Below are 115,343 nucleotides of genomic sequence, written 5' to 3'. Positions count from 1 at the left end.
TACGATTCAGATTTACTGCGATTTCGCCAGCTATTCCATGATGGCCCTCGGCGTGGCGAAGGTGCTGGATTTTGGGATCATCGAGAACTTCCAGACGCCCTATTTCTCGCGGTCCATGCGGGAGTTCTGGCGCAGATGGCACATCTCCTTAAGCAGCTGGTTCCGGGATTATCTCTATATTCCCCTGGGCGGCAGCCGCTGTGGGAAATGGCGCAGATATTTCAATCTGATGGTGACCTTCCTGGCCAGTGGTCTGTGGCACGGTGCCAGCTGGGGCTTTGTGGTCTGGGGCGGACTGCATGGGCTTTATCAGGTCATTGGATATGAGCTGCGGGGTATGAAGGACCGTATCAATGAAAAGCTGCATACAAAGACGGATTGTCTCAGCTACAAGCTGGGGCAGGTGCTGGTAACCTTCTGCCTGACGGCTTTTGCCTGGATCTTTTTCCGGGCGGGCAGCCTCAGGGATGCTTTCGGCTATATCCGTCGGATGGTGACTAAGCCGGATCCCTGGTGTCTGTTTAATGGAGAACTTTATAATCTGGGCCTGGATCGGGTAGAAATGAATGTATTGTTCATTGGTCTTCTGATTTTACTGCTGGTGGATTTGGTTCGATACTTCAAAAAGCAGCAGTTGGATGTTTATTTGGCAAAGCAGAATCTCTGGTTCCGTTGGGGTGTGCTGCTGGTGCTGATTGCGGCGGTAGCCATCTTCGGTATCTACGGGCCGGGATATGACGCCCAGCAGTTTATCTATTTCCAGTTTTAGGAGAATTACATGAAAAAGAAACTAATCGGTATGGTTGTATTTCTGACGCTGGCAGTGAGCCTTCTTTGGAAGTTAAATGAGGTATTCAGCCTGAAGCAGGAGGATGGCATCGTGCCAATGGAGCTCTTTTATGAGCAGGAGCCCGGGAGCATCGACGTCATGTTCTACGGAAGCAGCCATACCTATTCCGATATCAACCCGGCGGTGCTCTGGGAGGAGGAGGGCATCTCTTCCTACGATCTGGCGGGCAGCCTGCAGCCTCTCTGGAACACCTACTATTACATGAAGGAGAGCCTGAAATATCAGCGCCCCAAGGTCATGGTGGTGGAGCTGGTGCGGGCCATTGAGAGCCGGGACTACATCGAGGAGGCCCGGACCGTGACGAACACCTTCGGCATGAAATTTTCGAAAGATAAGATGGAAGCTATCCGGGTGAGCACGCCGGACAATCTGATTCCCTATGTGCTGGGTTATCCGGTGTATCATTCCCGGTATACGGAGCTTTCCCGGGCGGATTTCGCGGCGTATCGGGGCGATCCCCATGGGAAAGCTTCCAAGGGGTATTATCCGCTGTATGTGACGAAAGCCTATGACTCCATGGCAGATATGAGTGGTGTGACCGAAAGCAGCGATTTGGCTCCAAAATCCGAGGAGTATCTGCGAAAAATTATTGCAATGGCAAAAGAAGAGGACATTCCGTTGGTGTTTATGATTTCCCCTTATCAGGGCATCATCGAGAGCGAGCAGATGATTTTTAACCGATGCGGGGAAATCGCGGTGGAGGAGGGCATTCCGTTTCTGGATTTCAATCGGATGTATGATGAACTGGGGCTGGATCCGCAGACGGATATGGCTGAGGCTTCCCATCTGAATTATCGGGGAACCGGGAAGCTGAGCCGTTATCTGGCTGGGTGGCTGGCGTCAAACTATGATCTGGCCGATCATCGGGGCGATGAAACCTATGCCAGTTGGGAGGAAAATGCGGCCGACTGGAAGCAGAAGGACGCAAACCAGATGCTGACAGAGGAGGAAGGCTGGTATGATTTCCTGCAGCTACTTTCGGAAAATGAGGGAACCTATACCTATGTGATTGGTCTGACCGGTGCTTATGACAATGGAGAACAGCCCATCGGCGAGGTGCTCTCGGAGCTTGGCGTGCCGGAGGAGGTGCTGGAACAGGGTGGCGTCTTTATCGGTGGTCTGGACGGCGGAACCGTGTTGCCTGGCGGAGCGGATGGTTCCTGTGTGCTGGAGTTTGCGGCTTCCGATCTGGAAGTGAAGGTCAGCGGGGGAAATCAGTCTGTCGTGTATAGTGGTGAGAGTGAGTTAAAAACGCTTAATGGTATCAATGTGCTGGTGTATGACCATTTCACCGAGAGTCTGGTGACGTCGGTGGGTTTTGACGCTGAGAACGGATATACCTGTGTGCATTAATGCCAAAACAGTCTCGCAAAATATATATTTTTAAGGATGCAGCAGGCGAGATAGATGATAAAAAAACAGGGTAATTTACAAAATATTAAGAAAGATTCTATGACATATTAAAAATATACCGCTAGAATAAAAACAGTTGCTGTTCTGAGTTACTTTTTTTGACAGAAAATTTGGAAGGAAGAGCGGGAACAGCAACAGCAGAGGTAAGAAATGAAATACGAACATATGGAGCCTGCCCGCTTCGTCTCCCGGTCCAATCGGTTTGTGGCTTACGTGGAGCAGAACGGCCAGCAGGAGATCTGCCATGTGAAAAACACGGGCCGCTGTAAGGAGCTGCTGATTCCCGGCGCGGAGCTGTATGTGCAGCGCTTCGATAACCCGGCCCGGAAGACGGCGCTCGACCTGGTTTCCGTGAAAAAAAGTAAGCAGTGGGTGAATATGGATTCCCAGGCTCCCAACAAGGTGGTGGCGGAATGGCTGAAGGCAGGCGGACTGGGCATGACAGACATCTTTGTGAAGCCCGAGTGTAAGTATGGGAATTCCCGATTTGACTTCTATCTGGAATATGAGGGCCGCAAAGCCTTTATGGAGGTCAAGGGCGTGACTCTGGAGGAGGATGGCGTGGCCCGTTTTCCGGACGCGCCCACCGAGCGAGGAGTGAAGCATATCGAGGAGTTAATGCACTGCATCGAAGCCGGGTATGACGCGTATATCTGCTTCGTGATTCAGATGAAGGGCGTCACGCGGCTGGAGCCCAATGATCGGACTCATCCGGCCTTTGGAGAGGCGCTGCGGAGAGCAGCGAAGGCGGGCGTGAGGGTGCTGGCTTATGACTGCCTGGTGAAGCCGGATGAGCTGAAGATAGACAAGAAAATAGAGGTTTGTCTTTAAGTAAAAAATTTAAAGTTATTTTTAGTAGAAAATAGAGGTTTATTTTTGAAGAAAGATTTGAATGTAGACTGCAATACAAAAAAAGAGGAACAGCAGAAAAAATCGGATGTTACAGCAGTGGGCGACAGCCAGTTGGCCGCTATCGTGCAGCCGCTCCTGTCCTGGTATGACACCCACGCCCGCGTCCTCCCCTGGCGGGAGCACCCGGCTCCCTATCGGGTCTGGGTATCGGAAATCATGCTGCAGCAGACGAGAGTGGAGGCGGTAAAGCCCTATTTTGAGCGCTTTATGACGGCGCTTCCCACCATCCGCGATCTGGCGGAGGCTCCCGAGGACGTCATCCTGAAGCTATGGGAAGGGTTAGGATATTATAACCGTGTCCGAAATATGCAGAAAGCCGCCCGGAAGCTGGTGGCAGAATACGACGGTCAGATGCCCGCGGATTTCGATGCGATTCTGGCACTGCCGGGCATCGGAAGCTACACGGCGGGGGCCATCGCGTCCATTGCCTTCGGCCTGCCCTATCCGGCTGTGGACGGCAATGTGCTGCGGGTGCTTTCCCGGATTGAGAAAAGCTATGACGATATCCTGAAGCAGTCGGTAAAACGGCACTTCGAGCAGGAGATAAAGGCAGTGATTCCGACAGACCGGGCCGGTGATTTCAGCCAGTCCCTGATTGAGCTGGGAGCCATCGTCTGCGTCCCAAACGGCGCGCCCAAATGCGGGGAATGTCCGCTGGCAGCGTTGTGTCAGGCCCACAGGGACGGCGTGGAGACAGAGCTTCCGAAGAAAACTCCGCCCAAAAGCCGCAGAATCGAAGATAAGACCGTTCTGGTACTGGTGTCGGACAATCAGGCTGCCCTCCGCAAACGGCCAGCGAAAGGGCTTCTGGCGGGCTTATATGAACTGCCGAACCTGGAAGGCCATCTGAACTCGGAGCAGGTGCTGGATTATGTGAAAGCGGAAGGGCTGTCCGCCATCCGAATCCAGGAGCTTCCGGCGGCAAAGCATATCTTCAGCCACATTGAATGGCATATGGCCGGATATGTGGTGAAGGTAGAGGAGCCGGAGCAGCAGGAAAATGACGCTTCGGACAGCCACGATTCCCCGGGAAAGCTGTTCTTCGTGGAAAAACAGCAGATGGAAGAGACTTATTCAATTCCGGCGGCTTTCGCGGCCTACACGGAATATTTTAAGCATAGATACTAAGGTTTTATGGAGGAAAGTTTTACTATGTACGACTGCATCATCATCGGTTCCGGAATCGCCGGCGCTGCCGCTGCCAGAATCCTGGCGGAGGAGCAGGGCAAAAAGGTTCTGGTGCTGGAAAAGAAACACCATATTGGCGGCAACTGCTACGACGGGAAGGACGAGTACGGCATCCTGGTACACTGGTACGGCCCGCACATCTTCCACACCGGCAATGAGGAGGTCTATGAGTGGCTGTCCCGTTTCACCGACTGGTACGCCTTCGGCCACGAGGTAGTAGCCCGGGTTGGCGACAAGCTTCTGCCGGTTCCCTTCAACCTGAATACCCTGAAAATGGTCTACGGCGAGGAAAAAGCCGCAGTATTGGAGAAAAAGCTGGTGGATACCTTCGGCTTCGGCGCGCGGGTGCCGATTCTGAAGCTGCGGGAGCAGCAGGACGAGGACCTGCGTGCCATCGCGGACTACGTTTATGAAAATGTTTTCCTGCGCTACACCATGAAGCAGTGGGGTCAGACCCCGGAGGAGATCGACCCGGCAGTCACTGGCCGCGTTCCGGTGGTCATTTCCTATGATAACCGGTATTTCGGGGACAAATATCAGGGTATGCCCAGGGATGGTTTTACGCCCATGTTTGAGAAAATGCTGGCTCACCCGAACATTGAGATCCGCACCAATACCAACGCGAAGGACGCACTGGTCATTTCCGAAAAGGAGGGCAAGGTACTGCTGGAAGGTCAGGAGTTCCATGGCACAGTTATTTATACTGGCCCGGTGGACGAGCTCTTCGACTGCCGCTTCGGACGGCTGCCGTACCGGACTCTGCGCTTTGATTTTGAACACTATGACAAGCCCGATTACCAGGGGCACAGCGTGGTGAACTACACGGTCAGCGAGGATTACACCCGTATCACCGAGTTCAAATATCTGACCGGTCAGAAGGCCGACAGCACCACGATTGTGAAGGAATATCCCTTCGCTTATACCGGCGCAGAGGGCGAGATTCCCTACTACGCCATCATGAATGAGGAAAATAACGCATTGTACCGAAAGTATGCGGATCTGGCGGCGCAGATACCGGATTTCCACCTTCTGGGCAGACTCGCAGAGTACAAATACTACAATATCGACGCCATGGCGGCAAAGGCCATCGCCCTTGCCCGCTCTCTGGCGTAAAAAGGAGGAAGCATGAAACTTTTATCCGTAGCAATTCCCTGTTACAATTCCGAGGCTTATATGCGTAACTGTATTCATTCCCTGCTGGCAGGCGGCGAGGAAGTGGAGATTATCATCGTGGACGACGGTTCCAGGGACGGCACCGCGGCCATTGCCGACGAATATGCTGAAAAATATCCGACCATCGTGAAGGCGGTTCATCAGGAAAACGGCGGTCACGGTGAGGCAGTCAACGCAGGCCTTCGCAACGCCACCGGTCTTTACTTCAAGGTGGTAGACAGCGATGACTGGGTATCTATTTCCGCTTACAAGGAAATCTTAAAGACTCTGGAGAAGCTGGCCGGAGCGAAGCCTATGGTGGATATGCTTATCAGTAATTTCGTCTATGAAAAAGAGGGCGCAAAGCATAAAAAAGTCATGAGCTACCGCTCTGCGTTTCCCCAGGATCAGGTCTTTACCTGGGATGATGTGAAATTCCTGCACAAGGGGCAGTATATTCTGATGCATTCGGTTATTTATCGCACCAAGCTGCTCCGGGAATGTGGACTGGATCTGCCAAAGCACACCTTCTATGTGGATAACATCTTTGTGTACCATCCGTTGCCCCATGTGAAGTATCTGTACTATCTGGATGTGAACTTTTACCGCTATTTCATTGGCCGCAGTGATCAGTCTGTCAACGAGAGCGTTATGATTGGCCGCATCGACCAGCAGCTGAAGGTCAACCGCATCATGATCGATGACTACAAGCTCTCCGACGTGCGTCAGATTCCCAACCGGAAGCTGCGCCACTATATGAAGAATTACCTGGAGATCATCATGGTGGTATCTTCGATTATTGCCATTCGTTCCGGTACCAAGGAGAACCTGGAGAAGAAGTACGAGCTCTGGAAATACCTGAAAAAGAAAGACCCGAAGACCTACTATGAGCTCAAATGGGGCGTTCTGGGCCGTACTATGAACCTGCCGGGCAGAACAGGCCGGAAGATATCGGAAGTGGCTTATAAGATTGCGAATAAGTTTGTTGGATTTAACTAGAAAGAAATGAAGAAACGCTGCGGATTCGTATATGTGGACGCAGATGACGAAGGAAACGGCACTTACAAGCGTTATCGGAAGGATTCTTTCTACTGGTATAAAAAATAATTGAGACAAATGGCGCTGAATCAGAATAAAAAACAAAATCAGGCTGGCAGATCAGACACATATCTGATCTGCCAGCCGTTCTCATTTCTCATAAAATTCTTTTTAAATAACGGTCTCTCTCTTCCTCTTCGGCACCCGTTCCCGTGCGAACGAGAACTCCATGCGATACACGATCTGATCCATCAAAGTACCCAGCACGATACCGGCCATCACGTCCAGGGCGGAGTGCTGCTTCAGGAACATGGTCGCCAGGATGATGGAAATCATCAATATAAAGGAACCGCCGTAAATCAGGCGATTGCGGCCAAGCTTCGGGTTATTCACCACAGCCCGGTGGGCTGCAATGGAATTGAATACATGGATACTCGGGAAAATGTTCGTCGGGGTATCCGCCTGGTACAGAATCTGCACCGCAAAGGTGAAGATATTGTGCCGTGGAAGCTCGGTGGGCCGCAGCAGGTGTCCGTTCGGATAGATGGTGGAGATTACCAGAAACAGTGTCATTCCGGTAAAAAGGAAGAAACAGTAGCGGTAAAACTCTTTTTTCGTTCCCTTGAAGAACAGATACAGGAATACGGCGGCAATGTATACAAACCATAGCAGATACGGCACAATGAAATATTCCACGAAAGGAATCTTATCGTCCAGCCATACATGAATCACATGGTAGGGCTGGTTGGCCCGGCTTTCCAGCCAGAAAAACCAGGGCAGATAGATAAAGCCGTAAAGCAGAACCCAGGCGTGCTTATATTTCTGGAAAAATGCTTTCATGCTGTCAACCTCCTTCTATGAACAATAAAATTTATCAGAAACCCTGTGAAAAACGGGGCTGTTCATTTCTGAATCGCAGTATAGCACAAAGCTATTTCCGGTTCAATCGGGTTCATAATTTTTTAAGAAAAAAATCACATTTTACAGGACATTTTCCATAATATACAAAAGCGTTCCGCAAAGTAATGTTATGTAAATAAAATCAGAATTATGCGTTCTTTCCGGCTGCAATCAAGGTCAGGCTCTGGGGGCAGCAGGCCATTTTTACAGTGTCTTCCATAAGGCAGGTTTCGCCGTCCGTATGGAGCGGCAGCGTGCCGGTGACAGCCACTTCCGCGCTCCTGGCCCGGAAGATATGGACGCCCGGGAAAATAGTGTGGAAACCCGCATAAGCAGTCGGAAGCATCAGGGCGATCAGAAGCTTTCCGAGACGGTTGACCACAAAGATATCAAGAAATCCGTCGTGGATATCCGCATGAGGAGCCAGCTTCAGTCCGCCGCCCTCGCAGTGGCAGTTCATGCCGGATACGAAATAGGCCTTCGAATAAGTTTTAGACTTTCCGTTGCTCAGAGTTATGGTGGCAGAACCTGGTTTACATAAAACCAACTGCTTCAGCGCGATGCCGACGTAGGTAAGCTTTCCCAGATGCAGTCTGTTCAGGAGATTTTTTATCCGGGAATGCAACGCCTCATGACAGACTGCAGCGTCAAAGCCACAGCCGCAGCTTACGGCAAAATAGCGCTTCTGTCCGCCAAGCTCCATCAGCCCCAGGTCGATCTTGTCGAAGTGTGTGGGATGCAGGATATTCTGAACCGCAGCTTCGGTGTCGGTTGGCAGCCCCATACACCGGGCAAAATCATTGCTGGAACCGGTGGGGATGTAGCCGAGGGTTACACGGGAAAAATCCCGGATGCCATTTATTACTTCGTTGACTGTTCCGTCTCCGCCCACGGCAATCAGTGTCAGGCGTTCCGTCCGCGCAGTGATTTCAGCAGCCAGTTCGGTAGCATGAGTCCGGTAGGCGGTGAAATATACCCGGTATTCCACATCCTCCTGATCCAGTATGCGTTCCGCCTTCTGCCATACGTATTTTCCATTGCCGGAACGGGAACCGGGATTCACAATAAAATAGTACATGGCCTGTTCTCCTGCCTTTCTCCTGCGTTTTGAAATCTCATTTTTATGGTACCAGTATAGCATCGGGAAAAATCGGGTTCAAGAGTAGAAATGCCTAAAATCAGCTAATATAATTTTCAGAAATTGATACGATTGACGGATACAGACAGATCGTGTACAATATAAGAAATATGGGCTGATCTGCCCATGGAGAATAAACAGGAAGAAAAAGGAGCTTTACATGAAGAAAGCAGTGATTATAGGAGCCGGACCGGCAGGTGTGACGGCTGCATATGAATTATTGAAGAAATCTGACGAGTACGAGGTGCTGATTCTTGAGGAGAGCCAGGAGATCGGCGGTATCTCGCGAACAGTGCGTTACAACGGTAACCGTATGGATATCGGCGGCCATCGTTTCTTTTCCAAGGATGACCGTGTAACCGCGTGGTGGGACGAGATTATGCCGCAGCAGGGCGCGCCGTCCTACGACGATAAGGTGCTGGGACGTACGATTCCGCTGAAGGCGGGCGGACCGGATCCGGAGAAGGAAGACCGGGTTATGCTGACACGTAACCGTGTATCCCGCATTTATTATCAGAAGAAGTTCTTCGATTATCCGGTTAAGATGAACGCGCGGACCATTAAGAACATGGGCTTTGCCACTACCATGGTAGCAGGCTTCAGTTACCTGAAGGCAGCCGTAGCCAAGAAGCCGGAGGACTCTCTGGAGAATTTCTATATCAACTGCTTCGGTAAGAAGCTGTATTCCATGTTTTTCGAGGGTTACACTGAGAAGCTGTGGGGACGTCATCCCAGCGAGATCGATGCTTCCTGGGGTGCGCAGCGTACCAAGGGCTTGTCTATCATGGGCATTCTGAAGGATAATTTCCAGAAGCTGCTGCCTCAGAAGCAGGACAAGCATCAGGTACAGACTTCTCTGATTGAGGAGTTCAATTATCCGAAGTACGGCCCGGGCCAGCTGTGGGAGACCGCGGCAGCCGAGGTAGAGAAGATGGGCGGCGAGATCCGCAAGGGCTGCAAGGTGACCAGACTGCACACCGCAGATGGCCGCGTGCAGAGCCTGTCTTATGTACAGAACGGAGAGGAGCACACTATCGAGGGCGACGTATTTATTTCCTCCATGCCGGTGAAGGATCTGGTAGGCGGCATGAACGACGTGCCGGAGGATATGAGCAAGATCGCGGCGGGACTGCCCTACCGTGATTTCGTGACTGTAGGACTTCTGGTGGACAAGCTGAACCTGAAGAACGAGACCAAGCTGAAGACCCTGAACAATATCGTTCCGGATTGCTGGATTTATGTTCAGGATGTGGGTGTAAAGCTGGGTCGTATCCAGGTATTCAATAACTGGTCCCCGTATCTGGTATCCGATCCGGATCATAAGGTATGGATTGGTCTGGAGTACTTCTGCAGCGAAGGCGACAAGTACTGGAACATGAGCGAAGAGGAGTGGGTACAGTTCGGTATCTCCGAGCTGGTAAAGATGGGCGTCATCACCAGCGAGAAGGACGTGCTGGATTCCCACAGAGAGCGTGTAAAGAAGGCATATCCGGCATACTTCGATACCTACGATCATATGGATGACCTGATCAAGTATCTGGACACCTTCGAGAACCTCTACTGCGTAGGTCGTAACGGTCAGCACCGCTACAATAACATGGATCACTCCATGGCCACCTCCTTCGAGACCGTGGACAACATCCTGAGCGGCAGAAAAGACAAGAAGAATATCTGGAGCGTAAATACGGAGAAAGAGTATCACGAAGAGAAGAAAGAAGCATAAAATAAAAGTCCAGACAGGTTTACACATGGCCTGTCTGGACTTTTATTTTATGTAATAGGAAATTTCGATGGAATCCCCTATTACATAAATAATATTTACGCTGCGAACTTCTGCCAGTATCCCATCACAAAGATGAACAATACAATCAGCGGAAGAATGTAGCTTACATAGAACCGCGCCCACTGCGGAAACTTGATGCCCTTGCCGGCGTCTGCCTCGGCGATGAACCTATCCCAGCCCCAGCCGTAGTGGCTGGTACAGAATAAAAGATACATAAGGCTGCCCAGGGGAAGCAGATTGTTGGAGACGATGAAGTCCTCCAGATCCTGGATGGTGCTTCCGGCGCCCAGGGGCGCGATGCCGCTCCATACATTGAAGCCCAGTACGCAGGGCATGGAGAGAACCAGAATCAGAATCAGGTTTACAAGGACAGATTTCTTACGGGTCCAGCCCCAGAGGTCAATGCCGAAGCTGATGATATTTTCAAATACGGCAATGATGGTGGACAGGGCTGCGAAGCTCATAAATACGAAGAACAGGGTTCCCCAGAGGCGGCCGCCTGCCATCTGGTTGAAGATATTTGGCAGGGTGACGAAAACCAGTCCCGGTCCCTCACCCGGGTCTACACCAAAAGCAAAGCAAGCCGGGAAGATAACCAGTCCGGCCATCAGCGCAACGACAGTGTCCAGAATGCAGATATTTACAGATTCCCCCATTAACGTACGGTCGCGGCTGATATAGCTTCCGAAGATAGCCATAGCGCCGATACCAAGACTTAAGGTGAAGAATGCCTGCCCCATGGCAGCAAAGATCACCTCGCCGATGCCATTTTCCACAATCCTGCTGAAATCCGGAATCAGGTAGAAACGAAGGCCTGCACCTGCGCCCGGCAATGTGACGCTTCGGATGCAGAGAACCACCAGGATTACCAGCAGGAAGGACATCATGACTTTTGTGATACGCTCCACACCGTTCTGCAGGCCCATGCTGCAGATACCGAAAGCCAGAAGCACAGCCACGATCATCCAGAAGGTCATGGAACCCGGGGAAGCCAGCATACCGTTGAAGACATCGCCCACCTCGTCCGGTTTGAGACCATGGAAGGAGCCGGAGGCTATCTTAAAAATATAGGAAATCATCCAGCCACCCACGGTGGTGTAGAACATCATCAGCAGGTAATTGCCCGCCATGGCGATATAGCCTTCGATGTGCCATTTAGTGCCCTTCGGCTCCAGTACATGGAAGCTCCGGGCTGCGGACTTGCGGCTTGCGCGGCCCACCGCGAACTCCATGGCCATAATCGGCATGCCTAAGATAACAAGGAATACCAGGTAAATCAGCACGAAAGCGGCTCCGCCGTATTTACCGGTGATATAAGGAAAGCGCCATACATTGCCCAGGCCGATGGCGCAGCCGGCTGAAATCAGGATAAAGCCCAGCCGGGATGAGAATTTTTCACGTTTCTCCATGGTAAATCTCCCTCTTGCTATTAAAAATAAATTCGTGACTTATCATAGCAGAGAATGCAGCGGTGCGTCAATGCGACGCTTCAACGCTTCGAAACGGCAAAACTGCAATACAAAAAAGAAAGCTCCACTGCCGGAAGCTTTCTTTAAGGTGTTTTCAATATGGAGTTGTTTTATACAGATAAGTAATTCTGCGTTATAAAGCAGTCTTGAAAATAGAACTCCGGTAACGATCCAGCACCAGCAGCAGAATCGTGCCGATGATGGTGGCAGTCAGAATCTCGCCGAGAGCCACCGTTCCCATCATAAAGGGAATCGGGAGAGGCTCGCCGTAGCCGTATTTCAGAACCCAGGGAATGATAAGCGCGTTGGCTGCCACCGGCGGAACAGAAGCCAGATACTTACTCTTGTTCCGAAGGGCGTAAGTGGCAAATGCGGCGATAAGGGTCGCCACGCTTCCGGCGATAACGTCCAGAATAATACCGCCGCCCAGCACATTTGCGATGAGACAGCCCACGAAGAGACCGGGAATCGCAGCCGGCGTAAAGAACGGCAGAACCGTCAGCGCCTCGGCGATACGCGTCTGGATGGGGCCGTAGCTGATGGGCTGGAACACCACGCAGAGTACTACATAGATAGCAGCGATCATAGCTGCCTGGGTCATAAACTGCACTTTGTTTGTTTTCATATTCAGTTCTCCTTTAGTTTTGTTTTACGAGTGGAAGGTCACGAACACTCGGCACATTTATAGGCGGTGACCGCCTGGCAAGCCCTGTACGACCTTGGTTTTAGCGGGCATTGCAACGTGTGACAGTATAACACGACAGGAGCGTAAAATCAAGTCCCAGAAAAATGTGAAAAATACGTTGACTTAAATGTTATAAAATGTTATTATGTGTTATGCAGAACGGGAGTAATATAACAAATCTTAACAAGAGGATGTATCAATATGAATCTGCTTAGAAAAGAGACCATAGGAAAATATATCCAGGAGAAGGGCGCTGTTACCGTAAAGGAGTTGGGGGCTCTTTTTCCGGAGGTTAGTCTGATGACCATTCACCGTGATCTGGAGAAGCTGGAGCGGGAGGGTGTGATAACCCGAACCCGGGGAGGAGCCATAGCCGTGACGCAGGGTTCCAGTCCTACGGAGGCTAAGCTGGAGGCGCGGATGCAGACCAATATGAAAGCGAAGCGCGAGATGGCGAAGAAAGCATTGAAGCTGATTGAACCGGGAAGCGCCATTTTTATGGACGCCGGGACATCCAGTATTGCACTGGCACAGACCCTGCCGGACATGGATTTAAATATATTTACTACCGCGCCTAATGTGGCGATTGAACTTTCGAGACTGTCCGCACCTACGATTCATATGTGCTGCGGAACTTTAAACCGGCTGAATCAGGCCGTATCCGGACAGAGCACCCTGCAGATGCTTCGGGAAATCAATATCGCGCTGGCGTTCATAGGCGTATCCGGTTACACAGACCAGGGCGGTTTTACCTGCGGCAAAGAGGATGAGATGCTGGTAAAACGGCTTATGGTGGAACGGGCCGGGAAAAAGGTGATTCTGATGGACAGTTCCAAATGTGGAAAGATTTTACCTTATACCTTTGGAAATGTGGAAGATGTGGATTATATTATTACCGATGGCGAAGTCCCGGCGTCTTTAAGAGAACGGGCTGAGAAAGCCGGAACCGAGATTCTGTAAAGAATCATGAACATGTGAGCAATAAAAATGGAACTATATAGGAAAGGATAATGGAGGGTAAAAAAATGGCAGTAGGCGTATTGATGCCAAAGGCGGGAATCACCGTAGAAGAATGTGTGATTACGGAATGGCTAAAGAAGAAAGGCGACCACGTAAATGTGGGCGATGTTCTTTTCACCTATGAGACGGACAAGGCTTCTTTTGAGTGCGAGTCCACAGCAGAAGGAACACTTCTGGACATTTTCTATGAGGATGGAGACGAAGTACCGGTTCTGGTCAATGTCTGTGCTATCGGACAGCCGGGAGACGATATTTCCGGAATTAAAGAAGGCGGATCCGCACCGGCAGCAGAAGCCGCACCGGCAGCAGCACCCGCACCCGCGGCAGCACCTGCACCGGCGGCAGCACCCGCAGGCGGTGCGCACATGGCACAGGGCGTCCTGATGCCGAAAGCAGGAATCACTGTAGAAGAGTGCGTGATTACCGAGTGGCTGAAGAAAGAAGGAGACCAGGTCAATGTAGGCGATGTTCTCTTTACATATGAGACAGATAAGGCATCCTTTGAGTGCGAATCCACGGCAGCAGGAACACTTCTGAAGATCTTCTATGAGGATGGAGACGAAGTTCCCGTACTGGTGAATGTCTGCGCAATCGGACAGCCGGGCGACAGCATCGAGGGTCTGAAGGAAGGCACCGCACCGGCGGCAGCGCCCGCAGCGGCTCCGGTACCGACAGCAGCACCTGCACCGGCGGCAGCACCCGCAGGCGGCGCGCATATGGCAACGGGCGTCCTGATGCCGAAGGCAGGAATCACTGTAGAAGAGTGCGTGATTACCGAGTGGCTGAAGAAAGAAGGAGACCAGGTCAATGTAGGCGATGTTCTCTTTACATATGAGACAGATAAAGCATCCTTTGAGTGCGAGTCCACTGCGGCAGGAACTCTGCTTAAGATTTTCTACGGCGACGGAGACGAAGTACCTGTACTGGTAAATGTCTGCGCTATCGGACAGCCGGGCGACAGCATCGAAGGTCTGAAAGAAGGCACCGCACCGGCGGCAGCGCCCGCAGCGGCCCCGGCAGCGGCTCCGATCCCGGCAGCAGCACCCGCACCGGCAGCAGCGCCGGCAGCAAGCGGCCCGGCTAACCCGGACGCTAAGGTATCTCCGAGAGCAAGAAAGGCAGCTGCAGAGCTTGGTGTAGACGCTACAGCGGCAGCCGGTACCGGCGCTCACGGAAGAGTCATGGAAGTAGATGTGAAGACCTATGCGGCAAACGCGCCGGCACCTGCAGCGGCTCCGGCTGCAGCAGCACCTGCAGCTCCGGTTACAGCAGCAGAAGCTCCGAAGGCAGCACCTGCAGCAGACGACGCAGAGTACACAGATGTGAAGTTCTCCGGCGTCAGAAAGGCCACCGCGAAGGGCATGATGAAGTCCTTAAGCACCATGGCTCAGCTGACCCATTACCATTCCTTCGACGCGTCCGCACTGCTGGCTCTGAGAAAGCAGATCAAGGCCAACGGCGAAGCGATGGGCATGCCGAACATTACCTTGAATGATATGGTACTTTTTGCAGTATCCAGAATCCTTCTGCATCACCCGGATTTGAATGCGACTATGCCGCAGGAGAACATGCTCCGTCAATACCATCACGTACATCTGGGTATGGCGGTAGATACCCCGAAGGGACTGTTCGTACCGACCATCTTCAATGCGGATCAGATGAGCCTGGCAGAGATAAGCACAGAGGCAAAGCGTCTCGCAAAGCTTTGTCAGGAAGGCAAGGCTACACCGGATATGCTTTCCGGCGCCACCTTCACCGTATCTAATGTAGGTTCCCTGGGCGTGGAGATGTTCACCCCGATTGTAAATCCGCCGCAGGTAGGTATCCTGGGCGTGTGCGGAACCACCACCCGCATCAAGGAAGTAAATGGAGAAATCAAGCCGTATCAGGCTATGGGACTTTGCCTGACCTACGACCACAGAGCCATCGACGGCTCCCCGGCATCCCGCTTTGTAAAAGAGCTGTGCGGTGCGCTTGAGAACTTCTCACTTCTGATGATGAAATAATTTTATTTAGCCAACCAACTTTCAAGCCGGGGGCGACACCAACCCCGCCCTCGGCTACTGCCATTTTGATACTATTCAGCAGTGCGCGGATAGGTGAATTCTGTGAAAGCCGTGCAAGTTTACTTGCTAAGGCCTGAACAGAATTCACATAGACGCATAGGGCGCTTAGCCCAAGCGAGACGGAGTGCGAAGCACGGAATCGAGCTTGCACTGCGTCCGTGCTGAATAATATAGAACTTAACCAAATTAAAAAAGGAGAAAAAACATGCCAAAGTCATTATATGTAGATCCGGACAAAATGCGTGCGGAAGGAAAAATCACATTTAAAGACATCCCGATCAATGTATACAAAAAGAGTGTAAAGGAAGAAGTAGAGGAAGGCAACTATACCAAGGAAGACCTGCTCCGTATCTACCGCGATATGAGCATCTGCCGTGAGTTCGAGGATATGCTGAACCAGATCAAGACTCAGGCGAAATATGCGGACGTTGAGACAACTTATCCGGGTCCGGCCCATCTGTCCCTGGGACAGGAGGCAGCCGCAGTCGGCGAGGCGTATCTGTTGGGCAAAGAGGACTTCACCTTCGGAAGCCACAGAAGCCACAGTGAGATTCTGGCAAAAGGTCTGTCCTGTATCCAGAAGCTGAATGACAAAGAGCTGATGGACACCATGGAGAATTTCTTCGACGGCAAGACTCTGAAGGCCATTCAGACTGTCAGCAAAGCAGACGGCGATGTAAAAGAGCTGGCTATCGAATTCCTGGTATACGGCGCCCTGGCAGAGCTGTTTGCCCGTGAAAATGGTTTTCACAAGGGACTGGGCGGCTCCATGCATGCGTTCTTCCTGCCCTTTGGTATCTACCCGAACAATGCATTGGTAGGCGGTTCCGCAACCATCGCGACAGGAGCATCCCTGTTCAAGAAATGTAACGACAAGGACGGCGTCGTAGTAGCCAACCTGGGCGACGGCTCCATGGGACGCGGCCCCGTATGGGAGGCACTTTCCTTCGCTACCATGGATCAGTACCGTACGCTGTGGGAAGAGGGAAGAAAGGGCGGCCTGCCGCTGATCTTCAACATCAACAATAACTCCTATGGTATGGGCGGTCAGACCTGTGGTGAGACCATGGGTTACGGCGAGCTTGCACGTATGGGTGCAGGCGTAACCGAGAGCCAGCTGCATGCAGAGCGTGTAGACGGCTATAACCCGCTGGCTGTTATCGACGCATACAGAAGAAAGCTTCCGCTTGTTAAGAGCGGCGAAGGTCCGGTATTCCTGGATGTGGTTACCTACCGTCTGCTTGGACATTCTACCTCCGACCAGAATGCATACCGTACCAAAGAGGAGATCGAGGCTTGGAAGGCACAGGATCCGATCATCACCTTCCGCAAGGCCATCGTAGACGCAGGCATTGCTGAGGATAGTGAGTTCGATGCTATCTGGGCGAAGACCAAGGAAAGAATGGCTCGCATCTGCCGCCTTGCAGCAGACAAAGAGGCTTCTCCGTATCTGGACTTCGATAAGGATCCGGCTATCGTAGAGCGTCTGATGCTGAACAACGGACACCAGCGCAGCATGGATACCACCAGAGAGCCGTCTGTAATGGGACCGAAGGAGAACTGCAAGCGTTACAATGATATCCAGAAGAAGGTTCGTACACATTACATTGATGGTACAGAAGTAAGCTCCATGAAGCGTTACAATATCCGTGACGCTATCTTCGAGCCCATGTTCAATAAATATTATGAAGATCCGACACTCATCGCTTACGGCGAGGATGTGCGTGACTGGGGCGGCGCATTTGCTGTATACAGAGGATTTACCGATGTGATTCCTTACTCCAGACTGTTTAACTCACCGATTTCCGAGTCCGCTATCGTAGGTACCGGCGTAGGCTATACCATGTGCGGTGGCCGTGCGGTTATCGAGCTGATGTACGGCGACTTTATCGGATGCTGTGGTGACGAGATCTTCAACCAGATGGCAAAATGGCAGGCTATGAGTGCCGGAATCCTGAAGATGCCGCTTATCTTACGTGTATCCGTAGGTTCCAAGTACGGCGCTCAGCATTCTCAGGACTGGACCGCAATGTGCGCTCATGTACCGGGCCTGAAGGTTTGCTTCCCGGCTACCCCGTATGAGGCAAAGGGTCTGATGCAGGCAGCTCTGAACGGAACTGACCCGGTTGTATTCTTTGAGAGCCAGAGAATCTACGATGTAGGAGAGAAGTTCCATGAGGGCGGTGTTCCGAAGGAAGAGTACGAGATCACCATGGGTGACGTGGACGTTATCACTACAGGTTCCGATATCACAATTCTGACTGTAGGCGCTACCCTGTACCGTGCATATGACGCAGTGAAGGAACTGAAAGAGAAATACGGTATCTCTGCAGAGCTTATCAATCTGCATAGCCTGGTACCGCTTGATTACACCAAGATTCTCGAATCTGTAAAGAAGACCGGCAAGGTTGTTCTGGCTTCAGACGCATGCGCAAGAGGAAGCTTCCTGGACGATGTGGCAAAGAACATCACCACACTTGCTTTCGATTATCTGGACGCACCGCCCGCTATCGTTGGAGCTCAGAACTGGATTACACCTCCGTTCGAGTACGACAAGTACTTCTTCCCGCAGAAGGAGTGGATCCTGGATGCCATCAACGAGAAGATTATGCCGCTTAAGGATTATAAGCCGGTAACCAATATGACAGCAGAAGAGGAAATGCGGAAGCTGAAACTGGGTGTCTAATTCAGAGGTAAGGCGAGTAAAAGATTAAGAGAGAGAATAAAATAGGGCGTCCCATAGAAAGGGACGCCCTATTTTTAAAAACAACGATTTACAGAAGATAATTTCTTTCTCCGGGCTTTCTGAAATAGGTTTGGTGCATGCCGAGGGTAAGCACCAGAGTCAGAAATTCTGCTACCGGGATAGCAAGCCATGCTCCGGTTACCCCGAGAAACCGGGGCAGAATCAGCAGGGACAGTACGATAAACACCAGCGTCCGTAAGAATGAGATAATTGCGGATACCCTTCCATTGGACAACGCGGTAAAGAAGCCGGAGGACGTGATATTGATTCCGCTGAACAGAAAATTAATGGCGAAAATCCGAAAGCCTGCGTCAGCCAGGGCAAAGGTTTCCGGGTCATGGGTGAAGATGGATACCAGCAGTGTGGAGGTGGCGACGGCAGCCAGGGTCATGAGGACAGATGACGCAGCCACGAAGAGAAACGAGGTTTTATAGATGCTCCTAAGCTGCTTCCGGTTCTGCGCGCCGTACTGGAACCCCACGATGGGACTGATGCCGATGGAAAAGCCCAGATAAAAGCCGTTAAATAAGAACTGCCCATAGAGCAGAATCGTGATGGCGGCTACGCCGTTTTCCCCGGCCAGATCCAGCAAGATAATGTTGAAGAGAAAGGTAATTACTGCATTGGAAAGCTGGGTGACCATCTCGGAAGAACCGTTATAGCAGGCCATAAGAAGTTCTTTCCCATGCAGACGGAAACGTGTGAAATAAAGGCCCTTCCGGGAAAGCAGGAAAAAGAATAACCCGGCGATGGCCGGAACGGACTGGCCGATACCGGTGGCCAGGGCAGCGCCTGTGATTCCCATAGGGAAGACCAGAATGAGAACGTAGTCCAGAACCGCGTTCAGAATACCGGCGCCGATGGTCAGAAAAAGTCCCAGAGCCGGCATACCTGCAGTTACCAGATAGGACTGGAACAGAGTCTGCAGCATACAGGCCGGAGCGAACATCAGAGAGGTGGACAGATATGCCTGACAGTCTGCCAGCAGAATATCTGTGGAACCTAAAATCCGGCAGATGGGTATCAGAAATACCTGAGTCAGAATCAGCAGCAGAATGCTGACCGCAAGACCGATGACCGTGAAACTGGTCAGACATTCCCTGGCTTTCTGATTCTTACCTTCGCCCAGATATTTGCTGATAATGGCGTTGCCGCCGGTGCCCAGCATGGTGGCGATGGCAATGACCACATTGATTACGGGAAAAACGATATTGAGGGAAGAAAGTGCATTGCTTCCCAGAAAACGTGAAATATAAATGCCGTCTACAATGGTGTAGAGGGACATGAAAATCATCATGATGATGGACGGAAACGCGAATTTCAAAAGCGCCCAGGGCGTAAAATGCTGATTTAACGACGTACTCATAACAAACTCCTTTATCATCTGTAAGGGATAGCATATAGGATAAGAAGGAATACGTCAAGAAATCTATGGAAAATTAGAGAAAAATTAAGGAACAGAGAAATGACCTGCAAGGAGGAGACGCGACATGAATAATTATTTTGTACAGACCTACACCTGGAACCCCTGGAGAAATCTGGCCGTGGAGAAATATCTGGCAGACAAAATCGAGCCCGGCGACGTGGTGCTTTATCTCTGGCAGAATGATCATACGGTAGTTATTGGCCGCAACCAGAACGCCATCCGTGAGTGTAAAGCCCAGCTTCTGGAGGAGGAGGGAGGCTTTCTGGCCAGACGTACTACCGGAGGCGGAGCCGTGTACCATGATCTGGGCAATCTGAATTTTACGTTTCTGGCATCCCCGGAGCGCTATGATCTGGAAAAGCAGCTGAAGGTGATTCAGGCAGCCTGCCGGAAATTCGGCATTGAAACGCAGTTTTCCGGACGGAACGACATCATTACCGAGGATGGGTTCAAGTTCTCCGGAAATGCGTTTTCCAAGAATTCCCATTGCAATATTCAGCATGGAACCCTGATGGTGGATGTGGATGTGACGCAGCTTGGCAGATACCTGACTCCGTCCAAGGAGAAGATGAAGGCCAAGGGCGTGAAGTCTGTACAGTCCCGGGTATGTAACCTGAAGACGTTGAATCCGGACATCACCACAGACGCTCTGCGGTCAGCCCTGAAGGAGAGCTTCGTGGAAGCCTACGGCGATTTTTCCGAGCTTAACCCGGCTATCTTTGAAAACGCTGAGGTACAGGAAATCTATAATCTTTATTCATCCTGGGACTGGAAGTTCGGCAAGTCTCCTGAGTGCGAGACCTCTTACAGCAGGCGCTTCGACTGGGGTGAGGTGGAGATCTGGCTGCGCCTGAAAAATATGCACATGGAAGAAATTAAGATTTATTCCGATATGCTGGACGTGGAATTCCCGGCGAAGCTGGAGAAGCTGTTACAGGGGAAACGGTATGATATGGCGGACCTGAACCTGGATGATGAGACAGCGGAATTTACATCGGAGCAGCGGGAAAAAGCAAAGCAGGTGTGCGAATGGCTGACTCACTGTTTCTAAACGGGATCTTACAAGGATCTTAAGAAACCATTAAATTTTCCTGCGACGAAAAAAAACACTTTTCTTTTTGGAATTCCTTGTATATAATATAAGTTACGCAAATAGGTGTTTGCACAAAGCCTGAATAACAGCTTGAAAATGTGTAAGACTGATATTATAGAAGATTAAGGGAATGTGAGAAAGGGGAATCTGTAAAATGGCAGGAACAGATATTGGAATTGACCTGGGTACAGCCAGTATCCTTGTATATATAAATGGAAAGGGCGTCGTATTAAAAGAGCCGTCCGTAGTGGCATTTGACCGTGATACCAATAAGATCCGCGCCATCGGCGAGGAAGCCCGTCTGATGCTGGGAAGAACCCCCGGCAATATTGTAGCGGTACGTCCGTTGCGTCAGGGCGTTATCTCTGACTATACCGTAACGGAGAAGATGCTGAAGTACTTCATCCAGAAGGCTACAGGAAAGAGATCCTTTCGAAGACCGCGTATCGCAGTCTGTGTACCCAGCGGTGTAACTGAGGTAGAGAAGAAGGCTGTAGAGGACGCTACCTATCAGGCAGGCGCCCGTGAGGTTATGATCATCGAGGAGCCCATCGCGGCAGCCATTGGAGCCGGTATCGATATTTCCCGTCCCTGCGGTAATATGATCGTAGATATCGGAGGCGGTACCAGCGATATCGCTGTTATCTCCCTGGGCGGCGCGGTAGTCAGCACTTCCGTGAAGATTGCGGGAGATGACTTTGACGAGGCTATCGTCCGTTATATGCGTAAGAAGCACAATCTTCTGATCGGTGAGCGTACCGCAGAGGATATCAAGATCAAAGTAGGTACCTGCTATCCCCGAGCGGAGGTGGATCGTATGAGCGTCCGCGGACGTAACCTGGTGACAGGTCTTCCGAAGTCCGTAGAGGTAACCTCTGAGGATTGTGAGGAAGCGCTTCGTGAGTCTACCATGCAGATCGTGGAGGCTGTTCACAGCGTGCTGGAGAAGACTCCGCCCGAGCTGGCAGCAGATATTGCGGACAGAGGAATTGTCCTGACCGGCGGCGGCGCTCTGCTTCGTGGTTTGGAGGAACTGTTGGAGGAGAAAACCGGCATTAACACCATGACGGCAGAGGACGCCATGAAGTGTGTAGCCATCGGAACCGGTAAGTTTGTAGAGTTCATGGCCGGTAACCGGGACGAGTAAATTATACTTTTACAAATGAGGGGCATGACGGAGGTTTATCTGTCATGCCCATTTGTATATAACAGAGAGGTGGCGGGGAATCCTGCAATGCAGGATTCCGAAAAATACATAAAGGTATAAACGTATGAAACTTGAGGGGTATGTGGAACATATTATCTACCGAAACGCGGAAAATGGATATTCGGTGCTGAATCTGATGGCCGATGAGAATGAAATCACGGTTGTCGGCGTCTTTTCCTATATCGGCGAAGGAGAATTGGTGGAGCTGGAGGGCGACTATACGGAGCATCCCATGTACGGTCAGCAGTTCAAGGCGGAACGCTTTGAGGTGAAGACGCCAAAGGACGCCCTGGCCATGGAACGCTATCTGGCCAGCGGAGCCGTAAAGGGCGTGGGTGCGGCGCTGGCGGCCCGGATTGTGCGGCGCTTCGGCGCAAAGACCTTCGAAATCATGGAACGGGAGCCGGAGCGCCTGTCTGAGGTGAAAGGTATCAGCGATCGGAAGGCCCGGGAGATCACGGAGCAGATGGAAGAAAAACGGGATCTTCGGGACGCTATGGTTTTTTTACAGGAGTATGGCATCTCCATGAATTTGGCTGTGAAGATTTACCAACAGTACGGACAGGAGATTTATCGTATAATAAAGGAGAATCCGTACCGATTGGCGGACGATATCGCGGGCGTAGGCTTCCGGACAGCGGATGAGATCGCAAAGCGCGTCGGGATCCGGGAGGATTCAGACTTCCGGATCCGCAGCGGTATTCTGTATACACTGCTGAACGCGTCGGCGGAGGGGCATACCTGCATTCCGGAGCAGATGCTGCTGAACCGGACCGTGGAGCTTCTGGGCGTGCCGCCAGAATCCGTGGAGCGCCATGTGTCGGATCTCAGCATCGACCGGAAGCTTATACGAAAAGCTCTGCCGGACAGCCGGGGACAGGAGACGGTCTTTGTCTACGCGGCGTCCTATTATTACGCAGAGCTCAGTATCGCAGCCATGCTGTATCATCTGAATCTGTCCATGGATGAGACAGACGCGGTGATTGACACGCGGATTTCAAAGATAGAAAAGGCCACGAAGACTACGCTGGACGAGCACCAGCGGGAGGCGGTGGCGGAAGCAGTGCGAAACGGTCTGCTGATTCTGACCGGAGGTCCCGGCACCGGAAAAACCACGACCATCAACGCTATGATACATTATTTCGAGGCGGAGAACTTAAGCATCTTTCTGGCAGCGCCCACCGGGCGCGCGGCCAAGCGGATGACCGAGGCTACCGGCTGTCAGGCCCAGACCATTCACCGAATGCTGGAGCTGTCCGGCGGGCCGGAGAGCGCCGTTGGAGGCCGGGCCATGTTCGCCCGCAATGAGGAGAATCCGCTGGAGGCGGATGTGATCATCATTGACGAGATGTCTATGGTGGATCTGCATCTGATGCAGGCGCTTCTAAAAGCGGTGGTACCGGGAACCAGACTGATTCTGGTGGGCGACGTGAACCAGCTGCCCAGCGTGGGGCCCGGCAGTATTCTGCAGGATATGATCCGTTCCGAGACCTTTCCGGTGGTGCGCCTGACTAAGATCTTCCGACAGGCGGCGGAGAGCGATATCATTGTAAATGCCCATAAGATCAACCGTGGCGAGCCGGTAACTCTGGATAATAAGAGCCGGGATTTCTTCTTTTTGCAAAGGCAGGATCCGAACATCATTCTGCGGGTGGTGCTGGCTCTGGTGCAGGAGAAGATGCCCCGTTATGTAAATGCGGAGATTTCGGATATCCAGGTGCTGACCCCCATGCGCAAGGGCGCGCTTGGTGTGGACAATCTGAACCGGGTATTGCAGCGTTACCTGAATCCCGAGGATAAGGACAAAGCGGAGATTCCCTTTGGACACGGCGTCGCCGCGGAGGACGGCGGAACCGGAAAGGGCATCCTGCGGGTGGGCGACAAGGTCATGCAGATCCGCAACAACTACCAGCTGGAGTGGGAGGTCCGCAATCGCTACGGCATTGCCATTGATAAGGGCGTGGGCGTATTCAACGGCGATATGGGAATCGTCCGTGCCATCAATACCTTTGCGGAGGAAGTAACCGTAGAATTCGATGAAGGGCGTATGGCTTCTTATCCGTTTAAACAGCTGGATGAACTGGAGCTGGCTTACGCCATTACCGTACATAAGTCTCAGGGAAGCGAGTATCCGGCAGTGGTGATTCCATTGCTTTCCGGCCCCCGCCCCCTGATGAACCGGAACCTTTTATATACGGCAGTGACCCGTGCCAGATCCTGTGTGACCCTGGTGGGCAGCGCCGCCACCTTCCAGGCAATGATTGAAAATGGTACGGAACAGAAGCGTTACACAGGTCTTTGCGAAACTATCAAATCTTATATATCCTCGCAGATGTCCGATATGTGATGAGATTACCGGCGGGGCAGAAAAGCTTATCTGTGACAGCTGCCGGACGGTATTGCAGCCGGTGCGCGAACCGGTCTGTATGAAATGTGGGAAGCCGCTTTCAAAAGAGGAGGCAGAATATTGCCCCGACTGTCTGCGGCGGAAGCATCGATATGAAAAGGGCAGGGCAGTTTTCCTATATGACAGAGTCATGCGGGCGTCCATCAGCCGGTTTAAATATCACAACCGCAGGGAATATGCGGATTTTTACGCAGAAGAGCTGCTGCGGGCCCATGGGCGTATGCTTCGTTCCTGGCAGCCGGACGCCCTGATTCCGGTGCCGCTCCATAAGAGCCGCATGCGGAAACGCGGGTTTAATCAGGCAGCGCTGGTGGCAGAACGTATGGGAGAGAGGCTGGGAATTCCGGTGGAAGAAAAGCTTCTCATACGGGTAAAGAAGACCAATCCCCAGAAGGAATTAAACGATTCCGCAAGACGGGAGAATCTGAAAAATGCTTTTCAACTCTGTGGGAATGATGTAAAATTAAAGAGAGTGGTACTGATAGACGATATCTACACCACCGGCAGCACCCTGGATGCGGCGGCAGCCGCCCTTCTGGCAGCGGGGGTGGAAAAAGTGTATTTTTTAAGCATTTGTATTGGAAGAGGCTTTTAAATATGCTATACTGAATTCGATTAGGAGTATGCAAAAGTTAAGGGGTATTTATGTTAAATGAAGAAAAAATCAGACTCATGACAAAGGCGGCCTCCTTTGAGGCGGGCGAGGGAAAGAAAGCGCTGGAAATGAACCGTTTTTACAAGGGTGATTACTTAAGTATTCATCTCATCGGCGCGTGGATTTCCTACACGGTGGCATTCTGCCTGTGCGTGGGTCTCTGGGCTTTTTATAAAATGGAATATCTGATGACAAACCTTCATAAGATGGATCTGGCCGCGTTTGGAAAAGGGCTTGCGCTTCTCTATCTTGCGCTTCTGGGCATCTATCTGGTGATCCAGTATGTGGTTTATTATAACCGGTATCAGGAAAACCGGAAGAAGCTGGCTACATATAATCACATTCTGAAGCGTATTTCCGACATTTATGAGTCGGAGACGTCGGGCAGCACAAGTATGGCAGAAGGAGCGAAGGAAGAATGAAGACCTTACTGGAAATGAGAGAAAAACTGAAGATTTTTTTAAGCAAATATGATATTTATATATATCCGGTGCTGAAGTTTATCATGGCACTGGTGACATTTCTGCTGATCAACGGTCATGTGGGCTTTATGAAGAAGCTGGATAACCCGGGGATAGCCCTGGTGCTGGCGCTTCTTTGCTCCTTCCTGCCGGTCAATGTGACGGCGGTGTTCGCGGCGATTCTGATTTTGCTGCATGCCTACGCGCTTTCTCTGGAGGTATTCGCAATTACCCTTGTGGTATTCGCGGTGATGTTTCTGCTTTTTTTCAGCACTGCGCCCAAGTTCGGATATGTGCTGATCCTGACACCATTGGCCTTCGTGTTCAAGATTCCGTATTTTGTTCCGCTTGCCATGGGACTGGTTTCCACGCCGGTGACAGCGATTCCGGTTGCCTGTGGTACGGTGGTGTATTTCCTGCTTCACTATCTGGGCATGAATACGGCCATGCTGAGCAGCGCCCAGAACAGTACGGTGACCGAGAAGATTACTTATCTTCTGGATAATGTACTGAACAATAAAGAAATGATTCTGACAGTTGTGGCCTTTACCCTGACGATAGTGATTGTATACATGATTCGAAGAATGTCCGTGGATCATGCATGGACCATTGCCGTAGTGGCGGGCGCTGTGGCGGACGCCATCGTGCTTTTGACCGGAAGTCTGATCCTGGGGGTGTCTCCGAAGCTGCTCAGCGTGATTGTGGGTGGGATCCTGTCGGCGGTGCTGGCGCTGCTTTTGCAGATCAGTATATTCAGTCTGGATTATTCCAGAACCGAATATGTACAGTTTGAGGATGACGAGTATTACTACTATGTAAAAGCGGTTCCCAAGATCAGTATCGCGGTTCCGCAGAAAAAAGTAAAGAAGATCAACGCGCAGAAAGCGCCGCAGAGAAAGGTTTCATCGGGAAGAAAGAAGAGCAGCGCGTCGAGACACCAGTAAACTGGCCGGCGGCAGAGAGGATGTGAAAAAGTGCAGGGTTCTGTGTGGAACTATATCAATCAATATGTGGCGTTCAACACCATCCACTGGAATGATCTACTGGATATTATTATCCTGTCTTTCCTGCTCTATGAAATCATGGTGTGGATCAAGAAGACCCGCGCATGGGTACTTCTGAAGGGCTTTGCGGTTCTGCTGGTATTCATTTTTGTGGCCTGGGCCTTCCGCCTGAACACGATTCTATGGCTGGGCAAGAATATCTTCAGCCTGGGAATTACCGCGCTGGTTATTGTATTTCAGCCGGAGCTTCGTAAAGCGCTGGAGCAGCTGGGACGGCAGAACATCATCAGTTCGGTATTCAGCTTTGACAGCGCGAAGGAGTCGGAAGCCAGGTTCAGCGACAAGACCGTTAATGAGCTTATAAAGGCGGTCTTTGAGATGGCCAAGGTCAAGACCGGAGCGCTGATAGTCATTGAGAAGAAGACGCCGCTGAACGAGTATGAGCGTACCGGCATTACGCTGGATTCCGTGATTACCAGTCAGCTTCTGATCAATATTTTCGAGAAAAATACGCCGCTGCATGACGGCGCGGTCATCATCAGGGGTGACCGGATTGTGTCAGCCACTTGTTATCTGCCGCTGTCGGATAACCTGTTTCTGAGTAAGGAGCTGGGAACCCGTCACAGAGCAGCTGTGGGAATCAGTGAGGTGACGGATTCCCTGACCATCGTGGTATCGGAAGAGACCGGAGCTGTGTCTGTGGCCATGGAGGGTGACATTAAGCGCAATTTGAATCAGGATGACCTCCGGGCGCAGCTTGTGGCAGCCCAGGATAAGGCGCAGGACAATGGCAGATTCAGATTATGGAAAGGACGGGTGAAGAAGCATGAAAAAAATGCTGACAAATAACCTGGGACTGAAGCTCCTTTCCGTGATCGGAGCCATTATGCTCTGGCTGATTGTCATGAATATTGACGATCCCTATACATACAGGGATTTCTCTCCGATTCAGGTCACGATGCTCAATGAGAACGTGGTAACGGATCAGGGTAAGGTTTACAAGATAGAGGACGGCAGCGACGTCATCAGTATCCGTGTGTGGGGCAAGAAATCCGTTCTGCGTGAGTTGGATATCACGGACTTTACCGCGACGGCGGATATGCAGAAAAATATCAAGTACAACGATCTGGTAGGTATCGAGGTGACCTGCAGCAATAAAAACATCCGCAGCGCCGACATCAACCTGAGCCGGGAAAACGTAGTTATCAGCGTAGAGGACGCATCCTCGGAGCAGTTTAACGTAGTGGTGAAGCAGAACGGAAAGGTGGCCGACGGTTACATGATCGGAACCGCGCTTCCGGAGCAGAGCCTGATTCAGATCAGCGGCCCGGCTTCCGTGATCGCCAAGATCAAGCGCGTGGAGGTAGAGATCAAGACCACCGGCGTCAACTCAGACCGGACCATTCACGGCAAGCTGAATGTGCTGAACAGCGACGGCGAAGCCGTAGATACCACTTATCTGGAATATACCGGAAAGAACGACGGTATGGATGTGGCCATCACCATGCTGCGGAGCAAGACAGTTCCGCTGTCTGTAGGCCATACAGGCACACCGGAAGAGGGCTACAGCTTCAGCTCCATCTCCTATAAACCGGAGACAGTGATGATTGCCGGAGCTTCTGACGCAATCAGTAAGATTACAGCGATTTTGATTCCGGATGAGGCGATCAATATCGACGGTGTTTCCGAGAATCAGCAGCAGACCATCGACATTACCCAGTATCTGCCCGATGGCATTCGACTGGCGGACGAGACAGACGCTTTGATCGCGGTCAGCGTGGAAATTGAGAAGAAGCAGGGCAAGACTGTGACCATCCCGGTATCCCGCATCGGTGTACAGAATGTGCCGGCAGGAATGGAAGTGGACTTCGGCGACACCAGCAGTATTGAACTGGTGGTAATGGGAACCAGCAGCGAACTGGCAGCTCTGGATACAGAGGCGATTGCAGTGACGCTGGATGTGGGACACACCAGAGCGGGGAATTATACAGAAACCCTGAACGTAACTCTTCCGGACAGTGGCTGCAGCCTGATGCAGGATGTGGAAATCCAGTATAAACTGGTAAAGAGAACAGCAGCTGACGACAATAAGACTACAGGAGACAGCAGCAGTACAAACGGCAGCATAGACAGCAAAAAGGAGAATGTCTCGGACGCCGGAAATGACAATACAACGGGAAACAGTACCCCGGATAACACCGCTGGTGACAATAGCAGCGGAGACAGTGCGGGGGAGAGTAAAAATGACTCGGCAACAGAGTAAAAGAACGGGAGGTTGACATCTATGGTAAGTCAAAAAGTAACTATCACAAATCCGACAGGTCTTCATCTTCGTCCGGCAGGAATCCTCTGCAAGACGGCCATGCAGTTCCGCTCCGCGGTAACCTTCACCTTTGGCAATACAACAGCCAATGCGAAGAGTGTTTTAAGCGTACTGGGTGCATGTGTAAAATCAGGAGATGAGATTGAATTTCATTGTGAGGGCGCAGATGAAACAGAAGCGCTGGCTGCAATGGTAGAAGCAGTGGAGAGTGGTCTTGGAGAATAAGAAGAAATGGGCGATAGGGTATGCAGTATTCTGCATACTCTATTTCGCCGTGTCTGTTGCTATGCCCCATGACAGACTGGAATCCCGGGGGCTGGAGGGTATCGGAAAGCCCTCGTTAAAACTGAAGACAGAAGCGATAACGGATGATACAGAGCTGAGATTTGAATACCTGCCAGATGCACAGGCGTTAAGCCAGCTTTCTTTTTATTTTACGGCGGATGACGAGGGCGTCTATACGGATGGCCGGATTGATATCGGGGCCTATGACGCGCAGACCCGGGAGCTTCTGGCCAGCGCTTCCTATGATTTGCAGGATCTGGGTGCCGAGGGTTTCTGGGGTGTGGACTTTACACAGGAGCCGGTGGGACAGGCTGTCGAGGTGGTCATCACCGGAAAGGGTATAAAGAACGGACCCTATATCTGGCTGAATACGGAGACGGAGACAGCCGGAACATCCTACGAGGATGGACAGATCCTGGAGAATAATCTGATTTTTAATGCGGTGTACCGGACACAGGTGCACTATGTGAAGAAACCGCTGATCACGACGCTGATGTTGACGATTCTGGGAGCCATGTTTTTCCTGGTGTCCGGGAAGAAGCAGGAAAAAGCGACAAAAAAGCGGGATTCCGGACTTGGGAAAAAAGCGGCTGCTTTCGGGAGAAAGCTGAAGACCTTCTATGAGAAACATAAAAAGCTCCTGGGGTTGGGACTGCTGCTTTTTATTACGGCGCTTATGTTCCTGTATGTGTATGACGTACAGATTCGAAAGGCCATGAACAGCACCCATCGGGAAGTAGTCATGAAGGACAATCAGGAGCTGCTGCCCGTGACAGCGGATACACAGGAGCTGATTCAGTATTATACCACCGAAGAAAAACAGTTGGTGGGGTTGGGTGTGCGGATGGATCTGGGCGAGAATTTTGCGGGAGAGGGGCTGATTCACGCAGAGGTCTATGATGTGACCGGGGCGGCAGCTTCCGGCGAGACGACCGATCTGGCGGATCAGGGAAGCCTGCTCTGCGCAGCGGATATCGACGCGGCCACATTGCTGGACGGTCAGTATATGGGCCTGATTTTTGACAACTCCCAGACGGATACCAAGGGACATACCTACGAGGTGAAGCTGCATTTTGCGGATACGCTTCTGGATTCAGGTCTGTCAGTGATTGTGACGCCAAAGGGTTATTACAAAGAGAATACCCTGCTGGTAAACGGCGCGGAGAGCGCGGTCCGGCTCAGCATGAACGCCCATACGTATTTCAATCTGTTCCTGAAAAAGTATTTCTTTGCCATGTTTCTGTTTGCGGAGGCCGTGTGCGCAGGCTTTTATTACCTGGCTTTTATGCGGAAGTGCAAGATAGAGAAAGTATTTCTGTTTACGATTCTCTGCCTTGGCATTCTGTATAATTTCCTGATTACGCCTTATATGACGCCGGATGAGTCCTATCATATCGACATGACCTACCGGCATTCCAATACGCTGCTTGGTATCGAGTCGGCGGGCGAGAATAAGTGCTATAAGCGGATGGAGGATACGAAGATCGAATTTACATCGGAGCCCAGCCTGGAGAATTATAAGAACATTTACGACGGATTCTTCAGGGGCGTAAGGGACAACCGGTTGGTGGAGGCGGACGCTACATCCACCACGGAAGCGCCGATGATTCTGTATCTTCCGGCGGTGCTTGGCATGACGCTGGCGCGACTTCTGCATCTGGGAACAGTGCCCATGTATCTGCTGGCGCGCTGGTGCAGTCTTCTGTTCTTCGCGCTGATGACATATATCGGCATGAAAAAGCTGCCCTTTGGAAAGATAACGCTGTTTTTACTGGCAATTTTGCCCATGAATCTGCAGCAGTGTACATCCTTTTCCTATGACGCGGTGATTAACGGTGTGATTTTCCTGTATATCTGCTGCTGCATTTCTCTGACCTGGCGGGAAGAACCGGTGAAGCCGGTGGATATTCTGGTCATGGGAATCTTGAGTATTGTGATGATCTACGGAAAAAGCGGTATCTATCTGCCTATCGCATTGCTGGCGCTGCTGATTCCGGCGGAGCGCTTCGGCGGAAAACGGGTGCGGAATTTCTGCATTCTGGCTCTGTGTCTGCTGCCGGTGCTGGCTTTTGTAAATAAGAACACCGTGGCAGTCAATTATATAGCAACGACTACAGAGGCCACGGCTACAGTCGGTTCTTCCACCACAGCCGGTTATACCCTCGGGTATTTCCTGTCACAGCCTCTGGAGCTGGTGCGTATCATGGCGAATACCATTGCGGACAAGAGTGCTTTCTATCTGATGTCTCTGGTAGGACAGAAGATGGGGTGGGTAGAAATCGAGATTTCGGAAGTGATTCCCATGCTGTTTCTGCTGCTTCTGGTACTGTCCTGCATGCGGACGAAGGACGAACCTCAGTATGTGAAGACCGGGCAGAAATGGTGGATTGTCTGCGTCTGTGCGGTCTGTGCAGGGCTGATTCTGGCGGGCATGCTGCTTACCTGGACGCCACGGGATCATATCTCCATTGAGGGTGTGCAGGGACGGTATTTCATTCCGTTTATGCCGGCGTTTCTGCTGGTGCTCCGGAATGGACGGCTTACCTGGAACCGGTCTGCGGAGCGGGGCCTGATGTATGCGGGTCTTGTAGGACAGCTGCTGACAGTGATGTATCTCATCAAGGCAGTATTGATATTGTAAAAAAGGAAACGGAACTTTATGAATAAAAAACGAGTAGCGATCAACATGACGGCCCAGCTTCTGGCCTTTGGCGTCAATATGCTTCTGGGCTTTATCCTGGTGCCGATTATTGAGTCGATGATTCCAAATGCCTATGGTTTCACGGATATCGCCAATAAATTCGTGTCGGCGGCCCAGATCATCGTGTCGGCCCTGAATACCATGGCCAGCCGGTTTATTACTATCCGGATTCACCGGAATGAGCAGCAGGAAGCAGAGGAATATTTTTCTTCCGTGTTCTTCGCCAATGTGCTGATGGCGGTGGTATTTATGTTCCCGGCGTTGTTCGTGGTCATGTATATAGGAAGAATTTTCCAGATCCCGGAAGCGGCCAGCCTGATGGATATCCAGATGCTGTTCTTCTTTATCTTTTTGAACTTCCTGATCAGCATCATTACTTCCGTGTTCAGCGTGGCTTCCTACAGTAAGGATCGTCTGGAGCTCAGCTCCATTTCCATGATTCTCGGAGAGCTGACCCGTCTGACTGTACTGTCGGTCTGCTATCTTTGCTTTAAGCCCTATCTGTTTTACGTGGGCTGTGCGTCAGTCTGCTCCACGGTGATTCAGGCGGTGGCGAACCTGACCTTTACCAGAAGGCTGCTGCCGGATATGAAGATTCGGATTCGGGATTTCCGCTGGAGCAAGATCTGGGAACTGGTGTCTCTGGGGGCCTGGAATTCGGTGACCCGTCTGGGACAGCTTCTGCTGGATGGATTGAATACCTCTATCGCGAATATTATGGTCAGCTCAGCGGCCATGACGACCATCTCTATCTCTACCCAGATTCCGGAGGTAATCTCGAATCTGATGGGAACCATTGCGGGCGTCTTTAACCCGCAGATGACGATTGCCTATGCAAAAGAAGATAAGGAACAGCTGCTGGAGATTATCGCCAGCGCGGATCGCATTATGATATTTATTATCAGTATCCCCATTGCGTTCCTGACGGTATTCGGTAAGACCTTTTTCGGACTCTGGGTGGGCAAGACACAGGACCCAAAAGAACTCTATATTCTGGCTCTTCTGAATGTGGGTACGCTCTTTGTCAGCGCCAGCATTCAGGTACTGTACCATGTATTTCTGATTACCAAGAAGGTAAAAGTGAATTCCATGGTCATTGTGGGAAGCGGCGTACTGACCGTGGCAACGGTTTTTGTGTTGCTGGAGACCACGGATCTCGGTATGTATGCCATCGTGGGCGTCAGCATGGTCTATGGAATCCTGCGTAATCTGATTTTCACGCCGCTTTACGCGGCTCACTGCCTGAAGGTGAAATGGTATACCTTCTACGGCGATATTCTGATGGGCCTGGTGTCCATCGGCCTGATTTGCCTGGTGGTACTGCCCTTTGAGTTATTTATCAACATCGACGGCTGGCTCAAGCTGTTTAGCGTAGGCATCGTGGCCGGAATCCTGGCGCTGCTTGTGAACTTTTTTGTGGTGCTGCGGAAAGGTGAGCGGCAGATGGTGCTGGAAAAGGTGCGCAGTAAACTGGTAAAGCATTAGGCTCCAGTATGAGGAGGGACTGAAATGGTAAGTATCATTGTACCTGTGTATAAAAGTAAGGATACGCTGAAACGCTGTGTGGAAAGCCTGCTGGCGCAGACGGTAGAGGACACAGAGATGATCCTGGTGGACGACGGTTCGCCGGACGGTTCCGGGGAGCTCTGTGACAAGCTGGCGGAAGAGGACAGCCAGATTCAGGTGATTCATAAGGAAAATGGCGGCGTGTCCTCGGCCCGGAATGTGGGTATTGAGGCTGCGAAGGGTGATTATCTACTGTTCGCGGACAGCGACGATTATGTGGAACAGGATATGGTGGAGAAGCTTCTGAGTGGCATCGGAAATGACGATATCGCCATCTGCGGCTTTCATCATCACTATCAGGGCCGGGACATCGTCCGGATTCCGGAGGTGCCGGGACAAAGCGGCGAGGAAAATTTTCTGGCGCTCTACGGCGAAGGATTTCTGAATATGCCCTGGAACAAGCTGTATAAACGGGAGCTGACGGGACGTTTTGACGAGTCCTTAAGTCTCGGGGAAGACCTGCTGTTTAATCTGGATTATCTGCGGCGGGCGGATGGAATCGCCATTGTGAAAGCGCCGCTTTGCCACTATATTCAGGATGAGACCGGGGCGAGTCTCTCGTCGCAGAAGCGGGAGGATCGCCTGATGCTGGCAAAGCATATCTGGCGGGAGACGAACGAGTTTTATCAGGAACTGGCAGGGCATCCGGATGAGAGCGGTGTCATCAATGCCCGTTTGATTCAGGATATGCTGGACGACGTAGAGGGGCTTCCTTTCGATGCGGAGAAAACGAAGAAGGAGAAGCTGGAAGTCATAGACGCCTATTGCCGGGACGCGGAACTGCGGGAAGCGGGGCAGATGGCGGCACTTAGGGCTCTCGATTATCAGGTGATTCATTTCTGCATGCGCCGGGGCTGGAAGCGGCTAACCTATGAGCTGTGCGAGCTGCGGGCCATGCTGGTTCGGGCCAGACGGGCGGCAGAGGAAGAAGAAAAGGAAGCAGAAGATGCATGATTTAATATCAGTAATTATTCCTGTTTATAAAGTGGAAAAATATCTGTGCCGGTGCGTGGATTCAGTGCTGGAGCAGACCTATACGAATATGGAAATCATTCTGGTGGACGACGGATCGCCGGATAATTGCCCGGTCATGTGTGACGAGTATGCCAGACAGGACAGCCGGGTGAAGGTCATTCACCAGGAAAATGCAGGTCTGTCCGGGGCACGTAATGCGGGCATTGACATGGCGCAGGGTCAGTGGCTGGCTTTTGTGGATTCGGACGATTATCTGACGGCAGATTTTCTGGAGCGACTGTATCAGGCCTGTGTGGATACGGGTAGCAGCTTAAGTGTCTGCCGCTGGGAATATGTGCGCGGTGAGACAATTCCGGAGCATGGAACCGGGGAGACGCGCGTGTATACAGGCCGGGAGATGCTGGCGAATCTCTATGTGCCGGACGGAGCTTATTTTGTGGTAGCGTGGAATAAGCTTTACAGAAAAGAATTATTCGAGGATATCCGATATCCGCTGGGCAGAATCCATGAGGATGAGGCGACCACTTACCGTATCTACGATAAGGTGAAGAAAGCGGCTTATGTGGATCGCTCCCTGTACGGCTATTTCGTGACGCCGGTGAGTATCACCCGGGGGTTCAATCCAAAACGGATGGACTGGGTGACGGCGGTAGCGGAGCGGCTGGATTTCTTTGAACAAAAAGGCTATACAGAGCTGATGGTGCCGGGACTTCAGGCGCTGGCGGATGGAAGTATCGATATCTGGTTTGGCTTACGGGATCAGCTTCCGGGCAGTGAAAAGCAGCAGGAGGAAATACGGACATTGATTCGCGAAGGTCTGCGGCGTGTGAAGAAGTATGGGAAGTTCCCGCTTCGGACGGAGATTGGCTATCGGCTGTTTCTGACCTGGCCGGGATTGTATCGGAAACTACTGAATCAGGTGAAGGATGAAAATGGAAAGCAGTAAGAGATTAAGCGTGATTGTACCGGTCTACAATGTGGAGCAGTATCTGGAGCGCTGTGTGGACAGTATTTTAAATCAGACAGTGAAGGAGCTGGAGATTATTTTAGTGGACGATGGTTCCACGGACAACTCCGGGTCCATGTGTGACGCTTATGCAGCGGAGCACGCCAATATCCGGGTGCATCATAAGTCAAACGGCGGCCTGACGACCGCCTGGAAAGCGGGACTGGAGCTTGCGACCGGTCGGTACGTGGGCTTCGTGGACAGCGACGACTGGATTGACGCGGATATGTATGAGCGGATGCTGACACTTGCCGAGCAGGAGGATGCGGATGTGACGGTCTGCGGGCTGGTCTTTGATTTTGAGGATCCGAAGATTCCGAAAAGAAATGAAATTTCGAATTTCAAAAAAGAAGTCTATGGACGGGCGGACTTGGAGGCTTTATTTCCAACGCTTATCAATGATGGCTACTTTTTCGGACGGACATTGCAGCCTGCCCGGGTGACGAAGCTGTTCCGGAGATCGCTTCTGCAGGCAAATGTGCAGTTCTGCGATGACAAGGTGGCGGTGGGGGAGGATCTGCAGATTACGTTCCCGGTGCTTCTGGATACGAAGAAGCTATGCGTGGTGCAGAATTTTTATCCCTATCATTACTGGATTAATAACAAATCAATTACGGGGCAGTATGACAGCTCTTATATTGAGAAGGTGAAGCTTTTAATCAGCCGGCTTCAGGCTATCAGCGACGCTAAGGGCGTCTATGATTTCACGGCGCAGATTCGGAATGATTTTCTCGGACTGGCTGTGCTGGCGGTGAAAAATGAGATTTATCGGAATTATAAGGCCGGGCGCCGGAATGTGGTCGCTAATGTGAAGCGGATCTGTGAGGACGTGATGGTACGTGATGCCATGGAAAAGCATACGATGGATAAGCTGTCGGCGTCGATCAAGCTTTACCTGTGGCTGATGCGGACGGGGCATTATAACCTGTGTTACTGGCTGGTGCTGGGGTTTTTTAAGGTGAATTATTATCTCGGGAGAGAGTATAAGAGACAGTAGAATATAGGACGGGCGAAGAGGGAATGTCAAGTGGAGAGACTTTAATAAGTTAAACTAATAAAACAAATTTTTAGAAAACTATTGACAAACCAGAAAAACGTGCATATAATACAAACAACATCAAACAGAGAAACCTGTGAAGAAGAGTAGTAACGGACAGATGTGGATCTACAGAGAGTTCCGGAGGGTGGAAACGGAGCGTGAAGCAGTCGGTGAATGGACTTCGGAGGGCGGCTTTGAACGAGTAAACGGTCAAGTAGAAGCTGACGGGACCCCACCCGTTATCCATCGGGGCACGTATGATGGTACGTGTAGCGAGTGGACATTTCGCAGGAAATGTCAATTTGGGTGGTATCGCAGAAGTATATAACGCTTTTGTCCCATGTATATGGGGCAGAGGCGTTTTTCGTATACCTAATGAGCCAGGCGTTTAGATGAAAAGCCGGGCCGGAGGAGGTGCTTGCACATCATCCAGTTTGGAGTTTCATCTAAACATGCGGCAAACAGCCGCGAGCCTGGGAACACGGAGTGTTCTCAGGATTTACCTGGCGGGGTAGAACGAATGATACTTTCCTCCAGACAGCCGCCTCCGGCAAAGCCGACTGTCACATCTGCCATCTAAATTAAAAAAGAATGGAGAAAAAATTATGAAGAAGATGAATCTGAAAAAACTGGTAGCTTTTGGTTGTGCGGCAGCACTGACAGTTTCCATGGCAGGATGCGGATCCAAGGCCGATACTTCCGCAGATGCCGCGGCAGACAGCACCGCAGCAGAGACGGAGGCGGATGCAGCATCCGGCGATACTGCAGAGTACAACGTAGCCATCGTAAAGCAGCTTGACCATGCTTCTTTGGATGAGATTGCAAATGCAGTGGCAGCAGAGCTGGATCAGATTGCAAAAGATAATAATGTGACCATCAATTACGAGATTTATTCCGGACAGAACGACCAGACGACCCTGAAGCAGATTGGCGACCAGGCCATTGCGGACGGCGTAGACGCTATTATCCCGATTGCGACTCTGGCAGCACAGGTTATGACCGTATGCGCCCAGGACACCCAGACACCGGTTGTCTTCGCAGCAATTTCCGATCCGGAGGCAGCAGAGCTGACCGGCATCGACTATGTGACCGGAACCAGCGACGCTCTGGATACCAACAAAATCATGGAAATGATGCTGGCCCAGAACCCGGATATTAAGAATGTAGGCCTTCTGTACTCCCTGTCCGAAGCAAACTCCACCAAGCCGATTGCAGACGCGAAGGCATACCTGGATAAGAAGGGCATTTCCTACACCGAGCAAACAGCCAATACCAACGACGAGGTTATCGCAGCAGCATCCGCGCTGGTAGCTGATAAAGTAGACGCCATCTTCACACCGACCGACAATGTTATCATGGCAGCAGAGCTGGCAATCTATGAGGACCTGGCAAAGGCAGGCATCCCGCATTACACCGGAGCTGACTCCTTCGTAAGAAACGGCGCTTTCGCTACCTGTGGCGTGAACTACACGGATCTTGGTTCCCAGACAGCTGACCTGGCATACACCGCTATGACAGAGGGTATGGACGGTCTGGAAGACTACTATGTAACAGAGGGCGGCATCATCACTGTTAATACAGAGACAGCTGATACTCTTGACATCGACCACTCCGTATTCAATGACCTGGGAACTGTCGTAGAGGTTCAGACTACCGAAGACTAATCACAGATTTTAAAATAAGAAGAGACAAAAAGCAGGACAGCGGCGAATTTTAGAAACGCGGCTGTCCTGCCCATCTCTATTTTGGAGGGATTCCTGTGTTACATATTTTACAAACAGCCCTGGAGTTGGGCTTTCTGTACGCGTTGGTGCCCATGGCCCTGTTCTTAAGCTTCCGTGTACTGGACATCGCCGATATGACCACCGATGGCTGCTTCGTGCTGGGCACTGCGGTGTCCGTCACCATGGCGGCAGCCGGACATCCGTTTCTGGCTATTCCGACGGCCATGGCAGCAGGCGTCTGCGCCGGCTTTGTGACCGCATTTTTGCAGACGAGACTTGGCGTGCCGTCCATCCTGGCCGGTATCGTCACCAATATGGGACTTTACACCATCAACCTGATGGTTATGAAATGGAGTGCCAATGTGAGCCTTCTGAAGACAGCCACCATTTTCACCCTGTTCCAGCAGACCGGTATCGGCGGACAGTGGTATGAGGCACTGCTGGCCGGAGCAGTGGTTATTCTGGCGGGCGTATTGCTGGTGCTGTTCCTGGGCACCCGGCTTGGCCTTTCCATCCGTGCCACCGGCGATAACATCGACATGGTGCGTGCTTCTTCCGTCAATCCGACCTTCACGATCACCGTAGGCCTCTGCGTGGCCAATGCACTGACGGCTCTTTCCGGAGCCATGGTAGGTCAGTATCAGAACACCGCCGATATCAACGGCGGAACCGGAATCGTGGTCATCGGTCTTGCCTGTCTCATCATCGGTGAGACCATACTGGGTCGCAAAAGCGTAGTCAAAGGCGCCCTGGCGGCTGTGATTGGTTCCATTATCTATCGATTCATCTACGCGATTGTACTGTATACAAAGATTATGCCGGTACAGGGACTGAAGCTTGTGACGGCTGTGATTGTGGCGCTGGCTATCGCGTTCCCGACGATTAAGAACTGGGTGGTATTTCAGCAGAAAAAGAGTGCCCGGAAAAAGACGTACGTAGCGAAAGGAGGCCGTTCGTAATGCTGGATATTCAGAACATATCGAAAACCTTTAACCCGGGAACGGTCAATGCGAAGACGGCTCTGTCCGGACTCTCTCTACATCTGAATCACGGCGATTTCGTGACTATCATCGGTTCTAACGGAGCCGGAAAATCCACTCTGTTCAACGCCATCGCAGGCGGGTTTTACGTGGATGACGGCGCAGTCATTCTGGACGGTGAGGACATCACCTTCCTGCCCGAGCACAAGCGCAGCCGCTTCATCGGGCGGCTGTTTCAGGACCCCTTAAAGGGCACGGCTCCGGGCATGACCATCGAGGAAAATCTGGCGCTGGCGTATCTGCGTAGCGCCAAGGGAACCTCGGCCTTTTCCCGTATCTCGAAGAAGGATAAGGAACTGTTCCGGGAGCGTCTGGCCCTGTTAAATATGGGCCTGGAAGACCGGATGAAGCAGCCTGTGGGTCTTCTCTCCGGCGGACAGCGCCAGGCACTGACACTACTTATGTCAACCTTGGTAACGCCGAAGCTGCTGCTCCTTGACGAGCATACCGCAGCCCTGGACCCGGCAACGGCAGAGAAGGTGCTACAGCTGACCAAAGACATCGTAGAGCAGGAACAGATCACCTGCATGATGATCACCCACAACATGCGCCAGGCCCTGGAGTTGGGCAACCGGACCCTGATGATGGCCGATGGCAATATCGTGCTGGATGTGGGCGGCGAAGAGCGAAAACATATGACTGTGGAAGACCTGCTGACCCGCTTCAAGGCAGGCGCGGGATATGAACTGGATAATGACCGGATCCTGCTTTCGGACGCAGCGCAGTAGCAGAAAAGAACAACACAAAATCCCCGAACCGTCTCTGTCATAACGGTTCGGGGATTTTTGTGATTAGGATCGGACATTCCCATTTTTATATGCAATCGGCGTTCACAGGGAGGAAAACCGAGGCATAGTAAAAAGATATTAGTGAAGCTGCGCAAGCAGAAAATCCAGGGTTACCTGATTGTATTTCTCCAGCTGCTCCCAGTGCTGCACATGTCCACCGTTTTGGGCCATATAAAGCTTTGCACCCGGGATGGCGTCGCACATAGCCTTGGTGACTTCAACCGGAACAAAGAGATCCCGGTCACCGCCGACAACCAGAGCCGGAGCTTTGACCTTGGGAAGCTCCTTTAAAATGTCAAAGCCCAGAATGGCGTTGCACTGTGCTTTATAGGCGTAGCCCGGCATCGGGTAGGGGGCAGCCATATCGGCCAGCTCAGAGTCCAACATATAAGTCTCGTCCGTTTCCTGGAATGGCTGCGCAAAGATCATCCATTGTCCCAGACGGCCAAAGGTGATGCCATCCAGCTGGCCGCAGGCCTCGCGCAGAATTTCGATGGCGCGCCGGAAGCTGACACAACAGCTGGGGAAGGTATTGGTCAGGATAATGGAGCGCACACGTTCCGGGTAATTCACCGCCAGATACTGGGTGATAGCTCCTCCCATGGAAATGCCATTGAAATGGGCGGATTCGATACCAACCGCATCCATAAATCCGATGGTGTCCCTGGCCATTTCTTCGATGGTATAGGAATAAGAAACGGGTTTATCAGACTGACCGGCACCCCGGTTATCCAGCGCATATACATGAAAATGTTTCTCATATGCAGCTATATGCGGAGCCCATTTGCTTCCCGGTGCGCCAAGGCCCATCAGGAGAATAAGAGGCTCGCCTGCGCCGCTTTCTTCATAGCTGATTGTAAGTCCATTTGCTTTGCATTGTTTAGTCACGTTCTTCTCTTGGCTCCTCTCCTGTATAAAGTGCTCTTAAATGAGTTCCGCATTCCGGCAGCTCTTTTTCCATACGTTCCAGAACCGGCTCGTAATCAAAATTAGTGAGCGGAAGATCTATGCGGGTGTTATTCAGGGCGCTTAAGCACATAGCCTCCAGAATTTCGTATCCATGGAAGGCGGTTTCGATGTTGCAGGAATGGGGCTTGGAGTCATCGTCCAGCCAGTCGGCGTACTCGGTGTAGTACGGAGTCTGGATCTGTTTTTCCTGATGATGGTACCAGCCTGGTTCCTTTCCGGTAATGAATTCGCCCTTGGTAGCCTTGCTGCATTCGCCCCAGAAACCATCGGTTTCGGCATAGCCATAACCGTTGGTCCCCCAGATAGTCAGACGGTTGTCGGAATCCGCGTACATTTCCGGATTGTGCCGTTCGGAAAAATAACCGCACTCCAGATATCCGCGGACGCCATTCTCAAAGAGAATTTCGCCCATCAGGAAATCCGGTGACGGATGATTATCCTTTAGAGTGGCCGGGCCGTGTACGTGACCAACAACAGATTTTGCGCGGCAGCCGCCGTTTGCCCAGATAATGTAGTCTACATAGTGGGTTCCCAGCTGAGCCATCCAGGGCTGTGTCTCCGCAAAGATCTTCTTAATTTGTCCGAAATCGCCGCGATCGGCCTTTTTCTTCAGTTCCTGCATCTGGGTCAGATATTTCTGCTGATGGCATACAATGGCCTTTACACCATTTTGTACGCACAGGTCTGTCATTTTTTTTGCTTCCTTCATGTCCTCAGCCATGGGCTTTTCGAAGGATACGGCTTTAATGCCATATTTCAGGGCCAGTTCTATCATAGAGAGACGGAGATTCGGGTAAGTAACGAATACAAAAACCTCCGGTTTTGTCTCGGCCAGCATTTTTTCCACATCTGTGTAAAGCGGTACGTTCAGCTTCCACTGTTCAGATACGGCCTTCATAACATTTTCGCGCAGATCACAGAGACCTACCACCTCATAACGGTCAGAATTCTCCATAATTCCTTTTAAATGTGTTTTGCCGCGGACACCCAGGCCCATAATTGCGACGGTATGTTTTTTGTTGCTCATGTAAAAACCCCCTGTTGATTGATAAAATTGTCATTTATTTTGATACTTTTATAATTTTCGGTATTAGCGGGCGATGCTCTTCATATATGCGCCGTCTGCCAGTACAACGCCGTCAGAATCCTGCTCTGCATCCGGAGATTCATCCTCAGTCATAATCCAACCCTGATATCCGGTATCTGCCAGAAAGTCTACGATGGACTTGAAATCACCGATTCCTTCGCCCATAGTAGCCCATACATGATCCGGCGTCATATCTTTAAAATGTACATGCTGCACGATATCGCGGTGTTCCCGGATAACCTTCAGCGGATCGATTCCTCCGTTGAGCATATGTCCTGCGTCCGGAGCGTAGCCGATCCCCTTGCTATAAAGAGTGTCAAACATAATATGGTAGTCGCTCTCATAGCGGAAGATAGAATTCTCGCCGGAGTTCGGATGGAAGACAGTCACGATGCCGGCCTCCGCAGCCCGCTGGGCGATGGCGGAAATACACTTCAGCTGATTTACCTGCTTTTCATAGAGATTGTGTTCCCGTACCGGATCGGCAGCCACATGTCCCAGCATGAGCTTAGCGGTTGGAAAATGAGTCAGAAATTCAATGGCTTCGTCGAGACGTTCGCGTTCGCCGTCGGTTTCCTCCGGAAGAAGCCAGTCCTCGTGTACAGCCAGGGCTGCAAAGGCGATCTGCTTTTCGTCCAGAAGATCCTTTAATTTCTGCCAATCTGTGTAGTAGTCCTCCAGCATGCAGATTTCGGCTTCCATTCCGGTGAAGCCTGCTTTGATAAGCGTATCTGCCATGTGAGGCACCTGTCCGTGAAATTTCTTGATGTTCATCTGCCAGGGATACGTCTGGCTTCCGTATTTGATTTTTGACATTGTAGCCTCCTGTAAAATGAAATGCTATTCAGTAGGATCTAAATCATATTCGATGCTTTCTGCAATGCTATGGATATAGAAAAGGTGAAGCGCCTCGGCCAGCATTGCTTCGTCGGTATTGACCGGAACCCAGATATCGGCCAAGTCTTTCAACTTTCCGCCGGCCTTTCCGGTAAAAATAATAGTTTTAATACCCATTTCCTTACATGTTTCTACTGCGTTGATGATATTCTTGGAATTACCGCTGGTACTGAAACCCCAGAGAATATCACCGGACTGTCCGAGAGCAGCTACCTGCTTGGAAAAGACAGAGTCATATCCATAATCGTTGGTAAGAGCGGTCAAAACAGAAATATCTGCTGTGAGCGCAATGGCAGGATAGCCCTTTCTGGTCCAGTTTTTCATGTGGCCGATAAAATCATTTGTAATATGGGAGGCGGTAGACGCACTTCCACCATTACCGCATAACATAATTTTATTCCCGGTTAAAAGTGCATTTTTGGTAGCTTCAGTGCAAGTCTGTACTGGAATTAACTGTTCGTCTGTTGTAGTAGATACGGCTTCAGCAAAGTGCTTTAGATTTGTTTTGAAAATTGAATTCATAAAAACCTCCGGATTTACCTTGAAAAAAGATGTGTGAACAAGTATAATTAGTTATACGTACAAGTTTCTTGTACTTATACTATATATGAGTAAAAGAAAAAAGTCAATAGAAATAAAAGAATATAAAGAAAGAGATATATATGATATAATGGGGCAAAAAGACTGCACAATAACAAGAAGCAGATGCGAGAAAATGTGTGGAAATAAAATGCGACGGAGGAAATATATGAAAACGAAGGAAATGTCGGCGAAGTATCAGGTTGTTTATAAAGAATTGAAAGAAGCAATAGTTTCTGGGCGTATTCCAGTGGGGGAAAAGGTACCCTCTGAGCTTCAATTGATGGAAAGGTATGGTTTCAGTAGACAGACGGTGCGTCGCGCGCTGGAGGAGTTGACTAGGGATGGGTATGTCACAAAGGTACGGGGCAGCGGAAGTTTTGTACGGGAACCTGCGCCAAAAGGGAATGGAAGAAAAATGGTGATGCTTATCGCACTGTTTGCTCAACAATACTTTTTCCCAGAATATATAGGGGGCTCTGAGCAGACACTCAGAGAAAATGGATATACGCTGAATGTGGGAATTTCTAATAACAGAACCGAGGAAGAAGCTGGATATTTAAGGGAAGCGATGAATAATGATTATGCTGGTTTAATTCTTATACCGGCTCAAAGTGCATTTTTACATTCGAATCTGTATCTTTATCGGAAGATTAAGGAGAAGGGCATGCCGTGTGTTACACTAGGAAGCTATCTTCCGTATTCTGGGTTTCCGTGCGTGGTAAATGATGATTTTGAAGGCGGGCGGCTGGCGACAAATTATCTGATTGAAAGGGGTCACAGAAGGATAGCGTGTCTGATGAACAGTGGGGAGTGTTGTGGAAGCCTGCGGTATGCGGGGTATCAGGCGGCTTTGAGTGAAGCGGGAATCGAGGAAGAAAAAGAATGGACGCGGTGGTACGTATATGAGAAATTCCGGGAATTTGTGGAGCAGGAAGAACTGGTAAAGACCTGCTTATCTGGAGTGACGGCGGTGTTTTGCTTTAATAATGAGCTGGCACTTGCGATTATAGAACTTTTACAGAAAAACGGAATTCGTGTACCAGAGGATGTATCTGTAGTTGGATATGATGGATCCTACATGTGCATGTTCGGACGGAAAAAACTGACTTCTGTGCGTCAGGATCCGTTAAAGAATGGGCAAATTGCAGCTGAAAAACTACTGCGAATGATAGAAAATGGAGATAGGGGAGAGAACATTTTTTTACAGCCGGAGATTTTAGAAGGCGAGACAGTAAAAACACTGGAGCGAGAAGAAAAAGAAGTCTGAAAAAAGATGTAAAATGAAGAAAAATACAAATTAGTAGGAAATGCTGGTACAAAAATCGGAAAAATATATTGACATATGCGAACAAGTATGGTTTAATAATGACAAAGATATACGTATAAGTTGATTGCGATAATTATTGGGCAAAGGAGGACAAAAGAGAGATGTCCTATTTTATGGGGATTGATTTGGGGACATCCAGCCTGAAAGCAGTCATCATAAATGAAACGGGAACGGTTGTAGAAATTTCCGGTAGCTCGTACTCTGTGATATGTCGAAAAAACGGATATGCGGAACAGGAACCAGAGAGTTGGTGGCAGGCGTTGAAAGCTGCTATAGGGGCTTTGAAAAAGAAAAACCCGCAAATCCTAGATGCCGTAGCAGCAATTGGATTTTCTGGACAAATGCATGGAACAGTATTACTGGACAAGGAATATCAGGTTTTGCGTCCAGCAATCATACATTGTGATGCACGCACAGAGGATGAGGTAAGAGAAATATACAGGTTGTTGGGAGCGGAAGCGGAAAAGATACTGATGAATCCCATAGCCACCGGAATCATGTTGCCAACTTTGTGCTGGGTGAAGAAACACGAACAGAAGATACTGGAAAAGACAAAATATACGCTTTTGCCGAAGGATTATCTAAGATTCCGAATGACAGGCACAATCGGAACTGATTATTCGGATGCTTCAGCCACCCTGGCTTTCGATATGAAAAAGGGAAAATGGGCAGAGCGGGTTTTGGAAAAAGTGGGACTGCCTGTGGATATTTTTCCACCATTTGGGGACAGCGCAATGATATGTGGAGCGATGACCGAGGAGGCAGCCAGAGAACTTGGATTAAAAAAAGGAATTCCGGTAGTTTTGGGAGGCGCTGATCAGGTCATGCAGAGTATCGGATGTGGGGCGGTCAGTCCCGGACAGGCCACAGCCAATATCGGAAGTGGAGGCCAGATTTGTATCCAGACCGGAGAAGCAGAAGCAAATCCGAAATTGGGAATTAACACGTTCCAGGGATATGCCAGAGATAGATGGTACGTGATGGGTGCGATGACGAGTGCAGGTTCGAGCTTAAGATGGTTGAATCAAATCCTGGATCAAAAGGATTACGATGAGATAAATAAACAGGTTTCTGAAATAAAACCGGGCAGTGACGGACTTATTTTCCTTCCATATCTGAGTGGAGAAAGATGTCCGAGACTAAACGGCGACATTAGCGGAGTGTTTTGGGGACTAAGTTATCTTACTGACAGAGCTCGTTTGACAAGAGCAGTGATGGAAGGCGTCACCTATGCTATGAGAAGTTGCCTGGATGCCTGCAAAAAGGCTGGGGCCGAAATTTATTCCATGACAGCAATCGGCGGAGGAAACAGAAGTGAGCCGTGGTTGCAGATGCAGGCAGATATGTATAATGTGGAACTAAAAACGACACTTCATCAGGAACAGGCCGGATATGGAGCGGCAATGATAGCAGCAGTTGGCATTCATTATTTTCCAGACATTCAGACTGCGAGTAAGGAAATGATTCGTTATAAAGACAGGATTATAAGACCACGAAAAGAAATACACGAATGCTACGAAGAGTATTATCGCTTGTACCAGGAGATTTATGAAAAAGGTCAGGCAACCTTGGAAGCAGTAACGCGACTGGGACGCAGATAAAATCCTATTTTTGAGATTCGCGGGAAGGAGCGGAAATATGGCGGAAAAAAGGGGGAGCAGCGACTATATTCTGGAGGTTCAGGGATTGTCGAAATCCTTTGGAGGTACGAAGGCGCTCCAGGACGTGGAACTGCATATCAGAAAGGGAGAGGTACACGCGCTGGTAGGTGAAAACGGCGCCGGAAAATCTACTTTAATGAAATCCATTATAGGGCTGCACAAATTTGATTCCGGAACCATCACATTTGAAGGAAATCCCTATAAGGTAAACGGACCGGCGGAAGCAATTAAACGGGGTATCACGATGATTCACCAAGAGCTGAATCCGGAGCCCCACCTGACTGTAGCAGAAAATATCTTCCTTCATAATGAAGACACAAAGGGCATCTTTCTGAAAAAGGATGCTACCAATAAGCGGGCGGAGAAGATTCTGAAGGAATTTGATTTTGATATCAGCCCCACACATCTGGTTGGAGACCTGACGCTGGCCCAGGCGCAGATGATAGAGATTATGAAAGCTGTGTCCTGTGACGCTAAGCTGGTTATTATGGACGAGCCAACATCATCCCTGGATAATGAGGAGACGGAGCGATTGTTTCAGACCATCCGGCAGCTGAAGGAAAAGGGCGTAAGTGTGGTTTATATTTCGCATCGTATGGAGGAAATATTCAATATCTGTGATACGGTTTCGGTGTTCCGTGATGGCCGTTTTATTGACTGCAAGCCCATCAGCCAGGTGACAGAGGAATCTCTGATTTCCATGATGGTAGGACGGGAAGTGAAGAATGTATTCCCGAAGACGGAATGTGAGATTGGGGATGTGGTATTTAAGGTAGAAGGTCTTACAGGAAAAGGCTTCCGTGATATCAGCTTTGAGGTAAGAAGAGGAGAAATCCTTGGTCTGACGGGTCTGGCCGGAGCAGGACGAAGTGAAACCATGAGGGCTATCTTTGGATTGGATCCACTGGAAGCCGGACATATTTATCTGGACGGTAAGGAGATTGTCAATAAGAATCCGCGCCAGGCTATTGAAAATGGGATTGCCATGGTGAACGAGGACAGACGGCAGTATGGGCTGTGTCTATATCGTTCCATCAGCGAAAACATCTCTCTTCCAAATCTGCCGGTACATCAGAAGGGATTACTTTTAAACAAGAAAAGAGAGAAAGAGGAAAATAAGGAATACGCGAATCTTCTGACGGTAAAGGCGGCGTCTCTCGATCAGGACGCAATTAACTTAAGCGGTGGGAACCAGCAGAAGGTGGTGCTGGCAAAATGGCTGATGACAAAACCAAAAGTGCTGATCCTGGACGAGCCTACACGAGGTGTTGATGTGGGAGCAAAATCAGAAATTCACTCTCTGATGTGTTCCTTCGCAGCACAGGGTATGGCCGTGATACTGATTTCTTCGGAGCTTCCGGAGGTAATGGCTATGAGCGATAGACTATTGGTATATCATGAGGGTAGAATCAATGGAGAATTGTTCCGGGAAGATATTGTGAGTGGCCAGATTACACAGGAGCATGTCTTGGCGAAAGAGTTTGGAAACTAGGGATTAGGAGGAGAAGGGTTTGAGTACAGGTAAAATCAGCAACGATAAGAGTTATCAGAGACAGCTCTTTATCAAGCGGTACGGAATTGTATTTGTCATGATTGGCATGATTCTTCTGCTTACAGTAATAACAGAGAATTTTTTGTCTTATAACAATATTTTAAATGTGCTTTCCACCATTTCCATTAATGGCTGTATTGCGCTTGGAATGTGTATTGTTATTACGGCAGGTGGTATCGACCTGACAGTAGGAGCGCTTCTGGCCTGGGGGTCTGTAGTAGCAGGCTTGGTTTTGAAGTCAACGCATAGCATACCATTGGCCTGTGTGACTGCATTGGTTACATGCGCAGTGATGGGAGTTGTTACGGGATTGATGATTGCGCAGTTTGATTTATTTCCGTTTGTAGCGACTCTGGCCATGCAGTTGGTGATCCGGGGACTGGCGACAGCCTTAAGCGGCGGAGCCTCTTTCCCGGTAGCGGTATCCGCATTTACTAAAATCGGACTCGGTAAGGTGTTTGGAGTTGTGCCAATTCCGGCGCTGATTCTTCTGGTACTGGCGGTTATTGCTTACATATTAATGCATTGGACCAAATTTGGCCGTTATGTCTATGCGATTGGAGGCAATCGCGACGCGGCAATTGCCTCTGGTGTGAATGTGTATTGGGTTACCGTATGGACTTATGTTATTTCCGGAATTTTTACCGGTGTGGCGGCTCTGATTATGACAGCGAAGATCAATGCATCCCAGCCGAATATTGGTACCGGATACGAAACAGACGCCATTGCGGCCTGTGTAATTGGTGGAACATCTTTTGCGGGAGGCGTATCGACTATTCCGGGAACAGTTGTGGGTATTGTCATCATTGGTCTTATTTACAACGGTATGAACCTACTGGGTGTCGAATCCTACTGGCAGACAGTATGTAAGGGTGTGTTGATTGTCCTGGCAGTGTTGCTGGATAAGGCGATGAACAAGAGAAGATAGGGAGAAGATTTGCTGCGGGGTGCAGTAAAGATAAAAAAAACAAGGAGGGTTTTACAATGAAAAAGAAAGTATTGGCAATGATTATGACAGTAGCTATGGCAGTTGGAATGCTGGCAGGATGTGGAGGCAAGACAGAAGAGCCGGCGGCAGATGCGGCTGCGACTGAAAGTACGACGACGGACACAGAAGCAACGACAGCTACATCTGGCGATATAAAGATTGCTTATATGGCAAAGAATGTAGTAGATGCATTTCATGTAGGTATGAATGGCTATGTGGGAGAGCAGCTTGATAAGCTGAAGGAAGAAGGATTGATTACAGGATGGCAGCTCTTTGATGCGACAACAGACCCGGCTATTCAGGTGAGCGAACTGGAAGACGCAATCAATAATGGTTTTAATTTCTTCCTTCTGCAGCCTTGTGAGGCGGCAGGATCTGACCCGGTTGTTTTGCGTTGCGCGGAAGAAGGCTTCCCCTGTGTAGTTATCAATTCTACCACAGAGTCTACGATGGAAAAGGCAACAGGTTACGCTGGTTCCGATGATGAGCTGGCAGGCGAGATGATGGGCGATTATATCAACGAAAAGGTTCCGGGAGCAGGGACTTATGTACATATGATGGGTGTGGTAGGAAGTTCCGCTCAGATTCAGAGAGGCGCCGGTATTGAAAAGACTATGACGGCAGATAAGGGCTGGACAAATGGCGGAGATTATGCAGCAGAGTGGCTGGCAGAGAAAGCGGTAGGATTTGCCACAGATGCGATTACTCAGTATGGTGATAAGCTGACTGCTATCGTATGTGATAATGATGACATGTCTTCTGCAGTTCAGGCGTATTGCAACTCGGTAAACAGAAGCGATATCGTATGTATCGGTGTAGATGGTAACGAAGGACCGCTTACCATGGTAAAAGAGGGAACACTTGGCGCAACCGTATATCAGGATGGTATCGGACAGTGTGATTACGCAATCAATACCATTACACGTGCGCTGCTTACAGGTAATACCGATGGTGTAGAGATGTTTAAGACAGATATTCCGTTTGTGCTTGTAACATCCGAAAATGTGGATCAGTATCTGAAATAATCAAAAGTGTCAATGATACAGACGCAAAATACGAGGGGAACTATCCCCTTGTATTTTGCGTTAAGAATCAGTTTTAAATAGCCGGGAAAGGGCAGAGAAAGAGATAAATGAAGGTAATAGGAATTGATATCGGAACGACGACCGTCAGTGCAGTGGTGCTGGAGACAGACGGACATGGCGGACAGAAGCTTTTGACATCCAGAACCATTGCCAACGGAAGCTTTTTAAAGGGCGCAGACTGGGAACGGATTCAGGATGCGGAAAAGCTGACAGATAAGGCTAAGGCAGTGCTGGATGAGCTTCTGGCGGCATATCCGGAGACGGAGGCCATTGGCCTGACCGGGCAGATGCATGGTATCGTGTATACAGACCGGGAAGGACGGGCTGTGAGTCCTTTGTATACATGGGAGGATGGAAGAGGCGATCAGCGGGAGTTTGACGGAGAGACGGCGGCTTCTTGGATTCGAAAAAATTGTGGGATTCCTGCGGCTACCGGATTTGGACTGGTGACTCATTTCTACCAGAGCAGGAAGAAACAGGTACCGGAGAGCGCGGTTTCCATGGGAACCATTTCAGATTATTTCGCTATGAAGCTGACGGGCCGAAAGAAGCCGTTGGTACATGCATCTAATGCAGCCAGTATAGGTTTTTATGATACAAAGCAACGTTGCTTTTGCGAGGATAAGATTCGTCTGGCAGAAATGGATCCGGCTATCCTTCCGGATACGGCGAATGAGATGGAAGCAGTGGGAAGCTATCAGGGAATTCCGGTGACTGTGGCCCTTGGAGATAATCAGGCCAGTTTTCTCGGTTCCGTAGGAATGCAGGAACAGGTATGGCAGCTGAATGTGGGAACGGGTGGACAGCTTTCCGTACTTTCCCATGAGCATTTTGAAACAGAGGGAATAGAAGCCAGACCGTTTTTGCATGGAGCCTGGATTCTGACAGGCGCTATCCTCTGCGCGGGAAGGGCTTATGCATGTCTGGAAAAATTCTTTCGAAGCTGCGCGGAGGCTCTGGGAGTAGAAGAATGCTCCTGCTATGCTATGATGGCAGAGCTTGCCGGGAAAGCAGCTGCGGATGCGGATGGTTTCCGGGTGACAACGCTGTTCCAGGGAACGCGGACCTATCCGGAATTGCGCGGTCATATAGAGGGGATCAGTGAGAATAATTTTCTGCCGGAAAATCTTACATTGGGTGTGATTCAGGGAATCGCGCGGGAATATTATGAGCTATATCAGGTGATTCATGAGGGAACAGGACTGGAAGCCAGAGTAATCAATGGTTCCGGAAATGGGCTGAGAAAGAATCTGTTTTTACAAAAAGCTATTTCTGATATGTTTAAAGCTCCGCTCATCCTGACAGATTTGCAGGAAGAGGGAGCTTCCGGAGCAGCGCTTAGTGCCGCTCTTTATTTGCATGAAAGTGCTGGAAGATAAGAAGGCTGAGCCACACAATTCCAGCCAGCATACTGATCCAAATCCCGGCCTTCATGCCGGGCGGATCGAAGCACAGCCGGATCTCATGCTCTCCGGCAGTCAGCCTTGCGCCCGCAAAGGCGGTATTGACGGTGACCAGATCAGTCTTTTCACCGTCCACGAAAAGCGTCATTCCCTTCTGCATGGGAATGGAAGTAACGAACCAGGTATCCTCGTCTGTCGAAGCGCGGCAGGCGAGGATTTCGTTTTTCTCTGTATCCAGTGATTCCACAGAATTCCAGCTTTTTTCCTGAAAGACCGAAGCGTCCAGAAGACCGAACCGGATATTTCTCAGGGTGTAATGTCCTTTGGGCAGCTTGATTTTTAATTTTGTAAGTTCCTTCTCGGCGGAAGCCAGGAACTGATACTGGAAGGCTTCATTTCCGTTGGGATAGGCAGCGCTGGGGGCAGACAGCTTATTTTTCACGCCGTTGATGGTGATGGTGACAGCCTTTCCGGTGTGGTTGACCACATCGAATTTCAGAAGCAGGAGCTGCTTCTGGATGGGCTGCTTGAAGGTCAGGGTGACGGTGCTGTCCCGGCTGACCTTCAGATCGTAGGAACGGTTCTTTATGTCTCCCGTGGTGGTGAGCTGTACTGTGGCCGGAATCTCTTTTGAAGACCACAGAGGTTGATAATAGCGGATTTCTGTGTGCCAGCCATCAGCATTTTTGGTAGAAACCTTTCCGGAAATGGTGGAAGCGTCAGCTTCGGACTCCGGAATTACAGTGGTACGGGTCAGGGCTTCGGCCTGTTCCCAGCCTTTAATCCGGTTGAACAGGGTATCGGTCATGGTGTCGGTGGTCAGATAGGCTGTCGGCAATACAGACGTATTTTCCGAAACTGCGGTTTTGCCGTCTTCCCAGAGCACCCGGTAGCCCGCAGGCACATGGGACGGGCTGGTCTCCAGATAGCGGACGCCCATGAAGTTCAGCAAAAACGGGTTGTTGGCGGTAAGGATGGCCAGTCGGTTGTTGATCTGCACCGGCGTTTTCAGGTAGTCGTAGTACACCTGAGAATATTCGTTGCTGTAGACCGACGAGTACATGGAGCTTTTGCTGCGGACCGATGAGGCCTCCCGGTTGCCATTGACTAACGGGTGAACCAGTGAATCGTAGCGGTACAGGGAGTCCGTATACAGGGCCAGCGCCGGTTTGTCGAGGGCGGCGTCCATATCGGCCTGGGTGACAAATTCTTCCTTCGAAGCCGAGCGCAGGAAAAAGAGGCAGGGTATAATCAGAAGACAGAGGAACGCAAAGCGTGACAGCAGGTAGCGAAGCCTGGAGCCCGGCATAGACGTGACGCCCTCGGAAGCCTCCGCCCGCTCCTCGCTGACCGCCATAGCCAGCAGCACTACAGCCAGCAGAAAGATGAAATCCGTCAGCACCAGCGTCCAGTAGCTCTTATGCAGGTAGCGGAAAATGACGGCAAAGAGCAATGGGAACGGCCAGAGCTGCCAGCGTTCCCGCCCATTTTTCAGATCCGACAGAATCAGCGCACAGTGGAGCAGCAAAAGCGGCAGAAAGGGCATCAGAATCTTCGCCCGGGCATAAAGGGTCGCGTTTAATAAATAGGAAATACCGCCCCAGAGGAACAGCAGAAGAAAAGTCAGGCTGATAGCCCGGTATTTTCGGATGGCGACGCCCAGTATTACCAGATACAGGACGATAAGGGTCACGCCCAGCCCGTAGGAGCTGTAAAGCAGGGATTGGAAATCTTCAAAAAAGGTGGCCAGTCCCGCGTCGCCTGAGGTCGAAGCGCGCCGGTGTTCCAGAATGGACAGGCCGGTGGGCAGAAGCAGGGCGAAGGCCATGAAGCCGCCCAGAGCGCAGGATACGAACCAGGGGCGGAAAAAATATTTACCGGACAGCCAGGCCCAGTACCAGCCGATGACCACGAAGCAGGCCGGTGCATAGTAGAAGCTGTGGAGGCAGATGAGCAGCATCCACAGCGGCAGCAGGGCCGGCATCCGCCGGGGGCTCTTTTTTACCGCCAGCAGGGCCAGCAGCAGGAACGGCATGTAATTCACGAACATCAGCTGCCGGTGTGTATGGAAAAAACAGGAAGCAGTCAGAAAGAGGACGCTTCCCATAAAAGAGTCAAAGCCGGACAGGTTATGCCGCCGGAGCAGCAGATAAAAGAGCAGGACGCTTAAAAGATAGCCGCCCAGTGCATAGGCAATGACGATTTTGTACATAGAAACTGCGGGCAGCAGGCACCCGAGCAGGATGTCCGGTCTGAGATACCCGTAATAAGAAAACTGAAAGCCATTGCTGCCGCCGCCCAGAGAAAGGTATGTGGGCAGAAGCGTCTTCTGTTCCAGCATGGCGGTACGGATGGTCTCCGCCAGGGCAGTGTGCTGGCTCAGCCAGTCGGTGGTGGAGCCGTAAACGCAGCCTGCAGGGAGCGACAGACGTATAAGCAGTGCAAAAAGACCGGTCAGAAGCACCGGATAAATCCATTTTCGAGTCATAAAATCTCCTTAGATGTCTGGTGATACAGGTCGCGGGCTACTCGCCTGCGATGATTTTTTCAATGCCATGCATATCCGCAGCTGTGTCCGTAAAGGAGCTCCAGTAGCTGCCGATAATCTTGTCGCTGGCGGCCAGGCAATAGAGATCCAGAAGAGCGTCGTGCATGCCGGCCACGGAATTGCGGTCGATGGTTCGGGATTGATTGCTGATGATTTTTCCCGGGAACCGGCTGCGAAGCAGCTCTTCCTCGCTCTGGTCGTCGGTGGCCAGGAAGAACCGGGTCTCCGGGTGCGCTGTCAGCTCCTTTTCCATCTCGGCAATAAACTGTTCCGTGGTGCTCTTTCCCATGGAAACCGCATTGTCGGTGCGGCGGATATGGACGCCTACACAGCGGGGCGCAAAGTCTCTGGTAAATGTGTCCACACGCTTCTGAAGCGTGTCGGTGGGCACAAAGAGGGAATAGTCCTTCGTCGGATCAAAGCGCTCGCAGGTGAAGATATAGACCCGCTTTTTCAATGCCCGATAAAAGTCGTCGTTCAGGCGGTCATCCGTCTTGTTATTGCGGATATCGTCGTCGCCGAAGCGCTGGCCTGCGGAAAGCTGGTAATAGAGCTTCCTGGGATCCTTCAGGGAATGGATGTTGATGAGTGTGATATCCGGCTCAAGGATTGGCTGAAACAGATCCTCAAAGGCGGCGTTCAGTTCCGGATTCAGATACCAGAGGATGACCAGCTTTTCCTTTCTGCGCTTCGCAAGCTTCATTGCGGAATTTATCACGCGCATCCTATTGCATAAACCGCCGGAAGGTTGTATTATTAACATAGTATACCCTGCCGTAGCTACGGACAGGTCATGCGACGGAAGCAGCTACGGTTGCCTTTCATTTTTATATCGATTGTAATAGGTAACGCGGATATTATAGCATTCTGCCCGAATGCACACAAGGGAGAACTTATGAAACCACAGAAAATTAAGAATCTGTTTTTACGACAGAGCTATCAGGACGCCTGGGAGGAATACGAAAAATCTCTGACCAGGAAATATTTTATTCACTGGGACTATGTGATTCTGACCGCCTCCAATAAGGAGCAGGCTGACGCTTACCAGACGCAGATTGACGCCAGACTGGAAGCGGGAAGACTGCCGAAGGAGACCATCTACCGGGTGCTGCCCGATCCGGACGGCAAGCGGGTAGGCAGCGGCGGAGCCACCTTCCATGTGATGAAATATTTAAGCGAGCAGGGCGAGGGCGCGGACTTTTTCAGGGGAAAACGAATCCTGGTGATTCATTCCGGCGGTGACTCCAAGCGGGTGCCCCAGTATTCGGCCTGTGGAAAATTATTTTCACCGGTACCCAGGGAACTGCCGGACGGACGGCGTTCCACCCTGTTTGACGAATTTATGATCGGAATGGCGGGTATGCCGTCCCGGTTCAGAGAGGGCATGCTGGTGCTCTCCGGTGATGTGCTGCTTTTATTTAACCCGCTGCAGATTGATTTTACATTCCACGGAGCAGCGGCCATTTCCATCAAGGAGGACGTGGATACGGGAAAGGATCACGGCGTATTCCTGGGTGACGAGAGCGGTTACGTGGCTAACTTCCTGCACAAGCAGAGCGTGGAGCATCTGCGGGAGCTTGGCGCGGTGAACAGTCAAAATGCGGTGGATCTGGATACCGGAGCCATTATGCTGGACTGCGATCTTCTGGAAAGCCTGTTCTCCCTGATTGGCGAAAACGGAAAAATCGTTCCGGAGAAATATGACCGCTTTGTCAACGAGCGGGCGCGCATCAGCTTTTATGGGGATTTCCTGTACCCGCTGGCGTCCCGATCCACTTTTGAGCAATTTTTAAAAGAGAAGCCGGAGGGTGAATTCTGCCCGGAGCTTTTAGCCTGCAGGAAAGAGATTTGGGAGGTCCTGCATCCCTATTCTCTGAAGCTTTTGTGCCTGTCTCCGGCTCAGTTTATCCATTTTGGAACGACCCATGAGCTGCTGAAGCTGGTGACGGAGGACATCGACAACTATGAGTTCCTGGACTGGAAGCGACAGGTTCTGGGTGTGGAGGAGTCGGAGGACGCCAACGCCTGCAGCAACAGCTATATCGAGAGAAATACGAAGATTGCGGAATCTTCCTATATAGAAGACAGTTATATCTACGACGGCAGCCAGGTGGGAGAAGTCTGCGTGATTTCTGCGGTGACCCTGCGGGGGGAGAAGATCCCGGAAAATACGGCACTGCATGGATTAAAGCAGAAGGACGGCTGCTTTGTGGTGCGCGTCTATGGCGTGCAGGATAACCCGAAGGTGACGCTGGAGGATGGCGGAGCCTTCCTGAACGGTACCTTGCCGGAGTTTCTGGTAAATGCAGGCATGCAGCCGGAAGACCTCTGGGAAAATGCGGAAGGTACTCATTACCTCTGGACCGCGAAGCTTTATCCGGTGTGTGAAACTATCGAGGAAGCTGTGGCAGCAGCCATGAGAATTCTGGCTATTGCGGATGGCACGGCGGACGCGGCGACGCTTATCTGGTATTGCAGCCAGAAACGTCTGAGCCTGCAGGAGAGCTTTGAGCAGGCTGACGTAAAGGAAATTACCGCATGGCAGGCGAAGCTTGGTACAAGAGTGAGAATTGCCAGATTTTTACTGATGCTGGAGGAGCGCAAAAGCATCGAAGAAACCAGGACGGTTTTTGGCGAGCAGGGTGTGACGGCTTCCCAGGTGGAGAAGCTGCGTGACATTGCGGAGCAGTCGGACTTCAGTATCCGCATGCGTATTTACTATTATTTATCGAAAATGACGACCGGTCAGGTCAGCGAGGATTTGGAAAATCAGTGTTTCCGCTACCTCTGCGACAGCTTATATGAGGCCAGCATCGGCAAGACCCCGGCGGAGGAGCCATACCACATCACAAAGGATGAAGTGAAGGTGGAGCTGCCCATCCGTGTGAATTTCGGCGGCGGCTGGTCCGATACGCCGCCTTACTGCAACGAGCATGGCGGCACAGTGCTCAATGCGGCGGCGAAGCTGAACGGTATTCTGCCGGTGATTGTGACCGTGAAAAAGATAGACAAGCCCTGTATTGCGCTGGCAAGTACCGATTCAGGTGCTTACGATGAATTTACGGATGTGAAGGCATTGCAGAGCTGCCGGGATCCCTTTGATACCTATGCCCTTCACAAAGCTGCGCTTCTGGCCTGCGGCATCGTGCCCCTGAACCGGGAGACAACGCTTAAGGAGCTTCTTGGTAAGCTTGGCGGCGGTCTGTACCTGTCCACAGCGGTTATGGGAATTCCCAGAGGTTCCGGTCTTGGCACCAGCAGTATCCTGGCGGGTGCCTGTGTGAAAGCTATTTTCGAATACATCGGGAAAAAAGTGACTGAAAATGAATTATATACTCATGTGCTCTGCATGGAGCAGCTCATGAGCACCGGCGGCGGCTGGCAGGATCAGGTGGGCGGCCTCACCGACGGTATCAAGCTGGTGACGACCAGGCCGGGGCTGATGCAGAATATCGAAGTCCAACATCTTCAGATTCCGGAGGAGGCGCTTCAGGAGCTGAAGGACCGGTTTGTACTGATTTATACGGGGCAGCGCAGACTTGCCCGGAATCTGCTCCGGGAGGTGGTCGGCGGCTATATCGGCTCCAATCCCAATTCCCTGCAGGTGCTTTATGAGATTCAGCAGGTGGCGGTTCTGATGAAGTTTGAACTGGAAAAGGGTAATGTCGACGGGTTCGCAGAGCTTCTGGAACGGCACTGGGAACTGTCCAGACGTCTGGACGGCGGCAGCACCAATACCTGTATCGATCAGATTTTCCTAAGCTGCGAGGAGCTATTAGAAGCCCGGATGATCTGCGGCGCCGGCGGAGGCGGCTTCCTGCAGGCCATTCTGAAAAAGGGCTGCACGAAGGAGCAGCTCCGGGAGCGGATCCGCAGCGTGTTCCAGGACAGCGGCGTGGACGTATGGGACTGTGAGTTAGTATAAGGAGTATCATTTTGAAAGTATTACAGATTAATACCATCTGCGGAAGCGGAAGCGTGGGCCGTATCACGGTGGATATCGTACATGCCCTGGAGGAACAGGGAGACGAGGGAATGGTGGCCTTTGGCCGCCGGACCGGGCCGGAGGGAATCCCCACGTATAAATTCGGAACGGACCTGGACATGGGCTTCCATGTGCTTCATACCTTTTTCCGGGGGGAGCACGGCTTTGCTTCCAAAAAGCAGACGGGCAGACTGATAGAAAAGATCAAGGAATATGATCCGGATATCATTCATCTCCACAATATCCACGGCTTTTACCTGGACGTGGAGCAGCTGTTTTGGTATCTGAAGCAGGCCGGGAAGCCGGTAGTCTGGACGCTCCATGACTGCTGGAGCTTTACGGGACATTGCGCCCATTTTGATTATATCGGCTGTATGAAATGGAAGACAGGCTGCGGAAGCTGCCCCCAGTACCGTAGCGTCTATCCCTATGCGTTATTTAAGGACAATACAGCCTCCAATTACCAGAGAAAAAAGGCAGCCTTTACCGGCGTGCCTTCCCTGACGGTGGTGACCCCCTCCCGGTGGCTGGCAGGCTACGCAAAAGAGTCCTATCTGGGAGAGTATCCGGTGCAGGTGATTCCCAACGGGATCGCCCTGGATAAATTTCATCCGGTGGATCAGGGACTCCGCAGGAAACTGGGCTTCGAGGGAAAATACATTCTTCTGGGCGTGGCAAGTATGTGGGAGGAACGGAAGGGTTATGCTTATTTTGAACAGCTGGCGGATCGGCTGCCCGATGACTATCAGATTATTTTAATCGGTTTATCGAAGCGGAAGATGAAAAAGCTGCACCCGAAGATTCACGGAGTTATGCGTACCAACAGCATGGAAGAACTGGCGGAGTACTATTCCATGGCAGACGCCTATGTGAATACCACCCTGGAGGATACCTTCCCCACGACGAATCTGGAGGCCCTGGCCTGCGGAACCCCGGTTATTACCTTTGCCACCGGAGGAAGCGTGGAGTCTGTGGACGAAAGCTGCGGTAAGGTGGTTCCTAAGGGGGATGTGGAAGCCTTGGAGGCGGCGGTGAAGGCCATGCGGTCAGAGCCGGATAAGCGGGAGGCCTGTCTTGCAAAAGCGTCTCATTATGATAAGAACGAGCGGTTTCAGGATTATCTGAAGCTGTACGCGAAGCTATTACACGAGGAGTAAAATTATGGAAAATCCAAAGGTTTCGATCATTACGACGACCTATAATGATAAAGAAAATCTGAAAAAAATCATTGCCCAGGTGAAGAAGCAGGATTATGACAATATCGAGTATGTCATCGTGGACGGCGGTTCCACCGATGGCACCCGGGAGGTCATTGCGGAGGCAGAGGCATATTTCGGCGATCGGCTGAAATGGATTTCCGAGAAGGACAAGGGAATCTATGACGCCATCAACAAGGGAATCCGACTGTCCACCGGCGATATCTTAGGCTGCTGCTTCGACCAATATGCAGGCCCGGACGTCATCAGTAAGATGGTGGCCATCATGGAAAAGGAGGGCACGGACGGCGTACACGGCGACCTCTATTATATGGAGGGCGACAAGGTGGTGCGCTACTGGCACCAGGGCCAGGGTAATATCCGCTGCGGCTGGATGCCCGGTCATCCGACCCTGTATCTGAAGAAAAGTGTGTATGACAAATACGGCCTTTATAAGACCGATTACCGGATTTCCGCGGATTATGAGTTTATGATCCGGATTCTGAAGAATAAGAAAGTGAAGTTATCTTACTTGCCGGAGGTGTTGATTTACATGTCCCACGGCGGCACCAGTACGAACAGTCTGGGAGCGTATCTGGCCGGAATGAAAGAGGGGCATCGGGCGCTTCGCGAGAATGGCGTGCGGTTCGCGTGGTTCATGGATTTGTGCAGAACGCTTCGTGTACTTGCACAGTTTATAAAAAAGATGTAAAATGTGACATACACTAAGGCATGCGAAGCGGCATCGAGCTGCATGCCTGGACGATCTATAAAACATAAGGAGACACACAGATGAAATGTCTGGTCATCATCCCCGCCTACAATGAAGAAGAAAACATTGTGCGCGTGGTGGAAAACCTGAAAAATAATTACCCGATGTATGACTATATCGTCATCAACGACGGATCCTCCGACAGCACGGCAAAAATCTGCCGGAAGAACGGCTATGAGCTGGTGGATCTGCCGGTGAACTTAGGGCTGGCCGGAGCCTTCCAGACGGGTCTCAAATACGCCTATCGGAATGGCTACGATTACGCCATCCAGTTTGACGCGGACGGACAGCACCGTCCGGAATTTATCGGCCCCATGCTGGACAAGATTCAGGAGGGCTACGATATCGTCATCGGTTCCCGGTTTGTGACCGAGAAGAAGCCCCATTCCTTACGGATGCTGGGCAGCAACCTGATTTCCATGGCCATGAAGCTGACCACCGGCCGCAGGGTCAAGGATCCCACTTCGGGCATGCGGATGTTCAATAAGAAAATGATAGCGGAATTCGCCCTGAATATGAACTACGGCCCGGAGCCGGATACGGTATCCTATCTTCTGAAGCAGGGCGCCACCATCGCCGAGGTTCAGGTGGAGATGGATGAGCGGATCGCAGGCGAGAGCTATCTGAACCTGACCAAATCTATGATGTATATGTTACGGATGCTTCTGTCGATTCTGCTGATTCAGAACTTCCGGAAGCGCAGGGAGGTGAAGGTTTCATGACACCGGTATTTCGCATTGTGCTGATTGTGGTATCACTCCTCAGCACCTATTATATTTTGAAGAAAATCCGTCAGTCCAAGCTGCAGATCGAATATGCGATCTTCTGGATTGTCTTTGCGGGCGTGCTGGTTATCATCAGCCTGTTCCCGTGGCTTGTGACCCTGTTTACGAGACTTCTGGGTATGCAGCTGCCGGTAAACTTCGTGTTTATGGTGTTCATCTTCATTCTGCTGCTGAAGCTGTTTATGATGACCATTGAGCTGTCTACCCTGGAAAATAAGGTAAAGGACCTGACCCAGGAGCTGGCTCTGGAGGAAAAGGAGCGGGCGGACGAACTGAAAGAAAAGGAGAATTAGAAACGTGGAAACAATATACGAGATTACCAGAAATCTCTGGGAAAAGTATGTAAACTGGATGAAAGACGAAAAGAATATGGCGAAGTTTCTGGTATGCTGCTTTGTACTGAGCCTGCTTCCGATTCTGGCATTGAGCTTCTTCAACCATCCGGTTATGGACGATTTTAACTATGGTATTCTGACCCGCCATGCCCTGGAGGAGAATTCCGGACTGGCTGTGATTCCGGCAGTGCTGCGGGCGGCGGTGCAGAGAGCGGAGAACCTGTGGCATGAGTGGCAGGGAACCTACAGCTTTGCGGTGATTGGAGCCCTGCGGCCCTCGATTATCTCTGAACGCCTGACCTTCATCCAGACCTTTATTCTGGTGGGCGTCATGGTGATTGGTTTTACTTATTTTATCGATGTCATGCTGCACCGAATCTTAGGTATGTCGAGAGCTGTGGCTGTCAGCGTGTCTGTGGTGGTACTGACGCTCTGCATCCAGTATGTCCCGGTGGGACTGGAAGCCTTTTACTGGTGGATTGGAAGCGTGGGATATACAGGATTTTTCTCCATGCTGCTGATTCTGATGGGGCTGATTGCCGACGGTATGCATAAAAAGCAGATTTCCGCAAAACGTATGGTGGGAATGATTCTGATCCTGATCCTGCTGGGCGGCGGCATGTATCCCAACGCGCTGCTGACAGCGGTATTGATGTTCCTGCTGTTCCTGGACGCGATCGTGGAAAAAAAGCGGTATCCGAAGAAGCTTCGGATTCAGCTGGGTTCCCTGTTTATCGTATACCTTCCGGCCTTTTTCCTGAATGTATTGGCTCCGGGCAACTATCGCCGCCAGTCCAATTTCCAGCCCCGTACCCCGATGGAGGCTATTTACAAGTCCTATACCAAGTCTCTGGACTATATGTTTAACGAGGCCACCAATGTGGTGATTGTGCTGGTGATTTTCGCTCTGTTCCTGGTGATGCTGTGGCAGCTGAAGAATACGAAGTTTTCCTTCCGGTGCCCGCTGATGTTTACCCTGGTAAGCTACAGCCTGGTGGTGGTTATGTGGGTTCCGGCCATCTTCGCCGTGCGTTTTATCTCCGGCGGCCGTTACTATAATATCTGCTTCTACGGTGTGATTCTGTTCTACGCGTCCAACGCCATTTACTATGCCGGATGGCTCAGACGGCAGTATGAGAAATGCGCGCAGGAGGTACAGGAGCTGCTGCGGAAAGCCACTCCGGTACTGCTGGGCGTGGCAGGCGTATGCTGTGTGGTCGTGGGAATGTGGAAGCTTAACATTGTAAACGATCTGGAAGAAATTACCTTTGCGACGGCGTTGAAATCCATGGTATATGGAGAGGCACAGGTATACGACAAGGAAATCCGCATGCGTGAGAAGCTTTATCACGATCCGGATGTCAAAGAGGTTGTAGTAGAAGAGGTTACCTACCGTCCGGAGCTGCTTTATTTCGGCACACTGACGCCGGATCCGGACGACAGCCGGAATCTGGCCATGTGCGATTATTATCATAAGGATTACATGATAAAGCATGTAGAAGAGGAAGAATCGTCTGGGGAGAATAGCGACGCTCAGACTGAGGATACAGAAAACGCAGACAATACAGAAGACGCTGAATCAGCAGAATAGGAGAAAAAAAATGAAAAAGATTATTGTGACAGGATGCAACGGACAGCTGGGACGGGCAGTGAATCAGCAGTATGCAGGCAGTACCGAGTATGAACTGGTAAATACCGATGTGGCAGAGCTGGATATCACCAAGGTGGATAAGGTACTGGAGCTTGCCAGAGAGGTAAAGCCCTACGCTATCATCAACTGCGCGGCTTACACCAATGTGGACAAGTGCGAGGTGGAGCAGGATCTGGCGTATAAGATCAACGCCATCGGAGCCCGCAACCTGGCTATCGCGGCAGCAGATACCGGAGCAAAGCTCATGCATATCTCTACCGACTATGTATTTCCGGGGGATGTATCCGCCCATCCACTGACGGAGTTTGACTCAGTAAGCCCCAAGAGCATGTACGGCGCAACCAAGCTGGCAGGCGAGAATTTCGTAAAAGATTTCGCAAATCAGTACTTTATCATCCGTACCGCATGGCTGTACGGCGACGGTCACAACTTCGCAAAGACCATGCTGAAGCTGGCGGAAAATAACGATAAGATCGGCGTAGTCATGGATCAGGTGGGAACCCCCACCAGCGCGGTAGAGCTGGCCAAGGCTATCAAATATCTGCTTCCGACCGACAATTACGGTCTGTTCCACGGTACCTGCGAGGGCGACACCAACTGGGCCGAGTTTGCGGCTACCGTACTTCGCCTGGCAGGCAGCAGGACTGAGATCGAGCCGATTACCTCAGAGGAGTACAAGCGCCGCTTCCCGAACTCCGCAGACCGGCCCGCATACTCCATTCTGGAGAACTATATGCTGAAGCTGACCACCGATTTCTCCTTCGCTTCCTGGCAGGACGCTATTGAAGTGTACATGAAGGAACTGCTGGCGAAATAACATTTGCACATAAGAGAAGGAGAGAAATCTGATGACAGGAAATGATATTTTATATCTGGTAATTCCCTGCTATAACGAGGAGGCTGTACTGCATGAGACCGCGAAGCAGCTTCTGGTGAAAATGAATTCCATGTTCGATCGGGGCATGATTTCCCGGGAGAGCAAAATCATGTTTGTAAATGATGGCTCCAGGGATAAGACCTGGGAAATTATCCGGGAGTTACATGAGTCTAACCCCATATATTCCGGTGTGAAGCTGTCCAGAAATAAGGGTCATCAGAACGCGCTTCTGGCCGGCCTGATGACGGCGAAGGAAAAGGCGGATATGGCCATTTCCCTGGACGCCGATCTGCAGGACGATGTGGACGTCATTGACAAGATGGTGGAGAAGTATTATGAGGGAAATGACGTGGTATACGGCGTCAGAAGCGCCCGGGATACGGACACCTTCTTTAAGAAATTTACTGCCGAGGGCTTTTATAAGATCATGCAGGCTATGGGCGTGGAAATCGTATTTAACCATGCAGATTACCGTCTTATGAGCAAGCGCGCCCTGGAAGGATTGTCTGAGTTTCGCGAGGTAAATCTGTTCCTGCGCGGTATCGTGCCACTCATTGGGTACAAGTCGGACATCGTCACCTACGAGCGTCATGAACGTTTCGCGGGCGAGTCCAAGTATCCGCTGAAGAAGATGCTTGCTTTTGCCACCGATGGGATCACTTCCTTCAGCATCAAGCCGATCCGTATGATTACCACCTGTGGTTTCCTGATTTTTGCCATCAGCCTGATTATGCTGATTTATTTCCTGGTGGTGCATTTCATGGGCAGAACCGTACACGGCTGGACCAGCACCATTGTGTCTATCTGGGCCATCGGCGGCCTGCAGCTTCTGGCTATCGGTATTGTGGGTGAATATATTGGAAAAATTTACCTGGAAACCAAGGCGCGCCCCAAGTATATTATTGAGACTGTACTGGATAAATAATTAGGAGAGTTTTATGAACAGCTTTTTGAAAAAGCGTGGGCTGAACCGGATGGATCTGTGCTATCTGGCGGCTCTGACGCTGATTGGCCTGGGTATCCGTGTCATCCTGCGTGTGGTGATTACAGACGACTGGCTGATGTACTGGGATCCGTGGATTTCTGATTTGAAGGAGATGGGATTTTCCTATCTGGCTACGGATCGCTATGATTATACACCGACCTTCGTTTATATTCTCTGGGCCATCAGCAGGCTGCCCATCAACCCGATGACGGCCTATAAGGGCCTGCACTGTGTGTTGGACTTTGTGGCGGCGGGCATTCTGGGAAAAATGATTTGGAAGGTTACCAGAAGCAAGCGCAAAGGCATCCTGTCCTACGGCCTGTTTCTCGTTGTGCCCACCATCTGGGCCAACAGCGCCCTGTGGGCCCAGTGCGACATTATTTTTATGACCTTTTTGCTGCTGTGCTTTTATTACCTGTTTGAGGACCGCCCCTGCAAAGCCATGTTTTTCTACGGGATGGCCTTTGTGTTTAAACTCCAGTCCCTGTTTATTTTCCCGTTCCTGGTGATTCTGTGGGTGAATAAAAAGGTGGATCTGAAACATTTTCTGTGGATCCCGGCGCTGTATTTCTTAAGTATCGTGCCGGCCTGGATTGCGGGACGGCCACTGATGGATCTGATCAATATCTACATGGCCCAGGGAGCCCAGGATGTCTGGTCCCTGTCCATCAAATGGCCGAATATCTATCAGATCATCGGAAATCAGTTCTTTTTGCTTGAATACACTTCGGCGGGCACGTGGCTGATTCTTGGTATCCTGATGGTCATCCTGTATGCCATGGCTCAGAAGCGCTACCGGATTACCAATGAATTCATCGTGCAGATGGCGCTGTTTTTCGCGATTCTGACGCCCTGGTTCCTGCCGCACATGCATGAGCGGTACGGCTGTGTGGCGGATATTCTGGCGATTATCTATGCCATGATGAATACGAAGAAATTCTATTTCCCATTGGTGCAGATTCTGGTGTCCTTCAATTCCTATATGGCTTACTTAAGCCATCTGGGTTCCGACGAGCCGACCATTTACTACGGCGTGTGGGCCATTGCAGAGCTTGGGCTGCTCGTCCTGGTGGGCCTGGATATCTGGCATTATATGCGGAATCCGGAGAACCAGATCCCTATGGAACAAGAGACTGTGAAGAAGGAGGCCGCGTGATGGATGAATTTTTGAGAAACTTCATTTCCAGAAAATGGAATGTGCGCGGCGTGACCTTTACCTTTCTGGATCTGCTGCTGGCAGTATGTATTACCGGTACAGGACTGGCGCTCCGCTCCACGGTCATCGAATATACGCCGACCGACACATGGAAGCTCTGTGCGGTTGTGCTGGAATTTGCGCTGGCGGTTCTGTGCGGCGCGATTGTACACAGTTATACGGGAAGCCGGCTGCGGGCTTTCCTGACCTACGCAATTTTGGCGATTTATCCCACGGCGGTGGCGAACGGCTCCCTGTGGAATATTAACTGTATTTATTATGTGATTCTGTTTTTCCTGGGTCTCTATCTCTACAGTCGGGGAAATGCGCTGCTTGGAACCGGAAGCATCCTGGCGGGGCTTCTGATCGCGGTGTTCCGCGTCCGTTCCTGGTGGATGACGCTTGACGTGGCCTATCCGGTGTCCTTGAATCGGGGGTGGCCGAATTTCTACGAGATTATCGGGAAAAATGCCTTTGTGGAGCTTTACGATAAGGTATCCCTGCTGATTCTCGCTGGTATGTTTTTAACTGGAATTTACTGGTTTGCTGATAAAAAGGTGAAGGTAACGAAGGACATGGTGCTTCGCATCTTCCTGTTTGCAGCGATTCTAGTGCCTTATTTTGCGCCCTATATGCCGGCCTGGGCCGGGTATACGGCGGATGTGGCGGCGCTCATCTACTTCATGCGCTGGCCGAAGCGGTTTTATCTGCCGATGCTGCATCTGATTGTGTCCTACAGTGCTTACGCGTACGCCATCAACGGCGAGACGAAGCTGCCGATGGTGGTATTTTCTGTACTGCTGCTGGCGATGCTTACGAATGTGGGCGTGGATCTTTATCGCGCGGCTGTGAAGGGCGAGTAACATTCCCCTATAGGAGAATAGAATGGTTTCAAATATTATGTTGACCCTGGCATTTTTAGTTGGCGTGGCGGCAGTCTACTACCTGGTTCCAAGGCGGTTCCGGCAGTGGCTGCTGCTTCTGGCAAGCATGCTTTTCTATGTGAGTGCCGGTCCGTGGATGCTGGTATTGTCCGGCGGAAGCGCACTCTGGAGCTTCTATGCCGGGGCAAAAATCGAACAGGCGGAGACGAAAGAAAAAAAGAAGGTCTGGCTGTGGGCGGGAATTCTGCCGATACTGGGCGTTCTTTTTGTGTATAAATATTTCAATTTTTTTGTGGGTTCGGTGGCGGCACTGCTGGCACTGGCGGGACTGGGCGGAAGCGCGCCGGTTCTAAGTCTGGCGGTGCCAATGGGGATCTCCTATTATACCTTTAAAATGATAAGCTTTTTGGCGGATATTTATCTGGGAAAACGGGGTGCGGAGCGCGGCCTGGAGGGCTGCGGCGCTTATCTGACGTACATCCTGTTTTTTCCGCAGATTCTGTCGGGACCGATTGAGCGGTCGGAGCATTTTATCGAACAGCTTCATGAGGGACCCACATACCATGCGGAGCTGTTTTCCGTGGGACTTCAGCGAATAGTGCTGGGACTGTTTAAGAAAATCGTAATTGCGAACCGGCTGGCGGGGTACGTGGACGCGGTCTTTGGCGCGCCGGAGAGTTATCCGGGACTGGCCTGTGTGATGGCGGCGTTCTTTTATTCATTCCAGCTGTACTGCGATTTTTCGGGGTACTCAGATATCGCCATCGGTATGGCAAATGTGCTGGGAATTGACAGCGGTCAAAACTTTGACTGTCCCTATTTTTCCCGGGGCATCAAGGAGTTCTGGAGCCGGTGGCATATTTCCCTGTCCGGCTGGCTTAAGGATTATATCTACATTCCGTTGGGCGGCAACCGGGTAAGCCCTGTGCGCCACCGGCTAAATGTGCTGGCGACCTTTCTGGTCAGCGGTCTCTGGCACGGAGCGAACTGGAGCTTTGTGATCTGGGGCGGGATGCATGGCCTGTGGAATATCATAAGCACAAAGAAAGAGGAGAGCGTGCCTCTGGCGCGCAGGGTGCTTGAGACACTGATTACCTTCTGCGGCGTAACCTTAGCCTGGGTCTTCTTCCGGGCTGAGAGCTTCGGAAAGGCACTGGGGTTCCTCACGCATGCAGTTACCTGCTTTTCCCTGTCCTATGTGGACATCCAGAATTCTATTCTGCCCTTCACCGGGGATAATACCTGCGCCGCCTATTTCCTGACTGCCTGTGGCTTTCTGTTCCTGTTATTCCTCTATGAGAGAGGGCAGGTGTATGGGAAGAAGGAGAAGCGCGAGGGCATGGTGCTGAGTAGTGCGTGGCTGGCCGTGATGCTGGTGAGCGTGGTGCTGTTCGGAGTGTTCGGGGCGTCGGGATTTTTGTACGCGAATTTCTAATAGAGAATTGAAAAATAGATAGGAAAGTATCTGTCCACCTTTTTATAATTGAAAAGTGGATAAATTTTATAGGATAAGTGAGAATATTTATTTATGAAACGAGTATTAAAGACCGTGGCAGTTGCCTTCATAATAGCGCTGATCCTGATTTTAATTAAAAATGAATACGCCCGCTGTCTTCCGGCATCTACCTACGGCATGCAGGCAGCCATCCGGAAAGAACGTGTGGATAACCTCTTCATCGGTTCGTCCATGTTCCGGCAGGGCCTGGATATCGATGTGCTGGAGGCGGAGCTTCCCGGCAGCAGCTACATCCTGTCTTATAATGGCAACCAGCCGGCGCTGATGGCCCTGGAGCTGCAGTATATGCTGGAGCAGGGGCTGCAGGTAAAAAATCTGTACATCGATCTGTATCCCTACACAGCGGCAGCCGATCCCTGGATCAGCGACACCAAGATTTTGCTGGACACAGATCTGAAGTTCAAGGCAAAGGCCTGGCGGCTGATGAGAAACAGCACCGACGTGAGCTTCGGGGACTTCTATGAGTTCTTTGTGACGGCCAACAACGAGCAGCTTCTGACCTATCCTCTGAACAATAAGATTGTGTCGTCCCAGTTCCGGGACGGCGGCAGTCTGATTCGCCAGCAGGGCAGGACAAGAGAAGAGCTCTATGCTCTGGGAACCCTGGGAAGCCGGGACGGCGTGAACCGCACCCAGGCCGAGGGCTATGGAAAAATCGTGGAGCTGGCAGAAGACTATGGCCTGAACCTCTGGTTTCTGGAGACGCCCAAGTATGAGCGGATGTATGCGGATGAGGATTATCAGAAGTTATACGCGGAGGCTCTTTCTATCGTGCAGGAGCTGCAAAGTGGGTGGACCGGAGAGGGCAGCTTTGCGATTCTCTGCGGGGAGGAGCTGGATTTTGATATTTCGGAAGCTGGAGGTTATCAGGATTTGATTCACCTGTCGGCGGAGGGACGCGAGAGCTATACAGCCTTACTCTGTGAGAAATTAAAAGCGACAGAATAAAAATTATCAAATGATAGAAGCGAAGTTATGTAAACTAAAATTACCGCAGGGCATTGGCGGAGACAGAATGGAGGAAGCAGCTTGAAAAAACTGGACTATATCGACGGACTGAAAGGAATCGGCGCGCTGATGGTATTTTTCTGCCATTTTGTCTTCGCCTTTTATTACGCGGCCTACAGCCTGACCGGAGATGCAGTGAACACCAATTCCGGCATCGAGATTACCATCGGCAAAACGCCTCTGAATCTGCTCTACAGCGGGAATTCGGCGGTCTGCTTATTTCTGGTGTTCAGCGGCTTCGTGCTCTGCCTGTCCTATTTTCACACAAGGGATAAAGGACGGCTGAAGTCCGCGGCCTGGAAGCGTTATTTCCGGCTGATGCCGATGATTTTGATGATCAATACCGTGATCTTTGTCCTGATGAGCCTGGGATGCTATCGCAACGACGAGGCGGCCATCCTGACCAAATCGACGGTGTGGTTCGCGGGCTTTAATCAGTTTCAGCCGAACTTCCTGCAGATGCTGGGCGAGAGCCTGGCCGGCTGCTTTCTGTTCGGCACCAACAATTATAACGGCGTCCTCTGGACCATCCCTTACCTGTTCTCCGGCGCGCTGGTGGTCTATCTGGCGGCTTATCTGGTGGGGGAGAATCCGTTTCGGTATGTGGTTTATCTGGTGATGCTGCTGGCAGCGGTGAAGACCGACATTTACTTTGCGGGTATCTTCCTGGGCTTCGCGGCGTCAGACTTTTTCTGCACCCGGCAGAAGGGCATGGAGCTGTGGCGGCGGTTCTGGCTTCTGCCGCTTGGCAGCTTTGTACTGGGCGTGTACCTGCTGTCCTATCCGTCCATCGGTTCGGACATGAGCGGCACGATTTACGGCATATTGCCATCGGCCTATACAACCCTTTATCACCTGGCGGGCGCGGCGCTGTTGCTGGCAGGCGTACTGGGACTGCCGGGACTGCAGAGGTTCTTCGGGGCAAAGCCCTTCCGGTTCTTAGGTAAGGTGTCATATTCCCTGTATCTGCTGCATTTCCCGGTGATTGCGACCTTTTCCTGCTGGCTGTTCTTAAGCCTTTACGGGAAAATGAGCTACGGGCTGCTGACAGCTTTAGATTTTGTCTGCACGCTGGCGCTGGTGCTGATACTCTCGGCGCTTAGCCGGAAATATCTGGAGCCGGTGAGCGGGCGGCTGACCGCCGGAATTTCGAAGACATTTGCAGACAGGAAGAAGGAGTGATGGAAATGGAGAAAAAACGAATCGCATGGCTGGATGCGGTCAAGGCCGTCGGAATCCTGGTGGTGCTGCTGGTACACACGGGGCGCTCCTTCGGGCCGGTAAGCTTCTACGGCGGCATGTTCTATATGCCCATCTTTTTCATCACGGCGGGCATGACCTTTTCCTATAAGCCGGAGGAGAGCTTTGGAGCTTTTGTAAAGAAAAAAGCGAAACGTCTGCTGCTTCCCTATTTCGGTTACAACCTGTTTCTGTTTGTGTTTTTCTTTTTGCGGGGAAATGCGGACGGGCAGACCCTGCTTGGCATCCTCTATTCCCGCAACTGTCTGATGCCCATGGATTCCGCCACAAATGTATATTTTATGCAGATTCTGAACGCGCCCACCTGGTTTCTGACCTGCATGTTTGTGAGCTATATCCTGTTCTGGATTCTGATGCGGGCAGCGAAGGGTGATTCCCGAAAGGCCTTTGTGGGAAACGGAATTTATCTGCTGATAGCCATTGGCCTTCATTACGCGTGTCCTGTACTGCTGCCTTGGAGCATCGACTGTGCCTTTTATGCTGTGACTTTCCTGATCATCGGCAAGCTGGCGGCGGTGCAGGACTGGGTCGGAAAGCTTTTGAAAAAGCCGTTTTATCTGTTCCTGGTGGCCGCAGCCTTTGTGCTTGCAGCCCGCTGGAATGGAAGCGTCAATATGTCCGTGGGGGATTATGGACGGAGCATGGCCCTGTATCTCTTCGTGGGAACGGCTGGCTCGCTGATTGTGATGTCTCTGTGCAGCGCCCTGTATGAGACGAAGCATACGAAGTGGCTGCAGAGACCGCTGGAATGCATCGGACGGCATACACTGCCAATTTTGTGTCTGCACCTGTTTGTATATTCCGTCATTGGAATGGTGTTTGGTATGCTTGGCATCACGATGTAAATGAATGGATTTCCGGAACTCAGATTGAGAATTATAACTAAGAATTTCGGCAGAATCCTGACTTGTGTATTTAATCCATATGCAGTAAGATGAAGATATAGAAATGAAAAAAGGAAAATATTTACAATACATTTTTGCTAAGCTCTGCTTACCAACCACAGCAGCAGAGAGACAGGAGGTATCTTATGAACTACCACGTAAATGAATATATAAAAAACACCGTCCGGGTCTTCCCCATGCAGAACCGCTACGGCATGCACCGCTATGATATGAATGAGAACCCGGAAGGACTGCCGAAGGAATTTGTGGATTCCGTGCTGAAGGAGATTACGCCGGAATTCCTTGCGATCTATCCGGAGCCGGACCGGTTCCTGCATAAATACGCGAAATTCATCGGCGCGGAGTATGAAAATGTCCTGACCACCAACGGCTCCGATATGGCCATCCGCTATCTTTTGGAGACCTTCGGCGAGGTGGGCAAGGAGGTCGTGACTGTGGATCCGTCCTTCGAGATGTATTGGGTCAACTGCTGTATCCTGGGCTATAAGCATGTGCCGGTGGCCTACGAGCCGGATCTGACCATCAAAATTGAAAACATTCTGAATGCGATCCATGACAATACCCGCATCGTGGTGCTGCTGAATCCCAACAACCCGGTGGGAAATGTGTATACCGAGGAAGAGCTTCAGCAGGTTATCGCGCGGGCGAAAGAGGTGGGCGCTATCGTTATTATCGACGAGGCGTATCATTATTTTTATCCGAACACCTTCATCGAACATGCCCTGAAGGATGAAAACGTGGTGGTGCTGCGTACCTTCTCCAAGCTGTTCTCCATCGCGGCCTGCCGTCTGGGCGTCATCATCAGCAATCCGGAGATCATTCATTATGTAAAGAATGCCCGACTGACCTTTGACGCCAATTCCATTGCCCTGCTGTTCGCAGAGCGGATTCTCGATCACCCAGAGATGGTGGACGAGCTGATTCGCATCGAGAAGGAGGGCAAGGCCTATACGCTGGAGGAGCTTCAGAAGAAGGGCTACGAGTGCCGCGACTGCCGCGGAAACTTCATTTTCATAAAGCCTCATCACAACGCGAAGGAGATAAGCGAGCGGTTGGAAGAGGAGAAGCAGGTGCTGGTTCATCCTTACGGAAATGAGCTTCTGAAGGATTATCTGCGCGTGTCGGTGGGCTCAAAAAAAGCCATGCAGATATTCCTGGACGCGTTTTTCCAGGTGGATGCGGACTAAGGTTGCAGGGGGATTTTTATGACGAAAGTTATCACATACGGAACCTATGATTTGCTGCATTACGGCCATATCCGCCTGCTGGAACGGGCAAAGGCGCTGGGCGATTACCTGATTGTGGGCGTGACCGCCGAGGATTTCGACAAGACCCGGGGTAAGATCAATGTGCAGCAGTCCCTGATGGAGCGCATCGAGGGCGTGCGGGCCACCGGCCTGGCGGACGAAATTATCATCGAGGAGTACGAGGGTCAGAAAATTGACGATATTCGCCGCTATCATGTGGATATCTTTGCCATCGGTTCCGATTGGCGTGGAAAATTTGATTATCTGAATGAATATTGTAAAGTGGTTTACCTTGACAGAACGGAGGGCGTGTCCAGTACGCAGCTTCGGTCGGAGAAGCACGCCATCCGTCTGGGACTGGTGGGGGATGCTTCGGACCTTCAGAAGTTCCGGAAGGAGAGCGGCTATGTAAACGGCGCAGTAATTTCCGGCGTCTGCGGGGATGACCGGAATGAATTTCGGAAGCTTCTGGAGAAGTCGGACGCCATGTATATCCTGTCACACCCGGACGTGCATTATCAGCAGATCCGGGCGGTCCTGGAGGCCGGGAAGCATGTGCTCTGCGAGTCGCCCATCGCGCTTTCTGTGCGGGAGTGCGAGGAGCTGTTCGCCCTGGCGAAGGAGAAAAAGTGCGTGCTGATGGAGGCCATCAAGACCGCTTATTCGACCGCTTATTACCGGTTACTTTTGCTGGCTAAGAGTGGTCGTATCGGAAAGGTGGTTTCGGTGGACGCCGCCTGCACCCGCCTGGAGGACGAGGCGAACGTCTACCCGGGCCAGTTCAACCGCAGCTGGGGAAGTCTCTGCGACTGGGGACCCACGGCGCTGCTGCCGGTGTTCCAGCTTCTGGGCACCGACTATGCAGAGAAGCAGATCATCACCCACTATGCGGACGAGGCGAAGGCCTATGACGCATTTTCCAGAGTGAATTTCGTATACTCGGACGCCATGGCCTCCATCCAGGTAGGCAAGGGCATCAAGTCCGAGGGCGATCTGGTGGTTTCCGGCACGGAAGGATACATCTACGTCCCGGCTCCCTGGTGGAAGACCGACTACTTCGAGATTCGCTACGAAAATCCCGCCAACAACAAGCGCTACTTCTACCAGCTGGACGGCGAGGGCATCCGCTACGAGATCGTGGCCTTCCTGAAATCCATCGAGGATGGCCGGGATAATTCCTATGTAGGCCGGGGAGTGTCGAAGGCGATAGCGGGGGTTGTGGAAGATTTTTATCGGAAAAAAGATGTGCGGGAAATCTGACAGATAAAAACAGGAAAGCGGCTGCATCCTTCTGGATATGGCCGCTTTCCCGCGTTAGACATTCATTTTTTCAAGAATCAGATCCACCACCGCTTTCGACGCATGTCCGTCATCATAAAATCCCAGCATATCGCAGAATTCCTTACACCTCTTCTGATAATCCTTCTCATCAAAATGCTCGATCTGCTCCATGAGCTGTTCATTTGTGAGCGCCAGTGTAAAGGGCAGCTCCTCCAGCTGGAAATAATAGTCCTTGGTGCGCTTCATTTCCTCGTAATCCTCGGCGTAGAGGAAGCCGGGCTTGCCGATCATGGGGAAGTCGAAGGCGCAGCCGGAGTAGTCGCTGATGATGATATCGGAGGCCACCAAGAGCTCCTGCATATTCTCGTAGGGGCTGGCGTTCAGAATGCGGTCTGTATAGGTCAGCGGGTAGTCTTTATAGCTGACATTGGGATGCATCCGTACCAGAACGGCCCAGCTGCCGCCAAAGCGTTTCTCAAGCGTGGACAGGAGCTGGCTGTAGTCCAGGTTGTACATATCGGTCTTGCGGCTGTCCCGGTAGGTGGGGGCGTAGAGGGCCAGCTTCGTGCCTTCAGGCAGGCCGAAATGCTGATGCACCTTTCGGATATAGGGCGCGGGATCTTCAAAATAAATGTCATTTTTCGGGATGCCCTTTTCCAGAATCGGACCATCATACCAGAAGGCTTCCCGGTAGGATTCGCTCTCCCAGCGGCAGCAGGCCAGCAGAAGATCCATGTTTTTCGAGTCTATTTTCGCGTAGGCTACATACTCCTTGGAGAGGGCTTCTTCGCAGTCCTTTTCCACTTTTTTAAGGCCCAATCCTCCGTGCCAGGTCTGGATATAGAACTGGCCGGGCCGCTTTTTGAAATAATAGAGCTTTCTCGTATCATCGATCCAGGTGCCCGCTGTGGCCATATGCCAGGCAAAAGCGGCTGTATTGGGCCGAACAGGTGTAAGGCCTTGGGGCAGATCGTAGTTCGAGGCAGATACCCAGTAAAGCTTCCAGCCAAGGTTTCGTTTTAAGAATTCCTGGGCGATAAACTTGGGGTTATCGCCGTAGCCGCCGCCGTTGAAATTGCTGAAGACCACCTTTTTACGATCCAGGGGAAAATGTATGAAAATATTCCAGCAGATTTTCATCATCAGCCGGTGTGCCCACAGATAAACGGGCAAAATCAGTTTTTTTATCACAATAGACACCATCCTGTTTTAATTTCTCTTATTTTATCATTAGTTTGGCGGATTGTGAAGTAAAAATAGAATTGCAAACAGGAAGAAAATAGGATATAATAAATTCAAAATTTCGATCCGTCCTGTATCCGGGCGGGATTCCCAATGAGAAAGAATGCAGAAGTTTGCGTATTTTAAATTACAGAGTTGACAGGCGTAGAATGAGGAGGACAGGGAATGACCAGAGAACAGTATGAATCATTGCCGCTGGCTGAGCTGAAAGGTATTGCGAAAACCAGAGGAATGAAAGGAACGTCCACATTGAAAAAAAGCGATCTGATTACGCGGATGCTGGAGAAGGACGAGGAAGTGAGCCGGCAGGAGCAGATTGCCCAGACGGAGAAGTTCCAGAAAGAACGGCAGGAGCGCTATGAGCAGCGTCAGGAGCAGAGAGAGCAGCGGGAACGTGCGGAACGCACAGAACGAACAGAACGCACAGAACGGCCAACACGTTATGAGCGTCCGGAACGGAATGAGCGCTACGAACAGCGCACCTACGAGCGCCCCTCCTATGACCGCAGTGCAGCGCCACAGACCCAGACCACGGTTCAGCCCCAGCAGGAGCAGTCCACCAATCTGGATAGCGGCCAGGTAGCCAACGGTATTCTGGAGGTGCTGGCAGACGGCTACGGCTTTATCCGAAGCGACAACTATCTGCCGGGTGAAAACGACATTTACATCAATCCGGCCCTGATCCGCAGATATAACCTGAAGACAGGCGATATCCTCTGCGGGAACATAAAAGTCCGCTCCCAGACCGAGAAGTTCGCGGCGCTTCTGTACTTAAAGACTGTCAACGGACTGCGCCCTGAGGAGGCGGCCAGAAGACGGAATTTCGAGGATCTGACTCCGATTTTTCCGAATCGGCGGATCCATCTGGAGCGCCCGGGCGGAAGCACCGCCATGCGGATCGTCGATCTGATTTCTCCCATCGGAAAGGGACAGAGAGGCATGATCGTGTCCCCGCCCAAGGCTGGTAAAACCACTCTTCTGAAGGATGTGGCCAAGTCCGTGACCCGGAACCATCCGGACATGCAGCTGTTGATTTTGCTGATTGACGAGCGCCCTGAGGAGGTTACGGATATCAAAGAAGCTATCGAGGGGCCGAATGTGGAGGTGATTCATTCCACCTTCGACGAGCTGCCGGAGCACCATAAGAGAGTAGCGGAGATGGTCATCGAGCGCGCGAAGCGTCTGGTGGAGAGCGGCAAGGACGTGGTCATCCTGCTGGACAGCATCACCCGTCTTGCCCGGGCCTACAATCTGACGGTTCCGCCCAGTGGCCGTACCCTGTCCGGCGGTCTTGATCCGGCGGCTCTGCATATGCCCAAGCGCTTTTTCGGCGCTGCCCGCAATATGCGCGAGGGCGGCAGCCTGACGATTCTGGCCACAGCACTGGTAGAAACCGGAAGCAAGATGGACGACGTCATTTATGAGGAATTCAAGGGAACCGGTAACATGGAGCTGGTGCTGAACCGGAAGCTGCAGGAGAAGCGCGTATTCCCGGCCATCGATATTCCAAAGTCCGGCACCCGTCGGGAGGATCTGCTTCTGACAGCTGAGGAGCTGGAGGCCATGGATATTATCCGGAAAGGCCTGAACGGCCTGAAGCCGGAGGAGGCTGTGGAGAATATCCTGAACATGTTCGCCCGTACCAAGAACAACGCGGAATTCGTGCAGACCGTGAAAAAGAACAAATTTATCTAAAATGTGTATTGAAAAAAGTACAACCTTTTTTCAAATCCCCCTCTTGACTTTTGAAAAAAGAGGACTATAATGCAAGCATACTGTTTCATAAGTCAAATGCAATGAACAGGACAAGGATTTTTTTCAGAATGCTTTTCAGAGAGTTCCCGGTCGGTGTGAGGGAACAGGCAGGAAAAAGATTCATCCCCTGCAAGCAGTTCAGATGAAAATGTCACAAGAAGTAGTCGGAACCGGAAGCCCGCCGTTATCGGGGCACATGTTCAATCGGGAAGCAGCCGGGATACAAAAGAGACCGGACAGAGCCGAGGATATGACTGAGAGGCTGACAGCGATCGAGTCAGCAAGAGAAGTGGTAACGCGGAGGATTTGAAAGCCTTCGTCTTCTTCAGAGTAATCTGAGAAGGCGGAGGCTTTTTTGTATAACAGGAAATTCCGATGGAATTCCCTGCTATACAAAAAACAGGATCGCACTGCGGCGGAGAGGTAGTATGTCGCTAAGGCGACCCGCCGCAGGCGGAGAATCCTGCTTTGCAGGATTCTATTTGAATTTGATAATGAGACAGGCAAAACCAAAGACGTAAACATAAAAGACATCGAGGAGGAGTAACATTATGAACACGCTTGTTATCGTAGTAATCGCAGCAGTATGCCTGCTGGCCGGCTACACCTTATATGGCCGCTGGCTGGCGAATAAATGGGGCATCGATCCGAAGGCTAAGACCCCGGCTGTACTCAAAGAGGATGGTCAGGATTATGTACCCACCAACGGCTGGGTGGTATTTGCCCATCAGTTTTCATCCATCGCGGGCGCAGGCCCTGTGACCGGAGCTATTCAGGCGGCGGCCTTTGGCTGGCTTCCGGTATTGCTCTGGATTCTCATCGGCGGCATTTTCTTCGGAGCCGTCACAGATTTCGGAGCCCTGTATGCCAGTGTCAAGAACGAAGGAAAATCCATGGGACTGCTGATTGAGAAATATATCGGCAAGACCGGACGGAAGCTGTTCCTGCTGTTCTGCTGGCTGTTTACCCTGATTGTCATTGCGGCCTTCGCCGACATGGTAGCCGGAACCTTCAATGCCTACACGGTTACCGAAGAGGGCACAACGGTCCTTGCGGAGCTTGCAGATGTAAATGGCGCAGCCGGAAGCATTTCCCTGTTCTTCATGGGCTTTGCGGTAGTATTCGGACTGCTTCAGAAGAAGTTTAACCTGGACGGCTGGAAAGAGGTTGTTTTAGGACTGCTGTTCACCTTCGCGTCCCTGGCTCTCGGCATGAATATGCCGCTGATAGCAGGTAAGAGCACCTGGCTGTATGTGACCTTTGCTTATATTTTCCTGGCATCTGTATTACCTATGTGGCTGATGAAGCAGCCCCGTGATTATATGACCACCTTCATGTTCGTGGGCATGATTCTCGGCGCGGTAGCAGGACTTCTGGTGGCTCATCCGAATATGAACCTGCCGGTCTATACCGGTTTCCAGAATGAGAAGCTTGGTAACCTGTTCCCGATTCTGTTCGTTACCGTAGCCTGCGGTGCGGTATCCGGTTTCCACAGCCTGGTATCCTCCGGAACCTCATCCAAGACCATTGAAAATGAGAAGGATATGGTAAAGGTTGGTTACGGCGCCATGGTTCTGGAAAGCCTTCTGGCTGTTCTGGCTCTCTGTGTGGCAGGCGCTGCAGCATCCGCAGACGGAACCGCGGCGGTGGGAACTCCGTTCCAGATTTTCTCTAACGGCGTAGCCGGATTCCTGGAGATGTTCGGTCTGCCGGTTTATATCGCCCAGTGCTTTATGACCATGTGCGTATCCGCCCTGGCGCTCACCAGTCTGGACGCTGTAGCCCGTATTGGACGTATGTCCTTCCAGGAGCTGTTCAGCGTAGACGATATGGAGCATGCGGAAGGCTGGAGAAAGCTGCTCTGCAATAAGTACTTCTCCACCGTAGTTACCCTGCTGATTGGTTACCTCCTGACTCAGATCGGCTATGCGAATATCTGGCCGCTGTTCGGAAGCGCAAATCAGCTCTTAAGTGCACTGGTACTGATTACCCTCTGCGTATTCCTGAAGGTGACAGGCCGTGAGAACCGGACCCTGTTCCCGCCCCTTATCGTGATGCTTTGTGTAACATTTACGGCACTGGTACAGAGAGCTATCGCCATGGTAAAGGCATTTTCAGCAGGAACCGGCGTATTCATGGTAGAGGGACTGCAGCTTGTGCTGGCAATTCTGCTGATGCTGTTGGGTGTGATTATTGTATACACTTCGGGCAAGGAGCTTTTTAATAAGAAGAAAGGCACCGAGGCAGCTTAAAAACTAGAGAATCTTCTATATAGAAGGAACAGACAGAATCCTGCGGACGGACAGAGAATAAGTGTCAGTCCGCAGGATTTTCCTGTTACAAAGTATTTATTTTCAAAAATATAATTTTCCGGCTTGTAATCCGCCCGAGCCTGTGCTATAATCTAGAAGCTGTTGTATGTGCAAAGACGTGTGCGTTCAGCTCAACTGCAGGGACTTGCAGGGATAGCCCGGGGTAGCTTGCTGCGGAAACATCGGAACAGCATTGGCCGGGAAACAGCAACCAGAAGTTCACAAAATAAATTTGAAGAGGTGAAAATCATGAAGGAAGGAATCCATCCGGAGTATTATCAGGCAACCGTAACCTGCAACTGCGGCAACACATTCGTAACAGGTTCTACAAAGAAGGACATCCACGTAGAAATCTGCTCCAAGTGCCACTCATTCTACACAGGTCAGCAGAAGGCTGCTGCAGCTCGTGGACGTATTGATAAATTCAATCGTAAGTACGGTATTACAAAATAATAGCAATAAGTGTGAGCACGGGGTGAGGTTGGAAGATCTCATCCCGTTTTGCATACAATAGGAAATGCCTATATATGGAGGAAAAAGTACACATGAGTACGACAAGATATTCAGGAATCGGCGGACAGGCGGTTCTGGAAGGCATTATGATGAAAAATCAGGATGTCTATTCCGTGGGTGTGCGAAAGCCGGACGGAGAGATCGAGGTGCATTTGAGTACCTATGAGGGCATCGGTAATAAAAGGCTGAAGCGGCTTCCCATCGTGCGGGGCGTTATCAGCTTCGTGGATTCCCTGGTGCTGGGCATGAAATGCCTGACCTTTTCTGCCAGCTTTTACGACGAGGAAGAGACCCAGCCGTCCAAAGCGGATCAGTTGATAGATAAGCTGTTTGGCGAGAAAGCTGAGAAGGTAGTCATGGATCTGACTGTGGCATTTTCCATTGTCATGGCTGTAGCGATCTTCATGGTTCTGCCTTATTTCGCAGCGGCGCTGCTTCGCAGGGTCATCGTATCCGATACCCTGCTCGCGCTGATCGAGGGAGGCATTCGTCTGTTGCTTTTTATCGGTTATATTCTGCTAATCTCCCGGATGAAGGATATTCAGCGGGTGTTCCAGTATCACGGCGCGGAGCACAAATGCATCAACTGCGTGGAACACGGACTGGAGCTCAATGTGGAAAATGTGCGCGGCAGCTCCAAGGAGCATAAGCGCTGTGGAACCAGTTTTATGCTGATTGTTATGATTGTCAGCATCATTTTCTTCATCTTTATCCGTGTGGAATCCCCGATTCTCCGCGTGGTATTCCGTATCGCGCTGGTGCCGGTGATCGCGGGCGTGTCCTATGAATTCATCCGTTTGGCCGGAAGAAGCGAGAATAAGCTGGTACTGGCGTTAAGCCGTCCCGGTATGTGGATGCAGGGACTGACCACCAGAGAGCCGGACGACGATATGATCGAGGTGGCTATCGCCGCTGTGGAAGCGGTCTTTGACTGGAGAACCTGGCAGGGCAGAGAGCCGCTGGAGAAAGAAGCTGAGACAGTAGACGAGGCGGAAGAAGCACAGCTTCAGGCCGGTGACATGGAAGAGCTCCTGGAAGAGGATGAGGAAGCATCCGCAGAGACCTTTGACGGGGAGCCGAAAGAAGTGGAAGAGGTTCTGGAGGAAAAGGCATGACGCTCCGGGAGGCCTGGAACCTTGGTAAGAAAAGACTAACCGCAGCAGAGGTACCGGATGCGGATCTCGACGCCTGGTATCTACTGGAATGGTGTACGGGCGTGAGCCGCAGTCATTATCTGGCGTATCCGGACGAAATCATTTCCCATGATCAGGAGGAGCAGTACCGGGCGTCGCTTGTAAAGCGGGAACGGCGGATTCCCCTGCAGCAGATTACCGGCGAGCAGGAATTTATGGGGCTTTCCTTCTATGTAAATGAGCATGTGCTGATTCCCAGACAGGACACGGAGATTCTGGTGGAGGAGACAGCGAAGTTTCTGAGGGACGGGATGCAGTTTCTGGATTTGTGTACCGGATCCGGCTGTATTCTCCTGAGTCTGCTGCATCTAAAACCCGGCGTGGAAGGTACAGGCGTGGATTTATCGCCGGAAGCCCTGAAGGTGGCTGAGAAAAACCGGGAGCGGCTGGGAGCGAAAGCAGCGCTTATTCAAAGCGATTTATTTGATAAGATAGAGAGCGCCTTTGATGTAATCGTGTCCAATCCCCCTTATATAAAAAGGGCGGAGATCGAAACCCTGATGGATGAGGTGCGGCTCCACGAGCCCTATATGGCGTTGGATGGACATGAGGACGGACTGTATTTTTACCGGAAAATAGCCGAAGAAGCGCCGAAGTACTTACGGGCGGGCGGCGGTCTTTTCCTGGAAATCGGCTGCGATCAGGGAGCGTGTGTGGCAGAGCTTCTGCGTCAGCAGGGCTTCGCAGATGTAAAGGTAGTAAAGGACCTGGCCGGACTTGACCGGGTCGTGGAAGGTTTTAATAGATAAGATTTTAATGGAGGAACAAGCATGTTTGACAAGTTGGATGACCTGCTTCTGCGTTACGAGGATATCATGAACGAGCTGAATGAGCCGAACGTGGTCAGTGATCAGGAGCGTTTCCGGAAGCTGATGAAGGAGCAGAGTGATCTGCAGCCTATCGTCGATGCTTATAAGGAATACAAAAAGTGTAAAGAGACTGTGGAAGAGAGTCTTATGATGCTGGAAGAAGAGAACGATGAGGAAATGCGCGAGATGCTCAAAGAGGAGCTGAACGAAGCGAAGGCCCGCATCGAGGAGCTGGAGCACACCCTGAAGATTCTGCTTCTGCCGAAAGACCCCAACGATGACAAGAACGTTATTGTGGAGATCCGCGCGGGCGCAGGCGGAGACGAGGCTGCCCTGTTCGCGGCTGAGATTTACCGTATGTATGTGCATTACGCAGAGAGCCGCCGCTGGAAGGTAGAGCTGATGGAAGCCGACGAGATCGGCATCGGCGGTATGAAGAGCGTGACCTTCATGATCAACGGTCAGGGCGCGTACTCTGTGATGAAATACGAGTCCGGCGTACACCGGGTACAGCGTGTACCGGAGACCGAGTCCGGCGGAAGAATTCACACGTCCACCATTACCGTGGCCGTGATGCCGGAGGCAGAGGAAGTGGATGTGCAGATCGACGAGAAGGATATCCGTATTGACGTCATGCGTGCGTCCGGTAACGGCGGACAGTGTGTCAACACCACTGACTCCGCGGTACGTCTTACCCATTACCCCACAGGAATCGTGGTATACAGCCAGACCGAGAAGTCTCAGCTGCAGAATAAGGCGAAGGCGTTCGCTTTGCTTCGTGCCAAGCTGTACGATATCGAGTGCCAGAAGGCCCACGACGCGGAGGCAGAGGCCAGAAGAAGCCAGATCGGTACCGGAGATCGTTCTGAGAAGATTCGTACCTATAACTTCCCCCAGGGCCGCGTGACCGATCACCGGATCGGACTGACCCTGTACAAGCTGGATAAGATCATGAACGGAGATATCCAGGAGATTATCGACGCCTGCATCGCAGCCGACCAGGCAGCAAAGCTGGCGAAGATGAATGAGGAATCGTAATTATTTATGAGTCAGAAATCCCGTAGTCTTACCATAGATGCCACCAAGGGCATGGCCATTCTGCTTGTGATGGTGGGCCACGTCCTGGTGTGGAACCATATGGAGGACGGAATTATTTACGATGTAATAAAAGTCATTCAAATGCCGCTGTTCATTCTGGTCAGCGGCTATTTGTGCGGAATGGGGCGGAAAATTTCCAGCCTTTCCGCGTACGACGCGAAGCTGAAAAAACGGGCACTCAGCTATCTGACGCCCTTCTTTTTCTGGATCGTGCTGCAGCATCCTCTGCATCCGGCGGCGAATATTGTGGAGACTCTGTTCGGGCTGGATAAGGGGTTGTGGTTTCTGATGACGCTGTTTCTTCTGACGCTGATGGTCTATACGGCAGAGCTGGCGGGCGCAGTGGCAGAGCGGAGCTTTGGCGCTTTGGGCGGAAAAATTGTGTTTTGGGCAGTCTATCTGGGACTGGCGGCGGCGGTTCTGCTGGAGACACTGGTGGGCGTGGAGTTTTTAAGTCCGGGACTGACCCGGCTTTATCTGCCATTCTATCTGGCCGGTTATCTGGCCGGAGAGCAGAAGGAACGCCTGAAAGCTTTGCCGGAAATGGTGAAAAACGCAGGCGGCGCGCTGGCGCTTGTGGGACTTCTGACCATGGCGGTACTGCTGGATCTTCAGGATGTGACCACGCTTCTTTTACTGGGGCGGCAGATCATTGCTTCCTTTCTGGGCTGTGCGGCGGTCTGCTGGCTTCTGTGGAAATGCGGTCCGAATCGGTTCAAAAAGTTTCTGGCCTGGCTGGGCGGCTATACCCTGGAGATTTATGTGGTGCATTTCCATTTCGCCACGGTGTTGAACCGGGGACAGGTGTATGCGCAGTATTCGGCGAGATGGTTCCTGTTCGTGCTGGCGTCCTTTATCGCCATGAGTGCCATCACGGCGGCGATTATCGCAGTTACGAAGCGGGTACGGCTGCTTGATTTTCTGCTTTATGGGAAATGGCCTGCAGAGGGCCGGTTTTTCGGAAAAGTGCAGGAATAAAGGGAGGAAAGTATGGGATTTACTTCGCTGGCCTTTCTGGTCTTTTTTCCAATCGTATGGCTTGTATATCTAATGCTGCCCGGACGGTTCCGGACAGTGTGGCTTCTTGCGGCCAGTTATGTTTTTTTAGGGACCTTTGGGACAAAGTATCTGGCGGTGCTGATCGGGTCCACACTGGTGACCTGGGTGGCCGGATTGATACTGGAAAAATATGGAATAACAAATGGCGTAAAAAAAGCTGAGGCAGAATCAAAGGCAATGCCGGAAGCCGGAAAAAGTTCTGCTTCAGAGCAGAAAAAAAGCAGCCTGGCAACGGGCGTTTTTGTGGCAGTCGTGGGATTCCACGTGGCGGTCCTCTGCTTTTTCAAATACAACCGCAGCAATATCGCCCTGCCCATCGGTATTTCCTTCTATACCTTTCAGGCCATCGGCTATTTAACCGACGTTTACCGCGGAACCGTGCGGGCCGAGCATAATCTCCTGAATTTCGCCCTGTTCCAGGCTTTTTTCCCAAAGCTGGTGCAGGGGCCCATCGAGCGCAGCGGCAATCTGCTCCGACAGATTCAGAATATAGGTACGCTCCCGGTGCGGGATCCGGAGCGTATCCGGCGAAGCGCCCTGTTATTGCTCTGGGGTCTGTGCGAAAAGCTGTTGATTGCGGATCGCATTGCCATTCCGGTTAATGCGGTGTACAGTCAGTTTGGGGCCTTCGGCGGCGTGGAAATCATTCTGGCGACGGCGCTTTACGCTTTTCAGATTTACTGCGATTTCGCAGGCTATACGGATATGGGGAGAGGAATTGCCGGACTGTTGGGCTTTGATTTGCTGGTGAATTTCAAGCGGCCTTATCAGGCGGATTCCGTGCAGGATTTCTGGCGCAGGTGGCATCTTTCCTTAAGCAGCTTTCTTCGGGATTATGTGTATATTCCGCTGGGTGGCAGCCGCAGGGGGCGCTTTCGCAGAGCCGTCAATATCCTGATTACCTTCGGGGTCAGCGGTATCTGGCACGGAACCGGCTTTCATTTTCTGCTGTGGGGACTGTTGCATGGCATCGGACAGATTTTCGATATTAAGAATTGGAAAGTGCCGCGCGCAGTGAAGCGTGTACTGATATTCCTGTTCGTTGACGCCACCTGGATGGTGTTTCGGGTGAATTCCCTGGGAGATTTAAAGGGAATGCTGAGGGTGATTCTCACGAATTTCCGTTTGCAGGATTTTGCGGGTATGCAGCTTGGCAGTTTCGAGTGGGTGCTGTTGGTGTTTGGTATTCTGGCTGTGATAGCGAAGGACGTGCTGAATGAAAAAGGCTTCGCGTTCCAAAGCTGGATTCTGGAGCGAAATGCAGTGCTGCGGTGCCTGATATATACGGCACTGCTTGGGGCTGTACTCATCTTTGGCGTGTACGGCGCGGCTTATGATACCAGCGGATTCCTGTATACACAGTTTTAAGTAACAGTTCGGTTTTGCGAATGACGCGACCGAACGTCCGTTATTGATCAGAAAGGAGGCTTCAGTTTCCGTGAAAACAAAAAAACAAGCCCTGTTCGGATGGCTTTTGATGATAGTGGCAGTCATAGCCCTGCTCTGCGGTCTCATCAGACTCTGTAATTACCTCCTGATGGACGACAGTCAAAGTTACACAAGGCTAACTATGCATGAGCTCTATGAGCGCGCCGACGCAGGCGAGGAGATCGATACCCTGTTCCTGGGAAGCTCCCATTGCTACCGGGCCTACGACCCGGAACTCTACGAAGAACTGACCGGAAGGACAGCATACAATCTGGGTTCTTCTTCCCAGAATTACGATACATCCTACTACCTTCTGCGGGAGGCGGCCAGACTTTACGACCTGAAAACCGTCTATCTGGATATGTACTACAAGTTCCTGTTTATGGACAGCGAAGACCGTGACCTGGTGCAGGCCAATATCATTTCCGACTATATGCGGCCTTCTTTGAATAAGCTTTCTTTCCTGCTGACTACCACGGAGGCGAAGAATTACACGAACCGCTTCTTTCCCTTCCGGCGCAGCTGGCAGGAGCTTGGAGACTTCGCGTACGTACGGGAAAATCTGGCGAAGAAGCAGGCCGAAAGCTACCGGAAATACGAGCCGGTGACCGTGGAGGCAGACCAGTACGCAGGTCGGGGCTTCGTTTGGTCTGACGCGCGATTGGACGTGGACGCCATTACCTGGTGGGACAATTTCGGCAAAGTGGCCGATGACATGCAGCTGGATACGACGTATCCTGTTTCTTATATAGAAAAAATCGTAAGCTTTTGCCGGGAGCATGATATTCGTCTGGTATTTGTGACAGCGCCGAGCCTCAATCAGTATCTGGAGGCCATTGGTCCCTACGATTCAGCCCATGCTTACGTGCAGAAGCTGGCGGAGCGTTTCGGCGTGGAGTATCTGGATTTCAATCTGGCGAAGACGGAGTACCTGGAGCTGACAGCTGACGATTATATCGACGTGGATCATCTGAATGGAACAGGCGCGGAGAAGCTGACCCTTCTGTTGACTGAAGCGGATGGAAAGCCGATTGACGAATATTTCAACGCGTGTTATGATGATAAATACGAGTAATGTATTTTATAAGGCATAGATCTGCCCATTTCCAGGAAAGAGAAAAGCAGGTCTGCCGCAAAGGATAGAAAGTGAGGCGGCTGTAAAATGAAAGTTATGGCAAACCGTATGGATAGAGGCTTCTTCCGGTATCAGGAGGAATTTGAGTCAAAGGCCCTTGAGGTGCTTCGCTCCGGCTGGTATGTGCTGGGCAATGAGGTAAAGAGCTTCGAGGAGGAATTTGCGGCTTATACAGGCGGCAATCATTGCGTGGGTCTGGCCAGCGGCCTGGATGCACTGTGGATCGCGTTTCGTCTGCTGGGTATCGGTAAGGGCGACGAGGTCATTGTCCAGGGCAATACCTACATTGCCAGCGTTATGGGTATCACCATGAACGGCGCGACCCCGATTTTCGTGGAGCCGAATCCGTATTACAATATCGATGTATCCAAGATCGAGGAGAAAATCACTGAGCGCACCAAGGCGATTCTGGTGGTACACCTCTATGGCCAGGCTTCTAACATGGCCGAAGTCAAGAAGCTGACAGAAAAATACAATCTGAAGCTGGTGGAGGACTGTGCCCAGTCCCATGGAGCCTGCTTTGATGGTCAGATGACCGGAACCTTCGGAGATGTGGGCTGCTTTTCCTTCTATCCTTCCAAGAACATCGGCGCTTTTGGTGACGGCGGCGGAGTGGTTGTGAAGGACGCGGGACTGGCTGAGGATTTCCGTGTGTACCGCAATTATGGAAGCGAGAAACGCTATTACAATAAGGTAGTCGGAGCTAACTCGCGTCTGGATGAATTACAGGCAGGACTTCTTCGTGTGCGTCTGCGCCATGTGGAGGAGTGCGAGGAGGAGCGCCGCCAGATTGCGGCCAGATATCTTGCAGAGATTCAGAACGACAAACTGATTCTTCCGGGAGTACAGGAGGGAGCCACCGCCGTATGGCATCAGTTTGTAGTCAGAAGCGAGCAGCGCGACGAGCTGAAAAAATATCTGGAGGAAAAGGAGATCGGAACGATTATTCACTATCCGATTCCGCCCCATCTGTCAGAGGCTTATCAGTATCTGGGTTATAAGAAGGGCGATTTCCCCATTACCGAGCAGTACGCGTCACAGGTACTTTCTCTGCCTATGTACAACGGCATGACAGAGGAAGAACAGTCTTACGTCATTGACGCAATCAATGCGTTTTAAGAATGACGCATTTTAATAAATCTGGGAGAGAAAATATGAGTATTAAAGATCAGTACAAGATTCTGGAATTCGGTGATCTGGGCGATGAGCGTGGAAAGCTGGTGGTTGTAGAGGGAGCACAGGATATTCCTTTTGACATTCAGCGTGTTTTCTACATCTATGGTTCTGACAGTGAAGTAGTCCGGGGCCAGCACGCCAACCGCAATTCTGAATTCGTTCTTATCAACGTGAGCGGGTCCAGCAAGGTGCGCGTGGACAATGGCTTTGAGGAGGATATCATCGAGCTGAACCGTCCCCGTATGGGACTCTATCTGCCCACCATGCTCTGGAAGGATATGTACGATTTCAGCGCGGATTCCGTATTATTAGTATTGGCTAACACCCATTACGACGGCCACGAATACATCCGTGATTACGATGAATTTATCAAAGAAGTGGGAGGAACCCGCAGACGATGAGCAAGCTTTCAATTATCGTTCCGGTATACTGGAACTCCGATACCCTGATGCTCCTCTATGAGGACATGAAAGAGAAGATTCTGCATAAGCTGGAGGATTACGAGATTGTCTTCGTGGACGACGGATCCGGCGATAATTCCTGGGAAATCATGAATCAGATCCGCGATATGGATGACAAGGTCAGACTGGTGAAGCTTTCCAGAAACTTTGGCGAGCATTCCGCCATTCTGGCGGGCCTTTCTGTCTGCACCGGCGACTGTGCTGTGACCAAGCAGGCAGATCTGCAGGAGGATTCCGAGCTGATCCTGCAGCTTTACGAGAAATGGAAAGAGGGCAATAAGGTGGTTCTGGCGGTACGAGCCGACCGCGACGAGGGCGCCATTCAGAAGTTTTTCGCCAACCTCTACTACACCATTACCCGGAAGCTGATTATGAAAAATATGCCCAAAGGCGGCTTTGACTGTTATCTTCTGGATCGTCAGGTCATTGAAGTGCTGCTGATGCTGGATGAGAAGAATTCCGCATTAACTCTGCAGGTGCTTTGGGTAGGCTTCAAGACCGAGAAGGTTTATTTCCACCGGAAAGCCAGAGAGATCGGGGAGTCCCGGTGGACCCTGTCGAAGAAAATCAAGCTGGTTGTGGATTCCATGATGAGCTTCTCCTATTTCCCGGTGCGCTTTATGACCGGACTGGGTGGTGTATATGCGGCAGGAGCTGTTATCTGGGCGATTGTACTGATGGTACAGCGGCTGACCGGCGTGGAGGACGTACCGGGCTGGACGTCCATGATGGTATTGATGCTGTTTTCCTTTGGTGTGACCATGGTAATGCTGGGAATTCTGGGCGAGTATATCTGGAGAGCCTTCGACGCGGCGAGAAACCGTCCGCCCTTCCTGATTGACCAGATTCGCGGTTTTGACGACGAGGAGAAAGAAAAAGAAAAATAGCTATGGACAAGATTTCAATTATTGTTCCCTGTTATAATGAGCAGGAAGCGATTCCTATCTTTTATGACGCGATTGCGAAGACCGCAGGGGAGATGCCTCAGGTGCGGCTGGAAGTATTATTTGTAAATGACGGTTCCCGGGATGCAAGCCTCATGGAAATGAAGAAGCTGGCAGAGCGGGATGACCGTGTGAAATATGTGAGCTTTTCACGGAATTTCGGAAAAGAAGCAGCCATGTACGCCGGTCTGTCCTATGCGGACGGCGATTATGTGGCCATTATGGATGTGGATCTGCAGGATCCGCCGAGCCTTCTGCCGGAGATGTACCGGATTATTACGACGGAAGACTATGACAGCGTGGCGACCCGCCGCGTGACCAGAAATGGGGAACCGCCGATCCGTTCCTTCTTTGCAAGACGCTTTTACGCGCTGATGCACCGGCTGTCCAAGACGGATATCGTGGACGGAGCCCGGGATTACCGGCTGATGACCCGGCAGTTTGTGGATGAGTTACTTCGGTTAGGAGAATATAACCGATTTTCCAAGGGACTGTTTGGCTGGGTCGGCTTCAACACCAAGTGGCTGGAGTATGAAAATGTGGAGCGAAGCGCCGGGGAGACCAAATGGTCATTCTGGAAGCTGCTGATATACAGTATTGAGGGCATCGTGGGCTTTACGACAGCGCCCTTGGTAATGGCTGCGTTTCTGGGAGTCTTTTTCTGCATTGTGGCGTTTCTGGCGCTGTGTTTTATTATCATTCGAACAGTGCTCTACGGAGATCCGGTGTCCGGCTGGCCGTCTATGACCTGTATCATCATTTTCCTGGGCGGTATCCAGCTGTTCTGTATCGGAATCCTGGGCGAGTATCTGGCGAAGACCTATATGGAGACCAAGCACCGGCCCATATTTATCTGTAAGGAGACAAACATTGAGCGGAATCAGAAGTAAAAAGAAGCTTCTTCTCATAATTCCGGCAGCAGTTATCGTCGCTCTGCTGGTCTGGAATGTCATGTTACAGATGGAGCTTAAGAAATATAAGCCTCAGGTGGAGGCCTATCTGCCGGAGGATGTCTATGTGGCAGTGGGAAGCACTGTGGAACTCTATGACGATGAGGTCGTCTGGTCTGGTCTGCGGGATGGTTATGTCTGCAACTGGGACTGCGAGATCGGCGAGAACCTGGAAGATCGGTTCTCCGTGACTGGCAAAGAGGAGCAGGTGGGTGAATATGACCTGACTCTGACTGTATTTGATTATAATGTAAATGAAGTGATAACCCTGAAAAGCACCCTTCATGTGGCAGAGAAGCTGGAGGGGGAATATTCGCTCGTAAATATCGGCGACAGTCTTTCGGACGGACGGGAATGGTATCGGACCATCTACCATCTGTCAGGGGACCAGCTCACTTTTGCGGGCACAAGAGGCTGGACGCGGTACAGCCATGAGGGACGGAGCGGCTTTTCGGCCCAGGATTACCTGGAGCCCACCAAGTTCTATTCCGATGGCAATGACGAAGGAGTCCAGCCCTTTTACGATCCGGTTCAGAAGATGTTCGACTGGAAATATTACAAGCTGTCCACGGGCATTGATCCGGACGCTATTCAGATTTTCCTGGGAACCAACGGCCTGAAAGATGACCCTGCTGATACCGTGAACGCCATCGCCCGGATGGTGGACAATATCCGTCGTCACGACCCGGATATCCCCATTTATCTGGTGAATACCCTGTACTGGGGCGACCAGGAGAAAATAGGAACCATGGTGAAGCAGGATGGCACCGCTTTCCTGCCGGGTGAATTTAAAAATCGATCCGACAAGCGTGTCATAGATCTGGCGAAGGCCATGGCAAAGAAATTCAAAGGCAAGAAAAATATCGTGCTGATTCCCCTTGGATTCATGCACAACAGTGACGCCAATTTCGAAGAGGGCGACGCCCTGCATCCGGGCGCGGCGGGGTATGACCAGTTTGCGGCGGTGATGTACAGCGTATATTGCGGAACACTGAAAGAAATGCTGAAATAAATCATATTTAAAATCATAAATGAGAGCTTTGCTTTATGATTTGGGGGAAGTATATGGTTGCTTGGAAAAAAATGATAAATAGATTTACAGAATTTTACAGACTCTTGCTCGGACTGTTTGAAAAATATTACTGGATCTTTTTTGCGGCAGGCGCTTTGGTGCTTGCCTTTTACTGCTTTCGCTGTCTGGACGTGCAGTATGTAGACTCCTGGGATGAGGCCCGCCACGGCGTTAATGCCTATGAAATGATCCAGAACGGCGACTATATTCAGCATACCTACAACTACCGGGTGGATGACTGGAATCTGAAGCCCTCTATCAGTTACTGGGGCATTGTGCTGGGGTTTAAGCTCTTTGGCTACAGTGTCTTTGGCCTGCGATTTACATCCGCGTTTTCCTATCTGCTGGCCGGAATCGCCTGCGCCCTGTTCGCCAGGCGTTACAGCAAAGAGACCTCGCTTCTGGTACTGGGCTTTTTCTGCGCCAATGAACGACCACTGTCGGCCCATCTGGCCCGGGCAGGTGACGCGGATTCCATCTATCTTCTGTTCTTCACGCTGGCTATGCTGGCCATGCTGTCCGTAAAGAAAAACCATAAAAACGTATACCTCTGCGGGCTGATGTTCTCCCTGGCCTTTCTGACCAAAAGCTGGCATGCCGGTATGATTATGGCCATTGGCGGCATCTGCCTGCTGGCAAATGGGGAAATGCTGCGGTTCAAAAAGAAAGAATGGGGCGGTTTCCTGCTGTCTGTTTTTGTGCCGTTGCTTTTATGGTTTGGCTGGCGCTTCACGAAAGACGGCCTGTTCTTCCTGAAAAACATGATAAAAGTGGATCTGCTGGCCCGTACCGGAAGCGCCAACTTCGAGGGACATCAGTTTCCGTTCAGCTTCTACTACGATATGGTATTCGGAGCCGAGGGCTTCATCTACCGCTGGCAGCTGCTGATCTGTGTAGTCGGAATCCTGTGCGGCCTGTTATATATGTGGCGAAAAAAAGCCTGGAATCGGATCCTGCTGGAGCAGGGCGGCGGTATCCTGCTGTGGTTTCTACTGCCGTTCCTGGGCTTTTCCGCCATCGGAACGAAGCTCATCTGGTACTGCTACCCCTGTACTGTGCCGCTGGCACTGGGAGCGGCGGCGATACTGGGGGGTCTGATCCGGCTGCCGTTAGCCGGGGAAGAGAAAGACGTCACAGAATCTGAAGGTGAAAAATCATCTGAAAATGACGGTAGAAAAACGGAGCAAAAATGTGGACAATTCTCCGGGATTCGTACCCTGGTGGGGATAACAGCCACAGTCGCCAGTTTCGTGCTTGTCGTAATATACATGAAAAACGCGTACTTCCACGTCATCCGTGAGGCTCACGGCGACCCCTTCCAGCTCTTTATCCGGGAGAGCGTCAGCCGGGACGCGTCATACGCCGGAGAGAAAGCCTACGTCTACGTCCCCGGCGAGGATCCGGCTGCCATCGGCGACTGGGAGCAGAATATGCTGTTCGTAGCCGAGATCAGCGGCGATTTTCACTGCCGGGACGGCGGCATCGAGGCCTTTCTCAGCGAAAAAGGCGATGCGGTCCTCTATGTGGACCGGCTGGATTATGAGCAGAATATAGAAAAATTCCAGGGGGTGGAAGTGCTCTGTGAAAACGCAGAGTATATACTGTTAGGTCACTGACAGAAAAGACAGGAGATAAATGAGGGGGGAACAGCATGTTCCTGAAGAAGGTATTTTGAGGGAACGACCTTACCGGTCTACGCAGAAGAGGAAGAAAGAGCCTATCTGATTTCCCAGACAGCAGATGACTGGCGGGGAGATATCGAAGTGTCCGGAGAATACCAAATAGCATTTTCGGACAAGGAGAAATTCCCGGAACTGGATGAATGTATTCAAAATGCACAGGCGCTAGAGTACATCGTGTACAATTATGAAACTTCGCAGTACGGTGCTGACGGAGGAATATCTGCAGGAGCTGATAGAGCAATTATACGGAATGCTGGAATATAACAGGGTACTGGAACGGGAGAATGCCATATGGGATAAAGCCATCGGGCGGGAGCAGACGGAATTTGTGAAGGCGTTTGTGGAGCGAAGACTGCAGTGGATGGATTCGTATTATTGCGGATTATGATAGACGGACGGCAGGGGGCAGAAAAAATTTCCACGTTCGAGGCGACTTGGCCTCTCCTTAGGAAAGTTTTTCTGCCCCCTGCCTGTTGGTTTATACGAACATCTTCCGACTGAGTACCGTAACCCCGACAGCCAGCATGATCATTCCCGCGCACAGCACCAGATACTGCTTCAGGCTAAAGTATGTCGTCACCCGATACTGATATACCGCAAAGGCCAGATCCCCATTCTTGACGGTCTCGCCGCCCACGCTCAGCTGTCCATCCGGATACAGATCCCAGTTTCCGGTGGTGTAGGACAGAAATTCCAGACTGTTCTCATCCTCGATATACCCCGGCCAAATCTCCAGTGTATAGGCTGTCTCGCCGTTCGGCACGATATCTTCCAACTGAAATTCGTACAGAGCCGTTTTTGTTACCAGCCCTGCCAGAAATCGGTCATTTTCATAGACCACATGACCGCTGCCGTCTGTAAGCCGAACGCAGAAGGCCGACTGATTATAATCATCCAACGGATTGATAACCCGGATGGAGATGCGGTTAAAAGGCTTGTCGGTAGTAAAGGTCTGCACATAATTCTGGTCGTAAGAGGTCACATAGCCGTCGTATCCGCCTGCGTATTGATACTGGTCAATGGCATAATCATAAGCCTCGATGGGTGTATCCACCAGCTCTTTTTTGGCGAAAACCAGAAGCAGCGCCAGCAGCACCGTACCGGCAGCCGGAGTGATCCAGAGACGATCGGATACGGTATAGTCGGGAAGCGCTTCGGTAAATTCTGCCACGCCGTCTGCCAGCAGCATCAGACACAGGTATGTAAATCCGATACTGTACAACGGATTCGTCTCCCAAAGAAGATGGAACGCCATACCGCCAAGCAGAGTCAGCTGTACCAAAAAGAGCTGCGGTCTTTTCTTTTTACGCCAGAGCCTTACCAGTGCGTTCGCTGCCCCCAAGCCGATGACCAGCATCTCCAGCGTCCGGAAGGCCTGGGTATAGATGAGCAGCAGTCCGCTCTTATTTCCAATGAGATAATCATAGACCTTCCCATAGGAAGCGTAGCTGTCCTCGGCCTGGTAGCTGTCGGTGCCGTCCACCCAGGTGTTCAGAAGCTTGCGGCCTGAAAGGGCTACAAGCCCTAAAGGTCCAGCCTCTTTGATGCGCTCTTTCAGAATTGCCAGGTCAGCTGCAGTTTTTTCTTCTTTAGTCTCAAAGCTTACGGTATAATTCTCATCATTCTGGTCAAAGGAGCCGTCCCAGCGTGCACTCATCATGACCCAGTGAACCGCCGGAAATCCGATGTTTTTGTAATCGAAATTTACATAGGTATTCACAGCCGATGAGAAAAGTCCCAGGGACAGGGCGGCAGTCACCGCGAAAGCGATAAACGGAACAGACAGTGTCCGGAGTGTTTCACCAATCAATCCGGCCAGTCCTTCCTCCCGTCTGCGCCAGCTCCTAAGCGCGCTGTCAATGCAAAGAGCAATCAGCGCGATGGCCGCCGTAGCCCGCAGCTTAAACCCGAAGACGGTCACGACGCCAAGGAGCGCGAAAAGAAGCGTGAGACGGCCTTTTCGGTAATTTGAAGCCGTGGTGAGGACCGAATGTACCACGGTCCTGCGATGAAAAGCATCCAGGGCCTTCTGAATCCGGATGCCCAGATACACAATTCCCATTAAAAACGGCATGGAACAGTTGGCCGTATAGAAATACCCGGCCCACACATAGGACAGCGGACACAGGACGCAGACGCCGAGAAAGAAGACTGCTTCCGTCCGGCCTTTCAGTTCTTTTAAAATCAGATACCCCAGTACCACGGAAACCAGAATGCACACGACATTTACCAGCTGTACCGCCAGCATAAAGCCGCTTTCCGGCACGCCGACGTCCTGTAAAAGCTTCAGAAGCCAGTAAGTCAGAATGGTCAGCGGATAGTTATTGGTGTACCGGGCAAAGTATCCGGTTTCATAAGTGCCGGAGATGGTGTGCGTCCGCAGCATTTCGATGGCCATATCGAAGATTTTTAAGGGATCATAGCGAAGCTGGGGACGAATCACAGCCAGAAAACCGAGCTGCCCGACAGCCAGTATCAGAAAAAAGGACAGCCCCAGACGCTTCTGATTTTTCTCAGACATGCCATTTACCAGGCGGTATAAAAGCACCAGCGCCGCCAGAAGCAGCGCGACAAAGGCCAGGATAAACAGGACCTGGACGGGCGCGTGACTGAGATTCCGCAGAAAAGAAGCGTCCCAGCGGAAGAAAGCGAAGACACCGATATAGAGACTGAACAGGGTCAGCAGAAACAGAGAAAGTGTATACATAAAAACCTCCGGTCTGAAATCATTTTATGCAATAGTAAAGAAAGCATTTATCTTATTTAAATAGAATAGCGCAAAAGCGGGGAGGGGTCAACCAGTTTACGTGTGCGGATAAGGGCATCCCAAACCAGAGCGAAAAAAGAATGCATCTGTGCGATACATGTGATAAGATAAAGGACGAAACTGGACAGAAGCTGACAATATACTTCTGTTTTCAGAAAGAATAAAAGGGAACAGGAGCACACAGCCATGCCGATATCACGCATCTATCTGGCCCCCATGGAGGGCGTCACTACCTTCATCTACCGCAATGCCCACGCAGCCGTCTACGGTCCGCTGGACAAATATTTCACCCCGTTTCTGGAGCCACATGAGAAGCGCAGCATGAAAACCAAGGAGCGAAACGAGGTGCTGTCACAGCACAATGAGGGACTGTACGTGGTGCCGCAGATTCTGACGAACCATGCAGAAGGCTTTCTGGAGCTAACGGAGACCCTGCAGGAAATGGGGTATCAGGAAATCAACCTGAACCTGGGCTGTCCGTCCAAAACCGTAGTCACCCGGGGCAAGGGCGCAGGCTTCCTGGCATCCCCGGAGGAATTGGAAGGATTTCTGGACATGGTTTTCAAGGACCTTCCCGGGGAAATGAAGCTGTCGGTGAAGACCCGCATCGGCATGGAAGCGGACGAAGAGTTTGAAAAGCTGTTAGCTGTCTATAACCGCTATCCGCTCTATGAGCTGATTATCCATCCGAGATTACAGGCTGATTATTATAAAAATACGCCGCGGAAAGAAGTCTTCCGCTACGCTCTGGAGAAGAGTAAAGCGCCTCTCTGCTATAATGGAGACTTATTTACGGAAAAACAGATCGCGGAGTTCGAGAAAGAATTCCCGCAGGAGGAATGCGTAATGCTGGGGCGCGGCATCATCCTGAATCCGGGACTTCCGGTTACCTTGCGGGGCGGGGATTTAAGATGGGATGAGAAAACCTGTCGGGAAAAATTCCGGGAATTTCAGCAGCGTCTGGTGGACGGCTACCGGGCGTTGGATATCGGCGACCGGAACGTCTTATATAAGGTAAAAGAGCTTTGGTTTTATCAGAGCCACCTCTTCGAGCATGCGGAGAAGTACAGCAAGAAAATCAAAAAGGCTCAGAATCTGGAAACCTATCTGGAATGTGTCCGGGAGCTGACCGACTGCTGCCGGATCGCACCGCCGGGGAGCTTGGGAAAAGGCTGAAATAAAATAAACCTTGTGTATTTGCCAGATTTTGATATAATAAGGGCAAAGTATCACTCAGCAGGCGCAGTGCGCTCATTTTCAGGCAAATGGATCCTTCGTCTGCACAACTGACAGTGAAAAAGGAGTAGAATATGGGAAAGTATTTTGGAACCGACGGCTTTCGCGGAGAGGCCAATGTAAAACTGACCGTAGAACACGCATTTAAGGTAGGAAGATACCTGGGATGGTATTATGGAAGAGAGCATAAGGCGAAGATTGTGATCGGTAAAGATACAAGAAGAAGCAGCTATATGTTTGAGTACGCCCTGGCAGCAGGCATCACAGCCTCCGGCGCGGACGCGTATCTGTTACACGTGACCACGACCCCCAGCGTATCCTATGTGGTACGGACCGAGGGCTTTGACTGCGGTATCATGATTTCTGCCAGCCACAACCCGTTCTATGATAATGGAATCAAGGTTATCAACGGCCAGGGTCACAAGCTGGAGGCCGAGGTAGAGGAGAAGATTGAGGCGTATATTGATGGCAAGACCGAGGAGCGCCCGCTGGCCACCAGAGAGGACATCGGAAGAACCATCGATTTTGCGGCAGGAAGAAACCGCTATATCGGTTATCTGATTTCTCTGCCGACCCGTTCCTTTAAGAACATCCGGGTGGGCCTGGACTGCTCCAACGGCAGCTCTTCCGCCATCGCCAAGAGCGTATTTGACGCCCTGGGAGCCAAGACCTATGTGATCAACAACGAGCCGGACGGTACCAACATCAATACGAACTGTGGTTCCACGCACATCGAGATCCTGCAGAAATTCGTGAAGGAGCAGGGACTGGACGTGGGCTTCGCTTACGACGGTGACGCGGATCGCTGCATCGCGGTAGACGAGAACGGCGAAGTGGTGGACGGCGACAGGATTCTTTATGTGTGCGGAAAGTACATGATGGAGCAGGGCGCGCTGAAGGACAATACCATCGTTACCACCGTTATGTCCAATCTGGGACTTTACAAGGCCTGCGATCAGGTGGGACTGCGTTATGAGAAGACAGCAGTCGGTGACAAATATGTCTATGAGAATATGTCCCAAAACGGCTATCAGCTGGGCGGCGAGCAGTCCGGACACATCATTTTCAGCAAACACGCGACCACCGGCGACGGCATCCTGACTTCCCTGAAGATCATGGAGGTCATGCTGGAGAAGAAGGCTTCTCTGGGTACTCTGGCAGGCGAAGTGAAGATTTATCCTCAGCTGCTGCAGAACCTGCGGGTACAGGATATGGACGCGACTTTGAACCATCCGGATGTGCAGAAGGCCATCAAAGAGGTGGAGGACCGTCTGGGAACCGAGGGACGCGTTCTGGTCAGAAAGAGCGGAACCGAGCCACTGCTTCGCGTCATGGTAGAAGCTTTGAGTGACGAGCTCTGCGAGGAGAGTGTACTGCATATCATCAATGCGATGAAAAGCGTATAAATAGGGAGAAAATCATAGGGAGGATATCACAATGAAGAAAACAGCACTGGTTGTTATGGCAGCCGGAATCGGAAGCCGTTTTGGCGGCGGTATCAAGCAGCTGGAGCCGGTAGGACCCAGCGGAGAGATCATCATGGATTATTCCATCCATGACGCTCTGGAGGCAGGATTCAATAAAGTCGTATTCATCATCCGTAAGGATCTGGAGAAGGATTTCAAAGAGATCATCGGTAACCGTATCGAGAAGATCACCGAGGTCGAGTACGCGTTCCAGGCTATTGACAATCTGCCGGAAGGCTTTTCTGTACCGGAAGGACGTACCAAGCCCTGGGGAACCGGCCAGGCAGTCTTAAGCTGCAAAGGACTTCTGGAGGAGCCGTTTGTTGTTATCAACGCGGACGATTACTACGGAAAAGAAGCGTTCGTAAAGGTACATGATTATCTGGTGGCCGATCATGAGGATACCGGAAAATTTGATTTCTGTATGGCAGGCTTCATCCTGGGCAATACCCTGAGTGATAATGGAGCGGTTACCCGTGGCATCTGCCAGGTTAAGGACGGCTTCCTGACTGACGTGGTAGAGACAGGCGGCATCGTGAAGTACGAGGGCGGCGCAGCCGTACCGGGCGAGGGCGACAAGCTGGTTCCGGTAGATGCGGACAGCTATGTATCCATGAACATGTGGGGTCTGACCCCGGAGTTCCTGGACGTGGTAGAGACCGGATTTGCTGAATTTCTGAAGAATGTGAAGCCGGGCGATATCAAAGCGGAGTATCTGCTGCCGGGTATCATTGATGAGCTTCTGAAGAGCGGCAAGGCAACCGTCCGCGTGCTGGAGACCAAGGACAAATGGTTCGGAGTTACATACAAAGAGGATAAGCAGTCTGTAGTGGATTCCTTCAAGAAGCTGATTGCGGACGGCGTATACAATGAGAAATTATTTTCATAAGCAAGGCTAAGGGCGTCCGCGTGGCGCCCTTAAATTAGGTAGAATATGAGTAAAACAAACAACAAAAAGGTAAGCATTTTTTCTTATTATGGACCCTATAAGGGTCTTTTGGCGTTAGACCTGTTTTTCGCCACTCTGGGTGCCAGTGTAACGCTGGTTATGCCGTTGATCGTCCGGTATATTACCGGTACCGTCATTTATGAGGAGAGTGGCGCAGCCTGGCAGACCATCGTACGGCTGAGCGTGCTGATGCTGGTACTTCTTCTGGTAGAGCTGGGCTGCAATTTTTATATCACGTACTGGGGGCATCTGATGGGCGCACGTATGGAATACGGGATGCGCAATGACATTTTCGGGCATTATCAGAAGCTGGCCTTCACCTTCTATGACAACCAGAAGGTGGGTCAGCTCATGTCCCGGGTCACCAATGATCTGTTTGACATTACAGAGCTTCTGCACCATGGACCGGAAGATATTATTATCTCTCTGATTAAAATTGTGGGAGCGCTGGTGATTCTGGGGCATATCAATATGCGCCTGACGATTCTCACCGCATGCTTCCTGCCCTTTATCCTGGCCTTTGCCCTGTATCTGAACAAGCGGATGAAGCGGGTCTTTAAGGAGAACCGCGTAAAGATGGCAGATATCAACGGACAGATTGAGGACAACCTGTCCGGTATCCGGGTGGTAAAATCCTTTGCCAATGAAGACATAGAGATGCGAAAATTCAAGAAAGGAAATGAGCGTTTTCTGGCTACCAAGCGCCGCAGCTATCTCTATATGGGGACCTATCAGTCGGTACTGAACGCTATGCTGACAGCTGTGACGATTGTGGTAGTACTGGCCGGCTCCAGACTGATTGTAGATGGCAATATGGCCATTCCGGATCTGATCACATTCCTTTTATATATTGCAAACTTTACGGAGCCGGTAAAGAAACTCATTAACTTTACCGAACAGTTCCAGAATGGTTATTCCGGCTACACCAGATTTCGGGAAATCATGGATATCGAGCCGGATATTGCGGACAAAGAAGGCGCGAAGACGCTTACAGATGTGTGTGGAACGGTGGAGTTTCGGGATGTATCCTTCCGGTATGAGGACGCCACGGAGAAGGTGCTGGATCATGTGAGCCTTAACGTGCCGGCAGGCAGCTATGTGGCCCTGGTGGGTTCTTCCGGCGGCGGCAAGACGACCCTTTGCAGCCTGATTCCCAGGTTTTACGATGTGACCGGCGGAAGTGTCTGCATTGACGGAAATGATGTCCGCGATGTAACCCTTCAGAGCCTGCGTGAAAATATCGGTATCGTGCAGCAGGACGTCTATCTCTTTGCCGGAACAGTCATGGATAACATTCTCTACGGCAGGCCGGATGCTACCCGGGAAGAAGTGATTGAGGCGGCCAGGAATGCCAATGCTCATGATTTCATTATGGAACTGCCGGATGGTTATGACACGGATATCGGCCAGCGGGGCGTGAAGCTCTCCGGCGGTCAGAAGCAGCGTCTCTCCATCGCGAGAGTATTCCTGAAGAATCCGCGCATTCTTATTTTCGATGAGGCCACCAGCGCTCTGGACAATGAGAGCGAGCGCATCGTGCAGGAATCCCTGGAAACCCTGGCGAAGGATCGGACCACCTTCGTCATAGCGCACCGGTTATCTACGATACGCAATGCGGAGCGCATCCTGGTGCTGACCGAGAACGGCATCGCGGAAGAAGGAACCCACGAGGAGCTGATGGCCATGCACGGGGCCTATGAGAAGCTCTACAATATGTAAAATCTGAGCAAAAGAAAAAGCGCGGGATTACTTGAACTTCGCGCTTTTTTGCGATAGAATAGATATTCAGGAAAAATGAGTGGAATACTAAGAGGAAAGAAAAAGATATAAAAGGGAAAGATTTATGGAATTAAAAATGAAACGTCCGGAGATGGAGGACCGGGAACTGTTGAATCGGTATCTGTCCTATGCGGATACCAGAAGCTGTGAGATGGTCTTCGGCAATATTTATCTGTGGTCCCGGTTTTATAATACGGGCTTTGCCATCGTGGAGGACAATCTGGTGTTCGGCGAGGTAGACGGCGTCTATTCTTATACCTTTCCGGTGGGACCGGGAGATAAGAAAAAGACTATCGATGCGCTGATGGAGCATTGCAAAGAAAATGGAGAAAATTTCCAACTACACAACATTACGAAAGAGGATTTTGCGAAGCTGGAGGAACTGTATCCGGGCCGCTTTGAGATCAAGTATGACCGGAATTACGCCGACTATGTCTACGAGACCGAGAAGCTGGCGAAGCTCTCCGGCAAGAAGTATCACAGCAAGAAGAATCATGTGAATAAATTCATGAGCCTCTACGAGGACTGGGCCTACGAGCCGATTACCAAAGACAACGTGGAGGAGTGCTTCCAGATGATCCTGGAGTGGCGGCATGAAAACGGCTGCGACGGGGACGAGGAGAAGAATGCGGAGATCTGTGTAGCGCAGAATGCGTTGCGGTTATATGACGAGCTGGGATTCCGGGGCGGCGCGCTGCGTGTGAATGGCAAAATCGCAGCCTGCACCATCGGTGAGCCTGGCAACAAGAAGGATACCCTGATTGTCCATATTGAGAAGGCTCTGACCGAGGTGCAGGGAGCCTACACAGTCATCAACCAGCAGTTCGCCCTTCATGAGGGAGCGGCTTACCGGTATCTGAACCGGGAGGAGGATCTGGGCGAAGATGGTCTCAGGCAGGCAAAAATGTCTTACAAACCGGTATTTTTAATTGAAAAAGGGGTTGTAAGAGAGAAAGGTCTATTGTAAGATAGGAATATTCTTAGATTGCAAAAGAGGAGTCAGATTATGAAAGCATGGGAAGCAAATGTCCGCAAAGTCGTTCCCTATACACCGGGCGAACAGCCGAACCGACCGGGCATGATCAAACTGAATACCAATGAAAACCCGTATCCGCCCGCGCCGGGCGTGCTGAAGGCCCTGGAAGAGCTGGATACCGGCCGCCTGCGGCTCTATCCGGATCCGGCAGTGTCCGAACTGGTGAATGCGCTGGCAGAATATTATCATAAGGATCCGTCCTGCATCTTCGTTGGCGTGGGTTCCGACGATGTGATTGCCATGGCGTTCCAGACATTTTTTAATTCGGAAAAGCCGATTCTGTTCCCGGACATCAGCTATTCCTTCTACAGTGTCTGGGCGGATCTGTTCGGAATCAAGTATGAGCGCCCCGCTCTGGATGCAGATTTCCGGATTGTGAAGGCGGATTATTTTAAGGAAAACGGCGGCATTATTTTTCCGAACCCCAATGCGCCCACCGGTATCTATATGGAACTCGACCAGGTGGAGGAAATCATTTCCGGGAATCCGGACAGCATCGTGATTGTGGACGAGGCTTATGTGGATTTCGCCGGCCCTTCCGCCATGGAGCTGGTAGACAAGTATGATAACCTGCTGGTGGTACAGACCTTTTCCAAGTCCCGTTCCCTGGCCGGTATGCGGATTGGCTTCGCTGTGGGACAGCCCAGGCTTATCAAATACCTGAACGATGTAAAATATTCCTTTAATTCCTACACGATGAATCTGCCGAGCATCAAGCTTGGCGCGGCTGCCGTGAAGGATGAGGCTTATTTTAGAGAAACTGTGGGCAAAATTGTGGCCACAAGAGAACGCGTGAAGAAGGAGCTTACGGATCTTGGCTTTACCTTCCCGGACTCTCAGTCTAACTTTATTTTTGCCACACATAAGAGCTGGCCTGCAAAGGAGCTCTTTGAGGAACTAAAGAAAGAAGACATCTATGTGCGTTATTTCGCGTCCCCGCGAATCGACAATTATCTGCGGATCACCGTGGGCACAGATGAAGAAATGGATGCATTGCTTGCATTCCTGCGAAAGAAAGGAAATTAATTTATTATGACAGAAACACTGGTACAATGGTTTGTGCAGAATCTGGGCGGATCTGCGGCGAAAGAGCTGATTATTTTTATTATTTCCATGATCCCGATCCTGGAGCTCCGTGGCGGCCTTCTGGCAGCCGGACCGGCATTTTTAAATGTGCCCATGTGGCGCGCGATTCCCATCTGCATCATCGGCAATCTGATTCCAGTGCCGTTTATTCTGCTTTTTATTACGAAGATTTTTACCTGGCTGAAGGGCACGAAGCATCTGAAGCCCTTTGTGGAAAAGATGGAAAACCGGGCCATGAACAAGAAGGAGCAGATCGAAAGATACGAGTTTTGGGGACTTTTATTATTTGTAGGCATCCCACTTCCGGGTACCGGCGCATGGACCGGCTCCCTGATTGCGGCCCTGCTCGGCATCAAGTTTAAGAAGGCGTTCCCGGCGGTTACGCTCGGCATTCTGCTGGCGTCCTTCATTATGACGGTGTTGTCCTATACCGTTATCGGCGGTATCTTTGCTTAACAATTGTGGTGTGATTGCTTTTGACGAGGTGATTTGAAAATGCTGCATTTAGAGAAGAAACTGTTTTTTATCTATAATCCCCATGCAGGAAAAGAAAATATCAGAGGAAAGCTGTACGGTATCATTCAGGCCATGTCCGACGCCGGTTACGCGATTACCATTTACCCGACCCGCGCGCCTCAGGACGCTATAGAGCAGGTTCGGGATTTGCCGGACGATTACGATCTGGTGGTCTGCAGCGGCGGCGACGGTACTCTGGACGAGGTCATGACCGGTATGATGCAGAGAAAGCATAAGATTCCGGTGGGCTATATTCCGGCGGGTTCCTGCAATGATTTCGCCAGATCCTTACAGATTCCCAATAATATGGAGCAGGCGGCAGAAATCGCCGTGCGGGGTGTCAATTATTCCATTGATGTGGGTTCCTTAAATGACCGCAATTTCATCTATGTGGCGGCCTTTGGCATCTTTACGGATGTGTCTTACACGACGAAGCAGGAAATGAAGAATGTGCTGGGCCATATGGCTTACGTGCTGGAGGGCATGAAACAGCTCATGAATGTGAAGTCCTACAAGCTGAAGGTTACCAGCGAAGAGGCCACCTTTGAAGGGGATTTCCTCTTTGGGATGATTACCAATTCCAAGTCGGTGGGTGGCTTTAAGAGTATCATCGGAAAAAATGTGATTTTCGATGACGGGGTCTTTGAGATGACCTTTATTATGCGGCCAAAGAATCCCATGGAGCTGCAGGAGATTCTGGCGGCGCTGCTGATCGAACAGATTGATACCAAGTATATGTATTCTTTCCGGAGCTCCCGGGTGGTGATTGAATCCGAGGAGTCGGTGCCCTGGACGCTGGATGGTGAGTTCGGCGGCGAGCACACGCATGTGGAGATTACGAACAACCAGAGGGCGGTGGAGATCCGCATGCCGGAGGAGGTTCGGGATACGCTGGTGGCTGAGGAAGAAGAAGGATATTAAAAATAAATAGTGAACTGCCAAGAATAGCCTGGGTCCCCCCTTGGAAACAACGCGGATTTTGCTAACGTTTCCAAGGGGGACCCAGGCTATTCTTGGCAGAGATATACGTTGTGGATTGGTAAAAGGATGATGGTGATTCGTAAATAGGGCGGTATGAAGGTATAGGGATTTACTTCATATAGTGATAAACGGATAGTAGAAGAAATAATAAAAAACAGGGGTTTTTTATATCGACAGCAGAAAAAAATCGTGTTAAAGTACTAGGTAAAGAAATTTTTTGTGAGATATGGTAACTGACAACAAAGAGAATACGGGGAGAGGATTATGGAAGGGAAGACGAATATTTCCGAGATTTTCGGCGAAAATGTGTTTAATGATACGGTGATGCAGGAACGGCTGCCGAAGAAGATTTATAAGGAGCTGAAGCAGACCATCCGGGAGGGTAAGGAGCTTGACCTGGCGGTGGCTGATGTGGTGGCCCATGAGATGAAGGAATGGGCGCTGGAGCAGGGCGCAACCCATTATTCCCATTGGTTCCAGCCTCTGACCGGCGCGACGGCGGAGAAGCATGACGCGTTTCTGTCCGCGCCCAAGGCGGATGGGAAGGTACTGATGGAGTTCTCCGGTAAGGAATTGGTAAAGGGTGAGCCGGACGCGTCTTCCTTCCCGTCCGGAGGCCTGCGCGCCACTTTTGAGGCGAGAGGTTATACGGCCTGGGACTGCACTTCTCCGGCTTTTGTGAAGAAGGATGAGGACGGTTCCCGGGCAATTCTGTATATCCCGACGGCGTTCTGCTCTTATAAGGGTGAGGCTCTCGATCAGAAGACGCCGCTGCTTCGTTCCATGGAGGCCATTAATAAGCAGTCTTTACGCCTGCTCAGACTATTTGGCAATACGACCTCCAACCGTGTGACACCGTCTGTAGGTGTGGAGCAGGAGTATTTCCTGGTGGATCGGGAGAAGTATCTGAAGCGAAAGGATCTGATTTTTACCGGTCGGACTCTGTTTGGCGCCATGCCGCCGAAAGGACAGGAGCTGGATGATCATTATTTCGGTGTTATCCGTGAGCGGATTGCGGATTTCATGGAGGATGTAAATAAGGAGCTGTGGAAGCTGGGCGTGTCGGCCAAGACCCAGCATAATGAGGTAGCTCCGGGGCAGCATGAACTGGCTCCTATTTATGCGGAGTGTAATGTGGCTGTGGATCACAATCAGCTGATCATGGAGACGTTGAAGAAGGTGGCTTATCTTCATGGCCTGCAGTGTCTGCTTCATGAGAAGCCTTTTGCCGGGGTCAATGGTTCCGGTAAGCACAATAACTGGTCGCTGACTACCGATGACGGCATCAATCTTCTGGATCCGGGTAAAACGCCCCATGAGAATATCCAGTTTCTGCTGGTGCTGACCTGTATCCTGAAGGCCGTGGATGAGCATGCGGCCCTGCTTCGGGAGTCTGCTTCCGATGTGGGAAATGATCACCGTCTGGGCGCCAACGAGGCTCCGCCTGCGATTATCTCTGTTTATCTGGGCGACCAGCTGGAGGATGTGCTGTCTCAGCTTATCAGTACGGGTGAGGCGACCCACAGCATCAAGGGCGGCCATCTGCACACTGGTGTGCGGACCCTGCCGGATTTCGCCAAGGACGCCACCGACCGGAACCGTACTTCCCCCTTCGCGTTTACCGGTAATAAATTTGAGTTCCGTATGGTCGGCTCCCGTGATTCCGTGGCAGAGCCCAATGTGGTGCTGAATACCATTGCCGCAGAGGCATTTTCCGATGCCTGCGACGTGCTGGAGAAGGCGGACGACTTCGATATGGCCGTTCATGACCTGATTAAGCAGTACGCTTCTGAGCATCAGCGCATCGTATTCAACGGAAATGGTTATTCCGATGAGTGGGTAGAGGAGGCAGAGCGCAGAGGCCTGCCGAATATCAAGACCATGGTAGACTCCATTCCGGTGCTGAGTGAGGAGAAAACCGTACAGCTCTTTGAGAAGTTTGGCGTTTTCACCCGTGCCGAACTGGAATCCCGTGCGGAGATACAGTATGAGGCCTATTCCAAGGCAATTAACATTGAGGCGCGTTCCATGATTGATATTGCCAGCAAGCACATCATCCCGTCTGTGCTGCAGTATACCACCGCATTGGCAACCTCTATCAATCAGATTCGTTCTGCCTGCGCCGAGGCCAACATCAGTGTGCAGATCGAGCTTCTGAAGGATTGTTCTTCTCTGCTGGCCGCCACGAAGGCTGCTCTGAAAGCCCTGACCGAAGTAACCGAGAAGGCAGCAGCCACGACAGAAGGACGGGAGAGAGCTGTCTATATTCTGGAAAATGTAGTTCCCGCCATGGCAGCACTCCGCCAGCCTGTAGACAAGCTGGAGATGCTGGTAGCCAAGGATATGTGGCCGATGCCGTCCTATGGGGATCTGCTGTTTGAGGTATAAAAACAGTTGATGCTGATAATTAGAAATTATTAGCTATAATCAAATAAACATGAATAGGAGTATATAAAAGCGATTTTGTCACAGGTAAAACACTGGCAGAATCGCTTTTGTGTTGTGTGCCCGGCGGCGCACGTTTCTAACCGGTGTAAGTCCGGAATCCGTCGGTAGTGGGAAGGATATAGCTAAAGGCAAGCGGGGATTTTGTGTCAGCTTAATTTATGTTTCATTCTCCAACTTCTTCAAATACTCATAAATCTCCAACGCTACATAAATATTATAAAAATGATTGTGATCAGACAAGTCCAGTCCCGTGATTTCCTCTATTTTCTGCATGCGCAGAATCATGGAATTCCGGTGATAATTCAGAATTTGAGCGGTCTGTGTCAGGTTTCGCATTTGACGATAATAGGTGAGCAGCGTCAGATAATAATCCGTATGATTTTGCAGGTCATAGAGGAGAAGCGATCCTATGGTGTCTTCCACGTAGCGGCGGAGGAGTTCTACATCTGAAATCTCATATAGAAGGCGCTGAAAGCCCAGCTTGGAATAGTCGATGTAGGGAAGCTCTTCCGGATACAGATTTTCGATATAGATGGCGCGTTGGGCTTCAATATAGGAGCGGGGTGCCTGTTCCAGCGTGAAAATCAGAGAACCCTTCGCCACGCGGATACGAGCTCCCGGATACTGCTTTTCCAGCTTCTGAACGATAGAGAGAAAAAGCTGTGTGCTCTGGGTGGTGGGGCCGGAAGGGGAGACAGGGAGAATGACGGCGCAGGATTCCTGATGCTCCACCAGCCAGTAATTCGTGAGCTCTCCAGAGAGAAAAAAACGGATTTTAGAGTAAAAGCCAGAGAGTAGAGCGGCAGGATCCGCTACCTGTCTCTGCTGCACCGGTAATTTAAAATAATCGGGCAGATTGCAGAACTGAAACAGATACAGGCAATAGCTCTGACGGGGATTAATACCGTTGATGTAAGCCTGCGTAAGAAGATTGGGATCTTCGGCAGAGGCTTCTTCAAAAAGAAGTTTTTTCCAGAAGCTGGTTCCCCGCTTTTCCTGAAGATTGGACTGAACGATATAGGTAATGATATCGCGGGAAATATTATTGATATTTTCCGTAATGGACAGGGAAAATACGGGAAAAGCAAGTCGATCTGCTTCCAAGGCGACAGAATCAGGCAATTGCGGAAGCAGATCCGGATCCAGCAGAAAGATAAGCCCGGCCAGTCCGCATAGTTCTGCCTCCTGGATGGCAGAAAGCAGCATATCCTCCGAGGTATCGCGCCCTGCCGGATTATAGAAAATCAAATCGCCATAATTAACCCAGTTACCGAAAGGCTGGCTCAGAATAAAATAAACCCAGTTCATAGGGCGTGACAATCCCTTTTTCCCGCCCAGTAATTGAAGATTACGAAGAGATGGGATAGATAATAAATCACGGCAATGCGTCATTTTTGACCTCCTGAACACTGTGCAAACTGCACAGTCTATACTGTGAGTATAGTGTACCACATGCATCTTGTAAAGGCCAGTTTCATTTTTTATAATTAGAAAAGCAGTGAAAACAGAGATTACGTCGCTGCGACACTATGTATAGTAATGAAAACAGAAAGGTTTTTACATGAAGAAGAAATGGATAGGGGATTTCCTTGTGATTAGCCTGGGGTGTCTGATGATAGGAGTGGCGTTCAACGGCTTTTTTGACCGCTATGGGATGGCTCCGGGCGGATTGTCGGGGTTGTTTGTGATTATCAATCACATCTTACATATCGACCTGTGGATATCCAATCTGGTATTTAACATTCCTCTTTATATTGCGGCCTACAAGATTTTGTCAAAAGAAGAATGCCTGAAAACCCTGTGGGGAATTCTGGCTTGTTCCCTTGCTTTTAAGGCAACTGCCTTTTTGTCGGGATGGGATACGGTCAATAATCCCTGGGTGGCCTGCGCGCTTGGAGGAATTCTTCTGGGAACGGGAACCGGTATTATTTTTTCCGTAAAAGGAAGTACGGGAGGAACCGGTCTTCTGGCGACAATTCTGGAACGGTATATAAAGAGAATCAGCATTCCAAAGATTATGGGAGTGGCGGATGGCATCATTGTATTGCTGTCGGTGCTCTCATCCGGCGAGTGGATGACCGCAGTATATTCGGCTGCGGCGCTTGGAATCGTGGTATGGGTCAGCGATCGTATCATTGATCGGTGCCGGAAACAGGAATAAAAAATGAGGAGAAATGAATATGAATGAAAATGAAAAACTTCCGATGCGAGTGAAAGTGTGCTATGGAATCGGACATCTGGGTAATATGCTGCTGTTACTGATGAACGCGGTATTTCTGCTGTTCTTTTATACTGATGTGATTGGAATATCAGCCAGAGTGGCCACGGTTATTATTTTGATTGCAAGAGTCTGGGATGCCTTCAATGATCCGATGATGGGCGTAATTGTAGATAAAAAACAGCATGCGGGCGGAAAATGCCGCTATTTCCTGAAACTATTCGCGGTTCCGGCGGGCATATGCCTGGCCTTGAGCTATTTTGTTCCGTCTTTAAGCGGTTCTGTAAAGCTGATTTGGGTTGCGGTTACCTATATTCTGCAGGGAATGGCGCAGACGGCGGTATCCGTTCCGCTTTTCACCATGATGGCGCGTCTTTCCACCAATCAGGTGGAGAGAGCAAAGCTTGGCCAGTACCAGTCTTTTGCCAGCATCATCGCGAATCTGGCGGTTCCGGCTGTGACACTTCCTTTTGCGAAGGCTGTTGGAAGCGGAAATCTTCAGTTCGGTTTCTCAGTGGTAGCGATTGTATATGGTATTATTTTTGCAGTTTGTTTTCTGGTATGCTGGGCCGGAACCGCCGGATATGAGCACGAGCCGGATATCAAAGAAGAACAGGCGCCCAAAGTATCGGTCGGTGAGATTTTGAAGGCGTTATTCAGCAATAAGGTAGCGCTTCTGGTAGCCCTGTGCTATCTGATGTACTGTGTATATAGCACGTTGATGGGTAGCTCCCTAGTGTATTATCTGACCTATAATCTGAAAAATACAGACTTGATGTCAGCGTATTCTGTGCTCAGCACGGTAACAGGTTTTGCACCGATTTTTATGATGGTGGTTCTGGTAAAGAAATTTGGAAACGCAAAAACCACAATGCTGGCCTGCGGCGTAGTAGTACTGGGACAGCTGGCGCGTCTGATTTCCCATGATTCTGTGATTGGCTGTCTGTATTTCGGCTGGTGCATGGAGGGCGTGGGCGTGGCGCTGTTTGCAAGCATGGTCCGCCAGTGTATGCTGGATGCAATTGTGTATGGCGAATGGAAAACAGGCGTTTCCAATCAGGCAATTCTGATGAGTATTCTGACCTTTGCTCAGAAGCTGGGACAGGCAGTGGGCGGAATCGGAGCGGCGGCTTTGTTGGACTTCTTCGGATATGTTCCAAACGTGGAGACACAGGCACAGTCTGTATTGAATGTATTCTTTACGGAAAATGTGACTCTGCCGTTACTTATTTTCCTACTGACCATTGCGGTGATGTGTGTGATTGCGGGATATGAGAAGCAGATACCGAAAATGAAGGCGGAAATTGCAAAGCGGGAAATGGAGATGGCAGAATGAAAAAAATAGATGGATTAACTCCGGAGATTATAAAGCGGTCGGATGGACAGCCCTGCAGTGGACTTCTTTCGGTGGAGGGCCGCGAACTTTATGTGGAGACATATGGCCGCTATGGAAAACCGGCGATTCTTTTTCTACATGGCGGTCCGGGAACCAGCTGTGTAGAGCAGCAGGAGATGGCAGTACTGCTTTCGGAGAAGTACTTTGTGGTGTCCTTCGACCAGTATGGCGTATTTCGCTCCGGAGACATTGCGGACGATGAAATCTTCGGTATGCGGGAGCATGTCGAGCAGATGGAGCAGATGCGGAAACTTCTTGGAATTCAGGCATGGATTCTGTTGGGACATTCCTATGGCGGCATGCTGGTCTGCTACTATACATACTTACATCCGGAAAGTGTACTGGCATCCCTGTATGAGAATCCAGGCTGGAATTTTATTCAAAACGCAAAAGGAATCGCGCAGCATTATATCGACGCGTACTATCGTTTTCATCCGGATGAAAAGGAAGGGCTGGCTGCTGCGGAGGCGATTATCACAAAAGATTATACTGGACGGGAAGGAGAGTCTGTCTGGGATATTTTAAAAGCGCAACGGTATGTAAAAGATAAAAAAGTTACGATGTATATGCATTCCATCGAGCCGCATCAGTATTTTGACCTGTTTGAAAAATGCCACAAAGAACTGGAAGTGGATGAGGACTGGGTGGACGCCAAAGAGCTGCGTCATATTGAAAAGCTGGTGGAGGCGGGTGATATGTTTCTGGATCATAGACCGGAGATAGAGAAAAATCAGGCTCCTGCACTTCTCCTGAATGGAAAATACGATCCCGTATGTACGGAAAGAGATCGCATGTATTTTGCAAAGCATGCGCCCCATGGAAAAATCGTGCTGCTGGAAAATAGCGCGCATCATCCGCGGGTGGAACAGAAGGAGGAGTATCTTCAGGCAATCTTTGATTTCCTTCGGGATGAGGGACTGGAAGCATGATAGACAAGAAATATATGGATCGTTATGCAAAGCTGCTATTAAAATTCGGCGTGGCTTTTCAGAAGGGACAGAAGCTGGTGCTGGAGATTCCGGCAGAGGCAAAAGAACTTGCGGAGTCAATTCAAAAGGAGGCGGCAGAACGGGGAGCACGGAGTGTTTCCCTGTTCTACGTGGATGATACAGAGGATGCGGCACTTCTTTTGCGGGATCAGATTGCGTTTGAAGCAAAAATGAAAGATTACCGGGAAAAGCTTGAGAAGGCGTTAGAGGGAGACAGTGTCTCTTTGGCTTTTGTTTCCCCGGTGCCGTCGGTGGCCCGGATCTTGAAAGCCGAACAGCAACAGGAATATTCAGAGTGGAAAAATGATTTGCGGAATGTGGTTCGCAAAGCGATTAGAGGCAGACGGATTCAGTGGTGCTACGCCTGCTGCCCGAACAGTGACTGGGCGATGCAGGTATATCCGGAATGTTCCAGAGAGCAGGCGCTGGAGAAGCTGTGGGAGAAAACCGTAGAATTCTGTTATCTTGACCGGGAAGATCCGGTGGAGACGTGGCTGTCCTGTTATGATAGCCTGTATCGGCGGACAAAGTGGCTGAATAGTCTGGCCCTGGAGAGCATTCATTTCTGGAACCATACGGGTACGGATATTACCGTTGGATTAAATCCGCGCTGTATCTGGGAGGGCGGCCTGGAGCGGGAAAGCTACGATGGAACCTTTTATCAGTGTAATCTGCCCTCCTATGAAATCTGCACAACGACTCATAAGACACGAACAAATGGCAAGGTGTCTGCCTCCCGGCCTCTGTATATCCATGGCAGCAGGGTGGAAAATTTTACGTTGAAATTTCAAAATGGCCGTTTAGTAGAGATACAGGCAGAGACCGGGAAAGAAATACTGGAAACGGTATTGAGTAAGGATGAAGGATGCCATTATCTGGGAGAAATTGCTTTTGTGGAGAAAGATATACCCATAGCAAAAAGCGGGATGGTATTTGGAAATACCCTGTTGGATGAGAACGCCGCCTGCCATATGGCTCTTGGTTGTGGCTTCCCGGGAAATATAGAGGGAATTGATTCCAAGGATCTGATACAGGTGGAAAAAAGCGGTGTGAATCTGTCGGATGTACATCTGGATTTTATGTTTGGAACGGACGATCTGTGTGCAGATGGGTATTGTGAGAATGGAACGGTTGTAAAATTGTTTAGAAATGGGAAATTTTATTAAACCTGATTTCTATTATGCAATTTTACAGAAAATAATAAAATAAATCGAAAAAAACCCGTAACATTGCAAAAAAATGAAAGTTTTATGATTTTACACTTGATTTTTGAAAAAAAGCGGTGTAAGGTATTAGCATATTTGAAAGCGATGTGAACGAGGGCGTTCCGGTTATAGCCGGAGCGCCCTCTTTTGATCGCACTGTGACGAAAAGGTATCATGTCGCCAGGGCGACTCGTCGCAGGCGGAGAATCCTGTAAACAGGATTCTATTACAAGCAGAAAGGTGGAGTCTATTATGAGTGAATTTACGAATGTAGCGGAAATCTTTGGTTCCAATGTATTCAACGACGCGGTGATGCAGGAGCGTCTGCCGAAGAAGGTGTACAAGGAACTGAAAAAGACCATCGAGGAGGGCAAGGAGCTTGATCTGGCCACGGCCGACGTCATTGCCCATGAAATGAAGGAATGGGCCATCGAGAAGGGTGCCACCCATTACACCCACTGGTTCCAGCCGCTGACCGGCGTGACCGCTGAGAAGCATGATTCCTTTATCAGCGCACCGGATAAGAACGGCAAGGTGCTGATGAGCTTCTCCGGCAAAGAGCTGATCAAGGGCGAGCCGGACGCGTCTTCCTTCCCGTCAGGCGGACTTCGCGCTACCTTCGAGGCCAGAGGCTATACCGCATGGGACTGCACCTCTCCCGCATTTGTAAGACAGGATGCGGCAGGCGCGACCCTTTGCATTCCGACTGCGTTCTGTTCCTATACAGGTGAGGCGCTTGACCAGAAGACGCCGCTCTTACGTTCCATGGAAGCCATCAATGCAGAAGCGCTGAGACTGCTTCGTCTCTTTGGAAATACCACATCTAAGAGAGTAACCCCGTCCGTAGGACCGGAGCAGGAGTACTTCCTGGTAGACAAGGCGAAATATCTGCAGAGAAAAGACCTGATTTACACCGGCCGTACCCTGTTCGGAGCCATGCCGCCCAAGGGACAGGAGCTGGATGACCATTACTTCGGCAATATCCGTCAGCGTATCGCGGCCTTCATGAAAGAGGTCAACGAGGAGCTGTGGAAGCTGGGCGTCACAGCCAAGACCCAGCACAACGAGGTAGCTCCGGCACAGCATGAGCTGGCTCCGATTTACGCAGAGTGCAACGTGGCTGTAGACCACAACCAGATCGTGATGAAGACCCTGAAGATGGTAGCCTGCCGTCACGGACTGCAGTGCCTGCTTCATGAGAAGCCCTTCGCAGGCGTCAATGGTTCCGGTAAGCACAACAACTGGTCCATCACCACAGACGACGGCATCAACCTGCTGGATCCGGGCACCACACCCCATGAGAACATTCAGTTCCTGCTGGTACTGGCCTGCATCCTGAAGGCGGTTGATACCCATGCAGACCTGCTCCGTGAGTCCGCGGCAGATGTCGGAAACGACCACCGTCTGGGCGCAAACGAGGCGCCGCCCGCTATCATCTCCGTATTCCTGGGCGAGCAGCTGGAGGATGTGGTAGAGCAGCTGATCAGCACCGGCGAGGCGACACACAGCCTGAAGGGCGGAAAGCTGGAGACCGGCGTTAAGACCCTGCCGGATCTGACCAAGGACGCCACCGACCGTAACCGTACTTCACCGTTTGCGTTTACCGGCAACAAGTTTGAGTTCCGTATGGTAGGCTCCAAGGACTCCATCGCGGCTCCGAACATCGTGCTGAACACCATCGTGGCAGAGGCGTTCGCGGAGGCCAGTAACGTACTGGAGAAGGCAGACGACTTTGAGATGGCTGTACATGACCTGATTAAGAAGTATCTGACCGAGCATCAGAGAATCGTTTTCAATGGAAACGGTTACTCCGACGCCTGGGTGGAGGAGGCAGAGCGCCGCGGACTTCCGAACATCAAGTCCATGGTAGATGCCATCCCGGCCCTGACCACCGACAAGGCCATCGGTCTGTTCGAGAAGTTCCACGTATTCACCAAGGCCGAGCTGGAATCCCGTGCGGAAATCCAGTATGAGACCTACGCAAAGGCCATCAACATCGAGGCAAAGGCTATGATCGATATCGCAAGCAAGCAGATTATTCCGGCAGTCATCAAGTACACCAAGTCTCTGGCAGACACCGTGAACTCTGTAACTGCAGCAGGCGCAGAGGCAAGCGTACAGAGCGAGCTTCTTGCAGAGACCAGCGGCCTGCTTTCTGATACCAAGGTAGCCCTGCAGAAGCTGATTGACCTTGACAAGAAGTCCGAGGAGGTTCCGGAGGGAACCGAACTGGCACACTATTTCCACGAGGAAATCGTACCGGCTATGGCCGAGCTTCGCGCTCCGGTTGACGCTCTGGAGATGATTGTCGACAAAGAGATGTGGCCGATGCCGTCCTATGGCGATCTGATGTTTGAGGTATAAGTAGTACATAATATAGGAAAGAAAGGGAGCTTCGCCG

General features: G+C 51.0%; 91 protein-coding genes, 2 pseudogenes and 2 other annotated features (1 of these 95 cut by a window edge). Of the genes and pseudogenes, 79 read left to right on the top strand and 14 right to left on the bottom strand.

Annotated features, from left to right (window positions below):
• The 6 genes and pseudogenes from WMO29_RS03680 to WMO29_RS03650 form a co-directional block, all read left to right on the top strand.
• Nucleotides 1–769 carry the 3' portion of an MBOAT family O-acyltransferase gene (locus WMO29_RS03680; protein WP_349163822.1) on the top strand. Its footprint begins 713 nt before the window's first position, so only the last 769 of its 1,482 coding nucleotides appear in the window; its start codon lies off the left edge, out of view; the stop codon is at nt 767–769.
• Nucleotides 770–778: 9 nt separating this feature from the next.
• Complete coding sequence (locus WMO29_RS03675; protein WP_349163821.1) at nt 779–2,203, top strand: SGNH/GDSL hydrolase family protein; 1,425 nt, start codon at nt 779–781, stop codon at nt 2,201–2,203.
• A gap of 210 nt (nt 2,204–2,413) precedes the next feature.
• Nucleotides 2,414–4,303: pseudogene (gene mutY / locus WMO29_RS16745) on the top strand (A/G-specific adenine glycosylase).
• Nucleotides 4,304–4,327: 24 nt separating this feature from the next.
• On the top strand, nt 4,328–5,476 hold the full coding sequence (gene glf / locus WMO29_RS03660) for a UDP-galactopyranose mutase (protein ID WP_349163817.1): 1,149 nt from the start codon (nt 4,328–4,330) through the stop codon (nt 5,474–5,476).
• A 12-nt stretch (nt 5,477–5,488) separates the two neighbouring features.
• Entirely contained in the window at nt 5,489–6,514 is a 1,026-nt protein-coding gene (locus WMO29_RS03655) for a glycosyltransferase family 2 protein (RefSeq protein ID WP_349163815.1), read from the top strand.
• A 3-nt stretch (nt 6,515–6,517) separates the two neighbouring features.
• Nucleotides 6,518–6,651, top strand: a pseudogene (locus WMO29_RS03650) (family 1 glycosylhydrolase); the annotation flags it as partial.
• Nucleotides 6,652–6,724: 73 nt separating this feature from the next.
• Here the strand turns inward: WMO29_RS03650 and WMO29_RS03645 are convergent.
• Both WMO29_RS03645 and WMO29_RS03640 read right to left on the bottom strand, forming a co-directional pair.
• Complete coding sequence (locus tag WMO29_RS03645; RefSeq protein ID WP_349163814.1) at nt 6,725–7,393, bottom strand: phosphatase PAP2 family protein; 669 nt, start codon at nt 7,391–7,393, stop codon at nt 6,725–6,727.
• A 208-nt stretch (nt 7,394–7,601) separates the two neighbouring features.
• Nucleotides 7,602–8,531, bottom strand: coding sequence for a diacylglycerol/lipid kinase family protein (locus tag WMO29_RS03640; RefSeq protein ID WP_349163813.1), 930 nt, complete (start codon nt 8,529–8,531; stop codon nt 7,602–7,604).
• 220 nt (nt 8,532–8,751) lie between these two features.
• On the opposite strand from WMO29_RS03640, the gene WMO29_RS03635 reads away from it, so the two are divergent.
• Nucleotides 8,752–10,314: an NAD(P)/FAD-dependent oxidoreductase gene (locus WMO29_RS03635; protein ID WP_349163812.1), complete on the top strand. Its 1,563-nt coding sequence runs from the start codon at nt 8,752–8,754 to the stop codon at nt 10,312–10,314.
• 95 nt (nt 10,315–10,409) lie between these two features.
• Here WMO29_RS03635 and WMO29_RS03630 read toward each other — a convergent pair whose 3' ends face one another.
• Nucleotides 10,410–11,783: a sodium-dependent transporter gene (locus WMO29_RS03630; RefSeq protein WP_349163811.1), complete on the bottom strand. Its 1,374-nt coding sequence runs from the start codon at nt 11,781–11,783 to the stop codon at nt 10,410–10,412.
• 193 nt (nt 11,784–11,976) lie between these two features.
• A complete protein-coding gene (locus WMO29_RS03625) occupies nt 11,977–12,468 on the bottom strand; it encodes a QueT transporter family protein (protein ID WP_178039227.1) in 492 nt (163 codons plus the stop codon).
• A gap of 261 nt (nt 12,469–12,729) precedes the next feature.
• Between WMO29_RS03625 and WMO29_RS03620 the strand changes: the two genes are divergently transcribed.
• The 3 genes from WMO29_RS03620 to WMO29_RS03610 all read left to right on the top strand — a co-directional run bounded on the left by WMO29_RS03620 (nt 12,730) and on the right by WMO29_RS03610 (nt 18,300).
• Nucleotides 12,730–13,488 carry a DeoR/GlpR family DNA-binding transcription regulator gene (locus WMO29_RS03620; RefSeq protein ID WP_349163810.1) on the top strand — a complete coding sequence of 253 codons (759 nt, stop codon included), beginning with the start codon at nt 12,730–12,732 and terminating at the stop codon, nt 13,486–13,488.
• 65 nt (nt 13,489–13,553) lie between these two features.
• Entirely contained in the window at nt 13,554–15,554 is a 2,001-nt protein-coding gene (locus WMO29_RS03615) for a dihydrolipoyl dehydrogenase family protein (protein WP_349163809.1), read from the top strand.
• 265 nt (nt 15,555–15,819) lie between these two features.
• Nucleotides 15,820–18,300 (top strand): alpha-ketoacid dehydrogenase subunit alpha/beta, encoded by a 2,481-nt coding sequence (locus tag WMO29_RS03610; RefSeq protein ID WP_349163808.1) that lies wholly within the window; start codon nt 15,820–15,822, stop codon nt 18,298–18,300.
• 88 nt (nt 18,301–18,388) lie between these two features.
• Here the strand turns inward: WMO29_RS03610 and WMO29_RS03605 are convergent, their stop codons facing one another.
• The gene (locus WMO29_RS03605) at nt 18,389–19,726 is read right to left on the bottom strand and encodes an MATE family efflux transporter (RefSeq protein ID WP_349163807.1); all 1,338 of its coding nucleotides are present in this window, start codon (nt 19,724–19,726) and stop codon (nt 18,389–18,391) included.
• A gap of 124 nt (nt 19,727–19,850) precedes the next feature.
• On the opposite strand from WMO29_RS03605, the gene lplA reads away from it, so the two are divergent.
• From lplA to WMO29_RS03515, 17 genes are all read left to right on the top strand, one after another.
• Nucleotides 19,851–20,837 (top strand): lipoate--protein ligase, encoded by a 987-nt coding sequence (gene lplA, locus WMO29_RS03600; RefSeq protein ID WP_349163806.1) that lies wholly within the window; start codon nt 19,851–19,853, stop codon nt 20,835–20,837.
• Between the two features lie 196 nt (nt 20,838–21,033).
• A complete protein-coding gene (locus tag WMO29_RS03595; protein WP_178038733.1) occupies nt 21,034–22,026 on the top strand; it encodes a rod shape-determining protein MreB in 993 nt (330 codons plus the stop codon).
• A gap of 124 nt (nt 22,027–22,150) precedes the next feature.
• Nucleotides 22,151–24,433, top strand: a complete 2,283-nt coding sequence (gene recD2 / locus WMO29_RS03590) for an SF1B family DNA helicase RecD2 (RefSeq protein ID WP_349163804.1) — start codon at nt 22,151–22,153, stop codon at nt 24,431–24,433.
• Entirely contained in the window at nt 24,354–25,088 is a 735-nt protein-coding gene (locus tag WMO29_RS03580) for a double zinc ribbon domain-containing protein (protein ID WP_435391109.1), read from the top strand. Before recD2 ends, WMO29_RS03580 begins: the two co-directional genes overlap by 80 nt.
• Before the next feature lie 50 nt (nt 25,089–25,138).
• Nucleotides 25,139–25,570, top strand: coding sequence for a hypothetical protein (locus WMO29_RS03575; protein ID WP_349163802.1), 432 nt, complete (start codon nt 25,139–25,141; stop codon nt 25,568–25,570).
• On the top strand, nt 25,567–26,553 hold the full coding sequence (locus WMO29_RS03570; RefSeq protein WP_349163801.1) for a hypothetical protein: 987 nt from the start codon (nt 25,567–25,569) through the stop codon (nt 26,551–26,553). Before WMO29_RS03575 ends, WMO29_RS03570 begins: the two co-directional genes overlap by 4 nt.
• Before the next feature lie 30 nt (nt 26,554–26,583).
• Nucleotides 26,584–27,462: a diadenylate cyclase CdaA gene (cdaA, locus tag WMO29_RS03565; RefSeq protein ID WP_178038738.1), complete on the top strand. Its 879-nt coding sequence runs from the start codon at nt 26,584–26,586 to the stop codon at nt 27,460–27,462.
• Entirely contained in the window at nt 27,440–28,876 is a 1,437-nt protein-coding gene (locus tag WMO29_RS03560) for a CdaR family protein (protein WP_349163800.1), read from the top strand. The genes cdaA and WMO29_RS03560 overlap by 23 nt, the downstream gene beginning before the upstream one ends.
• A 21-nt stretch (nt 28,877–28,897) precedes the next feature.
• Nucleotides 28,898–29,161: an HPr family phosphocarrier protein gene (locus WMO29_RS03555; RefSeq protein WP_178038740.1), complete on the top strand. Its 264-nt coding sequence runs from the start codon at nt 28,898–28,900 to the stop codon at nt 29,159–29,161.
• On the top strand, nt 29,151–31,862 hold the full coding sequence (locus WMO29_RS03550; protein ID WP_349163799.1) for a DUF2142 domain-containing protein: 2,712 nt from the start codon (nt 29,151–29,153) through the stop codon (nt 31,860–31,862). The genes WMO29_RS03555 and WMO29_RS03550 overlap by 11 nt, the downstream gene beginning before the upstream one ends.
• Nucleotides 31,863–31,880: 18 nt before the next feature.
• Nucleotides 31,881–33,407 (top strand): lipopolysaccharide biosynthesis protein, encoded by a 1,527-nt coding sequence (locus tag WMO29_RS03545; protein ID WP_349163797.1) that lies wholly within the window; start codon nt 31,881–31,883, stop codon nt 33,405–33,407.
• Nucleotides 33,408–33,431: 24 nt separating this feature from the next.
• Complete coding sequence (locus tag WMO29_RS03540; RefSeq protein ID WP_349163796.1) at nt 33,432–34,442, top strand: glycosyltransferase family 2 protein; 1,011 nt, start codon at nt 33,432–33,434, stop codon at nt 34,440–34,442.
• On the top strand, nt 34,435–35,409 hold the full coding sequence (locus tag WMO29_RS03535; protein ID WP_349163795.1) for a glycosyltransferase family 2 protein: 975 nt from the start codon (nt 34,435–34,437) through the stop codon (nt 35,407–35,409). The genes WMO29_RS03540 and WMO29_RS03535 overlap by 8 nt, the downstream gene beginning before the upstream one ends.
• Nucleotides 35,396–36,466 carry a glycosyltransferase gene (locus WMO29_RS03530; RefSeq protein WP_349163794.1) on the top strand — a complete coding sequence of 357 codons (1,071 nt, stop codon included), beginning with the start codon at nt 35,396–35,398 and terminating at the stop codon, nt 36,464–36,466. Before WMO29_RS03535 ends, WMO29_RS03530 begins: the two co-directional genes overlap by 14 nt.
• A gap of 127 nt (nt 36,467–36,593) precedes the next feature.
• Nucleotides 36,594–36,852 (top strand) — a binding site (T-box leader).
• 261 nt (nt 36,853–37,113) lie between these two features.
• Nucleotides 37,114–38,172, top strand: coding sequence for an ABC transporter substrate-binding protein (locus tag WMO29_RS03525; RefSeq protein ID WP_349163793.1), 1,059 nt, complete (start codon nt 37,114–37,116; stop codon nt 38,170–38,172).
• Nucleotides 38,173–38,267: 95 nt separating this feature from the next.
• The gene (locus WMO29_RS03520; protein ID WP_349163792.1) at nt 38,268–39,191 is read left to right on the top strand and encodes an ABC transporter permease; all 924 of its coding nucleotides are present in this window, start codon (nt 38,268–38,270) and stop codon (nt 39,189–39,191) included.
• Nucleotides 39,191–40,000: an ABC transporter ATP-binding protein gene (locus WMO29_RS03515; protein ID WP_349163791.1), complete on the top strand. Its 810-nt coding sequence runs from the start codon at nt 39,191–39,193 to the stop codon at nt 39,998–40,000. The genes WMO29_RS03520 and WMO29_RS03515 overlap by 1 nt, the downstream gene beginning before the upstream one ends.
• Before the next feature lie 138 nt (nt 40,001–40,138).
• Here the strand turns inward: WMO29_RS03515 and WMO29_RS03510 are convergent, their stop codons facing one another.
• The 4 genes from WMO29_RS03510 to WMO29_RS03495 all read right to left on the bottom strand — a co-directional run bounded on the left by WMO29_RS03510 (nt 40,139) and on the right by WMO29_RS03495 (nt 43,535).
• On the bottom strand, nt 40,139–40,948 hold the full coding sequence (locus WMO29_RS03510) for an alpha/beta fold hydrolase (protein ID WP_349163790.1): 810 nt from the start codon (nt 40,946–40,948) through the stop codon (nt 40,139–40,141).
• Nucleotides 40,941–42,056, bottom strand: a complete 1,116-nt coding sequence (locus WMO29_RS03505; RefSeq protein ID WP_349163789.1) for a Gfo/Idh/MocA family protein — start codon at nt 42,054–42,056, stop codon at nt 40,941–40,943. The genes WMO29_RS03510 and WMO29_RS03505 overlap by 8 nt, the downstream gene beginning before the upstream one ends.
• A 63-nt stretch (nt 42,057–42,119) precedes the next feature.
• Nucleotides 42,120–42,932: a sugar phosphate isomerase/epimerase family protein gene (locus tag WMO29_RS03500; RefSeq protein ID WP_349163788.1), complete on the bottom strand. Its 813-nt coding sequence runs from the start codon at nt 42,930–42,932 to the stop codon at nt 42,120–42,122.
• A gap of 24 nt (nt 42,933–42,956) precedes the next feature.
• A complete protein-coding gene (locus WMO29_RS03495; protein ID WP_349163787.1) occupies nt 42,957–43,535 on the bottom strand; it encodes a D-sedoheptulose-7-phosphate isomerase in 579 nt (192 codons plus the stop codon).
• A 226-nt stretch (nt 43,536–43,761) separates the two neighbouring features.
• Between WMO29_RS03495 and WMO29_RS03490 the strand changes: the two genes are divergently transcribed.
• The 6 genes from WMO29_RS03490 (at nt 43,762) to WMO29_RS03465 (ending at nt 51,587) form a co-directional block, all read left to right on the top strand.
• Entirely contained in the window at nt 43,762–44,862 is a 1,101-nt protein-coding gene (locus WMO29_RS03490; protein WP_349163785.1) for a GntR family transcriptional regulator, read from the top strand.
• Between the two features lie 161 nt (nt 44,863–45,023).
• Nucleotides 45,024–46,523, top strand: a complete 1,500-nt coding sequence (xylB, locus tag WMO29_RS03485) for a xylulokinase (protein WP_349163784.1) — start codon at nt 45,024–45,026, stop codon at nt 46,521–46,523.
• Between the two features lie 37 nt (nt 46,524–46,560).
• On the top strand, nt 46,561–48,075 hold the full coding sequence (locus tag WMO29_RS03480; protein ID WP_349163783.1) for a sugar ABC transporter ATP-binding protein: 1,515 nt from the start codon (nt 46,561–46,563) through the stop codon (nt 48,073–48,075).
• A gap of 19 nt (nt 48,076–48,094) precedes the next feature.
• Nucleotides 48,095–49,063 (top strand): ABC transporter permease, encoded by a 969-nt coding sequence (locus WMO29_RS03475; protein WP_349163782.1) that lies wholly within the window; start codon nt 48,095–48,097, stop codon nt 49,061–49,063.
• A 56-nt stretch (nt 49,064–49,119) separates the two neighbouring features.
• On the top strand, nt 49,120–50,148 hold the full coding sequence (locus WMO29_RS03470) for a substrate-binding domain-containing protein (RefSeq protein WP_349163781.1): 1,029 nt from the start codon (nt 49,120–49,122) through the stop codon (nt 50,146–50,148).
• 107 nt (nt 50,149–50,255) lie between these two features.
• A complete protein-coding gene (locus WMO29_RS03465) occupies nt 50,256–51,587 on the top strand; it encodes a sedoheptulokinase (protein ID WP_349163779.1) in 1,332 nt (443 codons plus the stop codon).
• On the opposite strand, the gene WMO29_RS03460 is transcribed toward WMO29_RS03465, so the two are convergent.
• Nucleotides 51,547–54,099: a YfhO family protein gene (locus WMO29_RS03460; protein ID WP_349163778.1), complete on the bottom strand. Its 2,553-nt coding sequence runs from the start codon at nt 54,097–54,099 to the stop codon at nt 51,547–51,549. The genes WMO29_RS03465 and WMO29_RS03460 overlap by 41 nt on opposite strands.
• A 37-nt stretch (nt 54,100–54,136) precedes the next feature.
• Nucleotides 54,137–54,877, bottom strand: coding sequence for an O-fucosyltransferase family protein (locus tag WMO29_RS03455; protein WP_349163777.1), 741 nt, complete (start codon nt 54,875–54,877; stop codon nt 54,137–54,139).
• Nucleotides 54,878–55,054: 177 nt separating this feature from the next.
• Here WMO29_RS03455 and WMO29_RS03450 point away from each other — a divergent pair, with 177 nt between their 5' ends.
• The 16 genes from WMO29_RS03450 to WMO29_RS03375 all read left to right on the top strand — a co-directional run bounded on the left by WMO29_RS03450 (nt 55,055) and on the right by WMO29_RS03375 (nt 74,020).
• A complete protein-coding gene (locus WMO29_RS03450; protein WP_349163776.1) occupies nt 55,055–58,084 on the top strand; it encodes a fucose pyrophosphorylase domain-containing protein in 3,030 nt (1,009 codons plus the stop codon).
• An 11-nt stretch (nt 58,085–58,095) separates the two neighbouring features.
• Complete coding sequence (locus tag WMO29_RS03445; protein ID WP_349163774.1) at nt 58,096–59,301, top strand: glycosyltransferase; 1,206 nt, start codon at nt 58,096–58,098, stop codon at nt 59,299–59,301.
• Between the two features lie 4 nt (nt 59,302–59,305).
• Entirely contained in the window at nt 59,306–60,052 is a 747-nt protein-coding gene (locus WMO29_RS03440; RefSeq protein WP_349163773.1) for a glycosyltransferase family 2 protein, read from the top strand.
• A gap of 80 nt (nt 60,053–60,132) precedes the next feature.
• Entirely contained in the window at nt 60,133–60,834 is a 702-nt protein-coding gene (locus tag WMO29_RS03435) for a glycosyltransferase (protein ID WP_178038760.1), read from the top strand.
• Nucleotides 60,831–61,190 (top strand): DUF2304 family protein, encoded by a 360-nt coding sequence (locus WMO29_RS03430; protein WP_178038761.1) that lies wholly within the window; start codon nt 60,831–60,833, stop codon nt 61,188–61,190. Before WMO29_RS03435 ends, WMO29_RS03430 begins: the two co-directional genes overlap by 4 nt.
• Before the next feature lie 4 nt (nt 61,191–61,194).
• Nucleotides 61,195–62,823 (top strand): DUF6056 family protein, encoded by a 1,629-nt coding sequence (locus WMO29_RS03425; RefSeq protein WP_349163772.1) that lies wholly within the window; start codon nt 61,195–61,197, stop codon nt 62,821–62,823.
• A 10-nt stretch (nt 62,824–62,833) separates the two neighbouring features.
• Nucleotides 62,834–63,700, top strand: coding sequence for a dTDP-4-dehydrorhamnose reductase (rfbD, locus tag WMO29_RS03420; RefSeq protein ID WP_178038763.1), 867 nt, complete (start codon nt 62,834–62,836; stop codon nt 63,698–63,700).
• A gap of 31 nt (nt 63,701–63,731) precedes the next feature.
• On the top strand, nt 63,732–64,685 hold the full coding sequence (locus WMO29_RS03415) for a glycosyltransferase (RefSeq protein ID WP_178038764.1): 954 nt from the start codon (nt 63,732–63,734) through the stop codon (nt 64,683–64,685).
• 13 nt (nt 64,686–64,698) lie between these two features.
• Entirely contained in the window at nt 64,699–65,901 is a 1,203-nt protein-coding gene (locus tag WMO29_RS03410) for a putative hexosyltransferase (RefSeq protein WP_349163771.1), read from the top strand.
• Nucleotides 65,901–66,803 (top strand): hypothetical protein, encoded by a 903-nt coding sequence (locus WMO29_RS03405; RefSeq protein ID WP_349163770.1) that lies wholly within the window; start codon nt 65,901–65,903, stop codon nt 66,801–66,803. Before WMO29_RS03410 ends, WMO29_RS03405 begins: the two co-directional genes overlap by 1 nt.
• Before the next feature lie 22 nt (nt 66,804–66,825).
• Entirely contained in the window at nt 66,826–68,259 is a 1,434-nt protein-coding gene (locus WMO29_RS03400; protein WP_178038767.1) for an MBOAT family O-acyltransferase, read from the top strand.
• Between the two features lie 93 nt (nt 68,260–68,352).
• A complete protein-coding gene (locus WMO29_RS03395; RefSeq protein WP_349163769.1) occupies nt 68,353–69,288 on the top strand; it encodes a hypothetical protein in 936 nt (311 codons plus the stop codon).
• 81 nt (nt 69,289–69,369) lie between these two features.
• Complete coding sequence (locus tag WMO29_RS03390; protein WP_349163768.1) at nt 69,370–70,530, top strand: acyltransferase family protein; 1,161 nt, start codon at nt 69,370–69,372, stop codon at nt 70,528–70,530.
• Nucleotides 70,531–70,535: 5 nt separating this feature from the next.
• Entirely contained in the window at nt 70,536–71,453 is a 918-nt protein-coding gene (locus tag WMO29_RS03385; protein WP_178038770.1) for an acyltransferase family protein, read from the top strand.
• Between the two features lie 185 nt (nt 71,454–71,638).
• A complete protein-coding gene (locus tag WMO29_RS03380) occupies nt 71,639–72,700 on the top strand; it encodes a pyridoxal phosphate-dependent aminotransferase (RefSeq protein ID WP_349163767.1) in 1,062 nt (353 codons plus the stop codon).
• A gap of 18 nt (nt 72,701–72,718) precedes the next feature.
• Nucleotides 72,719–74,020, top strand: a complete 1,302-nt coding sequence (locus WMO29_RS03375; protein ID WP_349163766.1) for a Gfo/Idh/MocA family oxidoreductase — start codon at nt 72,719–72,721, stop codon at nt 74,018–74,020.
• 54 nt (nt 74,021–74,074) lie between these two features.
• Here the strand turns inward: WMO29_RS03375 and WMO29_RS03370 are convergent, their stop codons facing one another.
• Nucleotides 74,075–75,232 (bottom strand): CDP-glycerol glycerophosphotransferase family protein, encoded by a 1,158-nt coding sequence (locus tag WMO29_RS03370; RefSeq protein ID WP_349163765.1) that lies wholly within the window; start codon nt 75,230–75,232, stop codon nt 74,075–74,077.
• 216 nt (nt 75,233–75,448) lie between these two features.
• Between WMO29_RS03370 and rho the strand changes: the two genes are divergently transcribed.
• The 16 genes from rho to WMO29_RS03290 all read left to right on the top strand — a co-directional run bounded on the left by rho (nt 75,449) and on the right by WMO29_RS03290 (nt 93,258).
• On the top strand, nt 75,449–76,978 hold the full coding sequence (gene rho, locus WMO29_RS03365) for a transcription termination factor Rho (RefSeq protein ID WP_349163764.1): 1,530 nt from the start codon (nt 75,449–75,451) through the stop codon (nt 76,976–76,978).
• A 92-nt stretch (nt 76,979–77,070) separates the two neighbouring features.
• Nucleotides 77,071–77,365, top strand: a binding site (T-box leader).
• Nucleotides 77,366–77,589: 224 nt separating this feature from the next.
• The gene (locus WMO29_RS03360; RefSeq protein WP_349163763.1) at nt 77,590–79,290 is read left to right on the top strand and encodes a carbon starvation CstA family protein; all 1,701 of its coding nucleotides are present in this window, start codon (nt 77,590–77,592) and stop codon (nt 79,288–79,290) included.
• Between the two features lie 309 nt (nt 79,291–79,599).
• On the top strand, nt 79,600–79,803 hold the full coding sequence (gene rpmE / locus WMO29_RS03355; RefSeq protein WP_178038777.1) for a 50S ribosomal protein L31: 204 nt from the start codon (nt 79,600–79,602) through the stop codon (nt 79,801–79,803).
• A gap of 92 nt (nt 79,804–79,895) precedes the next feature.
• Entirely contained in the window at nt 79,896–80,978 is a 1,083-nt protein-coding gene (locus WMO29_RS03350) for a DUF1385 domain-containing protein (protein ID WP_349163762.1), read from the top strand.
• On the top strand, nt 80,975–81,805 hold the full coding sequence (prmC, locus tag WMO29_RS03345; RefSeq protein ID WP_349163761.1) for a peptide chain release factor N(5)-glutamine methyltransferase: 831 nt from the start codon (nt 80,975–80,977) through the stop codon (nt 81,803–81,805). The genes WMO29_RS03350 and prmC overlap by 4 nt, the downstream gene beginning before the upstream one ends.
• Before the next feature lie 21 nt (nt 81,806–81,826).
• Nucleotides 81,827–82,903, top strand: a complete 1,077-nt coding sequence (gene prfA / locus WMO29_RS03340; RefSeq protein WP_178038780.1) for a peptide chain release factor 1 — start codon at nt 81,827–81,829, stop codon at nt 82,901–82,903.
• A 6-nt stretch (nt 82,904–82,909) separates the two neighbouring features.
• Nucleotides 82,910–83,941: an acyltransferase family protein gene (locus WMO29_RS03335; protein WP_349163760.1), complete on the top strand. Its 1,032-nt coding sequence runs from the start codon at nt 82,910–82,912 to the stop codon at nt 83,939–83,941.
• A 12-nt stretch (nt 83,942–83,953) separates the two neighbouring features.
• Nucleotides 83,954–85,390, top strand: coding sequence for an MBOAT family O-acyltransferase (locus tag WMO29_RS03330; RefSeq protein WP_349163759.1), 1,437 nt, complete (start codon nt 83,954–83,956; stop codon nt 85,388–85,390).
• Nucleotides 85,391–85,460: 70 nt separating this feature from the next.
• A complete protein-coding gene (locus WMO29_RS03325; RefSeq protein WP_349163758.1) occupies nt 85,461–86,525 on the top strand; it encodes an SGNH/GDSL hydrolase family protein in 1,065 nt (354 codons plus the stop codon).
• Nucleotides 86,526–86,612: 87 nt separating this feature from the next.
• Nucleotides 86,613–87,704 (top strand): aminotransferase class I/II-fold pyridoxal phosphate-dependent enzyme, encoded by a 1,092-nt coding sequence (locus WMO29_RS03320; RefSeq protein WP_178038784.1) that lies wholly within the window; start codon nt 86,613–86,615, stop codon nt 87,702–87,704.
• Between the two features lie 35 nt (nt 87,705–87,739).
• Nucleotides 87,740–88,162: a WxcM-like domain-containing protein gene (locus WMO29_RS03315; protein WP_178038785.1), complete on the top strand. Its 423-nt coding sequence runs from the start codon at nt 87,740–87,742 to the stop codon at nt 88,160–88,162.
• The gene (locus WMO29_RS03310) at nt 88,159–89,109 is read left to right on the top strand and encodes a glycosyltransferase family 2 protein (RefSeq protein ID WP_349163757.1); all 951 of its coding nucleotides are present in this window, start codon (nt 88,159–88,161) and stop codon (nt 89,107–89,109) included. Before WMO29_RS03315 ends, WMO29_RS03310 begins: the two co-directional genes overlap by 4 nt.
• Before the next feature lie 2 nt (nt 89,110–89,111).
• Complete coding sequence (locus tag WMO29_RS03305; RefSeq protein WP_349163756.1) at nt 89,112–90,056, top strand: glycosyltransferase family 2 protein; 945 nt, start codon at nt 89,112–89,114, stop codon at nt 90,054–90,056.
• Nucleotides 90,037–91,128 (top strand): SGNH/GDSL hydrolase family protein, encoded by a 1,092-nt coding sequence (locus tag WMO29_RS03300; RefSeq protein ID WP_349163755.1) that lies wholly within the window; start codon nt 90,037–90,039, stop codon nt 91,126–91,128. Before WMO29_RS03305 ends, WMO29_RS03300 begins: the two co-directional genes overlap by 20 nt.
• A 71-nt stretch (nt 91,129–91,199) precedes the next feature.
• A complete protein-coding gene (locus WMO29_RS03295) occupies nt 91,200–92,804 on the top strand; it encodes an ArnT family glycosyltransferase (RefSeq protein ID WP_349163754.1) in 1,605 nt (534 codons plus the stop codon).
• Between the two features lie 250 nt (nt 92,805–93,054).
• Entirely contained in the window at nt 93,055–93,258 is a 204-nt protein-coding gene (locus WMO29_RS03290; protein ID WP_349163753.1) for a hypothetical protein, read from the top strand.
• Between the two features lie 90 nt (nt 93,259–93,348).
• Here the strand turns inward: WMO29_RS03290 and WMO29_RS03285 are convergent, their stop codons facing one another.
• Nucleotides 93,349–95,577: a hypothetical protein gene (locus tag WMO29_RS03285; protein WP_349163751.1), complete on the bottom strand. Its 2,229-nt coding sequence runs from the start codon at nt 95,575–95,577 to the stop codon at nt 93,349–93,351.
• A gap of 246 nt (nt 95,578–95,823) precedes the next feature.
• Between WMO29_RS03285 and WMO29_RS03280 the strand changes: the two genes are divergently transcribed.
• The 9 genes from WMO29_RS03280 to WMO29_RS03240 all read left to right on the top strand — a co-directional run bounded on the left by WMO29_RS03280 (nt 95,824) and on the right by WMO29_RS03240 (nt 107,074).
• Complete coding sequence (locus WMO29_RS03280) at nt 95,824–96,813, top strand: tRNA-dihydrouridine synthase (protein ID WP_349163750.1); 990 nt, start codon at nt 95,824–95,826, stop codon at nt 96,811–96,813.
• Nucleotides 96,814–96,947: 134 nt separating this feature from the next.
• A complete protein-coding gene (gene glmM, locus WMO29_RS03275) occupies nt 96,948–98,279 on the top strand; it encodes a phosphoglucosamine mutase (protein ID WP_349163749.1) in 1,332 nt (443 codons plus the stop codon).
• A 31-nt stretch (nt 98,280–98,310) separates the two neighbouring features.
• Entirely contained in the window at nt 98,311–99,228 is a 918-nt protein-coding gene (locus tag WMO29_RS03270; protein WP_349163748.1) for a nucleotidyltransferase family protein, read from the top strand.
• A 45-nt stretch (nt 99,229–99,273) separates the two neighbouring features.
• Nucleotides 99,274–101,007 carry an ABC transporter ATP-binding protein gene (locus tag WMO29_RS03265; RefSeq protein WP_349163747.1) on the top strand — a complete coding sequence of 578 codons (1,734 nt, stop codon included), beginning with the start codon at nt 99,274–99,276 and terminating at the stop codon, nt 101,005–101,007.
• 124 nt (nt 101,008–101,131) lie between these two features.
• Nucleotides 101,132–102,034 carry a DUF2156 domain-containing protein gene (locus WMO29_RS03260; RefSeq protein ID WP_349163746.1) on the top strand — a complete coding sequence of 301 codons (903 nt, stop codon included), beginning with the start codon at nt 101,132–101,134 and terminating at the stop codon, nt 102,032–102,034.
• Between the two features lie 39 nt (nt 102,035–102,073).
• On the top strand, nt 102,074–103,129 hold the full coding sequence (gene hisC, locus WMO29_RS03255) for a histidinol-phosphate transaminase (RefSeq protein WP_349163745.1): 1,056 nt from the start codon (nt 102,074–102,076) through the stop codon (nt 103,127–103,129).
• Between the two features lie 6 nt (nt 103,130–103,135).
• Nucleotides 103,136–103,645: a COG2426 family protein gene (locus WMO29_RS03250; protein ID WP_349163744.1), complete on the top strand. Its 510-nt coding sequence runs from the start codon at nt 103,136–103,138 to the stop codon at nt 103,643–103,645.
• Nucleotides 103,646–103,684: 39 nt separating this feature from the next.
• Nucleotides 103,685–104,626 carry a diacylglycerol/lipid kinase family protein gene (locus WMO29_RS03245; RefSeq protein ID WP_349163742.1) on the top strand — a complete coding sequence of 314 codons (942 nt, stop codon included), beginning with the start codon at nt 103,685–103,687 and terminating at the stop codon, nt 104,624–104,626.
• A gap of 324 nt (nt 104,627–104,950) precedes the next feature.
• Nucleotides 104,951–107,074 carry a glutamine synthetase III family protein gene (locus tag WMO29_RS03240; protein ID WP_349163741.1) on the top strand — a complete coding sequence of 708 codons (2,124 nt, stop codon included), beginning with the start codon at nt 104,951–104,953 and terminating at the stop codon, nt 107,072–107,074.
• A 216-nt stretch (nt 107,075–107,290) separates the two neighbouring features.
• Here the strand turns inward: WMO29_RS03240 and WMO29_RS03235 are convergent, their stop codons facing one another.
• Nucleotides 107,291–108,526 carry a helix-turn-helix domain-containing protein gene (locus WMO29_RS03235; RefSeq protein WP_349163740.1) on the bottom strand — a complete coding sequence of 412 codons (1,236 nt, stop codon included), beginning with the start codon at nt 108,524–108,526 and terminating at the stop codon, nt 107,291–107,293.
• Between the two features lie 169 nt (nt 108,527–108,695).
• Here WMO29_RS03235 and WMO29_RS03230 point away from each other — a divergent pair, with 169 nt between their 5' ends.
• The 5 genes from WMO29_RS03230 (at nt 108,696) to WMO29_RS03210 (ending at nt 115,306) form a co-directional block, all read left to right on the top strand.
• Nucleotides 108,696–109,295: a YitT family protein gene (locus tag WMO29_RS03230; RefSeq protein ID WP_349163739.1), complete on the top strand. Its 600-nt coding sequence runs from the start codon at nt 108,696–108,698 to the stop codon at nt 109,293–109,295.
• A 19-nt stretch (nt 109,296–109,314) separates the two neighbouring features.
• Nucleotides 109,315–110,688, top strand: a complete 1,374-nt coding sequence (locus WMO29_RS03225) for an MFS transporter (RefSeq protein ID WP_349163738.1) — start codon at nt 109,315–109,317, stop codon at nt 110,686–110,688.
• Nucleotides 110,685–111,677 carry an alpha/beta fold hydrolase gene (locus tag WMO29_RS03220; protein WP_186872400.1) on the top strand — a complete coding sequence of 331 codons (993 nt, stop codon included), beginning with the start codon at nt 110,685–110,687 and terminating at the stop codon, nt 111,675–111,677. The genes WMO29_RS03225 and WMO29_RS03220 overlap by 4 nt, the downstream gene beginning before the upstream one ends.
• A complete protein-coding gene (locus WMO29_RS03215; RefSeq protein ID WP_186872401.1) occupies nt 111,674–112,903 on the top strand; it encodes an aminopeptidase in 1,230 nt (409 codons plus the stop codon). Before WMO29_RS03220 ends, WMO29_RS03215 begins: the two co-directional genes overlap by 4 nt.
• Nucleotides 112,904–113,194: 291 nt before the next feature.
• Nucleotides 113,195–115,306, top strand: coding sequence for a glutamine synthetase III family protein (locus WMO29_RS03210; RefSeq protein ID WP_349163737.1), 2,112 nt, complete (start codon nt 113,195–113,197; stop codon nt 115,304–115,306).
• The last annotated feature ends 37 nt before the right edge of the window (nt 115,307–115,343 follow it).

Source organism: Laedolimicola intestinihominis, assembly GCF_040096155.1.
Taxonomy (GTDB): Bacteria; Bacillota; Clostridia; order Lachnospirales; family Lachnospiraceae; genus Laedolimicola; species Laedolimicola intestinihominis.
This window is presented reverse-complemented; position numbering and strand designations above follow the sequence as displayed.

Bases quoted from the DNA above. Each gene is read 5' to 3' on its own strand.
- WMO29_RS03675 (WP_349163821.1), top strand. From the start codon at position 779: ATGAAAAAGAAACTAATCGGTATGGTTGTATTTCTGACGCTGGCAGTG.
- glf (WP_349163817.1), top strand. From the start codon at position 4,328: ATGTACGACTGCATCATCATCGGTTCCGGAATCGCCGGCGCTGCCGCT.
- WMO29_RS03655 (WP_349163815.1), top strand. From the start codon at position 5,489: ATGAAACTTTTATCCGTAGCAATTCCCTGTTACAATTCCGAGGCTTAT.
- WMO29_RS03645 (WP_349163814.1), bottom strand. From the start codon at position 7,393: ATGAAAGCATTTTTCCAGAAATATAAGCACGCCTGGGTTCTGCTTTAC.
- WMO29_RS03640 (WP_349163813.1), bottom strand. From the start codon at position 8,531: ATGTACTATTTTATTGTGAATCCCGGTTCCCGTTCCGGCAATGGAAAA.
- WMO29_RS03635 (WP_349163812.1), top strand. From the start codon at position 8,752: ATGAAGAAAGCAGTGATTATAGGAGCCGGACCGGCAGGTGTGACGGCT.
- WMO29_RS03630 (WP_349163811.1), bottom strand. From the start codon at position 11,783: ATGGAGAAACGTGAAAAATTCTCATCCCGGCTGGGCTTTATCCTGATT.
- WMO29_RS03625 (WP_178039227.1), bottom strand. From the start codon at position 12,468: ATGAAAACAAACAAAGTGCAGTTTATGACCCAGGCAGCTATGATCGCT.
- WMO29_RS03620 (WP_349163810.1), top strand. From the start codon at position 12,730: ATGAATCTGCTTAGAAAAGAGACCATAGGAAAATATATCCAGGAGAAG.
- WMO29_RS03615 (WP_349163809.1), top strand. From the start codon at position 13,554: ATGGCAGTAGGCGTATTGATGCCAAAGGCGGGAATCACCGTAGAAGAA.
- WMO29_RS03610 (WP_349163808.1), top strand. From the start codon at position 15,820: ATGCCAAAGTCATTATATGTAGATCCGGACAAAATGCGTGCGGAAGGA.
- WMO29_RS03605 (WP_349163807.1), bottom strand. From the start codon at position 19,726: ATGAGTACGTCGTTAAATCAGCATTTTACGCCCTGGGCGCTTTTGAAA.
- lplA (WP_349163806.1), top strand. From the start codon at position 19,851: ATGAATAATTATTTTGTACAGACCTACACCTGGAACCCCTGGAGAAAT.
- WMO29_RS03595 (WP_178038733.1), top strand. From the start codon at position 21,034: ATGGCAGGAACAGATATTGGAATTGACCTGGGTACAGCCAGTATCCTT.
- recD2 (WP_349163804.1), top strand. From the start codon at position 22,151: ATGAAACTTGAGGGGTATGTGGAACATATTATCTACCGAAACGCGGAA.
- WMO29_RS03580 (WP_435391109.1), top strand. From the start codon at position 24,354: ATGGTACGGAACAGAAGCGTTACACAGGTCTTTGCGAAACTATCAAAT.
- WMO29_RS03575 (WP_349163802.1), top strand. From the start codon at position 25,139: ATGTTAAATGAAGAAAAAATCAGACTCATGACAAAGGCGGCCTCCTTT.
- WMO29_RS03570 (WP_349163801.1), top strand. From the start codon at position 25,567: ATGAAGACCTTACTGGAAATGAGAGAAAAACTGAAGATTTTTTTAAGC.
- WMO29_RS03560 (WP_349163800.1), top strand. From the start codon at position 27,440: ATGAAAAAAATGCTGACAAATAACCTGGGACTGAAGCTCCTTTCCGTG.
- WMO29_RS03555 (WP_178038740.1), top strand. From the start codon at position 28,898: ATGGTAAGTCAAAAAGTAACTATCACAAATCCGACAGGTCTTCATCTT.
- WMO29_RS03545 (WP_349163797.1), top strand. From the start codon at position 31,881: ATGAATAAAAAACGAGTAGCGATCAACATGACGGCCCAGCTTCTGGCC.
- WMO29_RS03540 (WP_349163796.1), top strand. From the start codon at position 33,432: ATGGTAAGTATCATTGTACCTGTGTATAAAAGTAAGGATACGCTGAAA.
- WMO29_RS03535 (WP_349163795.1), top strand. From the start codon at position 34,435: ATGCATGATTTAATATCAGTAATTATTCCTGTTTATAAAGTGGAAAAA.
- WMO29_RS03530 (WP_349163794.1), top strand. From the start codon at position 35,396: ATGGAAAGCAGTAAGAGATTAAGCGTGATTGTACCGGTCTACAATGTG.
- WMO29_RS03525 (WP_349163793.1), top strand. From the start codon at position 37,114: ATGAAGAAGATGAATCTGAAAAAACTGGTAGCTTTTGGTTGTGCGGCA.
- WMO29_RS03515 (WP_349163791.1), top strand. From the start codon at position 39,191: ATGCTGGATATTCAGAACATATCGAAAACCTTTAACCCGGGAACGGTC.
- WMO29_RS03505 (WP_349163789.1), bottom strand. From the start codon at position 42,056: ATGAGCAACAAAAAACATACCGTCGCAATTATGGGCCTGGGTGTCCGC.
- WMO29_RS03500 (WP_349163788.1), bottom strand. From the start codon at position 42,932: ATGTCAAAAATCAAATACGGAAGCCAGACGTATCCCTGGCAGATGAAC.
- WMO29_RS03495 (WP_349163787.1), bottom strand. From the start codon at position 43,535: ATGAATTCAATTTTCAAAACAAATCTAAAGCACTTTGCTGAAGCCGTA.
- WMO29_RS03490 (WP_349163785.1), top strand. From the start codon at position 43,762: ATGAAAACGAAGGAAATGTCGGCGAAGTATCAGGTTGTTTATAAAGAA.
- xylB (WP_349163784.1), top strand. From the start codon at position 45,024: ATGTCCTATTTTATGGGGATTGATTTGGGGACATCCAGCCTGAAAGCA.
- WMO29_RS03480 (WP_349163783.1), top strand. From the start codon at position 46,561: ATGGCGGAAAAAAGGGGGAGCAGCGACTATATTCTGGAGGTTCAGGGA.
- WMO29_RS03470 (WP_349163781.1), top strand. From the start codon at position 49,120: ATGAAAAAGAAAGTATTGGCAATGATTATGACAGTAGCTATGGCAGTT.
- WMO29_RS03465 (WP_349163779.1), top strand. From the start codon at position 50,256: ATGAAGGTAATAGGAATTGATATCGGAACGACGACCGTCAGTGCAGTG.
- WMO29_RS03460 (WP_349163778.1), bottom strand. From the start codon at position 54,099: ATGACTCGAAAATGGATTTATCCGGTGCTTCTGACCGGTCTTTTTGCA.
- WMO29_RS03450 (WP_349163776.1), top strand. From the start codon at position 55,055: ATGAAACCACAGAAAATTAAGAATCTGTTTTTACGACAGAGCTATCAG.
- WMO29_RS03440 (WP_349163773.1), top strand. From the start codon at position 59,306: ATGGAAAATCCAAAGGTTTCGATCATTACGACGACCTATAATGATAAA.
- WMO29_RS03435 (WP_178038760.1), top strand. From the start codon at position 60,133: ATGAAATGTCTGGTCATCATCCCCGCCTACAATGAAGAAGAAAACATT.
- WMO29_RS03430 (WP_178038761.1), top strand. From the start codon at position 60,831: ATGACACCGGTATTTCGCATTGTGCTGATTGTGGTATCACTCCTCAGC.
- rfbD (WP_178038763.1), top strand. From the start codon at position 62,834: ATGAAAAAGATTATTGTGACAGGATGCAACGGACAGCTGGGACGGGCA.
- WMO29_RS03415 (WP_178038764.1), top strand. From the start codon at position 63,732: ATGACAGGAAATGATATTTTATATCTGGTAATTCCCTGCTATAACGAG.
- WMO29_RS03410 (WP_349163771.1), top strand. From the start codon at position 64,699: ATGAACAGCTTTTTGAAAAAGCGTGGGCTGAACCGGATGGATCTGTGC.
- WMO29_RS03405 (WP_349163770.1), top strand. From the start codon at position 65,901: ATGGATGAATTTTTGAGAAACTTCATTTCCAGAAAATGGAATGTGCGC.
- WMO29_RS03400 (WP_178038767.1), top strand. From the start codon at position 66,826: ATGGTTTCAAATATTATGTTGACCCTGGCATTTTTAGTTGGCGTGGCG.
- WMO29_RS03395 (WP_349163769.1), top strand. From the start codon at position 68,353: ATGAAACGAGTATTAAAGACCGTGGCAGTTGCCTTCATAATAGCGCTG.
- WMO29_RS03385 (WP_178038770.1), top strand. From the start codon at position 70,536: ATGGAGAAAAAACGAATCGCATGGCTGGATGCGGTCAAGGCCGTCGGA.
- WMO29_RS03380 (WP_349163767.1), top strand. From the start codon at position 71,639: ATGAACTACCACGTAAATGAATATATAAAAAACACCGTCCGGGTCTTC.
- WMO29_RS03375 (WP_349163766.1), top strand. From the start codon at position 72,719: ATGACGAAAGTTATCACATACGGAACCTATGATTTGCTGCATTACGGC.
- rho (WP_349163764.1), top strand. From the start codon at position 75,449: ATGACCAGAGAACAGTATGAATCATTGCCGCTGGCTGAGCTGAAAGGT.
- WMO29_RS03360 (WP_349163763.1), top strand. From the start codon at position 77,590: ATGAACACGCTTGTTATCGTAGTAATCGCAGCAGTATGCCTGCTGGCC.
- rpmE (WP_178038777.1), top strand. From the start codon at position 79,600: ATGAAGGAAGGAATCCATCCGGAGTATTATCAGGCAACCGTAACCTGC.
- WMO29_RS03350 (WP_349163762.1), top strand. From the start codon at position 79,896: ATGAGTACGACAAGATATTCAGGAATCGGCGGACAGGCGGTTCTGGAA.
- prmC (WP_349163761.1), top strand. From the start codon at position 80,975: ATGACGCTCCGGGAGGCCTGGAACCTTGGTAAGAAAAGACTAACCGCA.
- prfA (WP_178038780.1), top strand. From the start codon at position 81,827: ATGTTTGACAAGTTGGATGACCTGCTTCTGCGTTACGAGGATATCATG.
- WMO29_RS03335 (WP_349163760.1), top strand. From the start codon at position 82,910: ATGAGTCAGAAATCCCGTAGTCTTACCATAGATGCCACCAAGGGCATG.
- WMO29_RS03330 (WP_349163759.1), top strand. From the start codon at position 83,954: ATGGGATTTACTTCGCTGGCCTTTCTGGTCTTTTTTCCAATCGTATGG.
- WMO29_RS03320 (WP_178038784.1), top strand. From the start codon at position 86,613: ATGAAAGTTATGGCAAACCGTATGGATAGAGGCTTCTTCCGGTATCAG.
- WMO29_RS03315 (WP_178038785.1), top strand. From the start codon at position 87,740: ATGAGTATTAAAGATCAGTACAAGATTCTGGAATTCGGTGATCTGGGC.
- WMO29_RS03310 (WP_349163757.1), top strand. From the start codon at position 88,159: ATGAGCAAGCTTTCAATTATCGTTCCGGTATACTGGAACTCCGATACC.
- WMO29_RS03305 (WP_349163756.1), top strand. From the start codon at position 89,112: ATGGACAAGATTTCAATTATTGTTCCCTGTTATAATGAGCAGGAAGCG.
- WMO29_RS03295 (WP_349163754.1), top strand. From the start codon at position 91,200: ATGATAAATAGATTTACAGAATTTTACAGACTCTTGCTCGGACTGTTT.
- WMO29_RS03290 (WP_349163753.1), top strand. From the start codon at position 93,055: ATGAAACTTCGCAGTACGGTGCTGACGGAGGAATATCTGCAGGAGCTG.
- WMO29_RS03285 (WP_349163751.1), bottom strand. From the start codon at position 95,577: ATGTATACACTTTCTCTGTTTCTGCTGACCCTGTTCAGTCTCTATATC.
- WMO29_RS03280 (WP_349163750.1), top strand. From the start codon at position 95,824: ATGCCGATATCACGCATCTATCTGGCCCCCATGGAGGGCGTCACTACC.
- glmM (WP_349163749.1), top strand. From the start codon at position 96,948: ATGGGAAAGTATTTTGGAACCGACGGCTTTCGCGGAGAGGCCAATGTA.
- WMO29_RS03270 (WP_349163748.1), top strand. From the start codon at position 98,311: ATGAAGAAAACAGCACTGGTTGTTATGGCAGCCGGAATCGGAAGCCGT.
- WMO29_RS03265 (WP_349163747.1), top strand. From the start codon at position 99,274: ATGAGTAAAACAAACAACAAAAAGGTAAGCATTTTTTCTTATTATGGA.
- WMO29_RS03260 (WP_349163746.1), top strand. From the start codon at position 101,132: ATGGAATTAAAAATGAAACGTCCGGAGATGGAGGACCGGGAACTGTTG.
- hisC (WP_349163745.1), top strand. From the start codon at position 102,074: ATGAAAGCATGGGAAGCAAATGTCCGCAAAGTCGTTCCCTATACACCG.
- WMO29_RS03250 (WP_349163744.1), top strand. From the start codon at position 103,136: ATGACAGAAACACTGGTACAATGGTTTGTGCAGAATCTGGGCGGATCT.
- WMO29_RS03245 (WP_349163742.1), top strand. From the start codon at position 103,685: ATGCTGCATTTAGAGAAGAAACTGTTTTTTATCTATAATCCCCATGCA.
- WMO29_RS03240 (WP_349163741.1), top strand. From the start codon at position 104,951: ATGGAAGGGAAGACGAATATTTCCGAGATTTTCGGCGAAAATGTGTTT.
- WMO29_RS03235 (WP_349163740.1), bottom strand. From the start codon at position 108,526: ATGACGCATTGCCGTGATTTATTATCTATCCCATCTCTTCGTAATCTT.
- WMO29_RS03230 (WP_349163739.1), top strand. From the start codon at position 108,696: ATGAAGAAGAAATGGATAGGGGATTTCCTTGTGATTAGCCTGGGGTGT.
- WMO29_RS03225 (WP_349163738.1), top strand. From the start codon at position 109,315: ATGAATGAAAATGAAAAACTTCCGATGCGAGTGAAAGTGTGCTATGGA.
- WMO29_RS03220 (WP_186872400.1), top strand. From the start codon at position 110,685: ATGAAAAAAATAGATGGATTAACTCCGGAGATTATAAAGCGGTCGGAT.
- WMO29_RS03215 (WP_186872401.1), top strand. From the start codon at position 111,674: ATGATAGACAAGAAATATATGGATCGTTATGCAAAGCTGCTATTAAAA.
- WMO29_RS03210 (WP_349163737.1), top strand. From the start codon at position 113,195: ATGAGTGAATTTACGAATGTAGCGGAAATCTTTGGTTCCAATGTATTC.